Source organism: Methylovorus sp. MP688, assembly GCF_000183115.1.
In the GTDB taxonomy this organism is placed as follows: domain Bacteria; phylum Pseudomonadota; class Gammaproteobacteria; order Burkholderiales; family Methylophilaceae; genus Methylovorus; species Methylovorus glucosotrophus.
Genome location: NC_014733.1, coordinates 2,648,355 through 2,763,697 on the forward strand (window position 1 = coordinate 2,648,355; position 115,343 = coordinate 2,763,697).

The 115,343-nt window shown below is 56.0% G+C and carries 99 protein-coding genes and 4 pseudogenes (1 of these 103 only partly in view); 51 read left to right on the forward strand and 52 right to left on the reverse strand.

What is annotated here, in order from left to right:
* Both MPQ_RS12575 and MPQ_RS12580 read right to left on the reverse strand, forming a co-directional pair.
* Positions 1-864 carry the 5' portion of an ABC transporter substrate-binding protein gene (locus MPQ_RS12575; protein WP_013443341.1) on the reverse strand. 147 nt of this gene lie to the left of the window's left edge, so the window shows 864 of its 1,011 coding nt (coding positions 1-864); the start codon lies at positions 862-864; its stop codon lies off the left edge, out of view.
* 29 nt (positions 865-893) lie between these two features.
* Complete coding sequence (locus MPQ_RS12580; protein ID WP_013443342.1) at positions 894-1,724, reverse strand: ABC transporter ATP-binding protein; 831 nt, start codon at positions 1,722-1,724, stop codon at positions 894-896.
* Between the two features lie 168 nt (positions 1,725-1,892).
* On the opposite strand from MPQ_RS12580, the gene MPQ_RS12585 reads away from it, so the two are divergent.
* Positions 1,893-2,663: a GntR family transcriptional regulator gene (locus tag MPQ_RS12585; protein WP_041362433.1), complete on the forward strand. Its 771-nt coding sequence runs from the start codon at positions 1,893-1,895 to the stop codon at positions 2,661-2,663.
* A gap of 117 nt (positions 2,664-2,780) precedes the next feature.
* Here the strand turns inward: MPQ_RS12585 and MPQ_RS12590 are convergent, their stop codons facing one another.
* The 4 genes from MPQ_RS12590 to MPQ_RS12605 all read right to left on the reverse strand — a co-directional run bounded on the left by MPQ_RS12590 (position 2,781) and on the right by MPQ_RS12605 (position 7,917).
* Positions 2,781-3,950 (reverse strand): DNA adenine methylase, encoded by a 1,170-nt coding sequence (locus MPQ_RS12590; RefSeq protein ID WP_148225300.1) that lies wholly within the window; start codon positions 3,948-3,950, stop codon positions 2,781-2,783.
* Positions 3,947-5,290, reverse strand: coding sequence for a hypothetical protein (locus MPQ_RS12595; protein ID WP_013443345.1), 1,344 nt, complete (start codon positions 5,288-5,290; stop codon positions 3,947-3,949). Before MPQ_RS12595 ends, MPQ_RS12590 begins: the two co-directional genes overlap by 4 nt.
* Positions 5,287-6,864 (reverse strand): DGQHR domain-containing protein, encoded by a 1,578-nt coding sequence (locus tag MPQ_RS12600; RefSeq protein WP_013443346.1) that lies wholly within the window; start codon positions 6,862-6,864, stop codon positions 5,287-5,289. Before MPQ_RS12600 ends, MPQ_RS12595 begins: the two co-directional genes overlap by 4 nt.
* A gap of 201 nt (positions 6,865-7,065) precedes the next feature.
* Positions 7,066-7,917: an AraC family transcriptional regulator gene (locus tag MPQ_RS12605; RefSeq protein WP_013443347.1), complete on the reverse strand. Its 852-nt coding sequence runs from the start codon at positions 7,915-7,917 to the stop codon at positions 7,066-7,068.
* Positions 7,918-7,980: 63 nt separating this feature from the next.
* Here MPQ_RS12605 and MPQ_RS12610 point away from each other — a divergent pair, with 63 nt between their 5' ends.
* Together MPQ_RS12610 and MPQ_RS12615 are read left to right on the forward strand one after the other, a co-directional pair.
* On the forward strand, positions 7,981-8,514 hold the full coding sequence (locus MPQ_RS12610) for a carboxymuconolactone decarboxylase family protein (RefSeq protein ID WP_013443348.1): 534 nt from the start codon (positions 7,981-7,983) through the stop codon (positions 8,512-8,514).
* Between the two features lie 69 nt (positions 8,515-8,583).
* Positions 8,584-9,354: a S9 family peptidase gene (locus MPQ_RS12615; protein WP_041362435.1), complete on the forward strand. Its 771-nt coding sequence runs from the start codon at positions 8,584-8,586 to the stop codon at positions 9,352-9,354.
* Positions 9,355-9,464: 110 nt separating this feature from the next.
* Here the strand turns inward: MPQ_RS12615 and MPQ_RS12620 are convergent, their stop codons facing one another.
* Positions 9,465-10,394 carry a pyridoxamine 5'-phosphate oxidase family protein gene (locus MPQ_RS12620; protein WP_013443350.1) on the reverse strand — a complete coding sequence of 310 codons (930 nt, stop codon included), beginning with the start codon at positions 10,392-10,394 and terminating at the stop codon, positions 9,465-9,467.
* A 151-nt stretch (positions 10,395-10,545) separates the two neighbouring features.
* Between MPQ_RS12620 and MPQ_RS12625 the strand changes: the two genes are divergently transcribed.
* Positions 10,546-11,424, forward strand: coding sequence for a LysR family transcriptional regulator (locus MPQ_RS12625; RefSeq protein WP_013443351.1), 879 nt, complete (start codon positions 10,546-10,548; stop codon positions 11,422-11,424).
* Positions 11,425-11,573: 149 nt separating this feature from the next.
* On the opposite strand, the gene MPQ_RS12630 is transcribed toward MPQ_RS12625, so the two are convergent.
* Positions 11,574-12,566, reverse strand: a complete 993-nt coding sequence (locus MPQ_RS12630) for an alpha/beta fold hydrolase (RefSeq protein ID WP_013443352.1) — start codon at positions 12,564-12,566, stop codon at positions 11,574-11,576.
* Positions 12,567-12,887: 321 nt separating this feature from the next.
* Between MPQ_RS12630 and MPQ_RS12635 the strand changes: the two genes are divergently transcribed.
* The 8 genes from MPQ_RS12635 (at position 12,888) to MPQ_RS12670 (ending at position 16,304) form a co-directional block, all read left to right on the forward strand.
* Positions 12,888-13,334 (forward strand): hypothetical protein, encoded by a 447-nt coding sequence (locus MPQ_RS12635; RefSeq protein ID WP_041362436.1) that lies wholly within the window; start codon positions 12,888-12,890, stop codon positions 13,332-13,334.
* Positions 13,335-13,496: 162 nt separating this feature from the next.
* Positions 13,497-14,102, forward strand: coding sequence for a cold shock and DUF1294 domain-containing protein (locus MPQ_RS12640; protein WP_013443354.1), 606 nt, complete (start codon positions 13,497-13,499; stop codon positions 14,100-14,102).
* A 344-nt stretch (positions 14,103-14,446) separates the two neighbouring features.
* A complete protein-coding gene (locus MPQ_RS12645) occupies positions 14,447-14,764 on the forward strand; it encodes a BON domain-containing protein (protein WP_013443355.1) in 318 nt (105 codons plus the stop codon).
* A 30-nt stretch (positions 14,765-14,794) separates the two neighbouring features.
* Positions 14,795-14,986, forward strand: a complete 192-nt coding sequence (locus MPQ_RS12650; protein WP_013443356.1) for a hypothetical protein — start codon at positions 14,795-14,797, stop codon at positions 14,984-14,986.
* A 30-nt stretch (positions 14,987-15,016) separates the two neighbouring features.
* Positions 15,017-15,337: a YqjD family protein gene (locus tag MPQ_RS12655; protein WP_013443357.1), complete on the forward strand. Its 321-nt coding sequence runs from the start codon at positions 15,017-15,019 to the stop codon at positions 15,335-15,337.
* Between the two features lie 3 nt (positions 15,338-15,340).
* Entirely contained in the window at positions 15,341-15,733 is a 393-nt protein-coding gene (locus MPQ_RS12660; RefSeq protein WP_013443358.1) for a phage holin family protein, read from the forward strand.
* On the forward strand, positions 15,730-16,086 hold the full coding sequence (locus MPQ_RS12665; RefSeq protein ID WP_013443359.1) for a YqjK family protein: 357 nt from the start codon (positions 15,730-15,732) through the stop codon (positions 16,084-16,086). Before MPQ_RS12660 ends, MPQ_RS12665 begins: the two co-directional genes overlap by 4 nt.
* A gap of 8 nt (positions 16,087-16,094) precedes the next feature.
* The gene (locus MPQ_RS12670) at positions 16,095-16,304 is read left to right on the forward strand and encodes a hypothetical protein (RefSeq protein ID WP_013443360.1); all 210 of its coding nucleotides are present in this window, start codon (positions 16,095-16,097) and stop codon (positions 16,302-16,304) included.
* A gap of 31 nt (positions 16,305-16,335) precedes the next feature.
* Here MPQ_RS12670 and MPQ_RS12675 read toward each other — a convergent pair whose 3' ends face one another.
* The 3 genes from MPQ_RS12675 to MPQ_RS12685 form a co-directional block, all read right to left on the reverse strand.
* Positions 16,336-17,034, reverse strand: coding sequence for a Crp/Fnr family transcriptional regulator (locus MPQ_RS12675; RefSeq protein ID WP_238525314.1), 699 nt, complete (start codon positions 17,032-17,034; stop codon positions 16,336-16,338).
* 195 nt (positions 17,035-17,229) lie between these two features.
* Positions 17,230-18,537 (reverse strand): diguanylate cyclase domain-containing protein, encoded by a 1,308-nt coding sequence (locus MPQ_RS12680; protein WP_013443362.1) that lies wholly within the window; start codon positions 18,535-18,537, stop codon positions 17,230-17,232.
* Positions 18,538-18,680: 143 nt separating this feature from the next.
* Positions 18,681-19,409: a Crp/Fnr family transcriptional regulator gene (locus MPQ_RS12685; RefSeq protein ID WP_013443363.1), complete on the reverse strand. Its 729-nt coding sequence runs from the start codon at positions 19,407-19,409 to the stop codon at positions 18,681-18,683.
* 279 nt (positions 19,410-19,688) lie between these two features.
* Here MPQ_RS12685 and MPQ_RS14190 point away from each other — a divergent pair, with 279 nt between their 5' ends.
* A complete protein-coding gene (locus tag MPQ_RS14190; RefSeq protein ID WP_013443364.1) occupies positions 19,689-19,817 on the forward strand; it encodes a hypothetical protein in 129 nt (42 codons plus the stop codon).
* Positions 19,818-19,845: 28 nt separating this feature from the next.
* Positions 19,846-28,569, forward strand: coding sequence for a GH36-type glycosyl hydrolase domain-containing protein (locus MPQ_RS12690; RefSeq protein WP_013443365.1), 8,724 nt, complete (start codon positions 19,846-19,848; stop codon positions 28,567-28,569).
* Between the two features lie 80 nt (positions 28,570-28,649).
* Here MPQ_RS12690 and MPQ_RS12695 read toward each other — a convergent pair whose 3' ends face one another.
* Positions 28,650-29,120: a MarR family winged helix-turn-helix transcriptional regulator gene (locus tag MPQ_RS12695; RefSeq protein WP_013443366.1), complete on the reverse strand. Its 471-nt coding sequence runs from the start codon at positions 29,118-29,120 to the stop codon at positions 28,650-28,652.
* Positions 29,121-29,155: 35 nt separating this feature from the next.
* On the opposite strand from MPQ_RS12695, the gene MPQ_RS12700 reads away from it, so the two are divergent.
* Positions 29,156-29,887, forward strand: a complete 732-nt coding sequence (locus MPQ_RS12700) for a siderophore-interacting protein (RefSeq protein ID WP_013443367.1) — start codon at positions 29,156-29,158, stop codon at positions 29,885-29,887.
* A gap of 114 nt (positions 29,888-30,001) precedes the next feature.
* On the opposite strand, the gene MPQ_RS14225 is transcribed toward MPQ_RS12700, so the two are convergent.
* The 7 genes and pseudogenes from MPQ_RS14225 to MPQ_RS12735 form a co-directional block, all read right to left on the reverse strand.
* The gene (locus MPQ_RS14225; protein WP_083801075.1) at positions 30,002-32,524 is read right to left on the reverse strand and encodes a methyl-accepting chemotaxis protein; all 2,523 of its coding nucleotides are present in this window, start codon (positions 32,522-32,524) and stop codon (positions 30,002-30,004) included.
* Positions 32,525-32,565: 41 nt separating this feature from the next.
* A pseudogene (locus tag MPQ_RS13965) lies at positions 32,566-33,183 on the reverse strand (PAS domain-containing protein); the annotation flags it as partial.
* A 168-nt stretch (positions 33,184-33,351) separates the two neighbouring features.
* Positions 33,352-34,002, reverse strand: a complete 651-nt coding sequence (locus MPQ_RS12715) for an FMN-dependent NADH-azoreductase (RefSeq protein WP_041362440.1) — start codon at positions 34,000-34,002, stop codon at positions 33,352-33,354.
* Positions 34,003-34,170: 168 nt separating this feature from the next.
* Positions 34,171-35,637 carry a PLP-dependent aminotransferase family protein gene (locus tag MPQ_RS12720; protein WP_013443371.1) on the reverse strand — a complete coding sequence of 489 codons (1,467 nt, stop codon included), beginning with the start codon at positions 35,635-35,637 and terminating at the stop codon, positions 34,171-34,173.
* 78 nt (positions 35,638-35,715) lie between these two features.
* Positions 35,716-37,119 (reverse strand): efflux transporter outer membrane subunit, encoded by a 1,404-nt coding sequence (locus MPQ_RS12725; protein WP_013443372.1) that lies wholly within the window; start codon positions 37,117-37,119, stop codon positions 35,716-35,718.
* Positions 37,120-37,121: 2 nt separating this feature from the next.
* Positions 37,122-40,253 (reverse strand): efflux RND transporter permease subunit, encoded by a 3,132-nt coding sequence (locus MPQ_RS12730; protein WP_013443373.1) that lies wholly within the window; start codon positions 40,251-40,253, stop codon positions 37,122-37,124.
* A 9-nt stretch (positions 40,254-40,262) separates the two neighbouring features.
* A complete protein-coding gene (locus MPQ_RS12735) occupies positions 40,263-41,435 on the reverse strand; it encodes an efflux RND transporter periplasmic adaptor subunit (RefSeq protein ID WP_013443374.1) in 1,173 nt (390 codons plus the stop codon).
* 151 nt (positions 41,436-41,586) lie between these two features.
* Here MPQ_RS12735 and MPQ_RS12740 point away from each other — a divergent pair, with 151 nt between their 5' ends.
* The 6 genes from MPQ_RS12740 (at position 41,587) to MPQ_RS12765 (ending at position 47,933) form a co-directional block, all read left to right on the forward strand.
* On the forward strand, positions 41,587-42,222 hold the full coding sequence (locus MPQ_RS12740) for a TetR/AcrR family transcriptional regulator (protein ID WP_013443375.1): 636 nt from the start codon (positions 41,587-41,589) through the stop codon (positions 42,220-42,222).
* A gap of 261 nt (positions 42,223-42,483) precedes the next feature.
* Entirely contained in the window at positions 42,484-44,289 is a 1,806-nt protein-coding gene (locus MPQ_RS12745) for a GGDEF domain-containing protein (RefSeq protein WP_013443376.1), read from the forward strand.
* Positions 44,290-44,390: 101 nt separating this feature from the next.
* Complete coding sequence (locus tag MPQ_RS12750) at positions 44,391-45,194, forward strand: EAL domain-containing protein (RefSeq protein ID WP_013443377.1); 804 nt, start codon at positions 44,391-44,393, stop codon at positions 45,192-45,194.
* Between the two features lie 251 nt (positions 45,195-45,445).
* Positions 45,446-46,435: a catalase family peroxidase gene (locus MPQ_RS12755; RefSeq protein WP_013443378.1), complete on the forward strand. Its 990-nt coding sequence runs from the start codon at positions 45,446-45,448 to the stop codon at positions 46,433-46,435.
* A 55-nt stretch (positions 46,436-46,490) separates the two neighbouring features.
* Entirely contained in the window at positions 46,491-46,937 is a 447-nt protein-coding gene (locus tag MPQ_RS12760; RefSeq protein ID WP_013443379.1) for a MarR family winged helix-turn-helix transcriptional regulator, read from the forward strand.
* Positions 46,938-47,105: 168 nt separating this feature from the next.
* On the forward strand, positions 47,106-47,933 hold the full coding sequence (locus MPQ_RS12765; RefSeq protein WP_013443380.1) for an AraC family transcriptional regulator: 828 nt from the start codon (positions 47,106-47,108) through the stop codon (positions 47,931-47,933).
* On the opposite strand, the gene MPQ_RS12770 is transcribed toward MPQ_RS12765, so the two are convergent.
* Complete coding sequence (locus tag MPQ_RS12770; protein ID WP_013443381.1) at positions 47,934-48,878, reverse strand: LysR family transcriptional regulator; 945 nt, start codon at positions 48,876-48,878, stop codon at positions 47,934-47,936.
* 158 nt (positions 48,879-49,036) lie between these two features.
* Here MPQ_RS12770 and MPQ_RS12775 point away from each other — a divergent pair, with 158 nt between their 5' ends.
* From MPQ_RS12775 to MPQ_RS12820, 10 genes are all read left to right on the forward strand, one after another.
* Positions 49,037-49,738, forward strand: coding sequence for a pirin family protein (locus MPQ_RS12775; protein WP_013443382.1), 702 nt, complete (start codon positions 49,037-49,039; stop codon positions 49,736-49,738).
* A gap of 48 nt (positions 49,739-49,786) precedes the next feature.
* Entirely contained in the window at positions 49,787-50,665 is an 879-nt protein-coding gene (locus MPQ_RS12780; protein WP_013443383.1) for an SDR family oxidoreductase, read from the forward strand.
* Positions 50,666-50,802: 137 nt separating this feature from the next.
* Complete coding sequence (locus MPQ_RS12785) at positions 50,803-51,468, forward strand: hydrolase (RefSeq protein WP_013443384.1); 666 nt, start codon at positions 50,803-50,805, stop codon at positions 51,466-51,468.
* A 64-nt stretch (positions 51,469-51,532) separates the two neighbouring features.
* On the forward strand, positions 51,533-53,413 hold the full coding sequence (locus MPQ_RS12790; protein ID WP_013443385.1) for an amidohydrolase: 1,881 nt from the start codon (positions 51,533-51,535) through the stop codon (positions 53,411-53,413).
* A 6-nt stretch (positions 53,414-53,419) separates the two neighbouring features.
* Positions 53,420-55,060 carry an MFS transporter gene (locus MPQ_RS12795; protein WP_013443386.1) on the forward strand — a complete coding sequence of 547 codons (1,641 nt, stop codon included), beginning with the start codon at positions 53,420-53,422 and terminating at the stop codon, positions 55,058-55,060.
* A complete protein-coding gene (locus MPQ_RS12800; protein WP_013443387.1) occupies positions 55,053-55,289 on the forward strand; it encodes a DUF1427 family protein in 237 nt (78 codons plus the stop codon). Before MPQ_RS12795 ends, MPQ_RS12800 begins: the two co-directional genes overlap by 8 nt.
* A complete protein-coding gene (locus MPQ_RS12805) occupies positions 55,289-55,519 on the forward strand; it encodes a DUF1427 family protein (protein ID WP_013443388.1) in 231 nt (76 codons plus the stop codon). The genes MPQ_RS12800 and MPQ_RS12805 overlap by 1 nt, the downstream gene beginning before the upstream one ends.
* Before the next feature lie 24 nt (positions 55,520-55,543).
* Positions 55,544-56,269 (forward strand): M17 family peptidase N-terminal domain-containing protein, encoded by a 726-nt coding sequence (locus tag MPQ_RS12810; protein WP_013443389.1) that lies wholly within the window; start codon positions 55,544-55,546, stop codon positions 56,267-56,269.
* Positions 56,247-57,743 (forward strand): alginate export family protein, encoded by a 1,497-nt coding sequence (locus MPQ_RS12815; protein WP_049821912.1) that lies wholly within the window; start codon positions 56,247-56,249, stop codon positions 57,741-57,743. The genes MPQ_RS12810 and MPQ_RS12815 overlap by 23 nt, the downstream gene beginning before the upstream one ends.
* A gap of 89 nt (positions 57,744-57,832) precedes the next feature.
* Positions 57,833-58,222, forward strand: a complete 390-nt coding sequence (locus MPQ_RS12820) for a hypothetical protein (protein ID WP_013443391.1) — start codon at positions 57,833-57,835, stop codon at positions 58,220-58,222.
* A gap of 95 nt (positions 58,223-58,317) precedes the next feature.
* Here the strand turns inward: MPQ_RS12820 and MPQ_RS12825 are convergent, their stop codons facing one another.
* Positions 58,318-59,223, reverse strand: coding sequence for a LysR family transcriptional regulator (locus MPQ_RS12825; RefSeq protein ID WP_013443392.1), 906 nt, complete (start codon positions 59,221-59,223; stop codon positions 58,318-58,320).
* Between the two features lie 131 nt (positions 59,224-59,354).
* Between MPQ_RS12825 and rnk the strand changes: the two genes are divergently transcribed.
* The 7 genes from rnk to MPQ_RS12860 all read left to right on the forward strand — a co-directional run bounded on the left by rnk (position 59,355) and on the right by MPQ_RS12860 (position 65,157).
* Positions 59,355-59,711: a nucleoside diphosphate kinase regulator gene (rnk, locus tag MPQ_RS12830; RefSeq protein ID WP_013443393.1), complete on the forward strand. Its 357-nt coding sequence runs from the start codon at positions 59,355-59,357 to the stop codon at positions 59,709-59,711.
* 136 nt (positions 59,712-59,847) lie between these two features.
* Positions 59,848-60,882 carry a MoxR family ATPase gene (locus MPQ_RS12835; protein ID WP_013443394.1) on the forward strand — a complete coding sequence of 345 codons (1,035 nt, stop codon included), beginning with the start codon at positions 59,848-59,850 and terminating at the stop codon, positions 60,880-60,882.
* Positions 60,883-60,886: 4 nt separating this feature from the next.
* On the forward strand, positions 60,887-61,750 hold the full coding sequence (locus MPQ_RS12840; protein WP_013443395.1) for a DUF58 domain-containing protein: 864 nt from the start codon (positions 60,887-60,889) through the stop codon (positions 61,748-61,750).
* Positions 61,747-62,673: a hypothetical protein gene (locus tag MPQ_RS12845; RefSeq protein WP_041362444.1), complete on the forward strand. Its 927-nt coding sequence runs from the start codon at positions 61,747-61,749 to the stop codon at positions 62,671-62,673. The genes MPQ_RS12840 and MPQ_RS12845 overlap by 4 nt, the downstream gene beginning before the upstream one ends.
* Positions 62,670-63,653: a VWA domain-containing protein gene (locus MPQ_RS12850; protein ID WP_013443397.1), complete on the forward strand. Its 984-nt coding sequence runs from the start codon at positions 62,670-62,672 to the stop codon at positions 63,651-63,653. Before MPQ_RS12845 ends, MPQ_RS12850 begins: the two co-directional genes overlap by 4 nt.
* Entirely contained in the window at positions 63,650-64,174 is a 525-nt protein-coding gene (locus tag MPQ_RS12855) for a hypothetical protein (protein WP_238525315.1), read from the forward strand. The genes MPQ_RS12850 and MPQ_RS12855 overlap by 4 nt, the downstream gene beginning before the upstream one ends.
* Positions 64,171-65,157: a VWA domain-containing protein gene (locus MPQ_RS12860; protein ID WP_013443399.1), complete on the forward strand. Its 987-nt coding sequence runs from the start codon at positions 64,171-64,173 to the stop codon at positions 65,155-65,157. Before MPQ_RS12855 ends, MPQ_RS12860 begins: the two co-directional genes overlap by 4 nt.
* A gap of 54 nt (positions 65,158-65,211) precedes the next feature.
* Here the strand turns inward: MPQ_RS12860 and MPQ_RS12865 are convergent, their stop codons facing one another.
* On the reverse strand, positions 65,212-66,228 hold the full coding sequence (locus tag MPQ_RS12865) for a zinc-binding alcohol dehydrogenase family protein (protein WP_013443400.1): 1,017 nt from the start codon (positions 66,226-66,228) through the stop codon (positions 65,212-65,214).
* A 96-nt stretch (positions 66,229-66,324) separates the two neighbouring features.
* On the opposite strand from MPQ_RS12865, the gene MPQ_RS12870 reads away from it, so the two are divergent.
* Both MPQ_RS12870 and MPQ_RS12875 read left to right on the forward strand, forming a co-directional pair.
* Entirely contained in the window at positions 66,325-67,254 is a 930-nt protein-coding gene (locus MPQ_RS12870; RefSeq protein ID WP_202944349.1) for a LysR family transcriptional regulator, read from the forward strand.
* Positions 67,255-67,561: 307 nt separating this feature from the next.
* Positions 67,562-68,965 carry a glycosyltransferase family 39 protein gene (locus tag MPQ_RS12875; protein ID WP_013443403.1) on the forward strand — a complete coding sequence of 468 codons (1,404 nt, stop codon included), beginning with the start codon at positions 67,562-67,564 and terminating at the stop codon, positions 68,963-68,965.
* A 31-nt stretch (positions 68,966-68,996) separates the two neighbouring features.
* Here the strand turns inward: MPQ_RS12875 and MPQ_RS12880 are convergent, their stop codons facing one another.
* The 18 genes and pseudogenes from MPQ_RS12880 to MPQ_RS12975 all read right to left on the reverse strand — a co-directional run bounded on the left by MPQ_RS12880 (position 68,997) and on the right by MPQ_RS12975 (position 92,707).
* A complete protein-coding gene (locus tag MPQ_RS12880; protein ID WP_013443404.1) occupies positions 68,997-71,165 on the reverse strand; it encodes a bifunctional diguanylate cyclase/phosphodiesterase in 2,169 nt (722 codons plus the stop codon).
* A 28-nt stretch (positions 71,166-71,193) separates the two neighbouring features.
* Entirely contained in the window at positions 71,194-72,276 is a 1,083-nt protein-coding gene (locus MPQ_RS12885) for a chemotaxis response regulator protein-glutamate methylesterase (RefSeq protein WP_013443405.1), read from the reverse strand.
* Between the two features lie 27 nt (positions 72,277-72,303).
* On the reverse strand, positions 72,304-72,801 hold the full coding sequence (locus MPQ_RS12890; RefSeq protein WP_013443406.1) for a chemotaxis protein CheD: 498 nt from the start codon (positions 72,799-72,801) through the stop codon (positions 72,304-72,306).
* A gap of 2 nt (positions 72,802-72,803) precedes the next feature.
* Positions 72,804-73,613 carry a protein-glutamate O-methyltransferase CheR gene (locus tag MPQ_RS12895; protein WP_013443407.1) on the reverse strand — a complete coding sequence of 270 codons (810 nt, stop codon included), beginning with the start codon at positions 73,611-73,613 and terminating at the stop codon, positions 72,804-72,806.
* Between the two features lie 66 nt (positions 73,614-73,679).
* The gene (locus tag MPQ_RS12900; RefSeq protein ID WP_013443408.1) at positions 73,680-74,231 is read right to left on the reverse strand and encodes a chemotaxis protein CheW; all 552 of its coding nucleotides are present in this window, start codon (positions 74,229-74,231) and stop codon (positions 73,680-73,682) included.
* Positions 74,232-74,240: 9 nt separating this feature from the next.
* Positions 74,241-76,628 (reverse strand): methyl-accepting chemotaxis protein, encoded by a 2,388-nt coding sequence (locus MPQ_RS12905; protein WP_013443409.1) that lies wholly within the window; start codon positions 76,626-76,628, stop codon positions 74,241-74,243.
* A gap of 122 nt (positions 76,629-76,750) precedes the next feature.
* Positions 76,751-77,284: a chemotaxis protein CheW gene (locus MPQ_RS12910; RefSeq protein ID WP_013443410.1), complete on the reverse strand. Its 534-nt coding sequence runs from the start codon at positions 77,282-77,284 to the stop codon at positions 76,751-76,753.
* Positions 77,285-77,293: 9 nt separating this feature from the next.
* A complete protein-coding gene (locus tag MPQ_RS12915; protein WP_013443411.1) occupies positions 77,294-79,465 on the reverse strand; it encodes a methyl-accepting chemotaxis protein in 2,172 nt (723 codons plus the stop codon).
* 62 nt (positions 79,466-79,527) lie between these two features.
* Positions 79,528-80,214, reverse strand: coding sequence for a DUF2490 domain-containing protein (locus tag MPQ_RS12920; protein ID WP_013443412.1), 687 nt, complete (start codon positions 80,212-80,214; stop codon positions 79,528-79,530).
* A gap of 1 nt (position 80,215) precedes the next feature.
* Positions 80,216-80,743 carry a chemotaxis protein CheW gene (locus tag MPQ_RS12925; protein WP_013443413.1) on the reverse strand — a complete coding sequence of 176 codons (528 nt, stop codon included), beginning with the start codon at positions 80,741-80,743 and terminating at the stop codon, positions 80,216-80,218.
* A gap of 9 nt (positions 80,744-80,752) precedes the next feature.
* A pseudogene (locus MPQ_RS14310) lies at positions 80,753-82,509 on the reverse strand (methyl-accepting chemotaxis protein).
* Positions 82,510-82,566: 57 nt separating this feature from the next.
* On the reverse strand, positions 82,567-84,747 hold the full coding sequence (locus tag MPQ_RS12940) for a chemotaxis protein CheA (protein WP_015831166.1): 2,181 nt from the start codon (positions 84,745-84,747) through the stop codon (positions 82,567-82,569).
* Positions 84,748-84,771: 24 nt separating this feature from the next.
* Positions 84,772-85,092, reverse strand: a complete 321-nt coding sequence (locus tag MPQ_RS12945) for a lipid asymmetry maintenance protein MlaB (RefSeq protein WP_015831167.1) — start codon at positions 85,090-85,092, stop codon at positions 84,772-84,774.
* A gap of 37 nt (positions 85,093-85,129) precedes the next feature.
* Positions 85,130-85,498: a response regulator gene (locus MPQ_RS12950; RefSeq protein WP_013443418.1), complete on the reverse strand. Its 369-nt coding sequence runs from the start codon at positions 85,496-85,498 to the stop codon at positions 85,130-85,132.
* Positions 85,499-85,533: 35 nt separating this feature from the next.
* Positions 85,534-86,523, reverse strand: coding sequence for a methyl-accepting chemotaxis protein (locus tag MPQ_RS12955; protein ID WP_013443419.1), 990 nt, complete (start codon positions 86,521-86,523; stop codon positions 85,534-85,536).
* Between the two features lie 364 nt (positions 86,524-86,887).
* Positions 86,888-88,394 (reverse strand): annotated as a pseudogene (locus tag MPQ_RS12965) (efflux transporter outer membrane subunit).
* A pseudogene (locus tag MPQ_RS12970) lies at positions 88,391-91,523 on the reverse strand (multidrug efflux RND transporter permease subunit). The pseudogenes MPQ_RS12965 and MPQ_RS12970 overlap by 4 nt, the downstream one beginning before the upstream one ends.
* 32 nt (positions 91,524-91,555) lie before the next feature.
* Positions 91,556-92,707: a MexX/AxyX family multidrug efflux RND transporter periplasmic adaptor subunit gene (locus MPQ_RS12975; RefSeq protein ID WP_013443421.1), complete on the reverse strand. Its 1,152-nt coding sequence runs from the start codon at positions 92,705-92,707 to the stop codon at positions 91,556-91,558.
* Positions 92,708-92,827: 120 nt separating this feature from the next.
* Between MPQ_RS12975 and MPQ_RS12980 the strand changes: the two genes are divergently transcribed.
* Positions 92,828-93,436 (forward strand): TetR family transcriptional regulator, encoded by a 609-nt coding sequence (locus MPQ_RS12980; RefSeq protein ID WP_013443422.1) that lies wholly within the window; start codon positions 92,828-92,830, stop codon positions 93,434-93,436.
* A gap of 48 nt (positions 93,437-93,484) precedes the next feature.
* On the opposite strand, the gene MPQ_RS12985 is transcribed toward MPQ_RS12980, so the two are convergent.
* Both MPQ_RS12985 and MPQ_RS12990 read right to left on the reverse strand, forming a co-directional pair.
* Positions 93,485-95,530, reverse strand: a complete 2,046-nt coding sequence (locus tag MPQ_RS12985; RefSeq protein WP_013443423.1) for an EAL domain-containing protein — start codon at positions 95,528-95,530, stop codon at positions 93,485-93,487.
* A gap of 264 nt (positions 95,531-95,794) precedes the next feature.
* Entirely contained in the window at positions 95,795-96,655 is an 861-nt protein-coding gene (locus MPQ_RS12990) for a ChaN family lipoprotein (protein ID WP_013443424.1), read from the reverse strand.
* A 189-nt stretch (positions 96,656-96,844) separates the two neighbouring features.
* On the opposite strand from MPQ_RS12990, the gene MPQ_RS13970 reads away from it, so the two are divergent.
* Both MPQ_RS13970 and MPQ_RS12995 read left to right on the forward strand, forming a co-directional pair.
* Positions 96,845-96,985, forward strand: a complete 141-nt coding sequence (locus MPQ_RS13970) for a hypothetical protein (protein ID WP_013443425.1) — start codon at positions 96,845-96,847, stop codon at positions 96,983-96,985.
* A 64-nt stretch (positions 96,986-97,049) separates the two neighbouring features.
* Positions 97,050-97,262, forward strand: coding sequence for a hypothetical protein (locus MPQ_RS12995; protein ID WP_013443426.1), 213 nt, complete (start codon positions 97,050-97,052; stop codon positions 97,260-97,262).
* Positions 97,263-97,288: 26 nt separating this feature from the next.
* On the opposite strand, the gene MPQ_RS13000 is transcribed toward MPQ_RS12995, so the two are convergent.
* Together MPQ_RS13000 and MPQ_RS13005 are read right to left on the reverse strand one after the other, a co-directional pair.
* Positions 97,289-97,525: a DUF2798 domain-containing protein gene (locus MPQ_RS13000; protein ID WP_013443427.1), complete on the reverse strand. Its 237-nt coding sequence runs from the start codon at positions 97,523-97,525 to the stop codon at positions 97,289-97,291.
* 82 nt (positions 97,526-97,607) lie between these two features.
* Positions 97,608-98,414: an SDR family oxidoreductase gene (locus MPQ_RS13005; protein ID WP_013443428.1), complete on the reverse strand. Its 807-nt coding sequence runs from the start codon at positions 98,412-98,414 to the stop codon at positions 97,608-97,610.
* A gap of 115 nt (positions 98,415-98,529) precedes the next feature.
* Here MPQ_RS13005 and MPQ_RS13010 point away from each other — a divergent pair, with 115 nt between their 5' ends.
* Entirely contained in the window at positions 98,530-99,471 is a 942-nt protein-coding gene (locus tag MPQ_RS13010) for a GlxA family transcriptional regulator (RefSeq protein ID WP_013443429.1), read from the forward strand.
* A 96-nt stretch (positions 99,472-99,567) separates the two neighbouring features.
* A complete protein-coding gene (locus MPQ_RS13015; RefSeq protein ID WP_013443430.1) occupies positions 99,568-100,539 on the forward strand; it encodes a sensor domain-containing diguanylate cyclase in 972 nt (323 codons plus the stop codon).
* Positions 100,540-100,542: 3 nt separating this feature from the next.
* Here the strand turns inward: MPQ_RS13015 and MPQ_RS13020 are convergent, their stop codons facing one another.
* Positions 100,543-101,079 carry a YgjP-like metallopeptidase domain-containing protein gene (locus MPQ_RS13020; protein ID WP_013443431.1) on the reverse strand — a complete coding sequence of 179 codons (537 nt, stop codon included), beginning with the start codon at positions 101,077-101,079 and terminating at the stop codon, positions 100,543-100,545.
* 198 nt (positions 101,080-101,277) lie between these two features.
* On the opposite strand from MPQ_RS13020, the gene MPQ_RS13025 reads away from it, so the two are divergent.
* Positions 101,278-104,670: an EAL domain-containing protein gene (locus MPQ_RS13025; protein ID WP_238525317.1), complete on the forward strand. Its 3,393-nt coding sequence runs from the start codon at positions 101,278-101,280 to the stop codon at positions 104,668-104,670.
* Positions 104,671-104,742: 72 nt separating this feature from the next.
* On the forward strand, positions 104,743-104,967 hold the full coding sequence (locus tag MPQ_RS13030) for a hypothetical protein (RefSeq protein ID WP_013443433.1): 225 nt from the start codon (positions 104,743-104,745) through the stop codon (positions 104,965-104,967).
* Between the two features lie 33 nt (positions 104,968-105,000).
* Here MPQ_RS13030 and MPQ_RS13035 read toward each other — a convergent pair whose 3' ends face one another.
* On the reverse strand, positions 105,001-105,903 hold the full coding sequence (locus tag MPQ_RS13035) for a LysR family transcriptional regulator (protein WP_013443434.1): 903 nt from the start codon (positions 105,901-105,903) through the stop codon (positions 105,001-105,003).
* A 123-nt stretch (positions 105,904-106,026) separates the two neighbouring features.
* Between MPQ_RS13035 and MPQ_RS13040 the strand changes: the two genes are divergently transcribed.
* Complete coding sequence (locus MPQ_RS13040) at positions 106,027-106,785, forward strand: SDR family NAD(P)-dependent oxidoreductase (protein WP_013443435.1); 759 nt, start codon at positions 106,027-106,029, stop codon at positions 106,783-106,785.
* A 17-nt stretch (positions 106,786-106,802) separates the two neighbouring features.
* Here the strand turns inward: MPQ_RS13040 and MPQ_RS13045 are convergent, their stop codons facing one another.
* Together MPQ_RS13045 and MPQ_RS13050 are read right to left on the reverse strand one after the other, a co-directional pair.
* On the reverse strand, positions 106,803-107,726 hold the full coding sequence (locus tag MPQ_RS13045; protein ID WP_013443436.1) for a DedA family protein/thiosulfate sulfurtransferase GlpE: 924 nt from the start codon (positions 107,724-107,726) through the stop codon (positions 106,803-106,805).
* Between the two features lie 3 nt (positions 107,727-107,729).
* Positions 107,730-107,921 (reverse strand): YqaE/Pmp3 family membrane protein, encoded by a 192-nt coding sequence (locus MPQ_RS13050; RefSeq protein WP_013443437.1) that lies wholly within the window; start codon positions 107,919-107,921, stop codon positions 107,730-107,732.
* 229 nt (positions 107,922-108,150) lie between these two features.
* Between MPQ_RS13050 and MPQ_RS13055 the strand changes: the two genes are divergently transcribed.
* Positions 108,151-108,867 (forward strand): MgtC/SapB family protein, encoded by a 717-nt coding sequence (locus tag MPQ_RS13055; protein ID WP_013443438.1) that lies wholly within the window; start codon positions 108,151-108,153, stop codon positions 108,865-108,867.
* Between the two features lie 11 nt (positions 108,868-108,878).
* On the opposite strand, the gene yegD is transcribed toward MPQ_RS13055, so the two are convergent.
* A complete protein-coding gene (yegD, locus tag MPQ_RS13060; RefSeq protein WP_013443439.1) occupies positions 108,879-110,135 on the reverse strand; it encodes a molecular chaperone in 1,257 nt (418 codons plus the stop codon).
* Positions 110,136-110,354: 219 nt separating this feature from the next.
* Between yegD and MPQ_RS13065 the strand changes: the two genes are divergently transcribed.
* Positions 110,355-111,275, forward strand: a complete 921-nt coding sequence (locus tag MPQ_RS13065; protein WP_013443441.1) for a recombination-associated protein RdgC — start codon at positions 110,355-110,357, stop codon at positions 111,273-111,275.
* A gap of 4 nt (positions 111,276-111,279) precedes the next feature.
* Here the strand turns inward: MPQ_RS13065 and MPQ_RS13070 are convergent, their stop codons facing one another.
* Complete coding sequence (locus MPQ_RS13070) at positions 111,280-112,143, reverse strand: transglutaminase family protein (RefSeq protein ID WP_013443442.1); 864 nt, start codon at positions 112,141-112,143, stop codon at positions 111,280-111,282.
* Positions 112,144-112,267: 124 nt separating this feature from the next.
* The gene (locus MPQ_RS13075) at positions 112,268-112,459 is read right to left on the reverse strand and encodes a YjfB family protein (RefSeq protein ID WP_013443443.1); all 192 of its coding nucleotides are present in this window, start codon (positions 112,457-112,459) and stop codon (positions 112,268-112,270) included.
* A gap of 246 nt (positions 112,460-112,705) precedes the next feature.
* Between MPQ_RS13075 and MPQ_RS13080 the strand changes: the two genes are divergently transcribed.
* Positions 112,706-114,271 (forward strand): YdiU family protein, encoded by a 1,566-nt coding sequence (locus MPQ_RS13080; protein WP_193373559.1) that lies wholly within the window; start codon positions 112,706-112,708, stop codon positions 114,269-114,271.
* Positions 114,272-114,390: 119 nt separating this feature from the next.
* Here MPQ_RS13080 and MPQ_RS13085 read toward each other — a convergent pair whose 3' ends face one another.
* Positions 114,391-115,146 (reverse strand): tetratricopeptide repeat protein, encoded by a 756-nt coding sequence (locus MPQ_RS13085; protein WP_013443445.1) that lies wholly within the window; start codon positions 115,144-115,146, stop codon positions 114,391-114,393.
* Positions 115,147-115,343: the final 197 nt, after the last annotated feature.

Here is a 115,343-nt window from a genome sequence, read left to right on the forward strand (position 1 = left end):
CCAACCCATGCGCTTGCGCGCCTCTTTCACAATATCTTCCGGCTTCACGGTCTTGCCATCCGCGCCCTGCACTGGCTCCAGCTTGAATGCTTCGGCGATGATCTGATTCGATTCGTCCGGGTGGGACTGCAGGAAGGCAATCGCCTTGAGGTGTGCGCGCAGCAATTTCACCACGTCGTCTGGCCGGTCTTGCAATACTTTGGGAACGCCGATAATCACGTACCAGGGATACTGCGGCAGGTCTTTATTCACATCCAGAATGAGCTTGCTGGTGCCGCGCAACAGGGATTGGCTGACAAAGGGCTCCCATGAGAACGCCGCATCCACGTCACCATGCTCCAGCGCGGCGTTCATATTGCCGGGCGGCATCGCCACGATGGTGAGATCCTCATCCGGGTCCAGCTTGGCCTTTTCTTTCAGCACATAGCCGCGCAGCAGCACATCCATGCCACTGCCCTTGGCCACACCAGCCAGCTTTTTATTGCGCAGATCTGCCACGCTGTTGATCGGGCTTTTTGCGTTGGCAATGACGGCCGCCTGGCCGTAATTCACTTGCGCCAGGATTTTGCTCTTGAGACCGCGCGAGAACCAATGGTAAACCGGCGGCGAACCCACATACGCAATATCCAGATCCCCGGCTGCCACCGCTTGTTGCAGCAGCGGACCATCCGTAAAGGGCTTGCTGTCGACATTCAGCCCTTCTGCCGCATAAAAGCCCTTTTTCTCGGCAATCACGGCGGGCGCATTCGCCATGGCATACACCCAGCCTATGCGCAGGGGTTTTTCCTCCGCGGCGGCCGATAAGGTGGACAGGGATAATACGGCGAGCGTAAGCAGGCTGGTAATCACGGTTTTCTTGATCATTTTTGGTATTTTCTAATCGGGAAAAGAAGTTAAAGAACACTCAGATTGGCATGGACCACGTCTGAGATTTCCTCCATCAGCGCGGTGCGGTACTCAACAAAACGGGGAAGTTTGCGCGTGTCGAGATTGGTGCGCGGACGCGGAATATCGATCGCCAACTCGCTATGAATACCGCCGGGCGCGATTTCCAGCACCACTACCCGGTCCGCCAGAAAGATGGCTTCGTCGATATCATGGGTAATGAACACCACGGTTTGGCCCAGCTCGGACCACAAACGCAAGGTCTCTTCATTGAGGTTATTGCGGGTAATCGCATCCAGCGCTGCAAACGGCTCATCCATCAACAGCAAGGCAGGCTCAAGCGCCAGCGCACGGGCGAGCGACACGCGCTGCTGCATGCCGCCTGAAAGCTGGTAAGGCAGCTTGTCGGCAGCCTGATCCAGCCCCACCAGCGCGAGGTAATGCAGCGCTTTTTCCGTTTGCTCTTTGGCATTGAGGTGGTTTTGCATGCGCAGGCCAAAGCGCACGTTTTCCAGCACACTCAGCCAGGGAAAGAGCTGCGGGGATTGGAACACATAGCCCAGCTCGGGCATTTCCGGACGCACTGGCGCACCGTTAATCGTGATCGTGCCTGAGGCCGGTTTCTGAAAGCCGGAAAGCAGATTGAGCAGCGTGGTTTTGCCACAACCGGAAGGCCCCAGCAGCACAATGAACTCACCCGGTTTGGCGTGTAAGGAAAATGTGCGAAAAACCTCATGCCCATTCGGATAAGAAAAATTGATACTATCGACGGACAAGGCTGCCGCAGGGCGTTGCACAGCCTGTGAATGGGCCCCGCTGAGGCCGTGGTGATTTGTCATCTACGATCAACCCTGTAAAATTCAACCGAATAATACAAGTTAATACAAGATGAATAAAATATTAAAAACTTATATTGTTATAAGTAATTATCCCGCCCCTGTCTCCAGTAGCGAAAATGGGATTGCATGCTGCCGTCATCATCGACAAAGTGAATTGGGACTAACACATTGAAACCGTCATCTTCCACCTTGGCGCGCGAGAATGCCGCCTCTCTTTACTTGCAAATAGCATCGCTATTGCATGAGGAGATCAACCGCGGCGTGTATGACCCCTCTGGCAAGCTGCCCTCTGAGGCCGCCTTGTGCCAGCGGTTTTCCGTTAGCCGCGTCACCGTCAGACTGGCGCTGGATAAACTCACGGAAGAAAATGTAGTCGAGCGCAAGCAGGGCAAAGGGACCTTCGTCGCCGGCAAACAACTACGCCATGGGCTCGATACCCTGCGCAGCTTTCACGAGTCGCTGGTCATTCAGGGCTTGAAACCGGAGATGCGCATCCTCTCGCGCCATATCGTCCACACGCCTGACAATGTGCGCAACTCACTGGGCGTCAATATGGAAAGAAGCCTGCTGCTGGAACGCCTGCATGTGGTCGACGGCGAGCCGATTGCCCTGGGCAGAAGCTATTTGCCAGTCGAAGTGGAAACCCTCAGCTGGGAGCAAACCGAGCAGCAACCCACCTACGCGATTCTTGAATCCCTCACCGGCTTGCGCGTAGTGCGCGCCGATATTGGCATCAGCGCTCAAGCCGCTGACAAACCGCTCGCCGATAGCCTCAAGATCACCGTCGGCATGCCTTTACTGGTCATGCGGCGACTCTCGTATTTATCCAATGAAGACTGCTGCGACCATTCGGTGTTCTACATTCGGCCGCAGCATTATGAGTTTGTGATGAGCAGCTATTTCAAGCCCGTGCAGAATGGAACTGCCGCACGCGGATAGCCTTGCCTAGTGAGATGTTCGTAAGAATCTACTGGACTTAATTGCTTTAAAGAAGATTCTAAAGATCGTTTTTTATAAAACCTCAACAATTAAATAGCTGATAGGCGAGACCCTGCTTTAGGGTATAAAGGATATGATTGATTCATTGCAAAGCTGACGTGCTTGTCGATGTTTCTTGTTTCCACCTAAAGTGCTGAAATCACTTATAGTTTCCTCCACATGAACATCTGAAAACAGAGTACGGCCATAATCAATGAAATCGCTCGCATCCAATCCGTTGCTAGCTCCTTTCGTTGGAAAAGTCAGAATCAAAATCAACTTTTTCTCTGAACATATGTCCAGTAACTGCCTAGCCGCTTCTGGCGAAGTCGTTCTCTTGCTAAAAGCCGAAGATGGTCGATCAACTATAGAGGGATAGCGCCCTTTACCCTCGGGCTCGAATTCAACTCCACGCGTTATGGTTTCAAGAGCATGATAAAAACGACTGTAATGAACGCCAGAGTATGGAGGGTCAGCGAATACAAGATCTCCCTCATTTAGGCGACCTATTGTTTTTCTGAAATCGCCAACGACACCTTTGCCCTTAACAATTGCAGAACGTTTAGCAATTTCCTCTACCGCATCCCGAACGAGATTCCAAGGATTGCGCTTCCAAGCTTCAATGATGTATTTAGCAGAAGATGAGGTTGGCTGAAAAGGCTGGGCGGTATGCCCTGGAGCGGCTGCCGCTCGACTAACGGCCTCAACCAAGGCTGCTAAAGCAATCTTTCGTTTGTCTGGCTCGGAGGGCAAAGACTGCCTAAGAGCGTCAAAAACAAGCGCTTGGACGGGCGAATAATAGTGACCTCCGTAAGCTTTTGAAATTGGCCAAGCGCCTTTCAAATCGCTGAAAACCACAGGAAGTACTTCGCTACAGAAACTCCTGGACTGAGTAACAACTTGCTTAATTTGCTTGGGCTCAGTGAGATTAGGTTCAATGGAACGCAAATTGTTAGGGAAATGGCCTGCAACTTGGTCAACAACAGTAGTGGCTTTCGCGAACCACGATTTAATCATTGATTCCGGATCTAAAGAAGCAGTGCGTTCAACGATAGCTTTTGCCCTAGCTACCGCGAACGATTGAATGTCACCAGAGATGATCTCTTTATCCGTATTTTCTGCGAGGAACCACGACACAGCAGCTGAGCCACAAAAGGGATCTGCTATTTTTGCTGCGCCATTGGCATAATGAAGAAGCACATCTCCCAAAATTGGAAGCATCTTGCCCTTGTGGCCCATATATTTCATGAAACTAGCCCCCACACCACGGCAAGCTCAAAACTCACTATTTGATTCATGACTTCAGGCTGAGCCTTACGCCACTCGCCAAGAGATGTATTAGGTAATGCCGTTGAGCGCCAAGCATCAGCATCCAACAGATTTGCCTCAATATCGCTCCAAAGATCTATAGGATCATTAGGAAGATCAGAGGCAGGGCCGTCGAAACGAACTTCACATAGTCGACGCCAAAAAAACTCCAGTTGCTCCTGCGAGTATCCTGCATTTACAAGATGCTTTCGCGTAGATCCCGTCGCCAAGAAAAGCAGCAATGCAGCTCTTGACGATACTTGAAAAGCACAGTCGGCATGATCAACATCGGAGCATTCTTCGGAGAATACCAAGGGCTTTGGCTCCACCGTGCTCGTCAAGAAAGCTTGCCAATTACTAGCAACTGACGGAGCCATGCCCAAGTTTGATTGAAGATCAGCAGAGGTTATGGGCTTCCCGCTGGAGCTGACTATTTTTTTGAGCAACTCTTTCTCAAGCTGTGGAAATTTCCCACCTGCTGTTGGTTCCAAAAGCCTCCACAGATCTGATATAAACTCAATAGCATTCGGAGCATTGGGGGCGGGAGGTAGCCGAAACTCTGAGGGACGATAACTTGCCATGTTGCGAGACTCATGATCCTCATTAAGTCGTGTCAGATCAGTTCCCCAAGTTGTCAACCATTCCTTTGATATGAATCTTGTTGGGGTTGGAATATGCAACGCGTTTAGCCATTGCTGCAATGAATAGCCATCAGGCATCACAAGCTCTTCGATAAGGTCTGCAGCTCGCTTCAGCGAGCCCCAATGATAGAGAAGAGGCCATACAGCTTTATGAGTACCTGCTCGTTGTTGAATGAATTTTTTCTTCTTCTTGTTCCACCCTTTGATCATTTTTAAGGGAGACGTTGAAAAACCACTTTGATCAATAAGCGGATGATTTTGGTTAAATATCCCAATACCCTCACATGCAAGCAGGGACATTGCTGCGCGAAGTTCAGCATAATACGAGAAATGGATTGCGGCGCTTAAATCTCCTCTAAGAATTGCGTCGCTAGCCCGAGCAAGATAGGACCATCCATCAATCAAATGTGCAGGGGCAGATGCTGATATGTATTCAATTAGTGCTGAGTGATCTACCCTATTCTTATCTAGGTCACGATCATAAGTATTTGTAGCAGCAACTCTGTATCGGTTTGCGATATCAAGCCAACAATCGTTAATCCCATTGGCAGCGCATCTCGCAAAATACATTTCTACAGCTTTACGCGAGGCGAGCCTCACCCTTGTTTTATCTGGGTTAAAAAGCTTGCATGCTTTCATTTATACCCCAGGCGTATTAATACGTCGTTCGCTGTTTTGCCAACTAATCCTTTATTAGAACAAAGATGATCTAAAAGCTCCTTGCGTAGCTCCTTGTATCCACTACTACCCCGAAATACCAGTTTTGCTTTGCGCTCATCTTCAGACAACCCGGTTGTAGAAGAAGTACGCCAGTCGTAATCTGCAAGGCTTTTTGCCAAATCGTCGATAAAGCTCGCAATATCAGTTTTTCTGAAGGACGCCAATGCCATGGCCTGAGCCTCATCTTCGGTCGCGGAGAGCCTTTTTGCTTTTGTCCCCTCATACACAGACTCCCAAGTCCACTCCCGGAGCTTCAACTGCCCCTCTGCTACAAAAAGAAGATCATTGACTATGAATAGGAATCCTCGAATTCCTTGATCTGTAGCTAGTAGAGAGTTTTCGCCAAACATTGCGAGATCATCACCATCCTCAAAAAGACTTGGATGGCTTGCATTTCTTAATGCCTCAGCCCAAGGCTTTGATGATTGCGCAATAGCCTCTCGCAGTGCAGATCCGGAATATATCAGCAGTGCTGCTTGCATTGGTCGATTCCATGGCAAGAGCAAATCATTCTGGTTTTTGCTTGCCCCAAAAAGCCCTCCGATCTTCGATGAGTTGCTGTCCCATTGCTTAACAAAGGTTGCCATAAGAGATCTAATCCAAGCAGCTTGGGTCACCATAGGCACTTGTCTTTCACGATCTTGCTTTTTCTCACCAAGCATATTGATTCTATCGTGCCAAGGACTGCATTCACTTGCCCATAGTGCTTCTACGAGTTCCTGACACCTTGTTTCTCGATAAATTGAATGTCCAGCAAACTGGTCTAACCAGTCTTCGCGTCTTAATAGTGGATAAAGATCAAATGCAAGAGAGCGATTGATCTTTTTGGGAGTGATGTTGACCGACCAAAACAAGTAAGCTTGCCAACTGCGATCCAAATCAAAAAAGGCAACTACTGGTAACTCATAATTATCACCAGGATCATAACCATCAAAAGCCCAAAGCCTATGCTGGCCATCAATTACTTCCAGCGGGAAAACCGACTCCGGCTCCCATGTAGCACCATCCGTGTAGCTTTCAGGAAAGTGAATAAAGGAAACCTCGCCACGCTCTTCAATAGAGACCAAATCATGAACGGCAATTTCTTGCCCATTTCTTGAGGCTGATGGTGGAAGAATGTTGACTAAAATAGCAGTAGGTAACCAACCGGGCTTTTGAAGATTGCTTGCTCCCGGCGACTCTCGCCGGGATTCAGTCATTTCGCACCAAGGGTAACCAAACTTGACGAATTCCCTAATTATTTGAGAGCGAGCCTCATCATGGCCGCGTTGTACATTGGGGTCCTTAGAGCGGGCAAGTTTTCCTCTTGTTGAGCGTCTATATACACCTGTTAAAGCTTTCAAATCTTTTGCTTTAATTGAGCAAAGCAAAAAATGAGGTAATGGCTTTGCTTGTTGTGAACTCTTGTCGAACTCGATCGAATCCCATTCCGGAAGCCACTGTCTAACATGTATGGCCGGGGCATATTTTTTTGTGGAAGTTTTTTGTGTCACGAACTTACCCTTTCGCTCCAGTATGATCTTTCATTAACAACAGCAACCCGAATAGTACATTGACATGTCAGTTCAATGAAATACAACATGCCCCAGAATCTAGACCTAAAGATTTAGATTGCCATGTTCAACATCACGTAGATGACACTCCAAACTGATTGATCCTTGATAACAGCTTACTGTACTGGCGAATCAATTACCCTACACCTGCTTCAACCACTCCGTCGGCGCCTGCCCGAGACGCTTGGCAAACACGCGGGCCAGCGCAGCCTGACTCTGGTAGCCCACCGCAGCCGCGACAGATTTGATGGGGCGTCCGCTTTTCAGCATGCTCTGAGCGACGGACATGCGCCAGTTGGTGAGGTAATCCAGCGGCGTCACCCCCACGGTCTCGCGGAAATTCACGGCAAAACGGGCGCGCGACATGCCGGCCATATCAGCCAGTTCATCCAGGCTCCATGGGTGACCGGGGCGCTCGTGCATGGCGTTGACGGCATGTTTCAGTCGGGAATCGGCCAGGGCGGCGAAGATGCCGCCATTCAGCTGGCCCATGGCCAGCACGTGCCGCAACATCTGAATCAGGAAATATTCAATCAATCGGTCGAGGGCTGCCTGCCGGCCAAAACTCTCTTGCAAGGCTTCGCGGAATAGCAACTCCAGGGTGGGTTTGACCAGGCTCATGTCGTCCATGGGCAGCACGATGGCCTCGGGCAGGGAGAGCGCCAGCGGGCTGCCAACCTTGGCACCCAGGTCTACATAGGCACAGAGCAGCTCTGCGTTTTCGCCCTCAGGCACCAGCGCGTGCGGACAGGTTCGGGGAAAGAAAATAACGCTGGGTTGGGTGATGGATTGCGGCGGGCCATTGCGCACGGTCATGGTGACCTTGCCGGACCGGACGATGTGTATGTAGCCGGCGTTTTCATCAAACGCCACCAGCTGGCATAGCTCGCCGCTGTGAAAAGATTGGGCGGAAAAGGTGATTTGCCTTAATAAAGGCGCGAGCTGATCCATGGCGATACTTTCGGTCAAATAGTCGATACCAATTGTATTCATGAGTATCGCATGATGTCTCCAGCGCACAAAGCGCACCCACCATTACCAAAAAGGAGATTCATCATGGCACGCATTCCCGCAGTAAACCGCAACGAAGCCACCGATCCACTGGCAACCACATTCAATACGGTAAAGGCCAAGATCGGCATGGTGCCCAATCTTTACGCCACCTTTGCCCAGTCGCCCGCTGTGCTGGATGCCTACCTGGCATTTTCCTCCGCATTGACCAAAGGCCAGCTGACGGCGGGGCAGCGCGAGGTATTGGCCCTGGCAATTGGGCAAACCAATCAGTGCCAATATTGCCTTTCCGCCCACTCGCTGCTCGCCAAGGGTGCAGGCCTGAACCCCGAGGCGATCAAGAATGCAAGAAACAGCAGCTCGGCTGAGCCCTTAAATGATGCGCTGGCCCGGTTTGCGGTCAAGGTTGTGGAGCAACGTGGCGTGCTCAGCGATGAGGAATTCAACGCCGCCAAGGCCGAAGGCCTGAGCGATGCGCTGATCATTGAGGTCCTCGCGCATGTGGCCCTGAATACATTGACCAATTACACCAACCATATTGCAGCGACAGATATCGACTTTCCAGTTGTACCACTGTGAGCATGTAACACGATGCGCCTGATTACCCGACCGGGGCTGTCCGGTCGGCTAAAAGCGCAGGAGAAAAGCATGAAAACCATCCCCCTACAAATACCCGCCAGCAGTGGCATTTCACTCGCTGCGCGGCTCGATCTCCCTGATGATACTTATCGGGCTACCGTGCTGTTTGCCCATTGTTTTACCTGCGGCAAGGATGTGTTGGCCGCCAGCCGTATCTCCAGAGGGCTGGTCGCGCAGGGATTTGCCGTATTGCGCTTTGACTTTGCCGGCATAGGCGCCAGCGAAGGCGAGTTTGCCGACACCAATTTCTCATCCAACATCCAGGATGTGGCGGATGCCGCCGAGTGGCTGCGTGCTCATTACAAGGCACCTGACCTGGTCATTGGCCATAGCCTGGGCGGCACCGCCGTGCTCGCCGCGTCATCGCGGCTGCCTGAGGCCAGGGGCTATGTCACCGTAGGCTCGCCTAGCGATCCGCGCCATATGCTTGAGCTGATTGGCGCCCCCAGCCTGCAGGTGATCGAACGTGAAGGCGCGGCCGATGTGAATCTGGAAGGGCGTGTATTTCATATCAGAAAACAGTTTCTGAATGACGTCCAGGCGCAGCAGGTGTTGCAACAGGTGGGGCGGCTGCATAAGCCCTTGCTGATCATGCATGCTCCCGGTGACAGGACTGTACCCATCAGCCATGCCACCGCCCTGTTTCAGGCAGCCGCGCACCCCAAGAGCTTTATCTCGCTGGGGGAGGCGGATCACCTGGTGACAAACAAAGTGGATGCGGAATTTATCGCCGAGATGATCTCGGCGTGGAGCAAGCGTTATATTGAAACCCAGCTGTAAAGCTTGGCCACTAGAAATGCACTGCGGTGTGGAAGTGCCAAAGGAGCGATATATCCTGCCCCTTTGGCCCAGGAATTAAGACTGGTCATCCCCACAGCACGTTGATGGCCTCAAGCCTCTACCGGCATATTGAACGGGGAAGCATCGAGATATTGCCATTCCAGATGCTGCGGTACCTTGCGCAATATCCACTGCGCTATGTCGAACTCCCAGAAGCGCCCGGTGCCGCCGCTCAGATTATGGGGATCGTCCTGATCCCATAACAGACGGGATTTTCCGCTGAGCTGCAATAGCTGCTGCCCGGCAAAGTCAGGAATGCATACTCCAGTGCGTGCATCGATCTCCATATTGCCCAAGGTATTGAACATGCTATTGCCGTGGTAATCCGGGATGCGCAGGGTGCTGTCGTTGATGATCTGCACAAAGCCTGGATTGCCGCCACGATGCGAGGCATCCGCCCCTGTGTCGGCATAATGGGTGGCCACAAACATGGTGTCCGCGTTACGCACCAAGGCTGCAATATTTGCCTGCAACTGCGTGCCGACCAAAACTTCATGCGGGGCGGCCGCCTTCTCGAATTGCTGCAGATGGCGACGCTGTATGTATTTCGGGCAATTGGGATAGGCTTCGTTCACGCCAATGACGATCCCTTGATCGTGCATGTGCTGAATCATGCCATTAATACGGTAGCGACGGCGCGAGCCAAGCTCGATAAAGAGTAGACCGACGGCAGGGTGGTGGTCGATATTGGTCCAGAATGGGTCAGACATATCTCGCTCATCCACAGGAATATGCAGGGCAAGGGCAGCATCGCCCTCGGCCTTGGCAAACCCAGGCTCGGCATACAGCACGGAAGACCACACCGCACCATCGGCAGCGATACTGCTCAGCACGACCATAAACTGCTTCTCGATAAAGGGACGAGCGCCGCCCAGTATGGTGTCTGCAATCATCGCCGCATTTCTATCGGCAATAAACGCCTGGCCCGCATGCCTCTGTACGGCGCGCTCCCCGGCATGAAAATGGAATCTGGTTTGCATGGCATTCTCCTGATGGAAACACGGCCTCGGGCTTTATCGCCTACGCCGTTGTTGATGTGGCCATTCTAGGAAATAATGCCCCTGATAGAATCAGCTCTGCCCGCAATTCATTATTTCGCCTGGAGTAACGATCATCGACCACATTCACCTGATGCGCGTACTGGTAGCCGTTGGAGAACAAGGCGGATTTGCCGCCGCCTCCCGCCAGCTGGATATATCGCCCGCAGCGGTCACCCGAGCCGTAGGCGCACTGGAAGAGCAGCTGGGCGTACAGCTGGTGCAACGCACCACGCGCAATGTGCGCTTCACCGATGCTGGCCTCCGCTATTACGATGACGCGCGGGCCATACTGCAAAGTATCGCCGAAGCCAACGAGGCGGCCTCGGGCATCAATGCCGAGCCGCGCGGCACGCTATCGGTCACGGCCCCGGTGCTGTTCGGGCGCATGTTTGTCATGCCCACCATCATTGAATACATGCAGCGCTACCCCCAGGTGAAGGTCAATGCGAATTTTGTAGACCGGGTGACCAATCTGGTCGAGGAAGGCATGGATGTTGCAATCCGCATCGGCAACTTGCCCGATTCCTCGTTACGAGCCGTCAAGGTCGGGCAAGTGCGCCGCGTGCTGTGTGCATCGCATGCTTATCTGGAAGCCCATGGCACGCCACAAATCCCGGCCGACCTCATGCAGCATTCCATGATCGTTTCCAATGCGCTTTCACCCCGCGTCGAGTGGCGTTTTGAAGGCGGCGATGAACCAGAACTGGTGCAGATAAATCCGCGACTGGTGGTTACCAGCAACGACGCAGCCCTGTCAGCCGCGATTGGTGGACTTGGCATCACGCGCCTGCTGTCTTACCAGGTACGCAGCGAAGTCGAGCGCGGCAGCTTGCGCCTGTTGCTTGAGACCTTTGAAGAATCCCCCTGGCCGGTACATGTGGTGCATCGTGAAGAAAAATATGGCTCCTCCAAGGTGAGGGCTTTCATCGACCTCATGGTCGAGCGCCTGCGCGCGCATCCCCATCTTTAGCTCCCTCAGTGGTACGTCAGACGCGGCTGGCGCTGGCATAAGCGCAATCAGAATTCAGACACATCCCCTGAAATTAAAAAAGCCACTGGCCTGCATGAGTCTCAGGCCAGTGGCTTTCCATACGAACCCCGTTTAAGGTTTAGCCAACATCAAGGTTTTACGTTGCGGTCAAGGAAGTTACCCATCAGTCTGGCAATCTCATCGCCATCCTCCTCCAAGGCAAAGTGCCCGGTATCCAGCAGATGTAGTTCGGCGTTCGGCAAATCCCTCAAGTAAGGTGTAGCGCCTGCAGCCGGGAAAATCTTATCGTTTTTACCCCACACAATCAGCATCGGAGGCTGATAGCGGCGGAAATAAGCCTGCCACTCAGCATAGTGCGGCGGGTTAGTGCCATAGCTATAGAACAGTTCCAGCTGAATATCCTTATTGCCAGGACGATCCATATACGCCTGATCCATCATCCAGGCATCCGGACTCACATGCGCTGCGGGATTGCGAAAGCCTTCGGTATATTGCCATTTGGTGGCAGCCAGCTCCAGAATCGGCCGCAGTTTGGCCGCATTCGCTTCCGATTTGTTCTTCCAGTAATCCTTCACAGGTACCCAGAACTGGTTGTCTATGCCTTCTTCATAGGCATTTCCGTTCTGCACAACAATAGCGCTGATCTTCTCCGGATGAGCACTCGCTATGCGATAACCAACAGGGGCGCCGTAATCCTGTACATAGATGGCAAATTTGCCCAGACCAAGCCTGATGGTCAATTTATCAATCACCGTCGCCAGGTTATCAAAACTGTAGGCAAATTTATCCATGGCGGGCTGATCACTTTGACCATAGCCAGGATAATCGGGCGCTATCACATGATAGCGCTCGGCAAGCTGCGGAATCAGATTGCGGAACATATGCGACGAGCTGGGAAAACCATGCAGTAGCAATACGACAGGCGCGTTTGCGGGGCCGGCTTCGCGGTAGAACACCTTCACGCCGTCAATCTCCACCGTGTGATAGGAAACAGCCTTGGTGGCAGCGGGCCCTTGGCTGGAAACCGTTGGAGCCGCCTGGGATGAAAGGGGAATCGCAGTGGCAGTAGCAATTAAGCCCAGGGCGATAGTCAGTTTGGCAATACGGAGGTAGCGCAGCATCTTCATTCCTTTGGTTTGTTTTAGACGCTTCCAGTTTTGCCCAGATACCTCTTGATTAGAATCGCCGCACGGAGAAATTCACCATTGCACGCCAAGAAACAATACGCTTCACCGTGTAATAACAGGCTGATTTTTATACTATTCTGCCATCACCCCGTGGGATTCATACATCAAACGGCAAGCATTTGATTCATGCCCGGCACGTGCGTCGCCCATACGATATGTACATTTTCACGTAACAAATAATGACACCCACCCAATGTCCAGCCTTAACCTTTTTGTTATAGTTAAGAATCATTCTTAATATAAAAGGGAAGCAACGTGAAGAAATTCATAATCATCCTCGCGGCCATGCTGACAACAGCATGCGCGGGGGGCCCGGGGGCAATGGGTGGTGGCGAAGATAAGTTTACTGCCGCTTACGTTAACGCACATATCGTCGTTGGCAAAACCACGCAGGAAGAAGTAAAAGCGTTATATGGCGTACCTGACAAATCGTCGCAAAGCTCTAGCAGCAGAACCAGCTGGAACTACAAAAAGCATGGTGCTTTGTATGCCCTTTCCGATCTGGTGAGTGCTGCCCCTGGTTCCGTACCGGGCGTCGTCTCTGCCGACTCTGCGTTGAACAGCGCCAAGGATGCTTCCTCAGCTTCCGGCAAGCTGAACAAGGTCATGGATAAATCCTCTGGCAATACCGCCGTCAAGGGCGATAACCTGTCCATCGACTTTGATAAAAACAACAAAGTCACTAACTGGTTTCTGTACTAAAGTCTGACTGACTAGTCGCCAGGCAGTAAAAAAACGCCCGATGATGTTCGTCGGGCGTTTTGTTTTTGGGCGATGCTCAACGCACGATTTTGATGGCGGGCTCGGCTGATGTAGCATCGCCAGACCGTTTCTCACACTCCCTTGCTGAAGATACCTGAATCGATGCGATATCAAGGTCGAATTACCACATGGAAAGATAAGCAGGGCTTTGGTTTCATTACCCCAAATGGCGGGGGTGAGCCGGTCTTTCTGCATATCAGCGCATTCAGCCATCGGAAGCGGCGGCCCGAGGGTGATGAGCTGGTTAGCTATGAGCGCACGCTGGATGCCAAAGGCCGCCCACAGGCGTTGAAAGTGGCGTTTGTGGGTCATAGGCCAGCGCCTGCCTTATCCCAGCGCAGCCCTGTACTGCCACTGTTTGCCTTTATCTTTCTTTGCGGCGTGGCAGGGGCGGTCTGGGCGGGACAGCTGCCTGTCGGCTTACTGGGGCTCTATCTGGCGGCGAGTGTCGTTACCTTTGGGGCGTATGCCATCGACAAGTCTGCAGCCCGACATCATCGCCAGCGGACAGCTGAAAACACATTGCACCTGCTGGCGCTGCTGGGTGGCTGGCCGGGAGCGATCGCCGGGCAACGGCTATTCCGGCACAAAACCGCCAAGCGTTCGTTTCTGATCATCTTCTGGGCCACGGTGCTGATCAATAGTGGCGTGTTGCTGTGGGCATTGTCGCCCGCAGGTGCCAGCATGCTGCAGTCACTGGGGCATTGAATTACAAGCTGGCCGGACGCGCAGCAGGCATCCATAACAAAATAACGTGCTATGTGTAGTTGCGCACAGACCAAACCTGCCTGAAACCCTAATCTGGGTTAAGCACTGAGAGCAAGCCCCCTTTCACCTCGGTAAACGCTCCTTTCTGCCATGTGTGGCTGCCTTGAGACTGAGATTCGCAGTCGCGGCTGCCAAACCACAAAAAATATCACGCTCCATGAGCAACATGCCTGGGCACCACGGCCATTAGGACGTGCATTGCAGAGATACCATCCATGGCAAGAGCTATTGAGCACACCTCGCATATTTCAACCCCACTTTACCCATCACACAAGGAATACCCCATGAAAGCACTAAAACTGATCGTCGCCTTCAGCATGGCATTGGCACTGATCACCTCTGTCGGCTGCGCATCCACTTCCAAAAAAGAAGGCACGGGCGAATACATGGATGACAGCGTCATCACCACCAAGGTGAAGGCAGCCATTTTCAACGAGCCCACCCTGAAATCAGCTGAGATCAATGTCGAAACCTTCAAGGGCGTGGTGCAGCTGAGCGGTTTTGTTAATTCACAGGAAGACATCAACAAGGCGATTGCCGTGGCAGGGCGCGTCGGTGGTGTCAAGTCGGTGAAAAATGATATGCGGCTCAAAGCCAAATAGTCGTTAAGCATCCACTTTAAAGGAACCATCATGCTGGAAGCCTTTGCACTTGTTTTAGTTGCCCTGTGGCTGCTGGCCATGGGGGCGTCGGTCACCATGGGCGGCCTGATTTATCTGCTGCCTGTGATTGCGCTTGGCATTCTCACGGAACGCAGCATCCATATCTGGCGCCCGCGGCTAACGTTGAAATGGCATGCCTACCGCATGGCCCACACGGCATAAATACCCACCCCACCACTTAAGGAGCACCATATGGATGACATCAAGACAATAAACAGCCGCGAACAATTGATTGCGGATTTTCAGGTCGCCGTGGCGGATGCCGAGGCATTGCTTAAGGCCACGGCCAACCAGGGCGGAGAGCAGCTTGCGCAGATTCGCGACAAGGTGGAAAAATCGCTGGGCGTGGTCAAGGCCAATATGGCCGAAGCACAGACCGCCATCATCGCCAAAACCCGCGAAGCCGCCAAAGCCACCGATGAATATGTGCATGAAAACCCATGGGAAGCCATCGGCATAGGCGCGGCGGTGGGTGTTGCCATTGGCTGGTTAATTGGGCGTCGGGCGCCTTAGCCCATGGCCAACGATGCAGCCACTGCCAGTCCTGGCGTATTGGGTTCGCTTACGGCCCTGAGCGGCGCCCTGCTCGCCATCCTTTATACCCGCCTGGCACTGCTGCGGGTGGATATAGAAGAGGAGCGGCTGCACTTTTTTTCTTTGCTGGTCACCACGCTGGCGCTGCTGTTTTGCCTGGGTATCGGCGTGATATTGGCATGCATACTGCTGATCGCCTTCTTCTGGAATACCTATCCCTTGCGCGTGCTGGCGATCCTGAGCGCGGGGTTTATTACCATGGCCGTGCTGCTTGGCCTGCTGGCACTGCATAAAATCAGGCACAAGCCTCAGCTGTTTTCCACCAGCATGGATGAGCTGGGCAAGGATATTCAAGCCATGAAAACGCCGCCGTGAGTACCCGCATGCAAGCTCTGGCAAGGCGGCGCGCCCAGCTGTTGCAGCAATCTGCGCAACAGCGCACGCTGATCGCCCTGCACGCCGAGGTATGGCAAGACAGGCTGGCAAGGCTGGACCATGGCTTGCACATATTCAAGTTCATGCACCACCATGCCTTTTTACTGGGGGCCGGGCTATGGCTACTGCTACGGTGGCAACGCAGCCCCTCCAGTCACTGGTATTACCGGATATTTCATCTATGGCGCTATTACCAGCAATGGCGGGCCTTGCGTTCATTGGCCACGGCAAGCACCGACATGGATAACCGACCCGCTGAAATGCATACCCCATTTGTGATTAACCCACCCTAGGAGTCATCATGTCTCAAGTCGGCCCAGAGTTCAGTTGTGATGCAAATACCCAGGCACTCATGCATGCCTTTAATCAGGCCGTGGCCGAGGCAGAGTCGGCAATTGCCTTGACGGCCAATGAAAAAGACCCGGCCGTGGCATCGCTGCATGCCAGGCTGAAAAACTCCTTGCAGCTGGTCAAACAGAGCATGACCACCTCCGGGCTGTTGCCTTCCTGAATGAGCCAGCGCGGCTATCGGCCGCCGCCTGCTAGCACACCAGCAAGCGGGCGTAGACTGCTTTATCCGTCTCGTAGCAACTGCATGCCGCCGCTTCCAGCCCGGCGGCATCATCTATCCTTACCACCCCGCGGCGATAGCTGATCAAATGCTGGGTATGCAAGGCGCCCGCAGCCTTGGTAACGCCTACGCGCCGCACGCCCAGCATCTTCGCCAGCAATTCGTGGGTGATGTAAAAATCCTCCGAATGCATGCGATCCCGCGTCATCAACAGCAGGCGTGCCAGGCGCTTCTCCACCACATGATAGCGGTTGCATACGGCAATCTGCGCAAACTGCTGGCAGGAGACATGCACATAGCGTTTTACCAGCTCGTGCAATTGCGGATGGCGCTCCAGCTCTTCCAGAAACAGTGGCGCTGAGCTGCGCAAGGCAAGGCCATGGCCTTGCACCGTGGCGCCGAACGGACTCTGCGCCACGCCCAGTATCAGGGAAGCGCCGACCATGCCCTCATTGCCGATCAGGGCGACCTCCATGCCCTCGCCCTCTTCCAGATTGAGGGTCAGGGCCACCATGCAGGTCAGGGGGAAATACACATATTCAACGGTGTCATCCGGCTGGTTGAGTACCTGGGTCAAGCCCAGCTCGACCGAATCACATGTGCTGATAAAACTGAGTCGTTCGGGAAGCGGCAACGCCTCCAGCAGACAATTAAAGGGGGACGTAGACATATGAAGCATCTGGGGGAGGCACCTTGCAGAGAAACGTACACATGGGCAACAGACATCACCAGACGGGCTCGGCAATGGCAAGGAATAGCGCGATGTCTTCAAGCTAACGAATCAGCCGGGCAATATCTGTGCGATACCACGCATACCCCGCACGCCGCTTGAAGATCAAGTATGCGCTGATGGGATGGCGATGCGTTAACACCCCCTGAAAAACTTGAAATTGTTGCGTCCCTGCTTTTTTGCCTCGTACATGGCGCTATCGGCATGATTGATCAAAGTCTCGGCGTCACGGCCATCGTGCGGATACAGACTGATGCCGATGCTGGCGGTCAGATGCAATTCCTTGCCGCCAATGGCGTGGGGCTTTTCCAGGGCGCGTAGTATCTTGCTGGCAATCAACGCCGCATCCTCGCCATGTTTGCTTTCGTCCACCAGCATCAGAAATTCGTCGCCGCCTTGCCGGCTCACGGTATCTGACTTGCGGACCAGCTCGATCAGGCGTTTGGCCACCGACTGCAAAATCGCATCCCCCACCACATGGCCCAGGGTATCGTTGATCTGCTTGAAGTTGTCCAGATCCATGAACAGCACGGCCAACTGGCTGGTGCCACGCTCGGCCAGGGTGATGGCCTGCGACAGCCGGTCATTCAGCAACATGCGGTTGGGGAGATTGGTCAGGTAATCATGCTGCGCCAGATGCGCCATTTTGCTCGCCATGGCACGCGCCGCACTCACATCATGAAAGACAATCACGGCACCGGTGAGCTTTCCGCTGCCATCGTGAATCGGCGAGATGGAATCTTCGATCGCCACTTCGCTGCCATCCCGGCGTATCAATATCGTATCGGGGTTGAGCCCTTGCGTTATGTCCTGCGTCAGCACGCGGTGTACCGGGTTCTGGTCATGCAGGCGGGTAACGCCGTTAATCAGCTGAAAGACCTTGACGATGGGCAAGCCATTGGCCTCTTGCCGCGACCAGCCGGTGAGGGATTCAGCCGCGATATTGAGGTAATTCACTTGGCCTTGCATATCGGTGCAGATCACGGCATCGCTGATCGAGTTGAGGGCTATTTCTGCCCGCACTTTTTCCTGCTGCATAAAGCGCTCAAACACACTGCGCTGCAGCACATTTTCCACGGTCTGGATAATCTGGTCCGGGGTGAAGTGAGCATGCGTCAAATACCCCTGCGCGCCTCGTTCAGAGGCCGCCTTTATCAGGGCCGCCGCTGCAGCCGTATCTTCTGTCTGCAAGGTGATGATCGGCGTGTAGGGCGCCACCGCAAACAAGGCCTCAAAGGTGGGGATGCCCTCGCTGTCTGGCAAGCCCAGGTCCACGATAATGGCATCCACTTCTTTTGTCTTGAGGAAACGCATTGCCCGCGCCAGGCGACGCACCCAAGTGAGTTTGAAAGGATGCACGCGCACGCGGCCAAATACTGTTTTTAGCTGATGTCCGTCCCTGGCCTTATCGGTAATCAACAGTATTTGTCTTGGCAACACCATGGCAGCTCCTGAAAAGGCGGATGGAAGCCTTGGCGCCACGGGGGCGATAGCATCCTGTGATGCCTGGCTGCTATCAGCCTATTCCACTTGCAGAGGCTGCACCGTGCCCTTGCGAACATTGGCGCAAAGTAGTTCCGGGAAGGCTAATCAATCACCGAGTTGTGCAGCGATGGCAGCAAGCGGTCAAATTCGGTCTTGACCACCTGATAGCACTCGCAAACCCGCGTCTCCAGGCCGGGCCGGTCCAGCACCATGATATGCCCACGGCTGTATTCGATCAGGCCATCGCGCTGCAGCTTGCCCGCGGCCTCGGTCACGCCCTCGCGGCGTACGCCCAGCATGTTGGCGATCAACTCCTGCGTCATGCTCAATTCGTTGCCTGGCAGCCGATCCAGACTGAGCAATAGCCAGCGGCAGAGCTGCTTTTCCACCGAGTGGTGCCGGTTGCAAACGGCGGTTTGCGCCATCTGGGTAATCAAGGCCTGGGTATAGCGCAGCAGCAGGCGCATGACCGGTCCGGCGCGGTTGAATTCATCCTTGAGCAACTGCGCCTTGAGCCGGTAACCATAACCTTCACTCTGTACAACCGCGCGGCTGGGCGTGGTTTCGCCTCCCATGAACAGCGCAATACCCAATATGCCCTCGTTACCCACCACCGCAATCTCGGCAGAGGCGCCATCGGCCATCACATAGAGCAGAGACACGATAGCGGTGGTCGGGAAATAAACATGGTGAAGCTGCCCTCCGGATTCGTACAGGGCCAGGCCCAGTGGCATTTTTACCAGCTCGAGATGAGGTTGAAGACGGGCAAGCTCGGGGGCTGGCAGGGCATCGAGCAAATGGTTCTGGTGTGGGGTGTGCTGTATAGACATAGGCTCCCCTTTCTGAGATGCAGCGCCTTGTTAGACAAGGCTATGTTTAGCCTCTACTTTAGTTCAAGACAATAGCACTGATATGTACGCTACCGTACATAGACCAGACGCGGCAATCAAGTTTGGCAATCCACCGCCTGTCTGTCTGGTGGCGCACAGACAGACCTGAAAATTCAGGCTAAAAGTAACAGCTCGGAAAGCTGCCCGGGCAGATCCATTCCCTTCCTGCCAATCTGGGCATTCCCTATGCATTCCCTTCCCTTTTCAGGAGTATCGAGCATGAGCAAGGAACAGAAAAGCAACAAAGCCGACAAGAAAAAACCCGTGATGAGCGCCAAGGAAAAGCGCGCCGCCAAAAAAACCAAAAAAGATGACATTAAGCCATTTTTAACGCCCGACAAGCACTGATCTCATCGGCCATGAAACGCAGGCAAGCATGCCTGCTTCATTGCAATCGCTACCCACTCGTCCCTTCCGCAAGCCAGCAACACTCTGCCATTTAATAACCGCGCCGCTACCTTCGCACGGTGATTGGCCGCACTTTCACCAGGAGCAGATCATCATCAAGGAACTCGGCTTTTCGTCGCGACCCCGCCATCCCCGGCATAGTGAGCAGGATACGGAATTGTTGCGCTCCGAATTGTTCAGCATAGAACAGCTGAAACGGCATGCCGCCATGCTGGCCACCCAGCATGTGCTGACACCGGGGCCGGGCCCGGACCACCTGCTGCCCCGACTGGCAGACAATGCACGAGTGCTTCTGGCTGCCTATGAAGTCGTGACCACCGCCGCCACCGAGGGCCAGCATCTGGTGCCCGCCGAAAGCTGGCTGCTGGATAACTTTTACCTCATCGAGCAACAGATCAGTCTGGCAAAACGGCACTTGCCGCGCGGCTACAGTCGCCAGCTGCCAAGGTTGGCGAATGGCATCTCGGCCGGGTTTCCGCGCATTTATGATCTGGCGCTGGCGCTGATTTCGCACATGGATGGCCGCGTGGATAACGACAACGCCAGCCAGGTAGTGGAGGCTTACCAGAGCGTGGAGGTATTGCGACTGGGCGAGTTGTGGGCATTCCCCATCATGCTGCAACTGGCGCTGCTGGAAAACCTGCGCCGCGTGGGCGTACGCATTGCCCGCCGCCGCGAAGAGCGCGATGCTGCCATCGCCTGGGCGGACCGCATGCTGACAACGGCAGAGCAGGAGCCGCAGCTGTTGATTCAATTGCTGGCCGAGTTTGCCAATGCCGACGTGCCGCTGACCGCGCCGTTTGTAGAGGAGTTTTACTCGCGCCTGCAGGCGCATGGCTCGGCAATGGCTTTTGTGCAAGCGTGGGTAGAGCACAAGCTGCAGGAGCAGGGCGTCACCGCCACCCAGCTTTCCGAGGCAGCCAGCCGTACCGCCGCCGCCAACCAGATTTCGATTGCCAACAGCATCAGCAGCCTGCGCTTTATCGGCACCATGGACTGGCGCAATTATGTGGAGTCGCTCAGCAAGGTCGAGCAGGTCTTGCGCAATGACCCGGCAGCCATGTATGCCGTGCAGGACTTCACCACGCGGGACCGTTACCGGCATGTGATTGAGGATGTGGCACGCCGTTGTGGCAAAGCCGAGCCTGTGGTCGCCGAAGCCGCCATTGCGCAGGCCAGACTCGCTGTAGCAAGCCTGGGAGCGGCACACCGCACCGCCCATGTCGGCTATTTTCTGGTCGATCACGGCTTGCCCGTGCTGGAAAAAGCCATGGGCCGCCCACCCTCCTGGAAGATACCGGCGCGACAGTATTACCTGCGCCACCGGCTGCTGGTGTATCTGGCGCCAATGGCGCTGCTGACGGCGCTCTCCGCGTTCATCGTACTGCGCCAGCTGCAACCGCTGGCACTGGACAGCATGTATTACTGGCTGTTTGCCGTGCTCAGCATGGTTGGTCTTTCCACCTTGTCGGTCACGCTGGTCAATCTGGTGGCCACCTGGATGCTCAGACCGCGTGTATTGCCGCGGCTGGATTTTTCGCAAGGCATTCCGCCCGAGCATTGCACCATGGTCATCGTGCCCACGCTGCTCACCTCGATGGCCGCGATTGATGCCTACATGGAAGCGCTGGAAATACGCTATCTGGGGAATCGCGATGCCCAGCTTTACTTTGCCCTGCTCACCGACTTTCCCGATGCACTGACCGACAGCCTGCCGACGGATGCGGCCTTACTGGCCCATGCGCATCAGGCGATTGCCACCCTCAACGCGACTTATCGCGATGACCGCCCCTGCATCTTTTACCTGCTGCATCGCCCGCGCACCTGGAACCCGGTGGAACGCTTATGGATGGGCTATGAACGCAAGCGCGGCAAACTGGAGCAGTTCAATGCGCTGCTGCGCGGCAGCGGACAGGCCGCGTTTGCGGAGATTGTCGGCGATACATCGCTGTTCCCGCGCGTGCGCTATGTGATCACCCTGGACACCGACACCCAGCTGCCACGCGATACCGCGCGCACTCTGGTCGGCAATATGGCACACCCGCTGAATCGGCCGGTGTACGACGCCAGGCGGGGCCGTATCGTGGAGGGCTATGCGATTTTGCAGCCACGCGCCGCCACCAGCCTGACCAGTGCCACATCTTCCTGGTTTACCCGGCTGTTTGCCGGGGAATCCGGCATAGACCCTTACACGCGCGAGATATCGGATGTGTATCAGGATCTGTTTGGTGAGGGCTCCTTTATCGGCAAGGGTATCTACGATGTGGATGCCTTTCGCCAGGTGGTGGACCAGCAGTTTCCGGACAACCTGATCCTGAGCCACGATCTGCTGGAGAGTGGCTATGCCCGCTCGGCGCTGGTGAGCGATGTGGTGCTGATTGAGGATTATCCCGCCAGTTATCTGGCAGATGTCAGCCGCCGCCACCGCTGGATGCGCGGCGACTGGCAGCTGGTAGGCTGGCTTTTCCCGCGCGTACCCGGCCCGGCGGGCGAAAGCGGTGAGCGCGGACAACGCGCCGCCAATCCGATCAACGCGCTCTCGATATGGAAAATCTTCGATAATCTGCGACGCAGCATGGTGGCCCCGGCCTTGCTCATGCTGCTGGCAAGCGGCTGGCTGCTCGGGGTAGGCGACGCCATATTCTGGACCAGTCTCATCCTCATCGTGCTGTTTGCGCCCATGCTACTGACCAGCCTGGTGGATCTCTGGCATAAACCCGATGACCGCGACTGGCTTGTGCACCTGACGCAGACCGGCAAATCCATAATGCCACCGCTGTCGACAGGTCTGCTGACCCTGGTATTTTTGCCTTATGAAGCCCTGATTGCGCTCGATGCGATACTGCGCTCCGGCTTGCGCATGCTGTTTACCCGCCGCGGGCTGTTGCTATGGCATACCCGCGCCTATGCCGTGCGCAATGCCAAACGCACCCTGGGCGACTTTGCACTGGAAATGTGGATAGCGCCTTTCCTCGCCATCGCGCTGTTTGCCAGCCTGCTCGGCCTCATGCAACAAGGGCAAGTGATTGCCTGGCAAGTCATCCTGCCCGTCTTGCTCGCGTGGTTCATCGCGCCCGTCATCGCCTGGCGCATCAGCCTGCCGCTGCCCAAGACCACAGCCGAGCTTACATCCGAACAGCGGCTGTTCCTGCGCAAGCAGGCGCGGCGCACCTGGCAGTATTTCGCCACGCTGGTCGGGCCGGATGATCACTGGCTGCCGCCGGATAATTTCCAGGAATTCCCCGCGGGCATGATCGCGAGCCGCACCTCACCCACCAATATCGGCATGGCCCTGACCTCCAATCTGGCGGCCTATGACCTGGGCTATCTTTCGGCCGGGGAGCTGATCACGCGCAGCGAGCACACGCTATCCACCATGGCCTTGCTGGAGCGCTATCGCGGCCACTTTTACAACTGGTATGACACCCGCACGCTGGAAGTACTGCGCCCACACTATGTCTCGTCCGTGGATAGCGGCAATCTGGCGGGCTGCCTGCTAACCCTGCAAATGGGCCTGCTGGAGCTGAAAAAGCAGACCACACTACCGTCGCAGACATTCCACGGCTTGCAAGATACCTTTCAGGTGCTGGAGGAGCATGTGCCTGCCACCGCTGGCGCTGATGCCCAATCGCACCTCAGATGGCTGCGCAAGGAGCTGAACGCGCTTTGCGCGCCTGGTGTTGCCTTACCCAGTCCGACTGCGGCCTTCACGATAATGGAGCAACTGCACGACAGCGCCGCTGCGCTGGCGATATCGCTGGCTAACGAAGGAAACACCGACGCGCAGCTCGGCACCTGGCTAGATGCACTGGACAAGCAATGCCTGGCGGCCTATCAGGAGTTATCGCTGCTGTCATCCAGCCCTCATCATGTGCCGGATGACGGGAGCGCACCCCACGAAAGCCAGTCGCGCCATGCGCGTATTGATGACCTGATGGTGCAATGTGCCCAATTGGCGGTCATGGATGCCGACTTCTTGTATGACGCCGAAAGTGGTTTGTTGAGCATAGGCTACGACGTGCGCGAACGCAGGCGCGACCCCTCCTGCTACGATCTGCTGGCCTCGGAAGCGCGCCTTGCTAGCTTTCTGTTCATCGCCGAAGGAAAGCTGCCGCAGAAGCACTGGTTCATCCTGGGCCGCCTGCTGACCAGTCAGGGTGGCGAACTGAGCCTGATCTCATGGAGCGGCTCCATGTTTGAATACCTTATGCCGCGGCTGATGATGCCCAGCTACGACAACACCCTGCTGGACCAGACCTGCAAAGCCGTGGTGTTGCGCCAGATTGAATATGGGCGGCAGCGCGGCATCCCCTGGGGTATTTCCGAATCCTGCTACAACGCCACTGACGCCAGCCATGTCTATCAGTATCGGGCATTTGGCGTGCCTGGGCTGGGCTTCAAGCGCGGCCTGGCAGATGACCTGGTGATTGCCCCTTACGCCACGGCGCTGGCGCTGATCGTCATGCCACGCGAGGCCTGCCGTAACCTGCAAGCCATGGCGGGCCTGGGCTTTAGCGGGCAGTTTGGCTTTTATGAAGCCATCGATTACACGCCGTCACGCGTGCCGCGCGGCAAAACCCATGCGGTGGTGAAGTCTTACATGGTGCACCATCAGGGCATGAGCTTGCTGGCGTTTGACCATGTGCTGCGCGATGCACCCATGCAGCGCCGCTTCATGGCGGCCCCTGCCGTGCAGGCTACGGCATTGCTGTTGCAGGAGCGCGTGCCCAAGAAAGGCGACACCTTGCATCCGCATGCCGCAGAAGTAAGTGCGGCCGCCAGGCCTCCGGTGGCAGACCGTGGTTCGCTCATGCGAGTGCTTACCAACCCGCACACCACCCTGCCAGAAGTGCATTTACTTTCCAACGGACATTACCATGTCATGGTCACCAACTCCGGTGGCGGCTACAGCCGCTGGCGTGATCTGGCCATTACCCGCTGGCGTGAAGATGCCACCATGGATGGCTTTGGTACCTTTATCTACCTGCGTGATCGCGATACCGGCTATTACTGGTCAAGTGCTTACCAGCCCACCCATGGCAAAACCGATAGTTTTGAGGCGACTTTCGTGCAGGGGCGGGCCGAGTACCGCCTGCGCGACCAGGCCATTGAAACCCACACCGAGATCAGCGTCTCACCAGAAGATGATGTCGAAATCCGCCGCGTGACGCTGGCGAATCTATCCTCACGGCACAGGCGCATTGAAATCACCACCTATGCCGAGGTGGTGCTGGCCCCGCTGAATGCCGATCTGGCGCACCGGGCGTTCAGCAATCTGTTTGTGCAAACCGAGATTCTGGCAGATCGCCAGGCCATCCTCTGCACGCGCCGCCCACGCACGCCTGAGGAGCAGGTGCCATGGATGTTCCATCTGCTAGCAGCCCCCGGAGCGGTGGCGGGCACCTTGTCGTTTGAAACAGACCGCGCCCAGTTTATCGGGCGCGGACGTAGCGCCAGCCATCCGGTGGTCATGGATAGTCGCGCCGGACCAGCACTGCTCTCCAATAGCGCAGGTTCCGTGCTGGATCCTATCGTCGCCATCCGTTGCAATATCAGCCTGCCCGCCGATGCTTCGGCCGTCATCCAGATTATTTCCGGCGTGGCAGATACCCGTGAGCAGGCACTTGCTCTGCTGGATAAATACTGTGATCGGCACTTCGTGGACCGCGCATTCGAGATGGCCTGGTTTCATAGCCAGGAAGTATTGCGCCTGATCAATGCCAGCGAGGCCGATGCCCAGACCTATGCACGCCTGGCTGCCTCCATCATTTATGCCAGCGCTTTGCGCCGGGCTCCGTCTGCCGTCATCCTGCGCAATCAGCAGGGGCAATCCGGCCTGTGGCGCTTTGGCATTTCCGGTGATCTGCCAATTGTGCTGTTGCGGGTGGGCGATATCAGCCGCCTGCATCTGGTGAAGCAGGCGCTACAAGCTCATGCCTATTGGCGCATGAAGGGGCTGGTGGTCGATCTGGTGATCATCAATGAGGATTTTTCCGGCTATCGCGCCCTGCTGCACGACCAGATCATGGGGCTGATCAATACCGGCTCCGAAGCGCAGGTCATGGATAAACCGGGTGGCATCTTCATTCGTCGGGCGGAGGAGCTGTCGGAAGATGCCCGTGTACTGCTGCTCTCGGTCGCCCGTGTGGTGCTGCATGATACGGCGGATACCTTGATTGAGCAGATTGATCGCCGCGTCTCCAGCGAGCGGGTATCCGATATGCTGCAGCCGGTATTGCCGCATGAAAACACCCCCAACGTGCCGCTGCTTGCGCCATCGCGCCAGTTCTTCAATGGCCTGGGCGGATTCTCCGAGGACGGACGCGAATACATCATCACTCTGCCGCCCGGTGCGACGACCCCGGCACCATGGTCAAATGTGATCGCCAGCCCGCATATCGGCATGGTGATCAGCGAAAGCGGCAGCAGCTATACCTGGGTTGAGAACGCCCACGAGTTCCGCCTCACCACCTGGCATAACGACCCCATGAGCGATAGCAGCGGGGAGGCTTTTTATGTGCGCGATGAAGAATCCGGCGCTTTCTGGTCACCGACGCCCTTGCCGGCGCGCGGCCTGTCGGGCTATGTCTGCCGTCATGGTTTCGGCTATAGCGTATTCCAGCATGAAGAAGCGGGCATACGCTCCCAGCTGACCACCTTTGTCGCCATGGATGCGCCCGTCAAGTTTGTGGTGATCAAACTGAGCAATCACTCGGGTCGCGCACGCAAGCTATCGCTCACTGGCTACTGGGAGCTGGTGCTGGGGCAGTGGCGCCATGCCAACATGATGCACGTGGTGACCGAAATCGACCCCCATAACCACGCTTTATTGGCACGCAACCAGTATGGCCAGGAGTGTGCGAATCGCGTGGTATTTGCCCAGGTTAACCTGAGTGAGCGCTCCATGTCGGGCAACCGCGTCGAGTTTATCGGCCGCAATGGCACACTCGCCAAGCCAGCTGCCATGCAACGCAAGCGCTTGTCAGGCCGCACCGGCGCCTGCCTGGACCCTTGTGCCGCCATTCAGGCGCCACTGGAGCTGGCCGAAGGTCAGGCACGCGAAGTCGTTTTTGTATTCGGCGCGGGCGCCAATACCGACGAAGTGCACCACTATATTCAGCAATATTGCGGACCTGCCGGTGCCGATGCTGCCCTGGAAAAGGTGAAGGCTTACTGGGAGGTGACCCTGGGTGCGGTGCAGGTAACGACGCCTGATCGAGCCATGGATATTCTCACCAATGGCTGGCTGCTTTACCAGACGTTGGCGTGCCGCATATGGGCACGCAGTGGTTACTACCAATCCGGTGGGGCTTATGGTTTCCGTGACCAGCTGCAAGACACCATGGCGCTGGTGCACACCACGCCAGGGCTGGCACGTCAGCAGCTTATCACCTGCGCCGAACGCCAGTTCAGTGAGGGCGATGTGCAGCACTGGTGGCACCCGCCTGCCGGGCAAGGCGTACGCACCCACTTCTCGGATGATTATCTGTGGCTGCCCTACGCCACCTGCCGTTATGTGCAGACCACGGGCGATGCAGCCGTGCTGGATAGCCGCATTTCCTTCCTGGAAGGGCGTCTGCTGAATCAGGAAGAGGAGTCTTATTACGACCAGCCGCAACGCTCGGCCGAAGAAGCCACGCTTTACGAGCATTGCGTGCGGGCCATCCGCCATGGCTTGCGTTTTGGCGTGCACCAGTTGCCGCTCATGGGCTGTGGCGACTGGAACGATGGCATGAATCTGGTCGGCCGGGCAGGTCAGGGCGAGAGCGTGTGGCTGGCCTGGTTCCTGTTTGACAACCTGACCCAGTTTGCCGCCCTGGCGCAAAGCCGCCACGATAGCGCCTTTGCCGAATTCTGCACCGGGCAGGCCGCCCTGTTGCGCCAGCATATTGAAGCCCATGCCTGGGATGGCAGCTGGTATCGCCGCGCCTATTTTGACGATGGCACACCACTGGGCTCCAGCAGCAATAGCGAATGTCAGATCGACTCCATCAGCCAGAGCTGGGCCATCATCTCCGGCGGTGGCAATCCCATGCGCGCCCGCATGGCGATGAAAGCGGTGAATGAACGCCTGGTCATGCGCGATGAAAAGCTCATTCGCCTGCTGACTCCGGCATTTGATACCTCCAGCCTGCAACCCGGCTATATCAAGGGCTATGTACCCGGCATCCGCGAAAATGGCGGGCAATATACCCATGCCGGCGTGTGGGCCAGCATGGCCTACGCCATGCAAGGCGACACCGAGCAGGCCTGGGCGCTATATGGCATGCTGAACCCCATTCACCATGGCAGCCACCCGCAAGACATGCTGCGCTACAAGGTGGAGCCTTATGTGATGAGTGCGGATATTTATACGGCAGAAGCGCACATGGGCCGAGGTGGCTGGAGCTGGTATACCGGCGCGGCAGGCTGGATGTATCGCCTGGGCCTGGAAACCCTGCTGGGGCTGGAGTTACGCGAAGATCGCCTGCTTATCCATCCGCGCATCCCCGCTGACTGGACCACGTATCAGATCCGCTATCGCTATCAGCAAACGCATTACCAGCTCAACTTCCGCTGCACCGGCAGCCACCACAACATCATGAAGCAGATATGGCTGGACGGGCAGCTGATGGAAGGCTGGCCGCCCAACACCCTGATGCTGGTCAATGACGGGGTAGACCATGTGATGGAGATTCATCTGGAGGGGTGAATCGTGCGTGCCTGAGACATGACCGACGTCGTGCACACCATACAAAGGGGCCCGCAGCCATGTGCGGTCCCAGGGTTGTATTACTCCTGGGATTTGTCGAGATTGCTGCCTACCTTCTTCAGCAAGCGCAACAATTGCTGATGCTCCTCTTCACTCAAACCCTGCACCGCTTGGGCCGACAGTGCATGCTCCGCTTCCTGCAGTCCGTGGATGATGGCAGCCCCCTGCGCAGATAGATTGAGCCGGGTGCTGCGGCGGTCATGTTCATCTGGCTGGGCATCCAGAAGGCCTTTTTTGCGAAGGTCCGTGATCAGTCGTGCGAGCTGGGCTTTGTCGCGTCCCGAGTGGGTGACGAGATCGCTCAATGTGGCATGGGGATGCCGCGCAAAAAACCCCAGCGCCTTGTATTCCATATGCGTCATGTCCAGCGCCTGTTCACGAATCAGACGGAATTGCTGTGCGCGAAACACATGCATCAGGAGATGCAATTGCTCAAAAAGGCCATGAGCATCGCTCAACTTATAGTTGACATTGTCTACTTTGTTTTGCATTATGGTTGATATTATCAACTAAAAAGAGTGGATATATGGAAACATTAATCACTGAGCGCACATTTGAAAAGGTGCGCTTCCCCATCGAGTTTAGAGAAGTTGTCGTATCTCGTGTAGAAAAACCCACGCCGGGCTTTGTGGCGGTGACCTTTGCAGGCGAGAGCCTGGCGGGTTTCAACAGTCTCTCGTTTGATGACCACATCAAGTTTATCTTCACCAACCAGCATGGCGAGCGGGTACGGCGCGACTATACTCCTCGCTCCTTTAGTGCAGGTGACAGTACGCTGACCATCGAATTTGCCATGCACGCGGATGGCGATGCCGCTTATTGGGCGGCGCTTGCCAAGCCTGGTGATCAGGCAACCATCGCAGGCCCCAAAGGCTCCATGATTATCCCCAAGAATCTTGACTGGCATGTCTTGATAGGGGATGCCTCCAGCCTGCCAGCGATTGCGCGTCGACTGGAGGAACTGCCGGAGGATGCACATACCATCGCCCTCATTCAAATCGGGCAGGCAGAAGACCGCCGCCAGCTCAAACAGCCTGCGGGCGCCATCATCAAATGGCCGGAAACGCCTGCCATGCTGAATGAAATGTTGGAAGCACTGGCGTGGCCAGAGGGCGAGGGCTTTGTCTGGGCCGCGGGGGAACACAGCAGCATGCTTGAGGTGCGCAGCAGACTGCTGGCGCTAGGGCTGCCCAAAGAACGCATGAAAGTAGCTGCCTACTGGAAAAAAGGCGCGCGCGATTTTCACGAGAAAATCTAGGCAGCCGCTTCGCAGCGCCGGGCGCCAGATAGCCATCAAGGTGGCGCTCTGGCGCAGGATAAAACTAAACGGGGGTTTGGTTAAGGGATAAAACCTGCCACGATAGCCTCCGTTTTATCGCCCCACCACTGCCAGCAAGGGGCGGGCAGATAGGGCGTTACCGGCCTCGACCTTGTATCGCGCGACAGTTTCCATCAGGATACCCGCCTGATCCGCCAGCGACATGGCGGCCGCAGCGGCCTCCTCCACCAGCGCCGCATTCTGCTGGGTCACGCTATCCATATTGCTGATGGCGACATTCACTTGGGCAATACCCGTACTTTGCTCACTGGAAGCACTGGTGATTTCTGCCATGATATTGGTGACGCTCTGCACGGAGGCCACAATGTCATTCATGGTTGCCCCGGCTTCGCCCACTAGTGTGGAGCCATCCTTCACTTTTTCTACCGAGATGGTGATCAGCTGCGCGATTTCCTTGGCGGCCGAGGCCGAGCGCTGGGCCAGATTGCGTACCTCACTTGCCACCACTGCAAAGCCTCTGCCATGCTCGCCGGCACGTGCAGCCTCTACCGCCGCATTAAGCGCAAGAATATTGGTCTGGAAGGCAATGCCATCAATCACGCTGATGATATCGACGATTTTTCTCGAACTCTCGCTGATGCCGGACATGGTCTGGATAACTTCATTCACCACATCACCGCCCTTGATCGCGATTTCAGAAGCACTTTGTACGAGCTGATGGGCTTGCTTGGCACTACTGGCATTCTGTCGCACGGTCGACGCCAGGTCATCCATACTGGAAGCGGTTTCCTGCAGCATGGATGCCTGCTTTTCCGTACGCTGAGACAAGTCGTTATTCCCTGTCGCAATTTCATTGGCCGAGGTGGAAATGGTATCGCTGGAGCGCTTGATCTGCGTAATGATGCCCGCCATGTTATCGATCAACGCATTGACGCCCTCGCACAGGATGCGCAACTCAGAGGTTTTATCATCGAGCACAATGCGACTGGTCAGATCCCCCGTTTTGGCGGCAGCAACAATCGCCTGGGTTTCTTCAACAGCACGGTTCATTACCTGAGTGCTTAACACCTGTGCAGTAATATCCGTCGCGTACTTGACCACTTTGTATGGCTTGCCATTCAGATCAAAGATGGGGTTATAAGAGGCCTGCAGCCAGACTTCCTTGCCGCCCTTGCCCATGCGTTTGTATACACCGGCATCGTATTGCCCGGAACGCAGGCGCTCCCAGAATTGGGCATAATCAAGGCTGTTGCGGGACTCTGCATCCACAAACAGACTGTGCGGCTTGCCTGCCGCCTCTTGCAATGAGTAGCCGAGAATATCGAGAAACTTCTGGTTGGCGGTGAGCACCGTGCCATCCAGGCTGAACTCGATGACACCTTGCGATTTGCCAATCGCCGCCAGCTGGCCCGAAAAATCGACATTTCTTAGTTCCTGCTCGGTGATGTCGGTCGCATATTTGACGACTTTGTATGGCTTGCCATTCAAGTCGAAGATGGGATTGTAAGAAGCCTGCAGCCAGACTTCCCTGCCGCCTTTGGCAATGCGTTTATAAATTCCGGCATCGTACTGGCCCGCGCGCAGGCGCTCCCAAAGCTGCTTATACTCGCGGCTGTTGCGAGTAGCCTCATCCACAAACGTGCTATGCGGTTTGCCTCTTAGTTCCTGCTCGGTGATGTCGGTCGCATATTTGACGACTTTGTATGGCTTGCCATTCAAGTCGAAGATGGGATTGTAAGAAGCCTGCAGCCAGACTTCCCTGCCGCCTTTGGCAATGCGTTTATAAATTCCGGCATCGTACTGGCCCGCGCGCAGGCGCTCCCAAAGCTGCTGATACTCGCGGCTATTGCGGGTTTCCATATCCACAAACGTGCTATGCGGTTTGCCCGCAGCCTCTTCCTGCGAGTACCCCATGATATCCAGAAACTTCTGGTTGGCCGTGATGATGGTGCTGTCCAGGTTGAACTCGATCACGCCTTGCGACTTGCCGATCGCAGCCAACTGCCCTGAAAGGTCGGCATTTCTTAATGCCTGCTCGGTAATGTCGGTCGCATATTTGACGACCTTGAACGGTTTGCCATGCAAGTCAAAGATGGGATTGTAGGAGGCTTGCAGCCAGACTTCCCTGCCGCCTTTGGCAATGCGTTTATAAATTCCGGCATCGTACTGGCCCGCGCGCAGGCGCTCCCAAAGCTGCTCCACAAACAGACTGTGCGGCTTGCCTGCCGCCTCTTGCAATGAGTAGCCGAGAATATCGAGAAACTTCTGGTTGGCGGTGAGCACCGTGCCATCCAGGCTGAACTCGATGACACCTTGCGATTTGCCAATCGCCGCCAGCTGGCCCGAAAAATCGACATTTCTTAGTTCCTGCTCGGTGATGTCGGTCGCATATTTGACGACTTTGTATGGCTTGCCATTCAAGTCGAAGATGGGATTGTAAGAAGCCTGCAGCCAGACTTCCCTGCCGCCTTTGGCAATGCGTTTATAAATTCCGGCATCGTACTGGCCCGCGCGCAGGCGCTCCCAAAGCTGCTGATACTCGCGGCTATTGCGGGTTTCCATATCCACAAACGTGCTATGCGGTTTGCCCGCAGCCTCTTCCTGCGAGTACCCCATGATATCCAGAAACTTCTGGTTGGCCGTGATCCCGCGCGCAGGCGCTCCCAAAGCTGCTGATACTCGCGGCTATTGCGGGTTTCCATATCCACAAACGTGCTATGCGGTTTGCCCGCAGCCTCTTCCTGCGAGTACCCCATGATATCCAGAAACTTCTGGTTGGCCGTGATTACTGTGCTATCCAGATTGAACTCGATCACGCCTTGCGACTTGCCGATTGCCGCCAGCTGACCGTCAGCATCCAGCGCCTTTAGCTGCTGGGCTGTAATGTCCGTGGCGTATTTGATAACCTTGCAGGGTTTGCCATCCGCATCCAGTACGGGGTTGTATGAGGCTTGCAGCCAGATCTCCTTGCCACCCTTGCCCATGCGCTTGTAGACACCGGCATCGTATTGACCGGAGCGCAGGCGCTCCCATAGTTGCCGATACTCGCTGCTGTTGCGGGTTTCCGCATCCACAAAGGTGCTATGCGGCTTACCAAGGGCTTCATTCAAGGAGTAACCAAGGATATCCAGAAACCTCTGGTTGGCCGTAATCAAATGCCCATCCATGCTGAATTCGACAACCCCTTGAGAGTTGCCAATTGCAGTTAACTGACGTTGCAGATTCAGTAGCTCAAGATCACGTGCTGTTTTTTTTGAGAAGAGGCGCGAAAGCAAAATAGATAGCTTATAAGAGTGTACGTAGCTACTACTACGTCGACTTTCTCATACTCTTTAAGCTGCATCGATATGGGCTGCATACCTTATGCCCCCACCATTTGCACGATTAATAGCGCATGTTTTGATCTTTCTCTTATCAACCCAGCCTCATGAACCGCGCTTTAATCACTGCAGTCTGGCGATGCTGTTCAGCCACTCCTGAGCAACAGCATCCAGTTCGCCGCGGGCACGTTTCAGAGCCTCTTCACGAGCTACCTGATCCGAAAACTGCAGCGGCTGCGCGTCAACAAACCAGGGATTTTCCACGCCCAGAAAGGCAAACGGGGATTTCAAAGCCGGGGTGAGGGCATCCATATGCGACCAGGGGCTGAGGCCGGGCCGGAGGTCGGCGCCCCGGGCGGTAATGAACAGGGTTTTCTGGCGGGTGAGATTGCCGGTCGTGGTGCCGTCTTCATGAAAGTTATACGTGAGATTGGTGCGCACCAGATTGTCGATAAACGCCTTGAAGCTGGATGGCATGGAGAAGTTGTACATGGGCATGGCGAATACCAGCAGGTCCGACATCAATACACGCGCGCAGAGCTGGTCCGAATATTCCAGGGTCTTTTTCATGGCGTCGGTGCGCTCAGCGGCAGGCGTGTAGGTTGCCTTGGCAAAGTCCCCGCTCACATGCGGCGGTGTCTCAACGGACAAATCGAGGTAATCGACTGTCAGCCCGGGAATACGCTTTTTCAGGGTTTCCACAAAATACGCGGACAACATTTTCGAGTTGGAAAGCTGGCGCTTGGGGCTCGCGTCTACATGCATCAGTCTCATTTCAGTCACTGCCTTTTCGTCATGATTAAACATGTGACGATGGTAAGGAGTGCGCCGTGACGGATACAGAGCCAAAAAATGCGTATTTGGGTAGGCCATGAATGGTACCGGATATCTAAGGCGGCACCAGGAAGCAGAAATGCTCAGGCAGGCAAAAGACGATCGGACTCAGGTAAAAAATGTATGCAGCTGCCGCGCGGCAAGCTCCGCCGTCCTGGCATTCGGGATATTGGTGAAGCCGATGATGAGGCCGTTATGCGGAGAGTGTATGCCGGGCACATGCGCCGACTGACCGGGATTGGCCGTCCAGCGGGACAAGGCATGTATACCATAGCCCAGCTGGTTGAAGCTGTCGGCAATAGCCTGATCCGCATGCTGGCTGGTGATCCTGGCGGCGAAATGCATGCCGTTCTTGTGCGCGTTGATTTCAATGAGGTCGCCCAGTACATCCATCAACACCTTGCTGGTCATCTCCCGCCGTTCAGCATACAAGGACCGCATTTTTTTAAGGTGCCGTGAAAAATGCCCCTCGGCGATGAAGTCGTTGACGACGAGCTGGGGGCCGATGGAGCTGCCCAGCGGATAGAGCTGGGCTTTCTCGGTGCAACTATCCACCAGGCTCTGCGGCATCACCAGATACCCCAGGCGCAGGGCAGGGAAGAGCGTTTTACTGAAGGTGCCCGCGTAGATCACGCGGTCATATTGATCCAGGCTTTTCAGCGAGGGCAAGGGGTAACCGGAATAACGAAACTCGCCGTCGTAGTCGTCTTCAATCACCCAGGCGCCGGTGCTGCCTGCCCAATCCAGCAACTGCATGCGGCGCGACCAGGACAAGGCCATGGCGAGTGGACTTTGATGCGATGGCGTCACGATCGCCAGGCGGGCCTTGGGCGACATGCGTATGCCTTCTGACACCACCATGCCCTCCTGATCCACCGGCACCCGCACCAGATGCGCGCCGAGGTCGGCCAGCATGCGGCTCGCCAGGATATAGCCCGGGTCTTCCATCCAGACATCGGCACCCCGCAGATTCAGGCAGCGCGAGAGAAAATCCAGCGCGCCCTGATACCCCACCGTGATAAATACCTGCTGGGGCTCACAAACCACCCCGCGTGACAAGCGAAGGTAAGTGGCTATCGATTGCCGTAGCGGCAAATAGCCCAAAGGATCGCGATAAGAAAAATCATGGGCCGACAGATTGCGCATTCGTCTTGAAGCCAGTCGGGACCACACTTTTCTGGGAAAGGCATCATACGCCGGGCTGCCAGGGAGAAACACATGAGAAGGGCCGCTTGCCACCGGGCCGGAACCCGCATGCGATAAAGAGGAAGCCTGAGAGGGCCGCACAGGCGCAGAGGTCGCTTTGCCCGCTGGCCGAAAGGGCGCATGCACAAACGAACCCGCCTGCCCCTTCGACACAAAAATGCCCTCGCCCAGCAGCATGGAATACGCCGTTTCCACCGTGCCGCGCGCCACGTTAAGCGCGCTCGCCAGCACCCGGGTGGAGGGCACGCGGTCCCCATCATTCAGCAGGCCGCTTTCAATGGCCTCTTTGAACCGCGTGTATATCTGCAGGTGTATGGGCTCTGCAGCCGCCTTGTTCAGCGTGATTAATGTGGCTGACTTTTCCACCATGGCCCAGTGCAATGCATAAATAATGAAGTTTTCATTATGCCTTACAGGCCAGTGATTGGCGATGTATCAGCCAAACACTCAGAACGCTCCGCCCCCTAACACCTTGTACAGCGTGACCTGGTTGGACACATCCGACAGCCGCACCGTGATGAGATTCTGCTGGGCAGAGTAATAGCTGCGTTGCGCATCCAGCACGGTCAGGTAATTATCCAAGCCTTTTTCGAAGCGCAGGCGGGAGAGCGTGAAGCTTCTTTCCGTCGCATTCACCAGCGCCGTCTGGGCGGACAATTGCTCTTCCAGCGTGGCGCGCTGGGCCAGCGAGTCAGACACCTCCTTGAAGGCAGTCTGGATGGCTTTTTCGTATTGCGCCACGCTGATATCGCGGTTCACTTCCGCAACTTTCAGATTGGCTTTATTGAGCCCGGCATTGAAGATGGGCAACACGATTTGCGGTGCAAAACTCCAGGCCCGATTGCTCCCGTTAAACAGACTCCCCAGCTCATTGCTGGCCACCCCAGCGCTGGCGGTAAGCGAAATCGTCGGGAAAAACGCAGCACGCGCCGCGCCAATATTGGCGTTATAGCCTTGAAGATCGCGCTCGGCTTCCAGCACATCGGGGCGGTTTTGCAACACGGTGGAAGGCAGGCCATCAGGGAGGATCGCAGTTTGAGAAACGGCCTTCAGCGAGCGCATCTCGTCAAGATTGACCTCAGGCGCGGTTCCCACCAGCAGCACCAGGGCATTTCTGTCCTGATCCACCTGGGTCATGTATTTGGCTACATCGGCCCGTGCGGATTCCACACTGGTTTCAGCTTGCCGCAAGGTGAGCTCGGTAACGCTGCCAAATTCCAGCTGGCGCTTGGTCATGTCGTAGGATTCGCGCTGCGTGCGCAAGGTCTGCCGGGCCAACTCCAGGCTTTCCATATCCGCCACCATGGTGAGATAGGCATTCGCCACCTCGGCCACCAGCGTGATTTGGGCGCTACGCTTGGCTTCTTCGGTCGATAGATACTGGTAGACCGCCTGGTCACGCAGACTGCGGACGCGGCCAAAGAAATCCAGCTCATACGACGAGAAACCCAGGTTTGCCGAATACTGATGGGTCAGCAGCGTAGTGCCGGTAGTGGATGCTGCCGCTGGCGTACGTTGATTGCTGCCACTGCCCGTCGCATTGATCTTGGGGAAAAGATCGGCGCGCTGAATCTGATACTGCGCGCGCGCCTTTTCGATATTCAAGGTGCTCACGCGCAGGTCACGATTGTTTTCCAGCGCCTGACGTATCAGTTTTTTCAGGTCCGGGTCGGTGAAAAACTGCTCCCATCCCAATACCGCAGGGGCCGTGGCCTGCTTCTGCACGGCATCCGCCGTGGCTGGCCACTGGGCGGGAATCGGCGCCGCTGGCCGTTCGTATTTGGGCTGCATGTTCATGCAACCCGCCAGCATAAGGGCGGCGATTCCAAGAGGATAACTATACTTGTTCATGTTCATTGTTCCTTTTTGCTGCGTTCGCTTATCCATTGAACACCTCTGCGCACCGCTACAAAGAACAGCGGTACAAACAGGACTGCCAGCACGGTAGCGGTAATCATGCCGCCGATTACGCCGGTACCCAGTGCATTCTGCGCACCAGAGCCTGCTCCACTGGAGACGGCCAGTGGCAATACGCCCAGAATGAAGGCCAGCGAGGTCATCACAATCGGCCGGAAGCGCAATCGCAAGGCTTCCAGCGTGGCTTCCACCATCTCCTTGCCTTGTTCCATCTGCTCCTTGGCAAACTCCACAATCAGAATCGCATTCTTGGCCGACAAGCCTATGGTCAATAACAGGCCGACCTGGAAATACACATCATTGGAAAGCCCTCTCAAGGATGCGGCAATCAAGGCACCGACGACACCCAGCGGCACCACCAGCATGACCGCAAACGGGATAGACCAGCTTTCATACAAGGCCGCGAGGCACAGGAACACGATCAACAGTGACAGGGCATACAGCGCAGGCGCCTGCGAGCCGGTCATGCGCTCCTGATAGGAAAGACCAGTCCACTCGTAACCTATGCCGGGGGGCAATTTGGCAGCCAGTGACTCCATGATGGCCATGGCTTCGCCAGTACTGTGCCCGGGCGCAGGGGAGCCCATGATTTCTGTCGAGGACAAGCCGTTATAGCGCTCCAGCCGTGGTGAGCCATACGCCCAGTGCGCGGTGGCGAATGAGGAGAATGGCACCATTTCACCGTTGGCATTCTTGACGAACCATTTGTCAAAATCCTTAAGGTCCATGCGGGATGAAGCATCGCCTTGCAGGTAAACCCGCTTGATACGGCCACGGTCAATGAAGTCGTTGACATATGAGCTACCCCAGGCAGTTGATAGCAAGGAATTGATATCCGCTAGTGAAATACCCAGCGCATTGGCTTTGGCCCGATCAATATCCAGCTTGTATTCAGGAGCGTCTTCCTGCCCGTTGGGCCGAACGCCGACCAATGCCGGGTTGGCTGACGCCATACCAAGCATCTGATTGCGAGCCTGCATCAATGCTTCGTGGCCCAGACCGGCGCGGTCCTGCAATTGCAGGTCAAAGCCCGTGGCATTGCCCAGTTCCACCACGGCCGGCGGAATGAATGCAAAGACCATGGCTTCGCGGATTTGCGAGAAATAGCCCATGGCCTTGCCCGCCACGGCGGATATTTTCAGATCGGGGCGCTTGCGTTCAGACCAGTCCTTCATGCTGACAAAAGCAAGACCGTTGTTTTGCCCGCTACCGCCGAAACTGAAGCCGGATACGGTAAACACCGATTTAACCGCTTCTTTCTGATCTTGCAGAAAATGCCGTTCCACTTGCTGCAATACAGCTTGGGTACGCTCGGTGGTGGCGCCTGCGGGCAATATCACCTGGGTAAACAGAATGCCCTGATCCTCATCCGGCAAGAAAGACGAAGGCAAGAGCGTAAAGAGCACGCCCATGACCAACACGATCAGGCCATACACCAGACCATAGCGGCCCAGACCATTCAGCATGCGTCTTACCAAGGATTGATTCAGCCTGGTTGTACGTTCAACACCACGATTGAAACCGCCGAACAATCGGCTGGCCAGGCTGCGTTTTGTGTCGCCATGACGATGGGGCTTGAGCAAAGTGGCGCACAAGGCGGGGGTCAGTATCAATGCCACCAGCACGGAAAGCGCCATGGCCGACACGATGGTGATGGAGAACTGGCGATAAATCACGCCGGTGGAGCCACCGAAAAATGCCATGGGCACAAATACCGCGGAAAGCACCAGGGCAATACCGATCAAGGCCCCCGTGATTTGCTCCATGGAACGGCGTGTGGCCTCCTTCGGTGATAACCCTTCTTCCTGCATCACCCGCTCTACGTTCTCGACCACCACAATCGCATCATCGACCAGTAAGCCGATCGCCAGCACCATGGCAAACATGGTGAGCGTGTTGATAGAGAAACCCGCTGCAGCCAGCACGCCAAACGTGCCAAGCAGCACCACGGGAACAGCAATGGTCGGGATGAGAGTGGCCCGAAAATTCTGCAAGAACACATACATCACGATGAATACCAGAACAATGGCTTCGATCAGTGTTTTCACCACTTCTTCTATCGAAATTTTGACAAAGGGAGTGGTGTCATACGGCAGCACCGCTTTCATGCCTTGCGGAAACAAAGGCTCCAGTTCGGCCAGTTTGGCTTTGACCGCTTCTGCCGTATCCAGCGCATTGGCACCCGTGGCGAGCTTGATTGCCAGCCCTGTGGCCGGTTTGCCGTTATAGCGGGCGACCACATCATAACTTTCGCCACCCAGCTCTACACGGGCAACGTCACGCAGCCTCACAGCCGCGCCATCCGTGGTACTTTTCAGAAGAATGTCGCCGAACTGCTCCGGGGTCTGCAGGCGGCTTTGCGCCGTCACTGTCGCGTTCAATGCCTGCCCTTGAGTGGCGGGCATGCCCCCAATCTGACCTGCCGACACCTGGGCATTTTGTGCTGTGATGGCGGCGCTGATATCCGCAGGCGTCAGCGAGTAGTTGTGGAGCTTGGCAGGATCCAGCCAGATGCGCATGGCATATTTGCTGCCGAACAGCTGGGTATCCCCTACGCCATTCACGCGACTGAGTATGTCCTGGATATTCGACCCGACATAATCGCCCAGGTCGATATTCGACATGCTGTTGTCTTCTGAAATAAAGCCCACCACCATCAGGAAGTTACTGGATGCCTTGGCTACCTGCACCCCCTGCCTCTGTACATCTTCGGGCAATAGTGGCGTTGCCAGCGCCAGTTTGTTCTGCACCTGGACCTGGGCAATATCGGGGTTCGTGCCTGCATCAAAGGTGAGGGTAATGGTCACGCTTCCAGATGAGTCACTGGTGGATGACATATATGTCAGGTGATCAATGCCTTTCATCTTCTGCTCGATCACCTGCGTGACACTGTCTTCCACCGCTTTGGCTGACGCGCCCGGATAAGTAGCCGTAATGGAAACCGCGGGCGGGGCAATCATTGGGTATTGGGCAATCGGCAGCGAGCGGATGGCAAGCACGCCCGCCAGCATGATCACGATGGCGATCACCCAGGCAAAAATGGGACGATCAATAAAGAATTTTGACATGATCAGCCCCTAGATTTGCTTGCTAGCGCTGGTTTTATTGGGCGAAACCACCTGTGCCGGCATGCCCGGACGTATCTTTTGCAAGCCGCTCACAATCACCTGATCACCGGCATTCAGGCCTTTATGCACCAACCATTGATCACCATGGGTCTGGTCTGCCTCGATATTGCGGATTTCCACCTTGCCATCCCGCAGAACAAACACGGTGGGGTTACCTTTGGAGTCGCGGCTCACGCTGCCTTGAGGCACGAGGATGGCGCGGTCATCCACGCCTTGTTCCAGCACGGCACGCACATACATACCGGGCAGCAATACGCCCTTGGGGTTAGGGAAGACCGCACGCAGGGTGACGGTGCCAGTGGTCTGGCTCACAGTAATATCGGTAAAGGCAAGCTTGCCGTTCAGGCTATAAGTGCTGCCATCTTCGAGCACCAGTTTTACTTCGGCCTGATTTTCACCCGCCTTTTTCAGCAGCCCGCTTTCCCATTGATGACGCAGCCTTAACAGTTCGGCACTGGATTGCGTCACATCTACATAGATGGGATCAAGCTGCTGAATGGTGGTCAGCGTGGTCTCCTGGTTGGCGGTCACCAACGCCCCTGGCGTGACATTGGACTTGGCCACCCGACCAGAAATCGGGGCGATGACGCTGGTGAATCCCAGGTTGATTCTCGCGGTCTGCAAGGCTGCCTTGGCAACATCCACATCCGCCTGCCCTTGTTCCAGTGAGGATTGGGCGTCTTCCAGATCCTGTTTGCTGACAGCCTGTATGGTCGACAATTCGCCATAGCGCGTTGCCTTGCTCTTTGCCGCCACCAGATTGGCCTCGGCCTTGTTCAGGCTGGCCTGTGCGCTATCCAGTGTCGCTTTGTAAGTCGCCGGATCAATTTGATACAAGGGCTGACCAGCTTTCACATCAGCGCCCTCTACAAACAAGCGTTTCTGCAGAATGCCGCCAACCTGTGGACGTACCTCAGACACCAGGAAAGGTGAGGTGCGACCGGGCAGTTCGGTCGTCAGATTGACCGACTGCGGCTGAACTGTCACGACTTCAACCTGTGCCGCGCCTGAAGAGGTTTGTGCGGGCGCGCCTCCCTGATGACATCCTGCCAGGAGCGCATTCCCAGCGATCAATATCAGCAGTGTGGCTGACAGGCGTATATGTTTTACATTGGATTTCATTTGGCTTTCCTTTAACCCCGTGAAGGCACGAATTGCACAGAACACGTAAAATTTAGATCAATCATTCTAGATTGAGCGATCATTCTAATATAAACTACGCAAAAGGCAAATTTTTTACATTTTTTGAAGTTATTTGAAGTTAGGAGAAGCAATGACCACTTCCCAGCCCCCTATCAGCCGCGCCGACCTAAGGCGTAACCAGGTGCTGACGGCCGCCACGGAATGCTTCCGCGCTCATGGTTTTCACGGCACCAGCATGTCCCAATTATCCAAAGCCTCCGGCATGAGCGTCGGCCACATTTATCACTACTTTGAAAATAAAGAGGCCATCATTGAAGCGATTGTGGAAAATGATCTGCTGAAAATATTGCAGATTCCAGAGCGCATAGAGCAAAACCGGGGAGAGGACGATATTTTTGATGCCCTGGTGGCAGATGTGGAGCAAAGCGCTGCCAATGCATTTTATGATCCCGATGCTGCGCTACTGCTGGAAATCGTGGCTGAGGCAGCGCGCAATCCTCGCATCGCCAGCATCATCCGGCGGGCAGAGGCCATCGCCATGGAAAGCATCAAGAATTATCTTCGAAAAGGATTGCAACAGCGCAAGACCACATTCTCGGAACAGTCGCTGGATACCGCCTGCAATCTGCTGGCAGCGTTATTCGAGGGCCTTACCATTAGGCTGATCCGTAACCCTGAACTCTCCCTGCAACACAGCATCCCCATGATGCGCAGAATCATCCGCTACATGCTCGAGCAGGAGATTCCCGAAACTGCAAGTCGCTGATACAGGCAGAAAAAGACTTCCAAGGGCCGCAAGGCCCTTTTTTATTTGGCATATGCCATCGTGGCGGCTTTAAGTACTGTCAAAAAATGCCGATATGATCACAGCCAGCCAGTTTGTACTGGTAGCGTTTATAAAAACCACAGGTCTGTCAGATAAGCTCTAAACCCGCCAAATCATGCCGTTCACCCACAATGCCATCGTAAAAACAAAATTTCGTTTCCGAATCGGTGATCTCCCGAGATGGCAATGGGGCCATGCACCATGGTAAGCACGCAGGATCCGAACGCCATCTCGCACGCAGGCAAGAGCAGCCTGATGAAGAGCTTTATTACCTTCGGCATTTCATCGCTGCTTATACTGATCAGCCTCGCCGCCTTTCTAATTACAGTGGAGTGGCAGGAGTTCAGACGCGCCAGTGCAGCCCATCAGTCCACCGTCAAACTCAAGCTTTTGTTGCTTTATGCAGAAAAACTCTCGCGTGAGCGCGGGCCAACCAATGCCATTCTTGGAAATGCTGATGCTGATGACAGCCAACTGCGACAACCCCTGAAGCTTGCGAGACAGGAAACGGATGACGCTTATGCACGTCTCTGCGCTTCGATAGGCTGTAACAAAACGCCAAACAAACTGACCAGTGATCTTGGCGTGCTGGCGCAGGAACTCGAGCAAGAGAGGAAAACGATAGATAGGCTGGCAAGCCTTCCGCTGAAGGAACGCGGAAATGAGCAAGTCAGCGCGCAGATCGAACGCATGGTTGGCTTTATAAACACCATAAGGCCGTTGATCACGACCCTTAGCAACGATGTCATCATCTCGTCATCGGATATCAGTCTGCTGATTACCGAAGCTCGCCTGGCCGCCACATTGCGCGAGTATGCGGGGCAATTAGGATCGGCACTTACCCCCTCACTGAGCTTCAAGCGAGAAAGAACCCTGAAAGAACAGCTTAAGCTGGAGCGCCTGAAGGGCCATATTGAAGAATTGCACATGCGCCTTTCCGCTCACTTTGCCGTGGCCGCGCTTCCCATCGCCATTGCCGATGCAAAAGCCAAAATGGAAGAAGAGTATTTTGTAGAAGCCACTGCCTACCTGGACAGTATCGAAGCATCCACGAATCTGCAGACACTCCCCAGCCCTGACACATTCTATAAAACCTATGTGCCCTTGATGGATTCGATTCTGACCCTGCGGGATACGCTGTTGGCAGAAGCCGAAGCCAGTACGATCAAGGCGAAACAAGATGCATTGCTTGCCCTGAGTGTGGTGAGCATTCTGATGCTGGTCTTTCTGGCATTGACCATCAAGAAACTGCGCATTATTCATCAACAGGTCGTGGTTCCGATGATGCAGGCCTCTCACGCGCTCAGAGCGATCAGTGCTGGCCATTATCAGGAAATTAGCCATTCGAACAATCTGCCGGAAGAAATTGACGAGGTAATGGAAGGCATCAACACCTTGAACCGTCAGATCAAAGTCCGTATTGGCCTGGAGCAGGAACGGGATGAGTTGGTGAAGACGCTGACCCTGCAGTCTTCAACGGACTTCCTGACCGGCTTGAAAAATCGTCGTGGCTTTTATGAGGCTGCCAATATCGAATACTCCCGCGCGCAACGGCATGCCTGCGAAAGCTGCATCATGATCATCGACATTGATCATTTCAAGACGGTAAATGATACTTACGGGCATTCCGCAGGCGATTGGGCACTGACCTTTATTGGCGGCATTCTGAAAGATAATTCGCGCATACACGACATCTCGGCGCGGCATGGTGGGGAAGAGTTCATCTGCATGCTGGGCAACAGCAATCTGGAGGAAGGCTGCCTGTTTGCCGAAAAAATCCGCACGCTGATTCAAGCCGCCATGGTCGATATTGGACCAGACTTAGCGCCGATCAAACTCACGGTCAGCATAGGCATCACCAGCAGCCAGTTTCAGCACCCGCCACTGGATATGATGATCGAACAGGCAGACCGTGCGCTGTATATGGCAAAAAACCTGGGGCGTAACCGCGTACAGCGCTTTGACCACAGCGCGCTTGCCGCTACGGCACAATATCCGCTGCTGTGACGGTGTTCCACCCCGACCATTCCAATGTGTGCGGCAGCTGTATTTAAATCATGCTAGATTAGACATTGGACTGGGCAAGACAATGCATTGGAGACAGATACATGGGTAGATTAGAAAACTTCGTTCCGGTGGGCTGCAAGGCATGCCGCGACAAAACCAAGCTCGGCATCGACTTCACCATGGCGTTTCAGCCGATTGTGGATATTTCGGACAGCAGCATCTTCGGTTACGAGGCCCTGGTGCGCGGCATCAATAACGAAGGCGCCGCCAGCATTCTTTCCCAGTTGAATGATGAAAACCGCTACCTGTTTGACCAATCCATACGCGTCAAAGCCATTGACCTGGCACAACAGCTGAATTTGCAGGGCATGCTCAGCATCAACTTTTTGCCCAATGCCGTCTACAAACCGGAAACCTGCATACGCGCCACGCTGGAAGCCGCCGCCGAAGTCAACTTTCCCACCGACAGGATCATGTTTGAAGTCACGGAAGGCGAGCGCGTCATCGACAACGAGCACCTGCGCAATATCTTCATTGAATACAAAAAACACAACTTCACCACCGCCATCGATGACTTTGGGGCGGGCTATGCCGGGCTCAACCTGCTCGCTGACTGGCAACCGGACATCATCAAGCTGGACATGGCGATGACCCGGAATATCCACCAGGACCGCGTTCGCCGCGCACTGGTATTCGGCATTCTGTCGATTTGCCGCGAGCTGTCTATCAAGGTGATTGCAGAAGGGATTGAAGTCCGAGAAGAATGTCTTACCCTGGCCGACGAAGGCGTGACCTTGTTCCAGGGGTATTTCTTCGCAAAACCCGGCTTTGAATGTCTGCCTACTGTTCCTGACGAGGTCTGGCCCTTGGTCAAATCGCGCCGGGTTCGGGATAGCAGGAGATAGCACCCGCACCCATATCCCGTGGCTGCGTTTTACTTTTCAAATGGACTGATCAAATAAACAAAATTGATCAATCTGCCATATCGCGTAATACTCATGCTCAGCAATACCTTACGGGATCACCCGTGGTGCCAGGCAAGGCTGCAGTGCGAGCCGCCATTGCGTTAGCCCGGTAGAGCAAAGTCAATTTTATTCAATACATTTGAGTTGGTTGCCTCTACCCTTTGTAAAAATAAATATCATTGGGAGCTTCCATGAACATTGCCTTAAAACCTATGCTGTTAGTCCTGCTGGCGGGCTTATCCGGCAGTGCATTTGCCGAAGAAACGACCAAACCTGTCACCGAACAACTGGTAGATACCCTGACCCAGTTATCAGGCGGACCACATGCCAAGTTTCGCGCCAACCATGCCAAAGGCATTGTCGCCGAGGGCGTATTCACGCCAGCCGCCAGCGCCGCCGAAATTACCAAGGCCAGCATTTTCACCACATCCAACCCTGTCACCGTACGTTATTCCGATGCGACTGGCGTACCGAATATTCCAGATGCCGATGGCAATGCATTTCCCAAGGGTATCGCCATTCGTTTCAACCTGCCTGACCAAAGCCTGGCTGACCTGGTATGCATCTCGGTGAATGGCTTCCCTTCGGCAACGCCTGAAGATTTTCTGGGTCTGCTGAATGCCGTGGCCGCCTCCGGCAAGGAAACAACCAAGCCCACCACGATTGAAAAGTACCTGGGCAGCCATCCTGCCGCGCTGAAATTTGTCACCACACCCAAGCTGCCGCCCGAGAGTTTTGCCACCCAGGCGTTTTTTGGCGTGAATGCCTTCAAGTTCACCAATGCCAAGGGCGAAACCCACTATGGCCGCTATCGCATCGAGCCGGTGACTGGTCAGAAATTTCTCTCGCCAGAAGCTGCCAAGGCAGCCGATGCCAATTACCTGATGAACGAGCTGCCCGCCAGACTGAAAAATGGCCCATACAGCTACAAAATTTCAGTACAGATTGCTGACGCCGGCGATACGCTGAATGACGCTACCGTGACCTGGCCAGACACCCGCCGCGTGGTGGAGCTGGGCACGTTGCAGATCAAGAACATCAAGGCAGACGGAGCGAGCTATGAACGCCAGGTGATGTTCAGCCCGCTCAATCTGGTCGATGGCATTGAACCTAGCGATGACCCCATCCTGCTGGCACGCCCAGGGGCGTATGCCGTGAGTTTTGGCCGCCGCTTGCAGTAATCCAGTTCAACCATACGGGGTCTTGTTGCCAAGACTCCGAGTAGGAGGCAAGCCTGTGTCCCAAGGTAGTACCGACACCCCGACGCTGAGCAATCTGCTCTGTTATGCGCTGTATTCCAGCTCGCTGGCCATGTCGCGGGTTTACCGTCCTTTGCTGGCAGGCTTGTCGCTGACATATCCGCAGTATCTGGTACTCATGGTGTTATGGACGCAAGATGGATTAACCGTCTCGGATATTGGCGAGTCACTTTCTCTCAATTCGGCGACATTAACCCCCTTGCTGAAGCGCATGGAAACCACCGGCTACATCCACCGTGCGCGTTCTTCCGATGACGAACGCCAGGTGGTGGTCAGCCTGACGGGTAAAGGTCAGCAGACACGTCATGAATCCGCCCGCATCATGGCCTGCATCAGTGAAGCATCAGGGCTGAGCGATAAAAAAATGGCAGAAATGTGCTTACAGCTCAACAGCCTCAGGGATCACTTGAACCAGACGGCATAAGCACGATTTTTTTAATCAACTGCATCGCACGCGATTTAATCGCACATGAAACACATATCACACAGGAATGCCCGGCGGGCATGTCCTGGAGTGGCATCCTGAAACGTGGTGATGACCTGAAGGCAAAAGTGCCGTCTTCATCAGGTAGCCAGAACTGCAGCAGGGGGGATGATGGGCAAGGCAGCAGACACAAAACTTACACATATCGCGCAGGATGGCCTGCACCTTTACCGCTATGACATGGCGGCGGGTGCGCGTATCAGCATGGAAAAAGTATTCCACGAAGAAATCGCCATCATCGGCTTCGAACGCTGCGCCTGGCATAGCTCGCAAAATGGCCGCTATTATTTTGAGACCCCTGATTGCCTGGTGATCCGGGATGCAGGTCAGATATTTTCCTTGGAGTCTGCGTATATTTCCCCCAGTGGCGCGGTTTGCCGTGAGTTGCGATTTACGCCGGAATACCTCGACGCATTGTGCGCGCAGCTGGAGCTACCCCAACCAACGCTGGATTACAGCAACCCATTGCTAGCCTTCGAGCCGCTGACTCGACTGTTCATGCGCACGCATAGCCTGATGGAAAGAAACGATTGTGCGCTGGCAAAATCCAGCTATCTCGCGACCTTTTTCTATGCGCTGCTCAATATCAAGCTGCCACCCCAGATCGCGCAGCAGGGGCAGACTAATCCCAAAAAACTCAACTTCGCCATTGAATACCTGCGCGCATATTTCAGTGATGCCATTACGTTGCCGGCGCTGGCGGCCCATATCGGCATGAATCCGTTTGTGCTGATCCGCCAATTCAAAAAACATCTGGGGATCACCCCACATGAGTATTTACAGATATACCGTGTCATTCAGGCCCGCAAACTGATCGCGCAAGGCCACAAGCTCAGCGAGGTGGCACCGCTGTGCGGATTCGCCGACCAAAGTCACCTGACCCGCAGCTTCCGCAAAAAAATGGGAGTAACGCCGGGGCGCTACTATTCGCTTTGATCAGGGGAAACCTTTACCGTTAGCGCTCTGGTGTAGGCTATCTGCCCACAGGCGCGCCACGATATCAGGGGATTCTTTCATCCGGGCAATCCACCACTTGAGGCCTTCGCCTGCTTCTGCCGTGCGCCATGCCAGACACACAGGTTCTGGCGGGCGCGGCTCCTGTACTTGCCTGGCGACTAGCAGGCCCTGATCCAGCGCTGGTTGCGCAAGAGGAAGTGGCAGAAAACCAAAGCCCAGCCCCGCCACCTGATAATCCAGCTTGGCCTGCATGGTAGGGACAGACAAGGTATCCTGCCCCAGTAGCAAGCCCACGGTACGCGGCGCCAGACGTCGCACCGAATCGCTCACCACCACTGCCCGATAAGGCGCCAGATCATTTTTGCCCAAAGGCTTATCGATCGCAGCGAGTGGATGGCTGGGAGCTACGCAAAATACAAACTCCGTCATACCCAGTACTTCCCTGGCATACCCGCCACCGGAGGGACCTTCACCGGCAGCCCCAATCAGGATGTCCACGCGCCCTTCCAGCAAACTCTCCCAGGTCCCGGACAGGGATTCCTGCACCAGCTTGATCCGTGTTCCGGCAATAGCACAGAAGGCCGTAATGTCTGGAATCAAGGTCCGCGTGGAAAACATGGTATCCATGCCGATATTGAGTTCCGTCTCCCAGCCAGAAGCCACGCGCTTGACCCGCTGTTCAAGCTCCTCCGCCGCGCGGATCAGATGGCGCCCCTCCGTAAGCAATTCGAGTCCCACCTTGGTCAGCGTAACCTTGGGGCCCTGCCGTTCATAAATCTGCACGCCCAGATCCTGCTCCAGCTTGCTGATGGTGTAGGAAATCGTCGACGGGACTTTGAACAAGGCACCACCAGCGGCAGCAAACGATCCCAGGCGATCTACCGCATCCAGCACCAGCAAGGCATCCAGGCTAATTCTAAACATTCGAAAATTTCGATCCTATATGGGTAATTTTTCCGTTTTTCTTGGCATTAAAGCGCGTTCATACTGGCTCCCATGCTAAACGAAACGCGAATATCCAGCAATTAATGATATTCAAAAAAACTGCATCACCAATTAACCATTACCCAAAGGAGCACACCATGTTAGAGCTACTCAAGAATTCGCAACGCGGCGCAGCAGACCACGGTTGGCTGCAATCGAACCACTCTTTCTCGTTCGGCCACTACTGGAATCCCGAGCAGATGGGGTTTGGCCCGCTGGTGGTGATCAATGAAGACCGTGTACAGCCTGCCCAGGGCTTTGGCACTCACGGCCACCGTGACATGGAAATTATCAGCTACGTGCTGAGCGGCGCGCTTGAGCATAAAGACAGCATGGGCAATGGCTCGGTGATTCGCTATGGCGATGTGCAACGCATGAGCGCAGGCACCGGTGTGCGCCACAGCGAATTCAACCATTCAAAAACCGAGCGCGTGCACTTCTTGCAGATCTGGATAGAGCCGAGCGCCAAGGACATTAACCCTGGCTATGAGGAAAAGCACTTCCCAGTGGAAAGCAAGCAGGGACAGTTGCGCCTGATCGCCTCGCCTGACGGCCGCGATGGTTCGGTCGTGATTCATCAGGATGCGCTCATGTTCGCCAGCATCCTGGATACGAATGACGCTGTGACTTACCAGATCGAGCCAAACCGCACAGCCTATCTGCACCTGATCAGAGGCGCACTGGAAGTCAACGGCCAGAAGCTGACCACTGGTGACGCCCTCAAGATCAAGGACGTTGCCAGCCTGAGCATCGGCCAGGCCAGTCAGGCGGAGTTCCTGCTGTTTGATCTTCCTTATTGATCACTGACTGTCATTGAGATCACCGATTTTTAACTTAGGAGTACTGCCATGAAAAATGAAACCATTCTGCTTATCGGGGCTGCCGGCAATAACGGCCAGGCGACCCTGAATGCCCTGCTAAGCTCACCAGGCGATCACATCCGCATTCGTGCGGCGGTGCGCAGCGAAGCCCGAGCCCAGGCACTGCTGGCCAAGTATCCGACCATCGAGACCGTCGTGGTCGATCTTGACCAAGCCGCCAGCCTGGCACCCGCATTTATCGGCGTGAATCGGGTATTCATGATCCCCGGCAATGTGGAAAACCGGGCGCAACACGCCAAGTATGCGGTGGATGCAGCCAAAGCCGCCGGTACGGTCAAGCAGTTCGTGCTGTATTCGGTTGTGGGGGCAGAGTGGGAGGCGATACTGTTTGCCCGCCAATTCCGCGAAGCAGAAAAATACCTCGAAGCCTCCGGCCTGCCATGGACGCATCTGCGCACGATCTGGTTTCAGGAAAACTTTCTTAACTGGGCCGCGGGCATCAAGCAGGGTGCGTTTTATTTCGGGGTGCGCGAAGGCCGTTTTGCACCACTCAATGTGCAGGACATCGGCGCCATTGCCGCCCGGGTGCTGACGACGGAAGGTCATGAGCGCAAGGCTTATAACATCACCGGCCCCGAGCTCCTGTCCGGCCATGACATGGCCGCCATTTTTACCCGGGTCACCGGCCGCCAGGTGGACTATGTATCGCCTCAGGCAACCAGCACCTATGAGTCCCTGATTCAGGATGGCTGGCCGGAGTGGCAAGCCAAAGGCGTGCTGGAGCTGTTTGAGGTCTTTGCTTCCGATCAGGCGGCGGTGATTTCACCCGATGGCGAAAATCTGCTGGGGCGTCCGCTCACCCGGTTTGAAGACTTCGTCCAACAACACAAATCCACCTTTATTTAAAACAGATGGCTTGCCATGCAGCACTGGCAGGCCATCTTAACAAGGGCGGTCAATTTCATTCAATACACCCGCTCGAGCACTTGTTATAAAGCATTCAGGCACACCACATCACCTTTATTCATCTTGAGGAGAACACCATGTCAGCAGCAACCGAAAAACTGATCACCCCGGACAACTGCGTCTTTGTCTTTATCGATCATCAGCCACAAATGTCATTTGGCGTAACCAATATTGACCGCCAACTGTTGAAAAACAATACGGTTGCCATTGCCAAAGCGGCCAAGCTGTTCAATATCCCCACCATCCTCACCGCGGTGGAAACCGAGTCTTTCAGCGGTTACATCTGGCCAGAACTGATGGATGTGCTGCAACAAGATCCCATTGAACGCACCAGCATGAATAGCTGGGAAGACCCGAAATTTATCGAGGCTCTCAAAAAAACCGGCCGCAAGAAACTGGTAATTGCTGCGTTATGGACCGAAGCCTGCCTGGTATTCCCTACCTTGTGTGCGCTGGCTGAGGGCTACGAAGTGCTCATGGTCACCGACGCATCCGGTGGCACTTCGGTAGAAGCACACAATGCCGCGATTCGTCGCTGCGAAAGCCATGGCGCCGAATCCATCACCTCTATCCAGGTATTGCTCGAACTGCAACGCGACTGGGCACGCAAAGAAACCTATGTCGGCACAACCGATATCGCCCGCGAGCACTTTGGCGCCTATGGCATGGGTATCGACTATGCCGCCAGCCTGCTGCATGACTATGGTCAACGTGCGAAATACCCGCACAAGGTTGTGAAGTAAGTCTGTTTACGGCGGCCAGGCCTTCGCCTGGCTGCATTTCGCCCCATGTTGACCCGAGGTACCCATGTCGATCGCCTACGCTGACATCGTTTTATATAACGGCCGCATCACCACACTCCATGCAGAACAGCCCGAGACCAGTGCGATCGCCCTCGCCGCAGGCAAGGTGCTCGCTATCGGCAGCGACCAGGAAATGCACGCTCATGCCGGCCCAGACACGGAGATCATCAATCTGGCCGGCAGGCGCGTCTTGCCCGGGCTCAATGATTCGCACCTGCACCTGATCCGTGGTGGCCTTAATTACAACATGGAACTGCGCTGGGAAGGCGTGGGCAGCGTGCAGGATGCGCTGGCCATGCTGCGACTTCAGGCGGCACGCACACCAGCACCGCAATGGGTAAGAGTGGTTGGCGGCTGGAGCGAGTTTCAGTTCAAGGAAAGACGCATGCCCACGCTGGCGGAGATCAACGCTGTTGCGCCTGATACCCCCGTTTTCATTCTGCACCTGTATGACCGCGCCCTGCTGAATGCCGCCGCATTGCGGGCGGCAGGGATTACAAAGGAGACACCGGACCCGGCAGGTGGCCGCATTGAGCGTGATGCCAGAGGCAATCCCACCGGCATGCTGATTGCCGAGCCGAATGCCATGATCCTTTATTCCACGTTGGCAAAAGGCCCCAAATTGCCGCTCGAGGATCAGATCAATTCCACGCGCCACTTCATGCGCGAGTTGAACCGGCTGGGTGTTACCAGCTGCATTGACGCGGGCGGTGGCTTTCAGAATTATCCGGAGGACTATCAGGTAATCGATCAGCTACATGCCGAAGGGAAAATGACGTTGCGCATCGCCTACAACCTGTTTACCCAGAACAAGGGCGGCGAGCTGGCAGATTTCCAGAAATGGAGCGGCATGGTAACGCCATACAGCGGCGACAGCTATCTGCGACATAACGGCGCAGGCGAGATGCTGGCATTTTCTGCTGCCGACTTTGAGGACTTTTTGCAGCCGCGACCCGAGATGGCATCGCACATGGAACAGGACCTGGGCGAGGTGGTGCGCTTTCTGGTGGAAAAACGCTGGCCATTCCGCCTGCACGCGACTTACGACGAAACCATCGGTCGCGCACTGGATGTGTTTGAGTCGATAGACCGAGACACGCGCTTTGGCGATTTGCGCTGGTTTTTCGACCACGCCGAAACCGTTTCCAGCAAAAACCTGGAGCGGATCAAGCGTCTGGGGGGCGGCGTAGCTGTCCAACACCGCATGGCCTTTCAGGGCGAATATTTTGTGGATCGCTACGGTAAAAAAGCGGCCGAGCACACTCCGCCTATCCGCAAGATGCTGGAACTCGGGGTACCCGTTGGCGGCGGCACCGATGCCACCCGTGTGGCCAGCTTCAACCCCTGGGTATCGCTTTACTGGCTGGTCACAGGCAAGACGCTGGGCGGCCTCGCGCTTTATGGCGAAAGCAATTGCCTGGAGCGTGAGGAGGCACTAAGACTGTGGACCTGCGGCAGTGCCTACAAATCGCATGAAGAATCCGTAAAAGGGACGCTCGCCCCCGGCATGTATGCCGACCTCACGGTACTGTCCGCCGACTTCATGACGGTTCCTGATGAAGCCATCAAGGCGATTACCTCGGTCATGACCATCGTCGGCGGCAAGATTGTCTACGCGGCGGGCGATTATCAACAGCATGATGCGCCACTGCCCCCGGCGAGTCCCGACTGGTCTCCCGTGCGCTACTTTGGCGGCCACCAGACACCGGACACGCACTATGCCACTCACGCGGCATGCGCTTCTCCAGGCTGCTCAGTACACGGCCATGCTCATCATCATGGTCACGATGGAAAACTTTCCCGCTGGCTGGGGCTGGATCAGGATAGCCAGCGCCCCAGTTTCGATAATCCCTGGGCCATTGGCTGTGGCTGCTTTGCTTACTAGGACATCATGACAACTCCCCAGACTCAGGCCACGGCCGCCTCCGCATTTGCCCCATTCAAATACCGTATTTTCACGGTGTTATGGATGGCAACCCTCATCTCCAACATCGGCACCTGGATGTTCAACGTCACCTCCGGCTGGATCATGACCGAGCTTTCACCATCGCCATTCATGGTGTCGCTGGTGCAGGTGGCCACGGCCTTGCCCATCTTTATCTTTGCCCTGCCGGCTGGCGCACTGGGCGATATTTTTGATCGTCGCAAATTGCTGCTCGTCACCCAGATTGCCTCTGCAGCAGCATTGTTCATCTTTGCGGCCATCTTGTGGGCAGGCCATGTAAGCGCATGGGGCTTGCTCTTGTTCACCTTTCTCACCGGCGCAGGCTCGGCCTTTGCCATGCCGGCCTGGCAGGCGATTGTGCCACGCCTGGTCGCTAAGGAAGCCCTGCAACCAGCTATCGCGCTCAATGGCGTAAGCGTCAATATTGCCCGGGCGATTGGTCCGGCATTGGGTGGGTTTATTCTGGTGGCCGCGGGGGCGACGGCCACCGTACTGTTTGATGCCGTTACCTATCTTTTTGTCGCCGCAGCCCTGCTGTGGTGGCGAGCCAGTGCAGGCAAAACCGACACCTTGCCACGCGAGTACATGGTAGGGGCCATGCGTGCTGGACTGCGTTTCTCCCTGCGCAGTCAGGCCTTGCGCAGCACCATTATTCGCGCGCTGGCCTTTTTCACATTTGCTTCGGCATATTGGGCTTTGCTTCCGCTCATCGCCAAAGAGCTTCTGCACGGGGGTCCCGGCCTTTACGGCATCATCCTGACCGCGCTCGGCGCGGGTGCCGTAGCAGGCACTTTCCTTATCGGCAAATTGCGCAAGCAGTTGGGTGCCAATGCCGTGGTCGCTCTGGGTACGCTCGGAACCGCGCTCGCCATGGGATTCTTCGCCTATGGCGGTAACGCTACTCTGGGCGTACTGGCAGGTGTACTCGCCGGATTGTCATGGATCATGGTGATTTCATCGCTGAATGTATCTGCACAAACCGCGCTGCCAGACTGGGTAAGGGCTCGCGGGCTGGCCATTTTCCAGATGATGTTCTGGGGCGCGATGACGGCGGGATCCTTGCTCTGGGGCAAGCTTGCCATGAGCCTGGGGTTGCCCCACGCGCTGATATTGGCTGCCGCCATTTCCCTGCTTTGCATCCCCCTGACCTGGCGCTTCAAGCTCAACCTGGGGGAGCATGACGATTTCGTACCATCCGGCCATTGGCCAGAACCCGTGCTATCAACTCCGGTGGCGCATGACCGTGGGCCAGTGCTGGTCAGCATTGAGTATCACATTCGCCAGGAAGACAGCCATGCCATGCATCACCTGATGCGCGAGCTGGGCGCCTTGCGTCGACGCGATGGTGCCGTGCATTGGGGCGTGTTTGAAGATGTAGCGCGCCCCGGCACGTTTATCGAGATTTTCATTGAAGAATCCTGGGTAGCGCACATGCGCCAGCATTTGCGCGTATCCGGCACGCACAAGCAATTACAGGAAAAAATTCGCGCCTTGCATCAGGGCGATGCCGCGCCCATCGTGCGTCATGCGGTAACGCCAGAGCACGGGGCAGATAGCATTCACTTGCCGGAGGATCATCATGATTAAGATTGTGCTGGGTTTGGTGCTGGGGTTTGGCATAGGCTTTTTCTGTCGCTGGGCAGGCGTCCCAGTACCAGCGCCACCGGTACTGGCCGGCGCCTTGCTGGTGCTGGCCATGACCATCGGCTTTTTGCTGGCAGACAATATCGCACAACATCGCAAAAGCACTACCCGCCATTTGTGCGGCGGCCCAACTGGCAAGCCGGCTTCGGCAGATGACAAGGAGAGTGTTTGATGGAAACCCTATTACTCGGCATTGCCCTCGGACTGGCGATAGGCTTTGGCTGCAGGTGGTTTGATATTCCGCTGCCTTCGCCACCCAATCTGGTGGGAGCGCTCCTGGTTGTATCCATGACCCTGGGCTTTCTCACTGCCAACACCTTGCTTGCGCCATCGCCAGCGAATGTACACGCCAGCCACGGCGCTTCAACGCTCCTTGCTGGATTGAAAGCCAGCGCTCACTAATTGCCATACAAATAAGGACGCATCATGCCTATTTTTCGACTTGCCCCGCTCGCGGCCTGCCTTTTCAGCAGCCTGTTCACCCTGAACGTATTTGCCGATACACCGCAGACTTCCTTTCCCTCACCCCATGGCATGACCGTGACGGTCAAGCAGATAGGCCCGGTTACGCAGACTACCGATCTGCAAATCATTACCTTGCTGAAGCATAACCCGCAAGGCGATCAATATATTGAAGCCATGCAGGATTTCAATGACAAGCAGGGCGGTCTGCTACAGGCGCTGCGTGAGCGTGGCGAGTTTATTGGTGAACTTGGAGAAACCTTTTTGTATACGCCACCAGGCCAATCCATCACGCCCAGGCAAGTGCTGCTGATCGGCGTGGGCGATGAGAAAAACCTCTCGCAGGAAAGCTTGCGCCTGGCTGGACGCATTGCCATTCGTGAAGCAGTACGCCTGAACGCCCATCATGTGTCATTTGCCCCCACGCTACGTGATCAAGGCAGCAGCGTGATTGAAGTTGGCGCAGGCGATGCTGCGGTGGTGGAGGAGGGGCTCCTGGCTTATGACACGGAGAAGCGCTTGCAGGCGCAAGGGCTGGCTCCCGCCTTTGACATTCAGGAATGGGTGATCGAAGCAGGCCCCAAATACTATCAAAGCGTGAATACGCAAATTGACCGTGCAATCCAGCAGGTAAGCCTAACCCTTCAGAAAAAGGGCACTGAACCTTATGTGGCCGCCAGCAAAAAATAACCTGGCGCTCGCCGGCGTGCTCGGCAGCCTGATCACGGCCTGCCCGGCTTTCGCGGATGACTACGTGACACCCTTGGACCTCAAAACCGGGAAGGTACTGGTATTGCCCGAGGATTCAGCCTTGGCAGAGGATGCCACCACCGGGCATCCCAGCCGCCATCCACCACCGTATACCTTGTTGCGTTATACCGAGCGCTATTCCTATCTGGCAGAACCGGGCTATGCCCGTGATGGGCTGGATTCGCTTAAATATATTCCCCTTACGCCGGGCAATCCTGAGAGCTATCTAAGCCTGGGCGGCGAGGTACGCGAGCGCTATGAGAGCTACCATAACCAGGGATTCGGGGTGGCTGGCCCCAAGCAGAATGACTACGGTTTACAGCGCCTGCTTTTGCATGCGGACCTGCACTTCAACGAACGCTTGCGCGTGTTTGCCCAAGGGATTTCCAGCGTGCAGTTTGGTGGCGAATTCAAAAGTCCGATCAACCAGAATCCGCTAGACCTGCAACAGGCGTTTGTCGATTACACCTGGGGCGAACCTACCCCCAATGGTGAGCGCCTGACCTTGCGTGGCGGGCGATTTTCCATGGCGTATGGCTCAAGCCGATTAGTTGCCACGCGAGCTGCTCCCAATACTCCACTCAAATTTGATGGTGTGCAGCTAATCGCCTCGGCGGGCGGTAAAACCAAACTGTATGCCTTCGCGGTCCGCCCGGTAGAAGAGCAGCGCTACCGGCCAGATGCGGCAAATGAAGAGCAGACGTTTTATGGCGTGTATGCATCCCGCCCCCTGACTCCCGAACTTAGCGCAGATCTTTATTATCTGGGCTTTCGCGATGAAAAAAGTGCCTATGTGGATGCCAGCGGCCTCGAAAACCGCCATTCCATAGGTAGTCGCTGGTTTGGCAAAAGCGGCAATTGGGACTATGACATCGAGCCCGTCTACCAGTTTGGGCACGTAGACAACCAGGATATACGGGCCTGGACACTGGCAAACGACATTGGCTACACTTTCCTGCAGCATCCCTGGCAGCCCAGGCTGGGACTCAAGCTGGATATCGCCAGTGGCGATCGCCACCAGGGCGATGGTACGGTTGGTACCTTCAATCCGCTTTTTTTCAAGGCAGGGTATTTCAATGATGCAAGCTTGCTGCGACCCGCCAATATCAAGGATCTGCATGTCTCCTTGCAAACCCAGCCCCTGGAAAACCTTACCGCCACTGTGGGCGCCGATGCGATCTGGCGCTTCAGGAAGGAAGACGCGCTATATGCCACCAATGGCGCCGTCAGTCTGCCCGCCAATGTACAAGGCATGTATGTGGGCACCACGGCAGAAGGCTCATTGCAATGGAAGGCCAGCCGCCATATGGTCGCCACGCTGTCATATGTACATCTTTATGCCAGCAGTTATGTGAAAAATGCAGGGGGTGGCGATGTGGATTATGTGGCTACGTGGCTCAGTTTTTTATGGTGATGGCATGAAAAAGTAAAACGCAAGGGATTCCATATATACAGACCTGTATATATACTAACTTCTCCATTCACAACACAAGGGAGAAGATAATGAATGTTTTACTCATAGGATCAGTTGCTTGCATCACCGCATTGATTTCATCCGCCTGGTTGATGACCTTTGCCAAATGGTTTCCGTTACCAGGCGTAGATGCTTTCGTGGTCGATTACAAAACCATGATACGCGCGCACGTGGACTATGCCTTGATGGCGTTATTCGGCCTGGGATTCTACGGCGCAGGCGTCGAGCTTCCCGTCATTGCCTGCTGGTGTCTGGCGATAGGCGGTTTCACCAACCCCACGATTTTTACCATTGCAGCGTTTGATCCCGACTTCTGGAGCAAGAAAAAGTGGAAGGTATTCTCAGCGCTGAGTTTCGTGATTTCCACCATTGGCTTTATGTGGATAGCGTATACCCTGCTGATGCACGCCTTGGCGTGAGTGGGTATTAACACCCGCTGCAACCCAACCCCGGCAAGGGCTGCCTGCGCAGCTCTTGCCATTCTCATGTTGAATAGGGGAGGCCTCCCTGACACTCAACGCGCATCCCAATAAGGCTCCGGACCGTAACGTTCCAGCAGGAAATCTATAAAAGTACGCGCCTTGAGCGGCAGAAAACGATTGGGCAAATACATGGCGTACACATGCTGCTCGACTGGAATGTAATCAGACAGTACCGATTGCAGATGCCCGGATTGCAGGTGATTACCGACAATAAAAGTTGGCAATAGCGCCAGCCCGAAGCCCCCCAGCACCACCTGCGACAAGGCTTCATCATCATTGATGCGCACACGGCCAGATACCGGCACCGCAATTTCGCCATCCGGCCCGCTGAATCGCCAATAGCCTTTATCCCCTGAATGGATATAGTCCAGGCAATTGTGCGCCGTCAGCGCCATGGGCGAAGCGGGCAAGCCATGCTGCCGGAAATATGCCGGGGTACCACACACCTGGCGCCGCACGGGCGCGAGCTTGCGCGCCACCAGGGCGGATGGCGGCTCCTGGGCAACCTTGATAATCACGTCGTAGCCCTCTTCCACCATATCAATCGCTCTATCGGTAATGGTTATATCCAGCTCCACCTCAGGATACTGCTGCAGAAAATCCGCCATGGCCGGCGCCACATGCAAGGTGCCAAAAGCCACAGAAGCGGCAACGCGCAAGGTGCCGCTGGGCTTGCTGTTAAGGTTTTCCACCACCTGACTGGCGCGCTCGGACTCGGTGACGATGCGCGCGCAGTGTTCCAGCATGCCAGCACCCACTTCCGTGAGGCTGAGGTGACGCGTGCTGCGATTGAGCAAGCGGGCGCCCAGAGCAGTTTCCAGTTTGGCGACCGCCTTGCTGACCGCAGAGCGCGACATGCCGAGCTTTCTGGCGGCGGTGGAAAAACTTTGCTCCTGGGCCACATGGGCAAAAATGGCCATCAAATTGAGATCATGCATGTTTATTGTATCCATTCAGGAAACTTACCTTTTCCAGTATAGCGGCTTATGGCGGGCTTGATATGCGCTTATGATGTGATGGCATGCCCCTGCCATTTGGCGGGGGCTTTCGTTTTTAAAGGATATTTAATATGCAAGACAGGTACTTATACATATCAGAGCCGGATTATGCCGTGCTGCACACCCTGACCCGACATCATGCCCTGAGTGACGAGCTGGATCGCGCCATTGTTGTACCAAGTGAAAAAATGCCGCCGGATATCGTCGGCCTCAATTCGCGCGTCACCTATGTGGATGAAAGTAACGGCGTTAGTCGCACCATTGAGCTGGTGCTGCCAGAAGAAGCCAATATGGAACAGGGCAAGATATCGGTGCTGGCTCCGGTAGGCACGGCGCTACTGGGGCTCAAGGCCGGACAAAGCATTGAATGGCCTTTCCCCAATGGCATGCCACGTCGCTTGCGCGTGGTGAGCACCTTATCGGCATAAAGCGCATACTGGCCCGATGTGAGGCGAAATTTGGATGCCTCGCAGGAGGATCGGGAAAATTTCCCGTTTACAATATACAGACCAGTATATAAGATGAGGCAAGAACTCCCTTTACAACGATTTTTAAGGACGCAGAATGACTCCCGGATTGGACACGCAGCTCGCCGATTGGCGCGATAAAGCCCTCAAGCTTGAAAACAGCGTCAAGCACGTCATTGTTGGGCAGGATCATGCCATCCGCCTGATGAACCTGGCGATCTTCGCACGTGGCCATGTGCTGCTGGAAGGTGGCGTGGGTGTTGGCAAAACGACCTTGCTGCAGGCGATCACCCGGGCGATTGGCGGCGCTTATGAACGGATAGAAGGCACCGTCGACCTGATGCCGAATGACCTGGTGTATCACACCTTTCTCGGGCCCGAAGGTCGGCCACAGATAGACGAAGGCCCGCTCTTGCGTGCGGGGGAAAACCTCTCGGTATTTTTCTTCAACGAAATCAACCGGGCCCGGCCGCAAGTGCACGCACTGATGCTGCGGGTGATGGCGGAGCGCAGCGTGCATGCCTTCAAGCGCGAATATAAGCTGCCGCATATGCTGGTGTTTGCCGACCGTAACCAGGTGGAGAAAAACGAAACCTTCGAAATTCCCTCCGCCGCGCGTGACCGCTTCATGATGGAAATCCCGATCGAGATTCCTGAAGATCGCCAGCTGCGCAAATCGCTGGTGTTTGATACCCGCTTTCAGCATACCGATCGCCTGACCGCCGAAGTGCAGGAAGACCTGCTGCATTTTGATCAGATGAATGACTTTTCTGATCTGCTGCAAAATCACATCCGCTCCAGCGAAGCCATTGAAGAGTATGTGCTGGATTTGTGGGATGCCACGCGTGACCCTGCCAAGTTTGGCATACACCTCGATAGCGTGGATGTAGCACGCCTGGTGCAGGCGGGTGCCAGCCCGCGCGGCATGGGCATGCTGCTGAAAGCTGCCCGTGTGCATGCCTGGCTGCAGGAGCGCGACAGCCTGTATCCGGAAGACATTCATGCTGTATTCCACGAGATCATCTCTCACCGCCTGGTGTTCAACCCCATGTACGAAATGCGGCGCACCGTGCTGGCACGCGAGTTGAGCTCGGCCATTCTCAGGACCGTTGAAGTCGCCGCCAAGGCCTGAGCGGATGGCACACGATCACGAAAAAGCGTTCCGCTACCGTATCCCGTGGCGCACAAAAAGCATGCACCTCGGCGACCATCGCGGCACCGAGCGCGGCCTGGGATTTGAGTACCGCGGCAACCTGCCGTTTGTCGAATATCCGGATGCCCGCCGCATGGACTTCCGGCAATCAGTGCGCGACCCTTTTGAGCAGGTTCAGGTCAAGCTGTTCAACCAGGACAACACCACACCGGTGTATGCCGTGTGCGATTTATCGAGCTCCATGCAATACGGGAGCAATCCGCGCAAGCTGGATAGCGCGATTGCCATAGCCGAAAGCGTGGCTTACTCCGCCTGGCAGGCGGGCGATGTCTTCAGCCTGGTGAGCTATCACGACCAGGTGGATGAAGCCTACAGCCAGCCACTCTCGCACCACCTGGCATCGTCGCTCGACCTGCTGGCCGAGCTGCGCCAGTTTCGCCGCATGCAAATGGGCGCGCGCGGTGCGCTGGAGGTATCGCAATACCTCAGCCAGCAACGCGGGCTGGTGTTCTGGATCTCGGATTTCCACATGCCGCTGCACCTGATTGAAGAAACCCTCAACTCGCTGTCGCGCCATCAACTGGTGCCCGTGGTGCTGTGGGATGAGGCCGAATTCAGCAAGCTGCCCAAATTCGGCATCGGCAATATGCTGGACCCGGAAACCGGCGCCATGCGCACCGTCTTCTTTCGCGATTATGTACGCAAGCAATTCATGGCGGCTTTCGCCCAGCGCAAAACCGCGCTGGAGCAACTGTTTCTGCAGTTCGACAGCCAACCGCTTTTTCTCTCTGAAAGCTTTACGCCGGATGTCATGACCCGGTACTTTGACCAATACGTGAGCTTATGAAAAATCGATTCCTTGTTCCCCTGCTACGCGGCCTTCTATTGGTGGCGCTGGCAACGCCCATGTGGGCAGCAGCGTCAGCGCCAACCCCCATCAATGCCGGTGACATCCGCATCGAAAACCCATCCCGCAATGTCGGGCTCACTATCGGTGATGTGCTGACACGTACCGTGTCCGTAGATCTGCCACCAGGCTTTCGCATTGCCAAAAGTGCGCTGCCGCAAAAGGGCAGCCAGCAGCAAGGCATAGAGCTGGTAGACGTGAAGCTGGAGGAAAAATCTGCAGGCAAGGGCATGCATTACACGCTGACCCTGCGTTACCAGATATTTGCCCATCGCACCCAACCCAGCGTGCTGCAACTCCCTGCAGAAACTATCGCCGCGACTGGCGACAAGCAGGCAGTGACTATCCCTGTGCCCGCCTGGCGTTTCTGGCTATCGCCACTGGCCGCCAGCACCATGGCCTCAGCCAAGGCCAATGTCATGCCTGAACTGCCGCCCGCGCCCATCCCCACTCAGGAGCACAAACTGCGCCTGTATGCCTGCCTCGGCCTGCTGGCGGCGGGCGTGCTTGGCTTGCTATATATCAACGCCGAGCGCGCCTGGCTGCCGCTGATGGGCGGGCCATTTGCCCAAGCTTATCGCCGCCTGAAACGCCTGCCTGCCGCATCAACGCAAGCGGCCTATCTGCTGCTGCACCAGGCGTTTAACCGCACCTATGGCAGCAGCCTGTTCGCGGCAGATATCCCCGCCTTCATCGCGCAGCATCCGCGGTTTGTCCCGCTGCAAGCAGACATCGAAGCCTTCTTCCAGGCATCGGCTGCCAGCCTGTTTGCCGGGCGGCAAAGCGGGACCGAGAACAAGGTCAAGGCTGACTTGCTCCACCTGTGCCGCCAGCTGCGCGACTGCGAGCGGAGGGCAAGATGACGTTTTTGCATCCCTGGAGCCTGCTCCTGCTGCCGCTGGCCCTGATCCCGTTCTGGCTCAAAAGCAGCCAGGGGCAGATGTATTCGTGGCTGGATATCGCACCTAAAGATACCTTGTCCGATATCGTGGACTGGACCATCAAGGCTGCGACCGCACTGCTGATTGTCTGCATCATTCTGGCCATTGCCGCCCCGCAGGGCTCAGAACGCCAGGTCGTGCGAGTAGGCAAGGGCGCCCAGACCGTGCTGGTGATTGACCGTAGCGTCAGCATGGATCACCCGTTTGCGGGTGATTCCACCAGTGGTCGCGTCGCCGAGATCAAATCTGCCGCTGCCCGCCGCCTGATTACCGGCTTTATTGATGCGCGGCCGGACGACATGATGGGTGTGGTGGCGTTCACCAACTCAGCCTTGTATGGCACCAAGATCACCGCCAATCGCAAGGCCATCCATGCCGCGATTGCCGCCGCCACCAGCGCCGGCATCAACCAGACCAATATCGGCGCAGGGGTGACCGAGGCCGTGGCCCTGTTTGACCAGATTCAGAGCTCAGGCTCGCGCGCCATCATTCTGTTGTCGGATGGGGCAGGCAAACTGAGCCCGCGCATCAAGAACAAAATTCGCGAGCAGGTGACGGCACGCGGCCTGAATCTCTACTGGATCGTGCTGCGCGAGCCCGACGACATCAGTATTTTTTCATCGGACCGGGTGTATGAAGAAGGCAATGAGCCGCCCGCCATCGCCCTCGATCTGTTTTTCAAATCGCTGAAAATCAAATACAAGGCGTATGAGGCGCACAACCCCACCACCTTGCAGTCGGCGATTCAGGACATTGATGCCCGCGAGAAAAACATCATCCAGTACTCGGTCACTATTGCGGGCCGTGATTACTCCCGCATTTTTATTCTGGTAGCACTGGTCCTGGGACTGGCGCTGCTCATCACCCAACACTTGAGGGTTCCCGCATGGCAATCGGCTTGAAAACTAAAAACGCACTGCTGTCCGTCCTGGTGCTGACAGGCGTGATCGGCAGTGCCTATGAAGCAACGCAGCTGTGGCACATTGAGCGCTTCAATACGGCACTGAAGCACAACGCCACACTGCCTCTTGATCAATATCCGCTGACCGAAAAATTCGCTGCCGCGTATCGGCAAGGTAATTCAGGCGAATACAAGCATGCCATCCAGACCTATGGACAATTGCTGGAAATGGCGCCGGATAACGAGATGCAAGCCAGAGTACATTACAACGTCGGCAACAACCTGCTGCGGTTTGGCTTGAGCCGCCGTGTAAACGACGATGGCAGCCTGATCGAAGATGCGCGCTATGCCTTCATGCAGGCACGTGCCTCCTATGAGCAGGCATTGCGACTCAATCCCGCATTGCTACCGGCGCGTTTCAACCTCGACCTCTTGCTGTCCATTCTGCCAGCCAGGATGCAACAGTCAGAAAAAGAGCAATCCGGCGTACAACTCAGCAACCTGCCGATAGGCTTGCCATGATGCGCGTGATCCATGCCCTGAAAGCCAACTATGCCACCGTGCTGTATGTGCTGGCACTGGCCCTCATGCTGCTCGCCCTGCTCAAGCCGCAAATTCAGCTCAAGCAGGATGTACATAACTACCTGCTGATTGCCGATGTGTCGCAGAGCATGAATGCAGAAGACGCCATGCTGGCTGGCAAGCCGGTAAGCCGCATGGTCTATACCCGCCATCTGATGAAGCGCATTGTAGAAACATCGCCCTGCGGCACCTATTTCAGTGTGGGGGTATTTGCTGCCGAGAACGTAGGCCTGCTCTTCATGCCGCTGGAAGTATGCGCCAACTACGACATCATTACCGACACCATCAACCATCTGGACTGGCGCATGGCCTGGCGTGGCAACAGCCGCCTGAGCTTTGGCGTGAAGTCGGGCGAGACCGTGCTGGACTCATTGAATGCGCCTGCGCAGCTGGTGTTCTTTACCGATGGTGACGAAGCCCCCAAGGTCAATGCCATCAACAAGCTGGACCTGGGCGCGATGGATGGCAGCCACTGGCTATTTGTCGGCGTGGGCGGACATGAGCCGGTGCCTATTCCCCGATTCAATAGCGAGAACAAATGGGTGGGATTCTGGCCGTCAGATGCCAAGGAATTCTCCGCCGGTGCGGTGGGCGTTACCTATAACGACACTTCCAAGGACGAACCCGATCCTATCGTGGCCTATGCCGAGTTTGACCGCTACCTCTCCCAGTTGGAAGACGGCTATCTCAAGGAACTGGCAGGCGAGATCAAGGCGAAATACATCGAAGGCAAAGATGAAGCCGGGTTTTATGACTATATCCAGCAGCAGAAACCGGCCGCTGTATTTGTCACCGATTACAACATCCGCTGGCTGTATCTGGGCCTCGCCTTGCTGCTGATTCTGGGCGTGTATACGCCAGCCTTGATGAAGACCTGGCAGCGCTATCGGCAAAGGGCAGGCCGTCCGGTTTCCTTACGATAGCTCAGGGGCCGCCTTTGCCAGCGCCCCGATCTGTGCTCAAACCTGCGGCAAGCCCTAGAACCCTTCCAGCACAATCTTGCCGCGCGCCTGCCCGGACTCAAGTAGCGCATGCGCGCGCCGCAAGTTTTCTGCTGTAATGCGGCCGAAATTCTCCGCCACCGTCGTGCGCAGCACCCCGTTATCCACCAGGGACGCCACTTCACTCAGGATGTGATGCTGTGCCTGCATATCCGGGGTGGCAAACAGGGCACGGGTAAACATCAGCTCCCAGTGCAGCGAAACGCTCTTGCGCTTGAGCTTGATCACATCCAGCGGCGTGGCCGGATCATCAATCAGCCCAAACTTGCCCTGCGGCGCGATCACTTCTGCAATCTGATCAAAGTAAGACTCGGTATGGGTAAGGCTCACCACATAATCCGGGGCAGGCAGGCCGATCTCCGCCAGTTGGGGAGCAAGCGGCGCATGATGGTCAATCACATGATGCGCGCCCAGCTGGCGTATCCAGGCCTGGCTTTCGGGGCGCGAAGCGGTCGCTATCACCGTCAGACCGGTCAAGCGGCGTGCCAGCTGCACCAGGATAGAACCAACGCCGCCTGCTGCGCCGATGACCAGTAGCGATTTGCCATAGCCCTGGCCGCCACGCTCGATTTGCAAGCGATCAAACAGCAGCTCCCACGCCGTGATACTGGTAAGTGGCAGGGAAGCGGCGGCGGCAAAATCCAGCGTCGCTGGCATGGAACCTACTATGCGCTCATCCACCAGTTGCAGCTCACTATTGCTGCCGGCCCGGTTAATCGCCCCGGCATACCAGACCGTGTCTCCAGGCTTGAACATACTCACCTCTGGCCCCACGGCGCGCACCACACCGGCAGCATCCCATCCCAGCACTTTCCATTCGCCCGCAGGTGGCTGCTGGCCGCGACGTATCTTGGTATCTACCGGATTCACGGCAATCGCTTTTACCTCGACCAGCAGATCGCGCCCGCTGGCAACGGGATCCGCCAGCGTTACGTCGACCAGCGACTCGGCCTGGCTGATGGGCAGCGAATGTTGATATGCAATGGCTTTCATGGTGGCTCTCTCTCATAAAAATGAATATGGCGCCAGTTTCATTGATTTGATCCAATTGATAAACTAGCCACGACTTGTTTGAGCTTCAATATTATTTTGAAAATAAAAAATCTGGCAGACCTCGAGCTTTTCATTACCACGGCCCAGTATGGCAGCCTGTCTGCCGCTGCACGCAGCCTGGAGATTTCCCCGGCCGTAGCCAGTGCCGCACTCAAACGGCTGGAGAGCGAGCTGGGGGTATTACTGTTCGTACGCACCACGCGCAGCCTGCGGCTGACGGCAGAAGGCGAGCGCTTGCTCGCGCGCAGTCAGCCTCTGATCAATGAGTTGCGCGACTTGGCCGATGAACTAGTCGCCGGGCATAGCCTGATACGCGGTGAGCTCAGCCTTTCCTTGCCTTCTGATCTGGGGCGCAATGTCATACTGCCCTGGCTGGATGAATTTCAGCAGCAGCATCCAGACCTCCACTTGCGTGTGCAATTGTCAGACCGTATTGCCGATGTCATGCGCGAGCCGGTGGATGTCGCCATTCGCTACGGGCAGCCGCCTGATTCCAGCCAGGTGGCCTTGCCGCTGGTCACCGACAATCGGCGCGTGCTCTGCGCTGCGCCGCAATATCTGACAACGCATAGTACGCCCAGCAGCCCTGCCGAGCTGAGCCGGCACAACTGCCTGTGTTTTCGGGTGGGCGATGCCCTTTACAACCGCTGGCGCTTCACCCGCGATGGCGAAGTGCTGGACATCGATGTCCGCGGCAATCGCTCCGCGGATGACGCAGATGCCGTACGGCACTGGACAGTCTCCGGCTATGGCATCTGCTACCGCTCATGGCTGGATGTGGGCCGCGACGTCACCGCCGGGCGACTCAGCGTCATCTGCCCGCAATGGCAAGGAGAGTCCTTGCCGCTGAACCTGATTTGCCCCGATCGGCGCCAGCTATCACCCACCATACGCCTGTTGCGTGAACATTTGCAGCATCGCTTTGAGACCTACGCCCTCCAGGCAAACACTTACCTTTATCGCTAAGCATCCTTGGCGCGCGCCTCTATACCCACCGGCATTTCGCGCAATTCTGCGTGGCTTTGCTGGCGTTTCTGACATTTTCTGCAGACCAGAGAACGTCGCCAGGCAGCCATACTCATCAACTAAACCATTCAATACAGATAGTTAACGAAGGTTATCTCAGGCATTGCTGCCAGGCCCTTAACTTGCAAATGCATCATGTTAGGAATTTGTAAGCTTGCGTCTTTACCATCACGCAACTCCTTTACGCATTTGTTTAATGTTGACCGGGTGTATGCACAATCGTCGTTTTTCTTCCACGCATCTACTCATGATGCTGCTCGTGGCAGGCCTGCTGATCAAACTGATCAGCCTGGGCCTGTTTCCCTTGTTTGACTCCACGGAATCGCGCTACGCCGAAATCGGCCGCAAAATGTTTGAGCTGAATGACTGGATCACCCCTTGGTATGACTACGGGGTTCCATTCTGGGCCAAGCCGCCGCTTGCCTTCTGGCTGACTGCCGGCAGCTATCATCTATTTGGGGTGAACGCCTTTGCCGCTCGCGTACCACATTTTCTGCTGGGTGTGGCGATCCTCTGGGTGATCTGGGGCTGGCTCGGCCCGCGCCGGCCCGCAGAGCGTTTGTATGCCTGCGTGATACTCAGTGTCTCGGTGCTGTTCTTCATCTCCATGGGCGCCGTCATGACCGACATGGCGCTGGCGCTAAGCTGTATCCTGATGATGCGCGGCTTCTGGCAAGGTATGCATGGCCCGGAACAAAGCCGGGCAAAAGAGCGCTGGCTGCTATTCATAGGCGCGGGCATAGGCCTGCTGGCAAAAGGGCCGATTGCCTGTATTTTGACCGGCGTGCCTATTGTGCTGTGGTGTCTACTGGCGGAACGATTGCAGGAAGCTCTGCGTAGCTTCCCCTGGGTGCGAGGCACCTTGCTGGCACTCGCCATGTCGCTGCCCTGGTATATCGCCGCCGAGCTGAAAACCCCAGGATTTATTGATTATTTCATTGTGGGTGAGCACTGGCATCGCTTTCTGACGCCGCACTGGCAGGGTGACCGCTACGGCCATGCCCATGCCTTTCCACACGGGGCCATCTGGCTTTTTATACTGATCGGCACCCTGCCATGGTCGTTGCTGCTGCCGCTCTTTATCGGTTGGAAAAAACCGCTGGCGCTGCGCGATATCCACAACAAAGCCCGTCTGCGGCAATGGTATTTTCTGATCTGGGGTTTAAGCCCGGGGATTTTCTTCACAGCGGCCGCCAACATCATCTGGACCTATGCCCTGCCTGGCCTGGCAGGACTTGCCATGCTGGCAGCCAGCTGGCTGGCACGTCGCGGCCCGGCCCGGCGCGTAGTGCCTGTGCTGGCAACCGGCATGCTGGTGGTGGTCGTGGGCTGGTCAGCCTTTCTGGTGCATGATTATCGAGATAGCTGGGGCAGCCTGAGCACCACGCGCGATCTGGTGTGGCAATATCAGAAGGAAAAACAGCCCGGCGAGCCGCTGATTGGCTACCCTTTCCTGGATTATTCCACCGAGTTTTATACCGAAGGCAAAGCCATCAAGGCGGCTACCGAGCCTGAGCTTGAGGCGGCCATGCAACGTGGCCACGCCTATGTCGCCATGCACAAAACACCGTATAAAAACTTGCCAGACTCATTCAAGCAGCGGCTGCATGTGGTCGCCACGCATGGGGATTATCTGCTGCTCAAGAATTAAGCAGCATGACCGCTCGCAGAGCTGGTCGGCCTTAGCCTGCAGCGGCTTCGGCCAGCTGCGTCGTTGATAGACTGCTTGCCAGCCAGGCGACAAAGTCCTGCTGCGGCAATGGGCGCGAGATGAAATAGCCCTGGCCCAGATCGCAGCCCAAGGCGGCGAGCAGATGCAATTGCTGCTCGGTTTCTATGCCTTCGGCGATCACCTGGTAACCCAACTCATGCGCCATGGTGATAATGGCCTTGCACAGTGCCTGGTTCTTGCTCGAGGTAGTGAGGTTGATAATGAAGGAACGATCAATCTTGAGGTAATCGATTTCATACGAGCTCAAATAGGACAGGGAGGAATAGCCAGTCCCAAAATCATCCAGCGAAATGCTCATGCCGGTATCGCGGATTTTCTTGATGCGCGCGTTGACCTCCTGACTTTGCTGCAGGAGCAGGCCTTCGGTAATTTCCACCGAGATCGCCTTGCCAGGCAGGTCCAGATTTGTCAGGAATGCAGCCCAATCCAGCTTGCCCACCGTGAGGAACTGGATAGGCGATTTGTTGACGCTGATCTGGAAATCCGGCGCATAACTTCCACGCAAAGCCTTGGCGAACATGGCCGCCTCTTTGAACACCCAATCGCCTATCGCATTGATCAGGCCGGTAGATTCCGCCAGTGGAATAAATTCCGCCGGGCTGACATAGCCGCGTTCAGGATGTTTCCAGCGCACCAGCGCCTCGGCCTTGACGGTCTCGCGTGTATCCAGCCTGAAAATGGGCTGGTAAAACACCTCGAATGCCTGCTCTTCAACGGCAAAACGCAGCTCGGTCGTCAGTTTGGAACGTTTCAGCGCCTCCTCTTCCAGCTCATGGGAGTAAAACGCATATTGTCCGCGCGCCGTGCTCTTGGCGAGATATAGCGCCTGATCGGCATATTTCATCAATACATTGGGCGAGAGCGTGTGCTGCGGATACAAGGCAATGCCGATACTGGCGGCACAAAACACCACCTCGGACAGCAGCTCGTAACTCTGGCCAAGCACCCGCAGCACATTGGTCGCCGTATTCTCAAGCTCAGCGAGGCTGGCCGCCGTGGTGACGATAATGAATTCATCGCCCCCCTCACGCGCCACGATATCCGCTGGCAACACCGCGGCCTGAATGCGGCTCGCCGCCTCCATCAGCAGCATATCGCCATAGATATGGCCCAGGGCGTCGTTCACATCCTTGAAGTTATCAAGATCCACAATCATCAGCGCGACCATGTTGTTGGCGCCATGATCGCCATGGATGCGCTCGCTCAACAGCTGATTCAGGAGATGTTTGTTCGGCAGGCCGGTCAGCGCATCAAAATTCGCTTGTTGCCAGATCAGGCGCTCGCTTTGTTTGCGAGCCGTGATGTCGGTATTGGTGCCTATCATGCGGCGGGGACCTTCGTGGTCCTTGCCTGCCATGATCATGCCTTTGGAGAGTATCCAGCACCACTCATTGGTCTTGGTCAGCAAGCGGTATTCGCAGATCAGGCTTTGCGCTTCGCCTGATTTCACGGCATCAATCAGTGTCTTAAAATGCGCAAGGTCAGCCGGATGCACGCGCGACAACCAATCCTGGCAATCGTCGCCGATGTCCTGCTCGTCGTAACCCAGCATGGTTTTCCACTGCGTGCTGAAGGTCACCCGGTTACTGCCCAGATCCCAATCCCACACGCCATGACCCGCACCATCCAGCGCAAATTTCCAGCGGGCATTGCTCGCCGCCAGCGCCTGATTCTGCAACGCCATGGCCAACCAGCGCGCGGCGGTATCCGCCATTGCCCGCAGGCTGGTTTGCTGGTGCAGGGCCAATTGCCGGGGTTCGGGATGCAACAGGAACAGCCAGCCCAGGCAGGCCTGGTTTGCATCCCGCAAGTGGCTGGCGGCAAAAAACCGGATAGAGATATTTGCCTGCGCGGCAAATACCGGCGCAAACACCGGGTTAAGCTGTGTATCTTCCACCAGCATATGGTCCGGCAGCTGCTGGGCCAGCTGACAAAAAAGCGACGCCTGCTCGCGCAAGTGCGCGCTGACACTCGCTGGCGCATGCACCAACACATGCCCCTGCCCCGTCACCAGCACAGCCGCCATCATCTCAAGTTGAAGGCAAAGCGCGGTCAACAGGCTGTCTATGCCTTGCTCCAGCGGCGCTTGTGCTTCAATCTCGTTAGTGGGCAGTGTCATGCTGATGCTTCTTCATTCCTGTCAAAAGTTAACGATGCATGGCTCCATAGTTCTGGATTTCGGCGGCAATCGCATCCAGCGAGATGCTCTTGTTGACCCCGCCCAGCTTCACGGCTTCCTTGGGCATGCCATACACCACACAGCTGCGCTCATCCTGGGCCACGGTCGTCGCTCCCACCTCATGCATCTCTTTCATGCCCTGGGCGCCATCATCGCCCATGCCGGTCATGATGATGCCGAGGGCATTTTTACCGGCAGACTGCGCCACCGAACGGAACAGCACATTGACCGAGGGCTTATGACGACTAACGGGCGGCCCATCAATTACGTCGACAAAATACTGCGCGCCACTGCGCTTTAGCACCATATGCTTGCCGCCCGGCGCAATCAGCGCACGGCCCATCACCACGCGGTCGCCTTTGGCCGCTTCTTTTACTTCAATGGCACAGAGCTGGTTAAGGCGGGCGGCAAACGCCGCCGTAAAGTTTTCCGGCATATGCTGCACAATCACAATACCCGGACATACCCGGGGCAGCGCCGTCAGCACACGCTCCAGTGCTTGTGTACCTCCGGTGGAGGTGCCAATGGCGACAATCTTTTCGGTCGTCTGCGCCATGGCAGCGGGCTTGGGTGCCAGCACCGCATCCGCCGTCAGTTTGGCCGGTGTTTTCAGCACTGGCTGAGGGTCATGATGCAGAATCTTGCGCACATTGGCCTTGGCCGCAGCCTTGATATGCTGCACCAGGTCATCCGCCGACTCGGTCATAAAGGATTTCAAGCCGGCCTTGGGTTTGGTAATAATGCTGACCGCCCCTGCTGCCAGGGCTTCCATGGTAGTCTCAGCTCCTTTTTCGGTCAGCGTCGAACAGATAATGACCGGTGTGGGGCGCTGCGCCATGATTTTTTTCAGGAAGGTAATGCCATCCATGCGCGGCATTTCCACATCCAGAATGATCACATCCGGCCATTCCTTCTGCATTTTCTCAATGGCAAAAATGGGGTCGGAAGCCGCCCCGATAATCTCCACCTCTTTTGAAGCTTCAAGATAGCTCGTCAGCACTTGCCGCACGACGGCCGAATCATCCACGATCATGACTTTTATTTTATTCATTATTGAATCCCGGTTAAGGATGTACCCCTACATTTTCACGTGCCGCATCCAGACATGGCCGCTCCACACGTCGAACGAAATATTGCGATGACCCGAGCCACCCAGGTGACTGGCCTTGCAACGAAACCCATGCTTTTTAAGAATGCTCTCCACCGCCTGTATGTTTTTGCAACCTATGGTCTTGCTGAATTCCTTGGCGGTTTTCGGGAACATATTGCCGCCGCCAAAAATCTTGACGTGGTAGTTCTTGTCGAACGCCTTGAATTTCTTCATTTCCTCAAACATCATCGCGATCGCATCATCCGCATACCGCCCATCCAGTTTATGCACTGAGGGTATATCCAGCTTGGGTGGCATCATGATATGCGTCATGCCCCCCAACAGCTTTTCCGGGTGCCAGAACACCACCGAGACGCAAGAACCCAGCACCGTGCGAATGCGCGTGTGGCGATCACCAAAATACAATTCGCCTGGCTGCAAAAAAATATCAATGACGAAAGGTGGCTTTTCCGGCTTTACCACCATCGTTATAACGGCCTTTGATAAATCGAAGGTTGCACAATCTGAAACTTTTCACTGATGCCATTCAGGCTTTCCGAATGGCTGATAAACAGGTAGCCACCTGGCTTCAACAGGGTATACATGCGATCCAGCAAGGCCCGCTTGGTATCGTTATCAAAATAAATCATCACATTGCGCAGAAAAATCATGTCGAGCTCCCCCAGCTTGGGCAGCGGATGCATCAGGTTGATATGCTGAAAACGCATCTGGCGCCGTAATTCCTTGGAAATCAGCACCACGCCATCCTGACTGCCTGTCCCTTTCAGACAATATTTCACCAGGTAGTTTCGCGGAATATCCTCAATCACATCCTGCGGATAGCGGCCACGGGTCGCCGTTTCCAGCACGCGCGTGCTGACGTCGGAAGCGATGATCTCCCAGAGCGTGCTCTGCAAATGCTCGGCCAGCACCATGGCCAGCGTGTAGGGCTCCTCGCCACTGGAGCAGGCTGCGCTCCACACGCGGAATATCTTGGTTTTATTGTGCTTGGGCAGCACCTTGTCCCGGATAAAATCAAAGTGCTTGGGCTCGCGGAAAAAGTAAGTCTCGTTGGTGGTCAGAAAGTCGACCACCACCTGCTGCTCCGCCTCATTGCCTTTTTGGTGGATGAACTCGTAGTACTGCTTGAACGTATTGAAGTTGTAATACTTGAGACGTTTCGCCAGGCGACCGCTCACCAGCGACTGCTTGTTATCGCTAAGACTGATGCCCACTTGCCCGTAAATAAACTTTTTGAAAAGCTGAAATTCAGGCTGCGTAATGGAGCGTATATCCATCCTAACCTCCATTGAATCGATGCGGGTCAGGCATTCGCATCATGCCCGGCCTGCCATCGAAGATTTTTAATTCAAAACCAGCTCCGCCAACTCATCGGCAGATAAGACCTGGTTCACATTCAGGATAATCACAAACTTATCATTCACCTTGCCCATGCCATCAATAAAGTCCGTCCGCACTTGCGTCCCGAACGAAGGCACAGGCTCGATCTGGCCGTTGGCAATTTCCAGCACTTCATTCACGGCATCCACCAGCACGCCGATGACCTGCTGTGCCCCGGCGCGATCCACCTCCAGAATCACAATGCAGGTCCTGCGCGAGATGGCCGCTTCCTCCCGGTCAAAGCGCGCGGCGAGATCAATCACCGGCACCGCCGCTCCGCGCAGGTTGATCACCCCACGGATAAACGATGGCATCTGTGGCACGCTGGTGAGATTGCCATACTCAATGATCTCCTTGATCCGGAGTATGTTGATGGCAAAAATCTCGGCCCCCAGCATGAAGGTCAGATACTGCCTGTCATCGTTGTTATCGCTCAGCGGCTGCAGCTGCTGGCCCCGGCTAGCCGGGACCAGGCCAGGCGCGCGAACTGTTTCATGCGTCATTGTCTGCGTCATCATGGCCCCTTAGAACTTCACAAACTCGGCATCCTCGGTTTCATCAAATGAAAAGGAGGTTTCGGCATTTGCCGATTTTTTAACGAGTTGAGGCTTGGGATGTCGCTTGGCAGCTGTCCGGATGCCGCTATCGGATTGGCCTATATTGAAAAAGCCGATGAGCTCCTGCAATTGCTCGGCCTGCCCGCTCATTTCCTCGGCAGTGGCGGCCAGCTCTTCGCTACCGCTGGCATTCTGCTGCGTGATCTGGCTCATCTGGTTCATCGCCACATTGATCTGCGCCGCTCCCGTACTTTGCTCCTCGCTGGCAGCCGTAATCTCCTGCACCAGATCACTGGTCTTGTTGATATTGGGCACCATTTCTTCGAGCAGCTTGCCCGCTTTTTCGGCCGTACCGACGCTGTTCTCAGCCAGCTCGCCAATTTCCTGCGCGGCCACCTGGCTACGCTCTGCCAGCTTGCGCACCTCAGCGGCCACCACGGCAAAACCCTTGCCATGTTCGCCAGCGCGCGCCGCTTCAATCGCCGCATTCAGCGCCAGCAGATTGGTCTGATAGGCAATGTCATCGATGATGCTGATCTTGTTGGCAATGCTCTTCATCGCCGCCACGGTCTGCACCACTGCCGCGCCGCCTTCATTAGCGTCCGCCGTCGCCTTGGCCGAGATGCTCTCGGTCACCTTGGCATTTTCCGTATTCTGATTGATCGAGGCACTCATCTGCTCAACCGATGCGCTGGTTTCTTCCACGCTGGCGGCCTGCTCATTGGTGGCTTGCGACAGGCTTTGTGCCGTGGAGCTCACCTGATCCGCAGCACTGGCAATGCCATCAGCCGAATTGCGCACCTCAGCCACTACCTGCGAGATCTTTTCGATGGTGTTGTTGACCGTTTGCTTGAAGTCTTCCAGCTGGCCTTTGTACTGGCCTTTTACCTTGACGGTCAGGTCCCCCTGTTCCATCGCCTGCAACACAGACACCGCCTCGTTGACCGGCAGAATGATGTTGTCCAGCGTGGTATTGATGCCTTGCACGATGGTGTTGTATTCGCCCTTGTGCTTGGAAGCATCGGCACGGTAATCCAGCTGTCCCTCGGCGGCGGCCCCGATCAGCTCGCGCGTATCGGCAGACACGGCTTTCAGGTTGCGGCGTACTTGCTCAATGGTGTCGTTGATAAAGGCTTTCTTGCCAGGCAGCTGCTCCATGGGCGCTTCAAAGTTACCTTCGCCAAACTCCTTGATGACCGCCATGGCTTTTTTCTTCACGGCAATGTGCCCGCTCACCATGGTATTGACACCTGCCGCCATGGTTTTGAAGTCGCCCTGCAATTTATCGACGTTCATCATGACGTCAATATCGCCTGCGTCATGCTCCTGCGACATATGATTCATGTCGGCAATAAAGCCCTTCAAATTACCGCGCATCTTTTCGATGGTGTCATTGATAAAGGCTTTCTTGCCTGGCAGCTGTTCCATCGGCGCCTCAAAATTGCCTTCGCCAAAGGCATTGATCACGGCCATGGCTTTTTTCTTCACCGCAATATGCCCAGCCACCATGGTGTTGACCCCAGCCGCCATGGCGCGGAAATCGCCCTGGAATTTTTCCGTGTTTATCATGACGTCGATATCGCCTGCGTCGTGCTCTTTTGACATGTGGTTCATGTCGGTAATCAAACCTTTGAGATTGCCGCGCATCTTTTCGATGGTCTCATTGATAAAGGCTTTCTTGCCGGGCAAGGGCTCCATCGGCGCATCAAAATTGCCTTCACCGAAGGCCTTGATCACGGCCATGGCTTTTTTCTTCACCGCAATATGTCCGCCGACCATGGTGTTGACGCCAGCGGCCATGGTGCGGAAATCGCCCTGGAATTTTTCCGTGTTCATCATGACGTCGATATCACCAGCGTCGTGCTCTTTTGACATGTGACTCATGTCGGCAATAAACCCTTTCAGGTTGCCGCGCATCTTTTCGATGGTTTCATTGATAAAGGCTTTCTTGCCGGGCAAGGGCTCCATGGGTGCATCAAAATTGCCTTCACCAAAGGCCTTGACCACGGCCATGGCCTTTTTCTTCACCGCAATATGCCCACCGACCATGGTATTGACCCCGGCCGCCATGATCCTGAAATCGCCCTGGAAGCGATCGGTATTCATCATGACGTCGATATCACCCGCATCGTGCTCCTTGGACATGTGGTTCATGTCCTGCACAAAAGCAGAAAGATCCTTTTTCTGCTGGTCCAGACTGGCCTGCAATCGCTTCAGACTTTCCATCACGGGACTCAGTGCATCACGTTCCGCGTCATGAATCTGTATCACGGTGTTGCCCTGTTGCAATTGATTCAGTGCATGTACCACCTCATCAATGCGCTCTTGTTTGACTCTGATGCCTAGAATACCCATGATCAATACCTCTAATTAGAAAATCACTGCAAAATCCACTCCATAAGTTACTTGCAAGCCATTTGCAAACGCTCATGCCGACGCATGCCACACCACACTGCCATTACAATTGAAAAACCACACTACACCTGCACCAGCTCCGCCATTTCATCCACGGACAAGACCTGGTTTACATTGAGGATGATCACAAACTTCTGATCAACCTTGCCCATGCCATTGATGAAGTCGGTGCGTATCTTGGCCCCGAACGACGGCACTGGCTCAATCTGATCGCTGGCAATTTCCAGCACTTCATTCACGGCATCCACCATCACGCCGATGACCTGATGCACCTCTTCGTGCTCCACTTCAATGATCACGATGCAGGTTTTGCGTGACAGCTTGGCCTCGCCTTTTTCAAAACGCGCGGCCAGATCAATCACCGGCACCACCGAACCCCGCAGGTTGATCACCCCGCGGATAAACGAGGGCATTTTGGGCACGATCGTGAGATTGCCGTATTCGATAATCTCCTTGATGCTGAGGATATTGATGGCAAAGATCTCCGCCCCCAGCATGAACGTCAGGTACTGCTGATCGTCATCTTGCCCATCCAGCAAGACGCTGCCCGGCACCACGCTCCGGCCTTGCGCTACTTCATTGACCATCGCATTCATGATGGCCCCTTAGAACTTCACAAATTCAGCGTCGTCGGCATCCTCTAAACTCGATGTCACAGCCTCAGAGGGCGGGGTATAAGCCGCTGCCTTGGGCTTGGCCGTTTTCTTGGTGTTGACGCGCTTGGATGAGGAGTCACTGTTCGAGATGCTGAAAAAGCCGATGAGCTCCTGCAGTTGCTCGGCCTGCCCGCTCATTTCCTCGGCGGTGGCAGCCAGTTCTTCGCTGCCGCTGGCGTTCTGCTGCGTGATCTGACTCATCTGGTTCATGGCGACATTGATCTGCGATGCACCGCTGCTTTGCTCCTGGCTGGCGGCGGTAATTTCCTGCACGAGATCACTGGTTTTGTTGATGTTGGGCACCATTTCTTCCAGCAGCTTGCCGGCTTTTTCTGCGGTACCGACGCTACTTTCAGCCAGCTCGCCAATTTCCTGCGCCGCTACCTGGCTGCGCTCGGCCAGCTTGCGCACTTCGGCGGCCACCACGGCAAAGCCCTTGCCATGTTCGCCAGCACGGGCGGCTTCAATAGCAGCGTTCAATGCCAGCAGATTGGTCTGATAAGCAATGTCATCAATAATGCTGATCTTGTTGGCAATGCTCTTCATGGCAGCGACTGTCTGTAATACAGCAGCGCCACCTTCATTGGCATCCGCAGCCGCCTTGGCCGAAATACCCTCGGTCACTTTGGCGTTTTCGGTGTTCTGGTTGATGGAAGCGCTCATCTGCTCAACCGATGCACTGGTTTCTTCCACGCTGGCTGCCTGCTCGTTGGTGGCTTGTGACAAACTCTGCGCCGTGGAGCTCACCTGCTCGGATGCACTGGCAATGCCGTCCGCCGAATTGCGCACTTCTGCCACCACCTGCGAGATTTTTTCGATGGTGTTGTTGACCGTTTGCTTGAAGTCTTCCAGCTGACCTTTGTAATGGCCATCCACGGTCTTGGTCAGGTCACCTTTTTCCATGGCCTGCAGTACCGAAATCGCCTCGTTCAAAGGCACAATGATATTGTCCAGCGTGGTGTTGATGCCTTGTACGATGGTGTGGTACTCGCCCTTGTGCTTGGAAGCATCGGCACGATAATCCAGCTTGCCCTCGGCAGCAGCGCCAATCAGCTGACGGGTATCGGCAGACACGGCTTTCAGATTGCGGCGCACCTGCTCGATGGTCTGGTTGATAAACACCTTTTTGCCGGGCAATTGCTCCATAGGCGCTTCAAAGTTACCCTCGCCAAATTCCTTGAATACCGCCATGGCCTTCTTGTTCATGGCAATGTGGCCGCCCACCATGGCATTCACGCCACTCGCCATGGTCCTGAAATCGCCCTGGAATTTATCCGCTCCCATCGTCACGTCAATATCACCGGCATCGTGCTCATGCGACATGTGATTCATGTCGGCAATAAACCCTTTCAGGCTTTCCAGCATGGTTTTCATGGCACCCTGCAATTGGCCGATTTCATCCTGGCTGGTAATGGCAACATCACTGGAAAGATCGCCGCGGGCAATGGCTTCCGCCACGGATACGGATTTATTGAGGCCGGTGACAATGCCCTTGGTGATAATGAAGCCAATCACAATCATCAGCACCAGGATGCTGACCGCCACGATGTTGGACATGACTTTGGCACTGCTCTTGGCTGCCAGGGCTGCTTCTGCCGACTTGGTGGCAATCTCAATGTTGTATTCCATCTGGGCGATCAGGCTGGTGGAAACCTTTTCGGCGTTGGGCACATTGGCGTTCAGGGCTTCGCGCGCACCTTCCTGATTGTGCTGGCGGGAAAGCTCCACCGCTTTTTCAAGCCCGGGCAGGTAGTCGTTCAGGGCTTTGACGTTTTCTTCCAGCATGTCGCGGTCTTTATCATCGGCGATCATGCCTTCCTTTTCGTATCTCTTGAATTCCTTGAGAATATTGTCCCGCGCTTCTTTGATCTTGGTTTCGATCTCGGCCATCTTGGCATCATCGTTCATCAAGGCATGCCGATACGCTCGGGCGCGCAGGTAACCAAAATTTTCGTTGGCGCGGCTCAGCGTCACGATGCTGGGAATACTATTGGTATTGGAGACATTGGTTGCGTCAAATACGTAATCCATCCGGTTCTGGCCCAGCCACGCCAGAGTGATCAGGCCGATCAAGGCCACAATTACCAACAAACTCATTTTTTTCGCAACAGTCATTCTCATTTTCAATCTCCAACCCATAAATTTAGATTTATAAAATATGCTCAGAACATTTCTGTGTCCGCTTAAAAATTGACATTCAACACCCCTGACAAGGTATGGTTCATACGGTCATCCGTCGATGTGCGGATGTACTGGTTCAGATAGCCCCACTCGGTCTTGACGCTGGCAGACAAATCATGGGATACGCCCAGGAAAAGCCGGTTTTGATCAAAGCCACTGCGTGCGCCCCAATCGGTATGATTGGTATTGAAAAACCCCTCATCCCAGACCACGACCCCCCATCTCTCGGACAAGGGATGGGTCATGCGCAGCATCTGCCGCAGCCGGTAACCGGTATCTTCAAACTGCTCCACCCGCCGCTCTTCCAGACGCAGGCGGGCAGACAACGAGGTTGAGCCGATAGGCTCGAATGCATAGAGCAACTGCTGCCACAGGCGATGCTCATCGCGTATATCGCCACTCACCAGGTAGTTGCGGATATAGCCATAACCCAACCAGGCACTGAGGTTTTTGGATACCTTGTAATTGATGGCGGGGCGCAGCAGCAGGCTATCAATGTGCTCGGCATTCTCACGAAAGCGTGGCTGGATTTCGGCATACCAGCGCCAGCCATCGGCAGGCAGCTTGCCCTGCAGGGTCAGGTTGAGCCACAAGCGATTGTCCTCATCCGTCGCAGCGGCAGCCAGGCTGGCAAAGCCCAGGCTAGCGATGAGCAACAGCGATGGCAGGACAAAGCGCGTGGACATCATGCTAGGCCTGCACCAGCTCAGCCATCTCATCCACGGACAAGACCTGGTTGACATTGAGGATGATCACAAACTTCTGGTCGACCTTGCCCATGCCATCAATGAAGTCGGTGCGTATCTTGGCCCCGAACGACGGCACTGGCTCAATCTGGTCGCTGGCGATTTCCAGTACTTCATTCACCGCATCCACCAGTACGCCTATCACTTGTTGTACGTCTTCGTGCTCCACTTCAATGATCACGATGCAGGACTTTCTGGAGATGGCGGCCTCACCACGCGCAAAGCGCGCAGCAAGGTCAATCACCGGGACCACGGCTCCACGCAGGTTGATCACCCCGCGGATAAACGAGGGCATTTTGGGCACGATCGTGAGATTGCCGTATTCGATAATCTCCTTGATGCTGAGGATATTGATGGCAAAGATCTCCGCCCCCAGCATGAACGTCAGGTACTGCTGCTGATCTTCCAGCGCCCGGCCGCCCGCCACCAGGCTCTGCCCGGTGGCTACTGCATGTTTGACTGTTTCCACCATGATGGCTCCTTAGAACTTCACAAACTCGGCGTCTTCGGCCTCATTAAAACCAGGCGAGGCCTGAGCGGCTGGTGGAGCGTAGGCGCCGCCTTTGGACTTGGGCGCTTTTTTGGGTGCGGCACGCTGGAAGGATGAACCTGTTTCCTTGATATTGAAGAAGGCGATCAGCTGTTGCAATTGCTCGGCCTGACCACTCATTTCCTCGGCGGTGGCGGCCAGCTCTTCACTGCTGCTGGCGTTCTGCTGCGTGATCTGGCTCATCTGGTTCATCGCCACATTGATCTGCGCAGCACCACTGCTTTGCTCTTGGCTGGCAGCGGTGATTTCCTGCACCAGATCACTGGTCTTGTTAATATTGGGCACCATTTCTTCCAGCAATTTGCCGGCTTTTTCGGCAGTGCCTACGCTGTTGGATGCCAGCTCGCCGATTTCCTGCGCGGCAACCTGGCTGCGCTCTGCCAGCTTGCGCACTTCGGCAGCCACCACGGCAAAGCCCTTGCCGTGCTCGCCAGCGCGGGCGGCTTCAATCGCGGCATTCAGCGCCAGCAGGTTGGTCTGGTAAGCAATGTCATCAATGATGCTGATCTTGTTGGCGATGCTCTTCATGGCTTCCACGGTTTGCACCACGGCAGCACCACCTTCGTTGGCATCGGTAGAGGCTTTAGCCGAAATTCCTTCAGTGACCTTGGCGTTTTCGGTGTTCTGGTTGATGGAAGCACTCATCTCTTCCACCGAAGCACTGGTTTGCTCCACGCTGGCGGCTTGTTCGTTGGTGGCTTGCGACAAGCTCTGAGCAGTCGAGCTCACCTGCTCGGATGCACTGGCAGGTTGATGGAAGCACTCATCTCTTCCACCGAAGCACTGGTTTGCTCCACGCTGGCGGCTTGTTCGTTGGTGGCTTGCGACAAGCTCTGAGCAGTCGAGCTCACCTGCTCGGATGCACTGGCAATGCCATCGGCTGCGCTACGCACTTCGCTGACAATACCGGAGAGTTTTTCCACCATGGCCTTCATCGCGGCCAGCATGCTGGTAGTGTCACCTGGCTTGGTTTCCACCTGCATGGAAAGATCACCGGATGCCACTCGGGTTGCGACTTCAGCAGCGTAATTTGGCTCGCCACCCAATTGCTTGAGCAGGTCCCGCGTAATCAGAACGCCGATGATGGCGACCACAATCAATACGACCACGGTAATGATCATGGAATTGAGAACTGCGGTACGCTGAATCGCCACCGCTTCGGCAGAAGCGTTATTGCCAATTTCGACGTTGTATTGTCGATCGGCATTAATCATCTCGTGGACTTTTGCGAATACGTCCTTGGAAGCAAACGTGTATTTGCGTGCTTCCTCAATTTTGTTTGCCCGTGACAAAGAGAGTAACTGCTCTCTCACCGGGTCATATTCCTTCAATGCAGAACGAATGTCTTTGATGAGCGAAGCGTCCTTGGCATCTGTGATGTTGTTTTTTTCGTACTTGTCGAGCGCCTCATCCATTTTTGCGCGATGTTCCAACACTGTCTTATCCAGCTGAGCCATGGTGGCGTCGTCAGTATTGATCACGTGCTGATAAACCGTTTCCTGCAAGTCAGAGTAGGATTTGCTCAGATCATCCAGCACGATAATACTGGGGACGGTATTGATCGTGACATAGTTGGTTTTCTCAAAAACCTGATTGATGTAGTACTGCCCGCTGAAAGCGAGAACGATAAGTCCAATAACGGCAATGGACAGTAACAGGATCATTTTTTTCGCAACTGTGAGTTTCATTTTGGTCTCCAGAGACAAGAGTTTTTAGGATTAAGTAGTCGTTGCTAAATACGTTATTCAGCTGGCATCAGAAATTTGTGCGTTTGCCGCATGTTCAGCCTCCTGCATCATGCTGGGCACATCGACAATCAGGGCAACACGGCCGTTGCCAAGAATGGTGAAGCCACCAATTCCCCTGATTTTGTTGAGTACTTTGCCAAGCGGCTTGATCACGGTCTGTAATTCCCCCATTAATTGATCTACGACTATCCCCATTTTGCGATCACCAAACTGAACCACGACCACATTCTCCCGACGAGGTGGCTCGCCAGTTATCTCAAAGTGTTTCCGCAAACGCAGGTAAGGCAGCACCTCGCCACGCAGATTGATAAAGTCGGCGTCGTTTTCCGCGTTGTGACCGGCTTGCGTTACGGGTAGCTCAATGCACTCGATCACCATATCCAGCGGCACGACGTAGGAAGAATCACCGACCTCTACCAGGAAGCCATCAATGATGGCGAGTGTGAGTGGCAAACGTATGCGCATGGTGGCGCCTTCGCCCAGCACCGACCGGATTTCGACCGTGCCACGCAAGGCTTCGATATTGCGACGCACCACATCCATGCCCACACCACGGCCGGAAAGATTGCTGACCGCATCGGCGGTTGAAAAACCGGGCTCGAATATCAGGTTGTAAATTTCATTTTCGCTAAGTATCTGGTCTGGCTTGATCAGCCCGCGCTCCACAGCCTTGGCAAAAATCTTGTCTTTGTTGAGGCCGCCACCATCGTCACTGACTTCGATGATGATATTGCCGGAGTCATGATAGGCATCGAGCTTGAGCGTGCCCACCACGGGCTTGCCGCGCGCAACACGCACATCCGCTGGCTCAATGCCATGGTCCATGGAATTACGCACCAGGTGGGTCAGCGGATCGCCGATTTTTTCCACCACGGTTTTATCAAGCTCGGTTTCTTCACCGCTGATTTCAAGCTGGATGTCCTTGCCCAGCTCGGCCGATACATCACGCACCACGCGCTTGAACTTGCTGAAGGTGCCACCAATCGGCACCATGCGCAGCGAAAGTGCGGAGTCACGTATGGTTTCCACCAGACGCGAAATGGTGGAGGTAGATTCCAGCAGATGCGGCAAGGCTTCTTTCTGGGCGATGAGGCTGGCTCCCGAGCTGGCAATGATCAGCTCGCCCACCAGGTTGATGAGTTGATCCAGCTTGTTGGCATCCACGCGAATCAGGCTGGCTTCTGCCGTTTTCACGTCCTTGACAGCTTTTTGCTTGTCGAGGGCAGCGGCCACTACCACCGGCTGCACCACATTCTGTTCGATCAGCACTTCGCCGATCGGCTTGGCTTGATCGGGGGACTCGACCTGTCGCTGGCTGGCAAGACCATCTTCCAGCTCCTGGCGGGTGAGGGTGCCGCATTTGATCAGCAGCTCGCCCAGACGCATATCGTCGGCGGGCATGCTTTGTATCAGCTCTATGTATTCGGAGATCTTGCTGCGCGGTGGCAGGATATGGATCAGGCTGCCTTCGCGCACGAAATCAAATACGCTTTCAATCTCGGCTTTGTCGGCGTTGGAGCTGAAGCTGATCTCAAAACCGAGATAGCAGGTTTCAGGGTCCATGGCATCCAGCGGCGGCAGGGTGTCGGTGAGGGTGATGATGCTGACCACTTTGCCCAGGGTGCCCAGATAGCGAATGAAGGACAGGGGGTCCATGCCATTGCGCAAGACATCCTGATTGAAGCGCAGCGAGAGGTGCCAGTTATCAGTTTCTACCGGCGTGCCGCCTTCGGATTCGTAAGGGGCTTCATGTTCCACCGGCAGGGTGGAGGCACTGGGCGGGGGGGTATCACTGAGGTAGATGGAGAGGCCGGCTTGCAGGATGGCAGAGCCTTCCAGCAGATCGTTATCCGGCTCCTTAAGCTGTTCCAGATAGCTCACCAGCAAGCCAATGTGGTCGCACACCTGCAGCATGAGGGCAACCAGTGGCGGGTCCAGCGGGATTTCGTTATTGCGTACCTTGTCCAGCACGCTTTCGGCCACGTGGACAAAAGACACGATGTGGTCGAGACCAAATAACCCGGCAGAGCCCTTGATAGTGTGAGCCGCGCGAAAAATGGCGTTGATCGCTTCTTCGCTGGCCGGGGCTTCTTCTGCCGACAACAAGGCAGCTTCCATGCTTTCAAGCAGCTCGCGACATTCAATGATGAATGTCTGCATTGCGTCATCTAAACTCATTACAACCCCCAAAAACTATCGTTATTATTCGCTTGCAGTCAGTACAACCTGATCGCCGAAAAAGCCTGCCAGGTCGGTCGCGTCCAGCACTTGCTGCACTGTCTCGCTATGGCCGGTAATGCTTAATGTGGACCCGGTTTGCTGCGATCTCAGCTTGGCCGAGACCAGCAACTGCAAACCCGATGTATCAATTTCCGTGACATTGGTGAGGTCAAGTTCCAGCGTGTGGCACTGGGTGACCGGGGGCAGGAGGGCGGCGTGATATTCGGCTGCCTCGAAAATCGTCATTTCACCTTCAATGACGACATGGCCCATGGCTCCATTAATGTTGACAGTAATCGTCATGGCATCGCTTTCGTAAGTATCGAAGCCTGAGAAATGCTCAGGGCATGATGAGCTTGGAAACCGCCATGAGCAGCTGCGCAGGCTGGAATGGCTTGACCACCCAGGCCTTGGCGCCAGCAGCCTGGCCTTCCAGCTTTTTGCTTTCCCCGGCTTCGGTAGTCAGCATGATCACCGGTGTGAATTTGTAAGCAGGCAATTGCTTGACGGCTTTCACAAAGGTAATGCCATCCATATTCGGCATATTCACATCACTGACAATGAGGTGCACTTTCTGACCGGTAAGCTTGGACAAAGCGTCCTTGCCATCAGCACCTTCCAGCACGCTGTATCCCGCGCCTTCCAATGCCAGTCGAACCACTTGCCGCAGCGTCGTTGAGTCATCGACGATCATGACTGTTTTGGACATTTACTTCCCCTCTTTGAACATGGACTAAAAATGGGCTAAAAAAACGTGATTTCGTTATCTGCATCGTTATTCGGCAACGCGGCAACCGAAGCATGACCACTGTGGATATTAGTCTGCTCGGGCATGGTGTAACTGTTCTGCATGCGGCCCAGCCAGGATTGCGGATCAATGTAAGCAGTGCCGGAGGCCACCTCCTGATGCAGCATGTTCAGCTGCTCGGACACATTGGCCAGAATCTGGCTGACCCTATCCTGGAACTGCAGCGATACCAGCACTTGCGCAATCTCGCCGCCGATATGCTTGCTCTCGCTGCGGGCGGTCTCGGCAGATGCCGTCAGCTCATCGGCCTGATGCTTGAACTTGCCGAGCACATCATTGATGGCGGTTTCGGCGTTTTGCACCATGAGCTGGTCGTTTTCGGAATACTGCTTGGACATGGCCAGGGTTTCGGCAATACCGCCATTTACGCTCTGCACCTTGTCGGCAATGTTTTTGCCCACACGGGCCGAGTTGCTTGAAAGCTTGCGCACTTCATCCGCCACCACGGCAAAGCCGCGGCCCAGCTCACCGGCGTGGGCGGCTTCAATCGCGGCATTGATCGCCACCATATTGGTCTGCTTGGCGATCTGACCCACGGTATTGGCCAGCTCTTGCAACTCGCGCGTCACATTGGCAAGTTGCTGTACGGTGTTGAGCAGGATCTTTTTTTCTTCGAGGGAATTACGCAGGCTGGAGGTGATGTCGTTCAGTTGGGTCTGGCTGTCGCGTAGCAGGCTAACGATGCCATGTTCACTTTCATTGCCCTGCGAGGATTTAATGGCGTTGTTGATGCGCTGTGAGAGATTGGAGAAACGACTGACGAGCTGGCCGACCTCCTCCTCGGTATGCTGCCGGGCAAACTCCACCTGCCCCGACCATATCGGCAAAACGCTGTAGCAGAGATCTGAAAGCCCTACGATTTCAGACTGCCCAGCCTCCTGCATGCCATCTTGCATGGCGGTCATGCTGTTGTCGTTTCCACTCACAATTAAATCCTTATTTATCTGGCAGCATAAAAGCTGCTCTTATCGGATGACAGGATGCCACCCAGTCTTCATGTCAGGATTTTCCCCGTATCCAATATTTTCAATTTCTTGATAAGACTCAGGAAAAGAGTGCAGTTTGCGTGTTTGATGCAATTAGCCGACATTCCTCATGCATTGGATGAAGAGTCGGATATAACTTGCCCACGTCTTAAAAGCCATTACGGCAGCAAGGCCAGCTTTCTTTAATGATTCGTGAGGCCTGTTACAAAAAAATGATGCTATCCCAGAAAGAACCGGGAGTTGTGCGGATGAGCTTGAGCGGGGCTTGAATGCCCGACGGTGGAAAAGCGCGGCTGACGACCACTCAGTGGCCGCCAAGCGCCTTGTAAAGATTGATCTTGTTGACGAGGCCGAGCTGCTTCAGCTGCACCAGTTGCTGCTCAGAGTCATACAGGCTGCGTTGCGCATCCAGTAGTTCGAGATAGTTAGCAACCCCGCGCTCATACCGGCGCGTCGCCAGGCGCAAGCGTTCGCGGTCCGCCTCGGCAATGCTGGCTTGCAGGGCAATCTCGTCTTCGATCTGGCGGCTGACCACCAGCACATCGGCGACTTCGCGAAATGCGGTCTGTATGGTTTTTTCATACTCGGCCACGGCCACATCCTTGCGTACCACGGCCAGATCAAGACTGGCCTGATTGCGACCGGCATTGAAAATCGGCAAGACCAGCTGCGGCGTGAAACTCCACACACGATCACTGCCGCCGCCAAACAGGCGCAGCAAATCGTCATTGATCAGCCCGGCACTGGCGGAGACTGGCCTGATTGCGACCGGCATTGAAAATCGGCAAGACCAGCTGCGGCGTGAAACTCCACACACGATCACTGCCGCCGCCAAACAGGCGCAGCAAATCGTCATTGATCAGCCCGGCACTGGCGGTGAGTTGAATGCGCGGGAAGAACGCCGCACGGGCAGCGCCGATATTGGCATTGGCCGCCAGCAGGCGATGCTCGGCCGCCCGGATATCCGCCCGCTGCTCCAGCAGTTGCGAGGGCAAGCCTGCCGCAACGGTTTCCATCTGCACATCATTGAGCGCTTTGGGTGGCAAGGCCTCTGCCGGAGCGCCATCGCCGACCAGAAGCTGCAAGGCGTTGATGGCCTGCGCCTGCTCACGCGCCAGCGCCGAGGCACTGGCTTCGGCTGTCTTGGCCTGAATCTCGGCGGTTTTAAGTTCTATGGCGTTATCCAGACCGCCTTCATAGCGCCGCTTGATTCGGCTGAGCGATGCCTGGCGCGATTTCAGCGTCTCCTGCGCGACGGTTAAGCGTTCGTTCAGGGCCAGCAGGTTTACATACGCGGTTGCCAGCTCAGCGACCAGGCTGGTTTGCACGCTCTCACGGGCATCCTGCGTGGATAAGAATTGTTCCAGTGCAGCCGCGGAGAGATTCTTTACCCGACCAAAAAAGTCGAGCTCAAAATCGGTGACATTCACCCCCGCCCGGTAGAAATCGGTATCAAACTTCTGCCCCTGCGTGAGCACGCTGCGGCTGCGCTCATAGCCCAGCGTGCCATTGACCGTAGGCAGGCGATCGGCTTTCTGGATGCCATATTGCGCGCGCGCCTCTTCAATGCGCAGCACCGCCACGCGCAAATCCCGGTTGTGCTGTAGTGCCCGCTGAATCAGCGCCTGCAGCTCAGGATCAGGAAAATACTGGGCCCATTGCAAGGCATCGGCGCTGGCTTGCGCTTCGGTGGCGACCGGGTAGGAAGACGGCACAGGCAAGGCCGGCCGGGTATAGTCTGGCGCCAGCGAGCAGCCACCCACACACAGCCATGCCATACCGGCCATCCCCCAGGCTAAGGTAGTTCTCATACGGATGCGACGTCCTTGTCAGGCGGTGGCGAGCGTTTGATATAACGCCCGATCAATGCGAAGAAAAGCGGTACCAGGAAGATCGCCAGCACCGTGGCCGAAATAATACCGCCCAGCACACTGGTGCCGATGGCGGACTGCGCGCCCGAAGCCGCACCGGTAGCCAGTGCCAGCGGCAATACGCCCACGCCAAACGCCAGTGAGGTCATCACGATGGGACGCAAGCGCTGGCGCGAGGCTTCAACGGTGGCATCGATGATATTCATGCCACCCGCATACAGATCCTTGGCAAACTCCACAATCAGAATGGCGTTCTTGGCGGACAAGCCTATGGTGGCAATCAGGCCGACCTTGAAGTAAATATCATTCGGCATGTCGCGCAGGGTCACGCCGAGCAGGGCACCCAGTACGCCCAGTGGCACCACCAGTATCACGGATAGCGGGATCAGCCAGCTTTCGTACAAGGCGGCCAGCGCCAGAAAGACGATCAGTATCGATACCCCGAACAGCATGCTGGCCTGACTGCCGGAGAGTTGCTCTTCATACGACTGTCCCGCCCACTGAAAGCCGATGCCCTTGCCCAGTTCGCGGCTCAGGCGTTCCATTTCGGCCATGGCTTCACCACTGCTGCGGCCCGGCGCCGCGCTGCCGTTGATGGTAAATGCAGGATAGCCATTAAAGCGGGTGAGCTGGGGCGCGCCGGTGGTCCAGCTCATGGTCACAAACGACGACAGCGCAACCAGCTCGCCCTGGGCATTTCTTACCCGCAGATTATTCAGATCATCCAGGCTCTGGCGACTATGGCCCTGGGCCTGCATTATCACGCGCCGGATCTGGTTGCCATAGACAAAATCACCTATGTAATTGGAACCGAACATGGTGGCCAGCGTATCGTTGATGTCATCCATGCTCACGCCCAGCGCGCTTGCCTTGCGGCGGTCGATATCCAGCCGCACCAGCGGTGCATCCGGCAGACCGGCAAACATGAGGTTGGTGACCGCCTCGCTTTTGGCACCGTTGGCCAGCAGTTTGTCTCGCGCTGCCGCCAGGGCTTCCTTTCCGATATTGCCACGGTCCTGCAAGCGCAAATCAAAGCCGCCAGTGGAGCCAAGCTCGGGCAGCGGAGGCGCATTCAGGGCAAAAATGGTCTGATTGGGCCGCCCGTAAAACCGCATATTGACGCGGTCCACAATCGCCTTTACCTGCTGCTCAACCGCCGTGCGTTCTTTCCAGTCGCGCAATGTAACGAACAGCATGCCACTGCTGGTGCCGGTACCGTAGATACTGAAACCACCGACTTCGAATACGTATTCAATCGGCTCGTTCTTTTGCAGGTATTGGCTGATTTCGCTCAGCACGGCGTCGGTTTCCGCCATGGTCGCGCCTTGCGGCAGCATGACCACCACCATGAAATTGCCCTGGTCTTCATCCGGCAGAAATGCCGTCGGCAAGCGCACAAACAGCAGCGCGACCACCGCCAGTATGCTGCCGTACACCACCATCCAGCGTATGGGCTTTTGCAGGATTTTTTTGGTGCGGCCCTGGTAATGGTCGGTCAGCCAGGCAAAGCGGCGGGGGAAAGCGGTTAAACCAGCCGAAGAAGCCGCGACTGCCATGCGCATCGCCTGGGACAATCGGTTTCAGCAGAGTGGCGCAGAGCGCCGGTGTGAGCGATAGCGCCAGAAACGCCGAAAAAGCGATGGATACTGATAGCGACAAGGAGAACTGCCGGTAGATATTGCCAACTGCACCGCTGAAAAATGCCATGGGGATAAACACCGACACCAGCACGACGGTAATGCCGACAATCGCCCCGCTAATCTGCGACATGGCCTTGACGGTAGCCTCGTATGGCGAGAGCCCCTCTTCTGCCATCAGGCGCTCGACGTTCTCCACCACCACAATCGCATCGTCCACCACGATACCAATCGCCAGCACCATGCCAAACATGGTCAGCACATTGATGGAAAAGCCCAGCGCGTACATGACGCTGAAGGTGCCCATGAGCGCAATCGGCACCACCACGGTAGGGATCAGCGTGGCACGGAAATTCTGCATGAAGAGATACATCACCAGAAACACCAGCACGATGGCTTCCAGCAAGGTGTTGAGTACCTTTTCAATGGAGATGCTGACGAAGGCCGAGGTGTCGTAAGAAATCTGGTAAGTCACGCCCGGCGGGAAATACGTCTGCAGCTCATCCAGCGCGGCGCGTATACGTTTGACGGTGGCCACGGCATTGGAGCCCGGCGCCATCTTGATCGCCATGCCTGCGGCATTCTTGCCATTGACCTTGGATGAGAAGGAGTAATCGCTGCTGCCCAGCTCCACCTTGGCGAGGTCTTTGACCAGCAGTGCCGAGCCATCGCCATTGGTACGCAGTTGCACATTGCCAAAATCCTCCGGCGTGGCGAGCACGGCATCCGACTCAATGGAGGCGCTGATGGGGGAATTTTCCGGCACGCCATTGGCGCCTATCTGGCCCACGGTCACCCGTGCGTTGTAGCTGCGAATGGCCGAGGCAATATCCGCCGCTGTCACGTTTAGCGCCGCCATTTTTTTCGGGTCCGGCCAGATGCGCATGGCGTATTCCGGGCTGAAGGATTGCACCTTGCCCACGCCCTGCACGCGGCGCAGCGTCTGGATCACATTGGCCGAGGCGAGCTCGCCCAGGTCCACTTCGCTGGTTGAAGCGTCATCCGCCGTCAAGGAGACAATCAGCTGAAAACTGTCCGCCGACTTTTCCACGGAAATGCCATTGCGGCGCACAATTTCTGGCAGTCGCACTTCGATGGTTTTCAGACGATTCTGCACATCCACCGCGGCAAGGTCGGGATTCACCCCTTGCTTGAAGGTGAGGCTGAGGCCAGCCGAGCCCTGGCTGCTGGTGGCCGAGATGTACATCAGGCCCTGCACACCATTCATCTCGCGCTCGATCACCGAGGTGACGGTTTCTTCCACCACGCGTGCCGAGGCACCGGGGTAGCTCGCGCTGATATTCACCACGGGCGGCGCAATGTCCGGGTACTGGGCTATCGGCAGCCCACGTATCGCCAGGATGCCGGAGAGGATGATCAGGAGGGCGATCACCCAGGCAAACACCGGGCGATCAATAAAAAATCTGGCCATATCGTTGCCTTGGGTTCTTTAAACGGCTTGCATCATGGGTTCTGGGCTGCAGCAGGCGTGACTTTTACCTGCGCTCCCGGGGCCAGCGTGGCGACGTTGGTTGTGACGACGCGGTCACCCGGTTTCAGCCCTTTCACCACGACCCACTCGCGACCCTGCATGCCGCTGGTCTGCACTTCCACCGGCACTACCTTGTCATCCTTGTCCAGCGTCATCACCTGGGCAGCTTGGGCGGTTCTGATCAGCGCATCGCGCGGGATCAGAATGGCATGCGGATTCACCGCCTGATCCAGCTTCACCTGCACATAGGCGCCGGGGAAAAGCTCGCGGTCCGGATTATCAAACAGGGCACGCATGGCCACCGAATCCGTGGTGCTATTGACGGCAAGGTCGGAGAAGTAGAGCTTGCCCTTACGCGCGTACTCCGAGCCATCAGGCAGGATCAGGCGCACGGTAATCTGCCCCTGTTTCTTGCCTTGCACCTGGCCAGCACGCATCGCCCGTTGCAGCGCCATGACATCTGCCGCCGGTTGCGAGAAATTCACGTAGATCGGATCGATCTGGTCTATGGTGGTCAGCGGGGTGGGGCTATCCTGCCCGACCAGCGCGCCTTCGGTGACCAAAGCGCGGCGGGCAATGCCATCAATCGGCGCCGTCACGCGCGCATATCCGAGGTCCAGATTGGCACGGTTGAGCCGGGCTTTGGCAGATAGCAGGGCCGCGCGCGCCGCCAGCTCTTCAGAAGCGGCTACCTTGTAATCGCGCTGGCTCACCGATTGATCACTGACCAGATCCTTGTAGCGCTCCAGCTTGTCCACGGCATTCAGATGATTGGCTTCGGCCTGCGCCAGCGCGCCTGCAGCGTCCTCACGGGCGGCGGCCAGGAGTTCCGGGTTGATCAGAAACAGCGGCGTACCTTTTTTGACTTCCTGACCTTCCTGATAAACCCGCTGGGTGACGATGCCCGCCACGCGGGCCCGCACTTCCGCCTGGCGATAGGCTTCAAGACGGCCGGGTATCTCGGCTTCCATGGTTACCGGGGTTTCGGTCACCTGGATGGCCTGCACTTCTATCGGGGCAGCGCCCGACGATGCGGCCTGATCACCGGAAGAGCAGGCGCTCATGAGCCCGAGGACGGACATCGCAGCCAGCAGCTTGCGCCACTCTCCTGAAAAAACACCCATAACTGACATTTCCAACGGATAAAGAATGGGGCATGATAGCCCAGCCCAGATAATCAATCAATCGTGACTGATTAATTATCGGGTGTATACTAAGCGCTTCGATTCCTTCGAGTTAATGCCTTGGCACGCAAAACAAAAGAAGACTCCCAGCGCACCCGCGATCTGATCCTGGATGCCGCCGAACACGTGATTTACGAACGTGGCATGAGCCTCACCACCATGGCCAATATTGCGGATGCGGCCAATGTGTCACGCGGCGCGGTGTATGGACATTACAAAGGCAAGGTGGAACTGGCGATTGCCATGGCCGAGCGTGCCATCCACAACGCCCCTTCACTGGAGCGCGGCCCGGAAGAGCCCGCCCTGGTTTACCTCAAGCGCTACTGCCTGCACGAAGTACATTCCTATATCGACGCCAGCTCGCTGCAGCGCGTGCTGTTCATTCTCTATGTGCGCATAGACGACACGCCGGAACTGGTGAGCATACGCGAGCGCTGGGAACAAAAACGCGCCGCCGTCATTGCGCAGTGCCTGCAAGCCGCCATACAGGAAGGCAGTCTCGCCGCCGATAGCGATGTCGCGCTTTATACGCTGTATGTGCAGGCGCAGATCGAAGGCATCTTCAGCATTCTTTTTTTCAATCACGACACCACGATAGACAAATGGGATATCGCCGAGCGCCTCTGTTCCATGGGGCTGGAACGGCTCACCCTGCCGGCGAGACCCTAGCGCTTGCAGCGCCACCCGGCGGCATGCATTGTCCCGTTACCACACCCGTCAGCCCAGTAGCGCGAGAAACTGCTCCAGCGGCAAAGGCTTGCTGAACAGGTAGCCTTGCGCTTGCGGGCAACCCATCTTATGCAGGTAATCGGCCTGCTCCAGGGTTTCCACGCCTTCGGCCACCACATTTTTATTCAGATTGCGGGCCAGGGAAACGATAGCCTGCACAATGAGCGCCCGTTCGGCGTTGTCCGTAATATCACTGGTAAACGAACGGTCGATTTTCAGCTCGCGCACCGGAAAGCGATGCAGGTAACTGAGGGCAGAATAACCGGTGCCAAAATCATCAATCGAGATACACAAGCCCATGGCACTGAGGCTTTGCAGCATGCGCTGGATGTTGTCGGTATTTTCCAGCAGCAGGCTTTCGGTGATTTCGAGCTTGATCCAGTCCGTATGGCAGCCCGTCTCGGCAAGAATGGCTTGTATGGAAGACACCAGATCATTGTGCAGGAACTGGCGCGTAGATAAATTGACCGCCACCGTCACCGGACGCGGGCGACCACGATTCAGCGCCACAGCCACCTGGCAGGCGGAACGCATGACCCATTCGCCTATCGGGATAATCAGCCCGGTCTCTTCGGCGATACCAATGAACTTGTCTGGCATGATGAGTTTGCCAGACTCATGCTGCCAGCGCAGCAAGGCCTCGGCACCAATGATCTCGCGTGTGGCAAGGTCCACCAGCGGCTGGTAGTGCAGCAGAAATTCCTCTTTTTTGAGGGCAAAGCGAAGGTTGGTTTCCACCTCACGCCGTTCGGCGGCTTTGATGGTGAGATCTGCCGAGTAAAACTGGAAATTGTTGCGCCCCAGGTGCTTGGCGTGAAACAGCGCAGAGTCGGCATATTTGAGCAGATCATCCACGGCCTGGCTGTCCGACGGGTAAGCCGCAATGCCCAGGCTGGCGGTGACAAACACATCATGACCATCCACCACAAAAGGTTGGTCAAAGGCCTGCAGCACCTTGTCGGCTACGCGGGTGATGTTTTCCGGCACGCGCATTTCGGAGACCAGAATACCGAATTCATCCCCACCGAGGCGGGCCACCGTGTCATAAGGGCGCACGCATTTTTCCAGGCGGCTGGCCACTTCACACAGCAGCACATCGCCCAGGGTATGACCCAGCGTATCGTTGATTTCCTTGAAGCGATCCAGATCCAGCATGATGAGGCCAAACGGGTAGGCATGGCGCTCGGCTTCGGCGATGGTCTGTTCGACACGGTCGATGAGCAAGGCCCGATTGGGCAGCTTGGTCAGGGTGTCGAAATAGGCAAGATGATGTATGCGTTCCTGATACTCGTAGGTCTCGGTGACATCCTGCCCCATGCCGATCACGGCGATGGGCAGGCCGCTGGCATCCAGCTCGGCCGCCAGCCAGATATGGATGATCCTGCTGTTGCCATCGGGTGCATGCCAGTGCAAGTCCATGGCCGCTGAGCGCCCACTCTTGAACACCTCTTTGACCACCTGCTCATAGCCATAGGCAGAATCGCCCCCGGGAAATTCACTTGGCGTTTTGCCCAGCAAGACATCTTCGGCAACCCCGTAAAGGTTGGCGGTTTTCTGGTTCACAAAAGTACGTCGGCATGCGGTGTCAAACCGCACAATCAGATTGGGGGAATTTTCGATCAGGGAGTGGTATTCGCGTTCGCGGCGCATGGCATCGGTCACATCACGCGCATAGCCCAGGGTGCCTTCGATGTTGCCGTCAATCACCAGGCGGGACTTGTAAGATTCAATCCAGATATCCTTGCCATCGGCGGTCCGCAAGCGGTTTACCGTGCCTACCGGCAGCTCGCTCTCCATGGCTTGCCTGTCGCCTTCGACATACTCCTTAGCCAGCTCCGGATCAAAAAAATCAAAATCCGTTTTGCCTTCCAGTTCATGCGGAGAGGACACGCCGGCAACGCGGGCATACTCCGTGTTGGCTGCCAAGAGACGACTTTTCGTGTCTTTCAGCCAGACCATGAAAGGAAAGTTATCCAGCAAGGTGCGCAGATATTTTTCTCTAGCCGTTATTTTTTCTTGCGCACTATCCAGCATCAAGAACCCTTTTGAGCAAATACACAGCAATAAAAGAGGACAATCCTGTGATGAAAATCACAAAATTTTTAGCAATGTAATACGTTATAGGACATTTAGTGAACAACTTTTATGAGGTCGCTGCGCAAATATGTCAGCCCTGGTTATTACGCAGGATAAGGTCCTGTGGCTGAACAGCCTGATTTCATGCATCTCTCCGGGATTAAGTCCCCGAGCCACGTTTTCGGATGCCTGAGTTTGGTGTATGGCGATCAGGCAAGGGGATTACTGACAGGGATCAGGACGATCCTGTGCGGGGGTGATCCAGAGATAATCGTATTGCCCGCGCAAGCCATCGAGCCGGGCCATCTGTTCGGCGTTATCTTCCACAAAGCCGACCACGCGCACGCGGCGTTCCGGCAGCAGCGCATGGAAGATCACGGGTATTCCATAATCGCGCCGCACATGGTTATTGCCCGCCACCAGCACTGCCATGCCAGAGCCCGCATCGCGCAAGGCACTGAACATGGCCGCATCGCGCGCGCGTTGCGCCAGCTGCATGGCAGGCAAATGCTCGGGCTTGAGCTGGCCACAATGACCATCCAGCAGATCCTGGTTCAGCGTCGCTGCCGCCGTCGCTGATAAAGGAGCCTGCTGGAGGATGCCGGCCAGCGGGGCTGGCAAAGCGGACGCGCCCTGACGCGCCACATTCCTGACTTGTTCCGGCGCAAGATTGCCGCCCACGAGTGGCAATCCGGCCTCGCGAACCGCGGCAAACAGGCTCTCATGCGCAGGCCACTGCCAGCTATTGGCATTGAATCCGGCACGCTCCAGATCCGCCAGCAGCGGTCCCTGCCACTGCACACGCTGGCCGGATTGCAGATGTTCGGCGACCACGTAGGCACCAGGCCCATCCAACCGCGCTTTGAGTTGTTTCAGCAGTTCGCCACGTCGTTGATGGTGCAACGCATTGTCATGGACTTCGCCCAGCAACAGCACATCCTGCTTTGCGAGATCATCGACCAGCGCTTGCGCCGAAACCACCTGCCCGGTTGCCCGGTTGATAATGCGCTCGGCCGCCACGGCAGGCGCCGCGATCAATGTGCCCATCACCAGCCAGCCCCATACAAGCGCACGTTGCCACATCACCTCTCTCCTTGTTTCCACCGATACTGACCCTGACGCACACTATGCCGTATGGTTCAGCCAGGGCAATGCACGCAGAAGTTATGCAGGCCGCCAGCATGGAACCGGCCATGGACGCCCTGCTCCTAAACACACAAAATAAGCTGACAACATAAGCAGCCCGCATAGATGGCGCAACAGGAGAATCTCATGGATCAGGAAATAGCTGGCAAGCTGGATGACATCAATACCACGCTAAAACATATTCATCGGCATATGCTGTGGGTGTTCTGGCTGGTTGCCGTGTTTGCACTGCTGTACTTCGGGCTGCTGATATATCTGCTGGCCTGAGCTGGTGCCACGCCACCGTGATGGATCAGCCCATCCCCCATAACCACAACAACGAGAGCCCATCATGACCGCATTACCGATTCCCGACGAACAAGCCGCGCTGGCTGCCTTGCTGCGCCAGCAACAAGCCGAAGGAGGAACCGAATCGCTATCCACCGAAACGCTGGGGCAGTACATCTGCTTTTGCAAACTGCGCGGGTTTTGCGCGGACAAGAGCGCGGAGAGCTGCCTGCGCGAGCGCAATCTCTATCAGGCGTTTGTTGACGCCGGGCGTTGAGCAAGGCTTGAAAGGGTAGTCAGGGATTACTCAGACGCCACAATGCATTCCACCAGCCGCCCGACCAGGGGCGCCACCAGCAGAATCGCCAGAAAAACCACAGGCCATGCGGTGCAGAAGGCATGCCACCACTCCTGCATGAAACCGGCATGCCAGCCCCAATGCCGCAGTGTGAGCGTGCCGGAAACCAGCATGACACTGAAAGCGGACATCACCGCGGCAAACACAATCGGCCGAAAACGGCGCGGTATTTTCCAGGACATGAGCTACCTCTTAAGCAATATCAAAAGCACATGAAAAAACATGGGCTCAGGAGCGTGCCCGAGCCCATGCTGCTCAGCAGAATTACTGACGCACGGCTTGCAGGTAGCGCGCGGCAGGCTGTTTGTGCGAAAGATTGGGGCGCAGATGATTGCGCGCATCCACCAGGCGCGTCCAGTCGGCCGCTTCGGGCAGGGAAGGAATAGTCACCACTTCGCCCAGATCAAGCCCGACCAGCGCTGCATCGACCATGGTTTCTGCTGGCATGACAATCTCTTGTGGCAGATGGTTGACGGAGAAACCGGCACGATCCCACAACTCGGTATGTGTGGCGCCCGGCAACACTGCCTGCACACGCACACCCTTGCCAGACAACTCGTGATGCATGGATTCGCTGAGATTCAATACATAGGCCTTGCTGCCGCTGTAGCTGCCATTCAGCATGTCCGGCGCCAGCGCCACAATGGAGGCGATATTGATGATGGTGCCATTGCCGCGCTTGACGAAGCTGGTGGCAGCCGCCGCGGCCAGATGTGTCAGCGCCGTGATATTGAGCGAAATCATGGTGTCGATCTGATCCAGATTGGAATCCAGCAGCGAGGTCACCGCTGCAGTACCCGCATTATTCACCAGCACGCTGATGTCGCTATCGGCGAGCAGCTTTTGCTTTACCTGCTCAAGGTCCTGCTTGCGTGTCAGGTCAGCGCCCAGGATTTCCACATGGCGACCAGTGGCAGCGTGCAATTTGTCGGCCAGCGCTTGCAGACGGGTGGTATCGCGCGCCACCAGCACCAGGTCGTAACCGCGCCTGGCCAGGCGATCTGCATAAACAGCGCCTATGCCGGAAGATGAGCCAGTAATGAGAGCCTTGCCTTGAGTAGATGTCGCCATGAGTTTCTCCTTGATGCGTAAATTTAAGTGGGTGTTTAAACAAGCCATTGACGAGAGTCAGTATATGCACGTAAGCTATGGCTTAAATGTCATTTAACCCACTTTTTGAGACATCATGATGCGTATCGGATTTGTCGTGTTCCCCGGCTTTCAGATTCTGGATCTGGCGGCCATGACCGTATTTGAGATGGCCAACGTGGTCAGTCACCAGCCGGTATATGAACTGCATCTGCTATCCGAACACGGCGGCGCCGTGATCAGTTCGGCCGGGGTTGCCGTACACACGGAAGCCTTCGATGAGCAGGCATACGATAGCGTCATCATGATGGGCAGCATCGGTATCCATACCCCCAGCCCGGGCCTGCTCGGCTTTCTGCAACAGGCACACATCGCCAGCCGTCGCATTGCCAGCATATGCACCGGCGCGTTCATCCTGGCTGAAGCAGGCCTGCTGGACGGGCTGCGCGCCAGCACGCACTGGCGCCACGCGCGTGAATTGCAGCGCCGCTATCCCAAGATCAAGGTGGAAGAAGACCGTATCTTCATTCGCGAGGGCAAGGTATGGACCTCGGCAGGCATGACGGCCTGCATTGATTTATCGCTGGCCCTGGTGGAAGCGGATATCGGGCTGGATGCTTCGCGCACGATTGCCCAGCGCATGGTGGTCTACCACCGGCGCACCGGCGGCCAATCGCAGTTCTCGGCACTGCTGACGCTGGAACCCAAGTCCGACCGCATCCAGACTGCGCTGACCTACGCCCGCAGCAACCTGCACAAACCTTTGTCCGTGGAAGACCTGGCCGATGTCGCGCACCTGAGCCCGCGCCAGTTCAGCCGGGCTTTCCGCGCCGAGACCGGGCAATCACCCGCCAAAGCCATTGAAAACCTGCGCGTGGAAGCGGCCAAATCCATGATAGAAACCGCACGGCACCCGATTGACGTGGTGGCGCGGGAAACCGGTTTTGCCGACCCCGAGCGCATGCGCCGGGCCTTCATCCGCACCCTGGGGCATCCACCTCAGGCCATCAAGCGCATGGCCCGCATGCAAACACATTAAGCGCAGGCCTCTCCTTATCCGCACGGCGGATATCACTCTATCTAACCCGCGATACGGCTGTGTCTGCATATGGTCTAAAATATGCCTACACAGCCCATGACACAGGACAACGCGTCACCCGCCAATATGAGCAACCCGGTAAAACCCCCTGAAGAAGACAGCACCGTCTATAAAACCCTGCTGGAATCCACCAAAGCGATTCCCTGGAAAATAGACTGGCGCACCATGACGTTCAGCTACATCGGCCCGCAGATCGAAACGCTGCTGGGCTGGGCCCCTGAGAGCTGGGTGAGCGCAGGCGACTGGGCCGCGCGCATGCATCCGGAAGACCGTGAATGGGTAGTGGATTATTGCGTGTCACAATCACGCTCCGGGATTGATCACGAGGCGGATTACCGGGCGCTGACCAAGGATGGCGAATACATCTGGATCCGCGATGTGGTGCATGTGCTGCGCAATGCGGATGGCGAAGTCGAAGCGCTGATCGGCTTCATGTTTGATATTAGTGAGCGCAAGAAAACCGAAGAAAAACTGCTGCAACTGCAAAAAGAACTGGAAGAGCTGTCTTTCCAGGATGGCCTGACACGCGTCGCCAATCGCCGCATGTTCGATTCCATCATTCAGGTGGAATGGACCAATGCCAGGCGCAACAGCCAGCCGCTGTCCCTCATCATGCTGGATATCGATTACTTCAAACAGTACAACGATCATTACGGACATATTCAGGGCGATGACTGCCTGAAGCAGGTGGCGGAAATACTGAGCAGTGCGGGCACACGGGCGAACGACTTTTTTGCCCGCTTTGGCGGAGAGGAGTTTGTCCTGGTGCTGCCGCAGACGGATAGCGATGCCGCCAAAAAAATTGCCGAACGCTGCCGCAAGCTGATTTTCAAGGCGCAGATTCCGCATGCAAAATCCCTGATCGGCCCGGTACTCACCATCAGCGTGGGTGTGGGTACCGTGATCCCTGGTTACCAGGATGAGTCTGTGGATTTTATCAACAGCGTGGACCAGCGCCTCTATCAGGCCAAGCAGCTGGGCCGCAACTGCATTATCAGCGGCAACTGAACCTCAAGGCACGCTTCTGGGCTCCCACAGCGGTTCGCCGCCCGCATCGAGATAGGTGAGATACACCCGCAAATCGAACTCCAGCTGGTGATAATGCGGCTCCATATAGCAACATAACTGGTAAAACGCCTTGTCGTGGTCGCGCTCCTTGAAATGCGCCAGTTCATGTACCACGATCATGCGCAAGAATGCCTCCGGCATGCTGCGAAATAGCCCCGACACATGCAGCTCGCGTTTGGCTTTGAGCTTGCCGCCCTGCACCCGCGAGATGGCCGTATGCGTGCCCAGCGCATGACGCACGATGTGCAGTTTGCTGTCATATGCCACCCGGCTGAGTTGTCCGCTATTGCGCAGGTACTCGTCTTTTATTTTCACCACAAAATCGTACAGGCCTTTGTCGGTTCGGATGGCATGCGGCTCAGGGTATTTCACCAGAAAAATCTCCGCGAGTTTTCCCTGCCGAATAACATCAAGCGCCTGTGTGACAAGGCTGGCGGGATACGCAGCAAGATAATGGGAAGTGGGCGTCAAGGGCAGCATGGTAGGCAGGCGAAGTGGGCTGCTGCATTTTACACCGCCCCATGCCGATCGCAGACTATTGCACATCCCCGGCAACTTGTTTAGGCTTGCAGCTCACGCACCCGAAGGGCCTAAAAATAATAAAGCAGGGCATGGGGTTTGCTCACTTCAGGCTGGTTCCACGCCGCCCCATCTCTCTTGAATATTGGCACAACTACATTGCGCGTCGCTCTCGACATCAGCCCTAAAAGCTACGCTACCGGTGCATTAAACCGCGTAGTGGCAGGCTGGTTGTTGCCTCAAACCCGGCGTCTGGCCAGCCGCATGTGCATGGCGCACATCATGGCACTGGCGCTGCTCGGTTTTTCTGCCATATCCGCACACGCCCAGCCACAAACCTTGCGCGTCATCTCGGATGATAACTACCCGCCTTATCTGTTTCGCGATGCCAGCGGAAATCTGGAGGGGTACCAGATGGATATCTGGAAACGCTGGGAGCAGGAAACTGGCATCAAGGTCGAGCTGATCGCCACCCACTGGGATCAGGCCCAGCAAGCGTTGCTCAACGGAGATGCGGATGTCATCGACATGATGTTCCGCACGCCGGACCGCGATGCGACTTATGACTTTTCACAGCCGTATGCCAATCTCCCCGTCGCCATCTACAGCCATGCCAGCATTCCCGGCATTGCCTCCGCGCATGACCTGCGCGGGTTTCTGATCGGGGTGCAGGCAGGCGATGCCTGTATTGAACGACTGCGGGCGGACTCCGTTACCAACTTCAAGCTCTACCCGGATTACACATCCCTGATCAAAGGCGCGCTGGATGAGCAGGTCAAGCTGTTCTGCATGGATGAGTACCCGGCCAATTACTACCTTTACAAACTGGACCCTACGCAAAAATACCGCAAGGCGTTCCAGCTGTATCAGGGGCAGTTTCATTATGCGGTGAAAAAGGGCGCCACTGACACACTGCAGCTGATTGAAAGCGGCATGGCGCGGATTCCGCGTGAAGACAAGATCGAGATGTTTCAGAAATGGGTAGGGCAATCACCGGTGCTGCTGCCTTACAGCCGCTATATCGCGCCGGCACTGGGCTTGTTGAGTCTGGTGGGGGCCATCGTCCTGCTGTGGATTTTCCTGTTGCGCAGAAGCGTCAAAACTAAAACTGCCGAGCTGGCCAATCAGCACCAGCGATTGCAGCAAATTATTGATGGCACGGCGGCTGGGACCTGGGAGTGGGATATACGGAGCGGGGACTGTATCGTCAATCCGCGCTGGGCGGAGATGCTGGGATATACGCCGGATGAGCTGGAGCCTTGCACCGCGGACAGTTGCCGCGCGCTCTGCCACCCGGATGATCTTGAGCAGCTGGTACAGGCACTGGAAGCGCATCTCAGAGGGGAGACCGATTACTTTGCCAGCGAGTCGCGTCGCCGCCATAAAAACGGCCACTGGATATGGGTGGCAGATCGCGGACGGGTAACCCGTCGATCATCACAGGGTGAAGCGCTGACCATGAGCGGCACGCGGCTCGAAATCACCAAGCTCAAGCTGGCCGAAACCACGCTGAAGCAGGCGGTGGAACAGCAAAAAATGTTTATCCAGCAGGCGCCCATCTGTGTGGCCATGTTTGATCGTGACATGCGTTATCTGGCCTGCAGCAACCAATGGCAAGAAGAATTCGGTCATCAGCAGGGCAGCCTGCTGGGGCTGAACCACTATGATGTGCATCCCGACATCCCGGAAAAATGGCGCCTGGCGCATCAACGGGCGCTGGCCGGCGAACGGCTGGAAGAGGAAGAGGACCTGTGGATAAGAGCGGATGGCCAGCATCTCTGGACCCGCTGGATGATCACGCCATGGATGGATGACAGTCAGACCATACAGGGCATTATCATTTCCTCCGAAAACATTTCCGCGCGCAAGCAGGCCGAAGAGGAGTTACGCCTGGCGCATACCGTATTCGAGCACAGTAGCGAAGCCATGCTGGTGACCGATGCCGATAACAACATCATCACCATCAACCCGGCTTTCAGCGAGATGACGGGCTATTCACTGGAAGAAGTCATCGGCAAGAATCCAAAAATCCTGAGCTCGGGACGCCAAGGCAAGGAGTTTTACCAGGAGCTGTGGAATACCCTGGAAACCTCCGGTGAATGGCGTGGTGAGATCTGGAACCGCCGCAAGAGTGGCGAAGAATATGCCGAGTGGCTGGCCATCAATAATATTTATGGGGAAGACGGCAAGCTGTTCCGTAGGGTAGCGCTGTTCTCGGATATCACCGAGAAAAAACGCGCCGATGCCCTGATCTGGAACCAGGCCAATTATGACCTGTTGACGCAACTGCCCAACCGCCGCCTGTTCAGCGACCGCCTGCAACAGGAGATCAAAAAATCGCAGCACGATCATAGCCAGTTTGCGCTGCTGTTCATTGATCTGGATCGCTTCAAGGAAGTGAACGATACCCTGGGCCACAGTCACGGGGACTACCTGCTGATTGAAGCATCCCACCGTATTCAGCGGCACCTGAAAGAAACCGATACCGTCGGACGGCTGGGTGGCGATGAATTTACCGTGATCATTGCCAACCTGCCTGACCCCAGCGTGATGACCCTGATCGCGCAGCGCGTGCTGGACGCCCTTGCCGCACCATACGACCTGGAAGGCGAAATCGTCTATCTCTCCGCCAGCATAGGCATTACGGTTTTCCCTGAAGATGCAACCACCAGCGCCGAGTTGCTGAAAAATGCGGATCAGGCCATGTATGAAGCAAAAAAGAATGGCCGCAACCGTTTCAGTTTCTTTACCCCCATGATGCAGGCCATGGCGCAGGCCCGCATGCGCATGATGCGCGATCTGCGCAATGCGCTGGGTTTGAACCAGTTCACGGTCTATTTCCAGCCGATTGTCGATCTCAGCAGCCAGCGCATCTACAAGGCAGAGGCGCTGATACGCTGGCAACACCCGGAGCTGGGCTTTATCAGCCCCGCTGAATTCATTCCCTTGGCCGAAGAAACCGGCCTGATCCACGAGATAGGCGACTGGGTATTCCAGCAGTCTGCACAGCTGGTGAAACAATGCATCCCTATCGTGGGCGACGATTTCCAGGTGAGCGTGAACAAATCGCCCGTGCAGTTCCGCGACCGTGCGCATTCGCATCATGACTGGATGGAATATCTGAGTGGACTGGGCTTGAGCGGGCACAATATCGTGGTCGAGATTACCGAAGGCCTGCTGCTCAATGCCGATAGCGGCATCTCGGACAAACTGCTGCATTTCCGCGATGCCGGCATGCAGGTGGCGATTGATGACTTCGGCACGGGGTACTCTTCACTGTCCTATCTCAAGAAGTTTGATATTGATTACCTCAAGATAGACCAGTCATTCGTGCGCAATCTGTCGGGCGAAGGCGAGGATCTGGCCTTGTGCGAAGCGATTGCCACCATGGCGCACAAGCTGGATTTGCGCGTGATCGCCGAAGGTGTGGAAACGACCGCACAACGCGACCTGCTAGCGCAGATCGGGTGCGATTACGGCCAAGGCTACCTGTTCTCCAGACCGGTGCCGGCCGATGAATTCATGCTGCTGCTGGAACGATCCGCTGCCTGATCATGCCCAACAGGCATGGGCTGCATATCAGCCGTCGCCAGACAAAAACGACAACAAGAGAAGGGAGACACCATGCCCTACAAGTTTTTGATGTTTTACTTTATTTCGCTCGGCATCTGTTCGCTGTCCACCATCTATAAAACCAGCTGTTTCAAGAACATGCTGTGCCGTCAGATATTGGGCAATATGTTCTGGAGCCTGATCCCCATCGCCAACACCTTCAAGGCCGTGTTGTGGATTTATTCCATGATCGTCGATGCTTGGCGGCGGCGCCGTGGAACAACGCCGCCAGGCTGATGGCGGTATTTATCGGGAAAAGCGCGTATACGCTTAGGCCGCCATGTAGGCATGCACTTTTTGCGTCAGCCATTCCATGAACGCCAATAAACGCCGCGACAAGTGACGTCGGTGCGGATAAAGCAGGGACACCGGCATAGGCTCTGGCTTGAATTCCGGAAGCAGTTCTAACAGTTCGCCCCGCTGCAGATAAGTCCGAACCGCCACGAGCGGCACCTGGATAATACCAAGCCCGGCCAGACAGGCCATGCTGTAGGCGGTGGAATTATTGACCGTCACCCGCGCAGGAACCAGGCAATGCCGGCTCACCCCTGCCTCCATATATTCGAACGCGGAAGGCTTGGCGCCGAGCACCGAAACATAGTGCACCATGTAATGCGCGGCGAGGTCTTCAAGGGCCATCGGCATTCCGTATTGGCGAATATAGGCGGGGCTGGCGCAATTCACCATCTCCAAGGTGCCTAGATGCCTTGCTACCAGGCCCGATTCTGTTAGCACTCCCACCCGGACCACGCAGTCAAACCCTTCACTGATCGGGTCTACCCGCCGGTCCGTACTGCTGAGCTCGATTTCAATGCCAGGATGCCGCTGCATGAATTCAGGCAATTGGGGAATCACCAGGTTATGTGCCATGTTGAGTGGCATATCCACCCGCAAGCGTCCCCGTAGCAGGGTTTCTGTTTGCTGGAAAAGACTCTCCACTTCGTCCACCTCGGCCAGCAGATCTTTGCAGCGCTCATAAAACCGCTGCCCATCCTGCGTGAGTTGCACTTTGCGCGTGGTCCTATGCAAAAGCCTCGCCCCCAAGCGGGCTTCCAGCTGGGTTACTGCATTTGAAATGCTGCCTTTGGGTAATCCCAGGCTATCGGCCGCCCGGGTAAAACTCGCCAGTTCCGCCACCCGTACAAATACCTGCATGGCATCCAGCTTGTCCATACGCACTCCATTGTCATGAAATTATGAACAGTATAACTATTCTTCGGCAGTTTATTCGCACAAAAGATGGCAATAGACTGTTCACCAGCACGATTCATCATCCACTTTCAAAGGAGCATCATCATGACAAGCAAGATTGCGATAGTGACGGGAAGCAGCCGCGGGCTGGGTAAAAGCATGGCACTCAGCATCGCCGCCAAGGGTCAGGACCTCATCCTGACCTATCGCAGCCAGCGCGCGGAAGCAGAAACCGTGGTCAGCAGCATTGAGGCCATGGGCAGAAAAGCGGTGGCACTGCAGCTGGATGTAGGCGACAGCACTTCTTTTGCCCGATTTGCCCAGGAAGTGAAACAGGTGCTGCAGTCCCACTGGCAGCGCGATACCTTTGATTTTCTGGTCAACAACGCGGGTATCGGTATCCATGTCCCGTTCACCGAAACGACAGAAGAAGCCTTTGATACGCTGGTGAATATCCATTTCAAAGGCGTATTTTTCCTGACGCAGAAGCTGCTGGGGCTGATGGCAGATCAGGGACGCATCATCAATATTTCCAGCGGCCTGGCGCGTTTTTCCTTGCCGGGTTACTCGGCATACGCCGCCATGAAAGGCGCCGTGGAAGTGTTGACGCGTTATCTGGCAAAAGATCTGGGGCCACGCGGCATTACGGTGAATGTAGTGGCACCTGGCGCCATTGAAACCGACTTTGGTGGTGGCACGGTGCGCGATAACGCCGAGGTCAATAAATTTGTGGCCAGCCAGACTGCCCTGGGACGCGTGGGCTTGCCCGACGATATCGGCCCCATGGTGGCATCGTTGTTATCGGAAGATAACCGCTGGGTAAATGCCCAGCGCATTGAAGTCTCAGGCGGGATGTTTGTGTAACTCGCCCTGAGTCTTGCTCAAGGCTCTATCTTGAAACCGGCATCGACCCAGGCATCGATGCCGCCCTTGAGTGGTCGCACCTTGTGGTAACCACGCTTGATGAGCAGCTTGGCCATTTTGGCCGCAGTGACGTCATTGGGACATGAACAGTAAAGCACGATATCCGTATCGATATCGGTATCAATAAACACGCTATCAATGGTGTCCTCGGTCATGCTGAGCGCACCGGGAATACGGCCATCGCCTTGCAGATGCGCTGGCCGGGCATCCACAATCACCGGGCGTGAGCCGCTTTTGAGCATGGTATCCAGCTCATCCACCGAAATGCGTGCCATGCGCAGCGATTTGATAAAGCGGTGCCGCTCCCACCATTTGTTGAGTATAAAGGCCACCAGGGCAATACCCAGCAATAGCGCGCCCCATTTGCCCATCTCGCTCAGAATATCCAGCAATTCATCAATGGCGCTGCTGAACAGCGTGCCCAGCACTATGGCTGAGCCCGCCCAGATGGCAGCTCCCAGGCTGTCAAAAATGATAAAGGTCGTGGCCCGTGTACCCACGGTACCGGCCAGCGCGCTGGACACCGAGGCAAAGCCGGGAATGAATTTGCAGAACAGCAGGGCAGGTGGCCCGATGCGCAGATACACCGATTCGGTCTGCCGCACACAGGAATCGGGCGACAGGGAAATGCGGCATAGCTTGCTCATGACCCGGCGCCCGAAGCGGCGTCCGGCAAAATACCAGGCCAGGTCTGCCAGCAGCGAGGCAATCACGGCAGTCAACAGCAGTTGCGCCGGGCTATATTGCCCCTGCGTGAGCATGGCGCCCGTCACCAGCAGGGTGGGGTAAGCCGGAATAGGTAAGCCGATCTGCTCCAGAAACACATTGGCAAACACAATCAGCAAGCCGTATTGCTGAAGCAGATCAAGCAAATGTTGCATGGACTATCTCGACTTCAGTGCGTCAGCGATCTTCTGATCGGTCTTGTACTGGCTGAGCGCATATACCGCCCAGATGGTGGCGGGCAGCCAACCGATGAGCGTGGCTTGCAGAATCAGACAGACGATGCCTGCGATGGGACGGCCAATGGTGAAAAAAGTCAGCCAGGGCAGGATGAGGGCAATCAGTAAACGCATGTCAGCGACCTATTTGAAATGTTAACGCCCACTATATTAACAGCGTCTGCTGCCTTGCGGACCTGCAAGCTGGACAAGATCACACATGCATTGCCATGACTACGCGACCTCACCAGCCATACCGGACGCGTACCCAGTGCTCATAGCGCTGATCATGCATACAAGTTTCCAGGAAATCAGGATAATGCTAGCGCTCGCAAGATAACCCTCGCTATAAAAGGAGCCCTCTGTGGAAGCCTGGCAAAACATCAACCTCCTCTCGCTACTCGATACTCTGATCAGCCTCAGTACGGCGTTTGTACTGGGCAGCCTGATCGGCTTTGAACGTCAGTACAGGCAGCGCACAGCGGGGCTGCGCACCAATGTACTGGTGGCGGTGGGCGCCGCCATTTTTGTCGACATGGCGAACCGGCTGACCGGGCATGAGGGGTCAGTGCATGTGGTGGCGTATGTGGTGTCGGGCATAGGTTTTCTCGGCGCGGGCGTCATCATGCGCGAACAGGGTAATGTGCGTGGCCTGAACACCGCGGCCACCTTGTGGGGCTCCGCGGCGGTGGGCGCCTGCGCTGGTGCCGATCTTCTGCTGGAATCCCTGCTGGGAGCGCTGTTTGTGCTGGCCGCCAATACCCTGTTACGTCCCGTGGTGAACCGTATCAACCGCCAGCCCATGGATACACCGGCAATGGAGCTGACCAATACGGTATATGTCATCGCGGCGCGCACCCATCAGAAAGAAGCCATGTATCTGCTGGAGCAGGCTCTGGAGCAAACCGGTTATCCGCTGCAAGCCCTGGTCATGCATGCCTTTGGGGAAAACGAGATTGAAATTGAAGCAACGCTGGCAGCCACCTCGGTCGATGGCCTGGTACTGGATCAGCTGATCGATCAACTCAAGCAGAGCCCGCATGTTGGGCAGGCTTTCTGGAGCCCCAGCACCACGGATTAAGCGAGCGCCTGCTAGCGCGAAAACCAGCGACTGGCATAGAGCGCCAGACCACTGGCCACGCCGCCGTGCATATTGCCGGTCACCAGCGGCATGTCATCGCCCATCACATTGCGTATCGCCTGCTGTATCACGGGCGATACCGCCGAGCCGCCGGTCAAATAGGTTTTATCAATGCGCACGCCAGCCCCGGCACGGGCCTCTTCAATCACCTTGCGGATTTTTTCGGTGGCCTGGGTAATGGCCTGCTGCATCTGGTCGCGGTTCATGCCGAGTTGCAGCTCTGGCGCTACAAAATCCACATTGATATGGGTATCAGCCGCATCCGTCAGCCGAATCTTGGCCTGCTCGGCGCTACGCACCAGACTGTGGGTCAGGCGCTCACGCCAGACCTTGTACAAGCGGCGGCGCGCTTCATCCGGCTCGCCATGCACCGGCATTTCAAACCGGTTGTAAAAGGCATGCTGGCTGGGAATGCTGTTGACCGAAATGGCATCAAACGCCTTGTGGTGCAACTCTCCATCCTTGCCGAAGTGCGGCATGATCTGATGCCAGCCGATGTGAATATCGAGATCGGTACCGCCGATACGCGTACCGGCATAGGACAAAAGATCAGCACTACGGTCCGCACTGGCGCTGGCATGAGGCCCGACGCGCACCACGGAGCAATCGGTCGTGCCGCCGCCCACATCCACCACCAGCAACACTTCGTCATTCACCAGGCCATTTTCGTAATCCAGCGCAGCGGCCAGCGGCTCATACATGAAGACCACATCCTGCAAACCCGCTGCCTGCGCGGCTTCGCGCATAATAGTGAGTGCCTGCTCATCTCCGCGTTCGCCGTATACCCCATGGTACCGAATGGGGCGGCCTATCACCGCCTGCTGCAAGGGCATACCACTCGCCGCGCGCGCCTGTTGCATCAGCCGCTCCAGCATGCGACTGATGATCACGGTGAAAAATTCCAGCTGATCGCGGCTGAGGTCGCTCCCCAGAAACACCTTGGGAGATTTCACATACAGCCCATCGGTAGGGCCTTCGGTATGCGCTTGAATGGCAGCACGGCCAAACAGCAAATCACGGGCATCGCCCAGCTGCTGACGAAGCGTCATGCGGGCGTCGTCTTCTTCATCCAGATGGTCCGGGCGCTGGCGATAGACCGCCGATGGCAGATAAACACTCTCGCCCTCCAGCGGCAACAAGGTCACCACGCCATTCTGCGCAACACCCACCGAAGAGTTGGATGTCCCGTAATCGATCCCGCAATGCATGCGCAGCCCCATCAGACAAAAGAGCAGAATTCTACCATTGGTCGGGCGTGCAACGCCGCCTTGGCGTGCCATCAGCCCACAGTCGGCATCCCCTGCCCAAGCTTATGCCTAGCGCCATTTGGCGAGGCTGGCAAGCAATCAATTTTTAAGCCGCATGCCGATCAAGCCACAGGAAGAATAGGCGACTGGGGTAAAATCCCTTGTTTTTGAGTACGCACCATGTGGTTCAAAAACCTGCAGATTTATCGCATCTCCCAATGGAATACCCCAGTCGAAGCGCTGGAAGACCAACTGGCTCGTCACGCCCTGCCAGACACCCCGACCTCTGAAATGCAGCAGGCTGGCTGGATTGCGCCAGCCGGTCCCGGCAAACCATTTGTGCATGTGCAAGCTCAGCAAGTGCTGATTGCACTGTGTGTAGAAAAGAAGATACTGCCCAACAGCGTGATCAACCAATATGCCAAGGCACGCGCGCTGGAACTGGAAGAACAGCAGGGCTACAAACCCGGGCGCAAACAGATGAAAGAGCTGAAGGAAGCCATTGCCGATGAGCTGCGGCCACGTGCATTTTCATTGCGCCGCACTATTTATGCATGGCTGGACCTTGCCAATGGCTGGTTTGTGGTGGATGCCGCCAGCGCCGCCCTGGCGGATACCTTGTTGGAGCAACTGCACAAATCGGTGGATGGCTTTTCCTTGCGCCTGATCAAGACCAATCTCTCGCCCACCAGCGCCATGACAGGATGGCTGGCAGGCAGTGAAGCCCCGCATGGCTTCAGTGTGGATCGTGATTGTGAATTACGCGCGCTGGGCGACGACAAGGCCACCGTGCGTTATGTAAGGCATGACCTTGAAGCCGAGGAAATCCGTAAACATATTCAGGGCGGCAAGCAGGTGACCCGCCTGGCAATGACCTGGCGTGACCGCATTGCCTTTGTGTTGAACGATGTGCTGCAGATCAAACGCCTGGAAGCACTGGATGTGCTGAAAGAAGCGGCGGCAGATGTCGCTGCCGAAGAGATGTTCGACAGCGACTTTGTCATGATGAGTGGTGAGCTGAGTCAGCTTTTACCCGAATTATTGGCCGCCCTCGGCGGTGAAGTCGATACCGCACCCAAATCCCAGGCTGCAGCCGCTTGAACGTTCAAGCGTCGGTGGAGACCGCCTGATCGCTGTGTTGAGGCAGCACGATACCGGATGCCGGATCCTGCAAGGCCTCAATCTCGATCAGCGGCGCCCAGGAGTTAATCGCACCGAACACCGTAGCAAAGGAGACATCGGCCGCATCACGACCCGTGCCCAGGCGTATCAAGCCCAGACGCGGCGAGATGCCGGTGGGTTCAAATACATACCAGCGATCGCCCAGATAGACTTCGACATAGGCATGAAAATCGTGCGGGCCACTGGCGGGGTCGGAGCCATAATCTACGCCTGTTACAAAGCGGGCAGGCATATTCAACGCGCGGCACAAGGCAATCATCGCATGCGAAAAGTCACGGCATACCCCGGCTTTCTGTTCGATGACATCCGTGGCGGCACTCATGCTGTTGGTGCTGCCCGGCAAATAGGCGAGGTTGCCATGCACCCAGTCACATACCGCCTTTACGCGGGCATAACCGCGTGGCAGGTGACCGAACTGCTGGTTGGCAAATGCTTGCAACAGATCTGACTGGCAATAGCGGCTGGGGTAAAGGTAGCGCAGATATTGAATGGGGATATCGGTGATCGCCACTTCTTGCAAGGTGTCGGGAGCTTCCAGCTGATGGTCGACTTCCACCGTCGCCGAATAATGCACTTCCAGCGGGCCGGCCTCGGCCTGGCAACGCACATAGCGCGTGCCATAGAACGTATCCTCGTACAGCTCATATTGCAATGGCTGGCTGAATTGCAGGTGCTCGTTCATGACAGATTGATTCGCTGTCTGCGCGGCATGCAGATTGAGGATGAAATCGGCCCGGGGGTCCAGCACTTCATATTTGAGGCTGATGGCCAGTTGCATTTTGATCATGATGGTATCTTGAGATAGGGATACCCCATGATACGTTAGTACTTACTCAGGCAGCATCGGCATTTCGCCGATAAGTGTATCCGTGCCATCCTACAAACTGGCAGGTAACAGGGATAGGGGAAGGTCAGGCAGTGGTATTGATATTCTGGCCGAGATGATCAGGCAGGTTCTGGATTTTCGGCAAGGCTTCTATCATCCCAGCGGCAGCGGTGGCCTGTGCATCCAGGGCTTTTTTCAGCACTTCCATGCTAACGGCTTGCCCGGCCTTGGTCTCGGCCATGCTGGCGGCTACGGTGGCACTGGTCACGGAATCCATACAATTCTCCTTATCTACACTACTGTATCGGCAGGCTTTGGGCATTCTTTAGGGCTATCATGAAAAAAACTTGCTCAAGCCCGGCAAAACTTGTTTTGGTACTGGTGGTCTTTTGATTGCAGGGCCTGATTCATCGCGAGCTTCTGCTAGACTTCGCAAGAAGCACTGCCCGTCATTGATACTTCACAGGCTGGCAACGCATTCAACAACGGCCACCGCCCAATAACCCCTATATCCAAGGTCATGATGCTGTCATTCGATAATCGCCTGCTAAACGAACTCCCCGGTGACCCCATACAGGGCGCCCAGCTGCGCCAGGTGCATGGCGCACTCTGGTCGCGGGTGGACGCCACGCCTGTAAGCGCGCCCCGGATGCTGGCGTGGTCACCCGAAATGGCGACCACGTTAGGACTCACTGCGGGGGATATGCAATCAGACGCCATGCTGCAGGCCCTGTCCGGCAATGGATTGTTGCCCGGCATGCAGCACTACGCGACCTGTTATGGCGGCCATCAGTTTGGCAACTGGGCCGGGCAGCTGGGCGATGGCCGCGCCATTTTTCTGGGTGAAACCGTGAATGCCGCTGGCGAGCGCTGGGAACTGCAACTGAAGGGCGCAGGCGCCACCCCATATTCCCGTCGCGCCGATGGCCGGGCAGTATTGCGCTCCTCCTTGCGCGAATTCTTATGCAGCGAAGCCATGTTTCACCTGGGCATCCCCACCACGCGGGCACTGAGCCTGGTGGCAACGGGCGATAGCGTGATACGTGACATGTTTTACGATGGTCACCCGGAACGCGAGCCCGGCGCTATCGTCTGTCGCGTCGCCCCATCGTTCATACGCTTTGGGCATTTTGAGCTGCCAGCATCGCGCGGGGATATTGATCTGCTGCGCCGCCTGACCGAATTCACCATGCAACGCGACTTTGCCGACATGGCTTTCCCCGCCGATATGCCGCTGCACGAGCGTGTGCCCATCTGGTTCGGCGAGATCTGCCGGCGCACGGCGCTGCTGATGGCGGAGTGGATGCGCGTAGGGTTTGTGCATGGCGTCATGAATACGGACAACATGTCCATCCTCGGGCTCACCATTGATTACGGCCCCTATGGCTGGATAGATAATTTTGATCCCGGCTGGACTCCGAACACCACGGATGCCTCCGGCCGCCGCTACTGCTTTGGTCGTCAACCCGATATTGCGCGCTGGAATCTGGAACGGCTGGCAGAAGCGCTGGCGCTGTTGTTGCCCGAGCCAGCGCCGCTTGTTGAAAGCCTGGGCATATTTGACAGCACCTATGGGCAGGCATGGAGCCAGGGCCTGGCCGCCAAATTTGGGCTGCGCGACTGGCAGGACGATGATGCCGCCTTGATGAGCGAAATTTTCGAATTGATGACAAGAGCGGAGGTCGACATGACTATGTTCTTCCGCCTGCTGGGCGATATGGATATGCAAGCCCCCAAAGCAGAAGCATTGCGCGCAGCGTTTTATCGTGAAGAGTTGTGGCAGGATTTCCACCCGCCCCTGTATTCCTGGCTGCAACGCTACAGCGAACGACTCAAACACGACAACCTGTCCCAGGAGGCGCGACGAACCGCCATGCACAAAGTGAACCCACGCTTTGTCCTGCGCAACTATCTGGCGCAGCAGGCGATTGACCAGGCTACTGAAGGCGACACCACCATGCTGCAGCAACTCTTCAGCGCCATGCGGCAGCCATATGATGATCTTCCGCAGTATGCGGCGCTTTATGCCTTGCGGCCGGATTGGGCAAGGCATAAAGCCGGTTGTTCCATGCTGTCTTGCAGCTCATAAAGCGCCTGCCTGCACACATCCACATTTTCTGTGGATAAGTATGTGGGCTCCTTGCGGAAGGCGACGCCAAGTACATGATGCAATAGCGATGACTCGCTATTGGTCACAATTGTGTCATTTCAAGCCAGCTTGCAGCTGCGGTAATGCTGGGCCTGACAGGTTTGCGCCAGAGCTTTGGCTTCTGCCAGCTGTTCCGGTGTCATCTTGGCTTCGAGGTACATGAGTATTTTCTTGCGCTTGCCACTACGCCCATGGGCATCCTGCGGATTTTCGGCGGCAAGCCAGATCCACATATACCCATTCACCATACTGGCCGGTACGCCTTCCCCTTCGAGATACATATTGCCGAGATTGAACTGGGCATCGCTGTCACCCTGCTCGGCCGCCAGGCCAAACCATTTCAGGGCTTGTGGGATGTCCTGCGGGACGACATCTCCCCGCAAGTAAACAATGCCGAGGTTAAGCTGCGAGCGCACATGGCCTTGCTCGGCAGCCTTGCGATACCACTTGATCGCCTCGTCGTAATCCATGGCAACCCCGCCATCGCGACTGAAGTAAATCACGCCCAGTGCATATTGCGCCTCAACAAAGCCTTGCTCGGCTGACATACGGTACCACTTCACCGCTTCCTGAGGATTTTCCTGAACACCGTCGCCACGGGCATACATCAGGCCAAGGTTGTACTGGGCCTTGGCATCACCCGCCGCCGCCAGTTCGCGATACATAGCCGCGGCCTGCGCAAACTTGCCGGCGTCTACCGCCGTCTTGGCTTCGTCCAGACTGGCCGCAATACTGGTAACAGGCAATAGCAAAGCCACACATACGAGATACCCCAATAAACGTTTCACCATCGCCTCCTGCAGCGTATAAGTCATTTTTTTAGCCATCGCCAACCCGCCGGGTCTGGTGGCAGCCCTGTATACAGCTCTGTATGGGCAAGCCATCTTGCCCAATAGTTCCGCCAGCGGGATCCACAACGATGTTCAGCGAACAGGTCTGTGTCATGCAGGCCGCGCCAGTGCTTAACTAGGCGCAGTCACCGCTTTTAATGGATAATCTGGGCTGTGCCTGT

What these genes read in the sequence shown, in the direction of transcription:
- MPQ_RS12725 (WP_013443372.1), bottom strand. Translation starts at nt 37,119, where the DNA reads ATGAACAAGTATAGTTATCCTCTTGGAATCGCCGCCCTTATGCTGGCG.
- MPQ_RS12805 (WP_013443388.1), top strand. Translation starts at nt 55,289, where the DNA reads ATGGAAACCCTATTACTCGGCATTGCCCTCGGACTGGCGATAGGCTTT.
- MPQ_RS12750 (WP_013443377.1), top strand. Translation starts at nt 44,391, where the DNA reads ATGGGTAGATTAGAAAACTTCGTTCCGGTGGGCTGCAAGGCATGCCGC.
- MPQ_RS14190 (WP_013443364.1), top strand. Translation starts at nt 19,689, where the DNA reads ATGAGCAAGGAACAGAAAAGCAACAAAGCCGACAAGAAAAAACCCGTG.
- MPQ_RS12700 (WP_013443367.1), top strand. Translation starts at nt 29,156, where the DNA reads ATGGAAACATTAATCACTGAGCGCACATTTGAAAAGGTGCGCTTCCCC.
- MPQ_RS12925 (WP_013443413.1), bottom strand. Translation starts at nt 80,743, where the DNA reads ATGGTGGAAACAGTCAAACATGCAGTAGCCACCGGGCAGAGCCTGGTG.
- MPQ_RS13075 (WP_013443443.1), bottom strand. Translation starts at nt 112,459, where the DNA reads ATGGATTCCGTGACCAGTGCCACCGTAGCCGCCAGCATGGCCGAGACC.
- MPQ_RS12835 (WP_013443394.1), top strand. Translation starts at nt 59,848, where the DNA reads ATGACTCCCGGATTGGACACGCAGCTCGCCGATTGGCGCGATAAAGCC.
- MPQ_RS13015 (WP_013443430.1), top strand. Translation starts at nt 99,568, where the DNA reads ATGACACAGGACAACGCGTCACCCGCCAATATGAGCAACCCGGTAAAA.
- MPQ_RS12800 (WP_013443387.1), top strand. Translation starts at nt 55,053, where the DNA reads ATGATTAAGATTGTGCTGGGTTTGGTGCTGGGGTTTGGCATAGGCTTT.
- MPQ_RS12595 (WP_013443345.1), bottom strand. Translation starts at nt 5,290, where the DNA reads ATGAAAGCATGCAAGCTTTTTAACCCAGATAAAACAAGGGTGAGGCTC.
- MPQ_RS12610 (WP_013443348.1), top strand. Translation starts at nt 7,981, where the DNA reads ATGGCACGCATTCCCGCAGTAAACCGCAACGAAGCCACCGATCCACTG.
- MPQ_RS12940 (WP_015831166.1), bottom strand. Translation starts at nt 84,747, where the DNA reads ATGAGTTTAGATGACGCAATGCAGACATTCATCATTGAATGTCGCGAG.
- MPQ_RS12880 (WP_013443404.1), bottom strand. Translation starts at nt 71,165, where the DNA reads ATGACACTGCCCACTAACGAGATTGAAGCACAAGCGCCGCTGGAGCAA.
- MPQ_RS12850 (WP_013443397.1), top strand. Translation starts at nt 62,670, where the DNA reads ATGACGTTTTTGCATCCCTGGAGCCTGCTCCTGCTGCCGCTGGCCCTG.
- MPQ_RS12630 (WP_013443352.1), bottom strand. Translation starts at nt 12,566, where the DNA reads ATGCTGCGCTACCTCCGTATTGCCAAACTGACTATCGCCCTGGGCTTA.
- MPQ_RS12735 (WP_013443374.1), bottom strand. Translation starts at nt 41,435, where the DNA reads ATGAAATCCAATGTAAAACATATACGCCTGTCAGCCACACTGCTGATA.
- MPQ_RS13070 (WP_013443442.1), bottom strand. Translation starts at nt 112,143, where the DNA reads ATGATCAAAATGCAACTGGCCATCAGCCTCAAATATGAAGTGCTGGAC.
- MPQ_RS12815 (WP_049821912.1), top strand. Translation starts at nt 56,247, where the DNA reads ATGTGGCCGCCAGCAAAAAATAACCTGGCGCTCGCCGGCGTGCTCGGC.
- MPQ_RS12950 (WP_013443418.1), bottom strand. Translation starts at nt 85,498, where the DNA reads ATGTCCAAAACAGTCATGATCGTCGATGACTCAACGACGCTGCGGCAA.
- MPQ_RS12785 (WP_013443384.1), top strand. Translation starts at nt 50,803, where the DNA reads ATGTCAGCAGCAACCGAAAAACTGATCACCCCGGACAACTGCGTCTTT.
- MPQ_RS12900 (WP_013443408.1), bottom strand. Translation starts at nt 74,231, where the DNA reads ATGACGCAGACAATGACGCATGAAACAGTTCGCGCGCCTGGCCTGGTC.
- MPQ_RS12620 (WP_013443350.1), bottom strand. Translation starts at nt 10,394, where the DNA reads ATGCAAACCAGATTCCATTTTCATGCCGGGGAGCGCGCCGTACAGAGG.
- MPQ_RS12690 (WP_013443365.1), top strand. Translation starts at nt 19,846, where the DNA reads ATGCCTGCTTCATTGCAATCGCTACCCACTCGTCCCTTCCGCAAGCCA.
- MPQ_RS13010 (WP_013443429.1), top strand. Translation starts at nt 98,530, where the DNA reads ATGATGCGTATCGGATTTGTCGTGTTCCCCGGCTTTCAGATTCTGGAT.
- MPQ_RS13000 (WP_013443427.1), bottom strand. Translation starts at nt 97,525, where the DNA reads ATGTCCTGGAAAATACCGCGCCGTTTTCGGCCGATTGTGTTTGCCGCG.
- MPQ_RS12895 (WP_013443407.1), bottom strand. Translation starts at nt 73,613, where the DNA reads ATGGATATACGCTCCATTACGCAGCCTGAATTTCAGCTTTTCAAAAAG.
- MPQ_RS14225 (WP_083801075.1), bottom strand. Translation starts at nt 32,524, where the DNA reads ATGGGGTACTCGCAGGAAGAGGCTGCGGGCAAACCGCATAGCACGTTT.
- MPQ_RS13005 (WP_013443428.1), bottom strand. Translation starts at nt 98,414, where the DNA reads ATGGCGACATCTACTCAAGGCAAGGCTCTCATTACTGGCTCATCTTCC.
- MPQ_RS12615 (WP_041362435.1), top strand. Translation starts at nt 8,584, where the DNA reads ATGAAAACCATCCCCCTACAAATACCCGCCAGCAGTGGCATTTCACTC.
- MPQ_RS12695 (WP_013443366.1), bottom strand. Translation starts at nt 29,120, where the DNA reads ATGCAAAACAAAGTAGACAATGTCAACTATAAGTTGAGCGATGCTCAT.
- MPQ_RS12945 (WP_015831167.1), bottom strand. Translation starts at nt 85,092, where the DNA reads ATGACGATTACTGTCAACATTAATGGAGCCATGGGCCATGTCGTCATT.
- MPQ_RS12780 (WP_013443383.1), top strand. Translation starts at nt 49,787, where the DNA reads ATGAAAAATGAAACCATTCTGCTTATCGGGGCTGCCGGCAATAACGGC.
- MPQ_RS12770 (WP_013443381.1), bottom strand. Translation starts at nt 48,878, where the DNA reads ATGTTTAGAATTAGCCTGGATGCCTTGCTGGTGCTGGATGCGGTAGAT.
- MPQ_RS12845 (WP_041362444.1), top strand. Translation starts at nt 61,747, where the DNA reads ATGAAAAATCGATTCCTTGTTCCCCTGCTACGCGGCCTTCTATTGGTG.
- MPQ_RS12675 (WP_238525314.1), bottom strand. Translation starts at nt 17,034, where the DNA reads ATGTCTACGTCCCCCTTTAATTGTCTGCTGGAGGCGTTGCCGCTTCCC.
- rnk (WP_013443393.1), top strand. Translation starts at nt 59,355, where the DNA reads ATGCAAGACAGGTACTTATACATATCAGAGCCGGATTATGCCGTGCTG.
- MPQ_RS12790 (WP_013443385.1), top strand. Translation starts at nt 51,533, where the DNA reads ATGTCGATCGCCTACGCTGACATCGTTTTATATAACGGCCGCATCACC.
- MPQ_RS13050 (WP_013443437.1), bottom strand. Translation starts at nt 107,921, where the DNA reads ATGCGTTTACTGATTGCCCTCATCCTGCCCTGGCTGACTTTTTTCACC.
- MPQ_RS12885 (WP_013443405.1), bottom strand. Translation starts at nt 72,276, where the DNA reads ATGAATAAAATAAAAGTCATGATCGTGGATGATTCGGCCGTCGTGCGG.
- MPQ_RS12650 (WP_013443356.1), top strand. Translation starts at nt 14,795, where the DNA reads ATGCTGGAAGCCTTTGCACTTGTTTTAGTTGCCCTGTGGCTGCTGGCC.
- MPQ_RS12765 (WP_013443380.1), top strand. Translation starts at nt 47,106, where the DNA reads ATGATGGGCAAGGCAGCAGACACAAAACTTACACATATCGCGCAGGAT.
- MPQ_RS12745 (WP_013443376.1), top strand. Translation starts at nt 42,484, where the DNA reads ATGGTAAGCACGCAGGATCCGAACGCCATCTCGCACGCAGGCAAGAGC.
- MPQ_RS13045 (WP_013443436.1), bottom strand. Translation starts at nt 107,726, where the DNA reads ATGCAACATTTGCTTGATCTGCTTCAGCAATACGGCTTGCTGATTGTG.
- yegD (WP_013443439.1), bottom strand. Translation starts at nt 110,135, where the DNA reads ATGCATTGCGGGATCGATTACGGGACATCCAACTCTTCGGTGGGTGTT.
- MPQ_RS12990 (WP_013443424.1), bottom strand. Translation starts at nt 96,655, where the DNA reads ATGTGGCAACGTGCGCTTGTATGGGGCTGGCTGGTGATGGGCACATTG.
- MPQ_RS12905 (WP_013443409.1), bottom strand. Translation starts at nt 76,628, where the DNA reads ATGGGTATTCTAGGCATCAGAGTCAAACAAGAGCGCATTGATGAGGTG.
- MPQ_RS13020 (WP_013443431.1), bottom strand. Translation starts at nt 101,079, where the DNA reads ATGCTGCCCTTGACGCCCACTTCCCATTATCTTGCTGCGTATCCCGCC.
- MPQ_RS13970 (WP_013443425.1), top strand. Translation starts at nt 96,845, where the DNA reads ATGGATCAGGAAATAGCTGGCAAGCTGGATGACATCAATACCACGCTA.
- MPQ_RS12825 (WP_013443392.1), bottom strand. Translation starts at nt 59,223, where the DNA reads ATGCATGATCTCAATTTGATGGCCATTTTTGCCCATGTGGCCCAGGAG.
- MPQ_RS13085 (WP_013443445.1), bottom strand. Translation starts at nt 115,146, where the DNA reads ATGACTTATACGCTGCAGGAGGCGATGGTGAAACGTTTATTGGGGTAT.
- MPQ_RS12580 (WP_013443342.1), bottom strand. Translation starts at nt 1,724, where the DNA reads ATGACAAATCACCACGGCCTCAGCGGGGCCCATTCACAGGCTGTGCAA.
- MPQ_RS12875 (WP_013443403.1), top strand. Translation starts at nt 67,562, where the DNA reads ATGATGCTGCTCGTGGCAGGCCTGCTGATCAAACTGATCAGCCTGGGC.
- MPQ_RS13040 (WP_013443435.1), top strand. Translation starts at nt 106,027, where the DNA reads ATGACAAGCAAGATTGCGATAGTGACGGGAAGCAGCCGCGGGCTGGGT.
- MPQ_RS13035 (WP_013443434.1), bottom strand. Translation starts at nt 105,903, where the DNA reads ATGGACAAGCTGGATGCCATGCAGGTATTTGTACGGGTGGCGGAACTG.
- MPQ_RS12890 (WP_013443406.1), bottom strand. Translation starts at nt 72,801, where the DNA reads ATGGTGGTAAAGCCGGAAAAGCCACCTTTCGTCATTGATATTTTTTTG.
- MPQ_RS12985 (WP_013443423.1), bottom strand. Translation starts at nt 95,530, where the DNA reads ATGCTGGATAGTGCGCAAGAAAAAATAACGGCTAGAGAAAAATATCTG.
- MPQ_RS12755 (WP_013443378.1), top strand. Translation starts at nt 45,446, where the DNA reads ATGAACATTGCCTTAAAACCTATGCTGTTAGTCCTGCTGGCGGGCTTA.
- MPQ_RS12730 (WP_013443373.1), bottom strand. Translation starts at nt 40,253, where the DNA reads ATGTCAAAATTCTTTATTGATCGTCCCATTTTTGCCTGGGTGATCGCC.
- MPQ_RS12720 (WP_013443371.1), bottom strand. Translation starts at nt 35,637, where the DNA reads ATGGTGGAAAAGTCAGCCACATTAATCACGCTGAACAAGGCGGCTGCA.
- MPQ_RS12590 (WP_148225300.1), bottom strand. Translation starts at nt 3,950, where the DNA reads ATGAAATATATGGGCCACAAGGGCAAGATGCTTCCAATTTTGGGAGAT.
- MPQ_RS12820 (WP_013443391.1), top strand. Translation starts at nt 57,833, where the DNA reads ATGAATGTTTTACTCATAGGATCAGTTGCTTGCATCACCGCATTGATT.
- MPQ_RS12680 (WP_013443362.1), bottom strand. Translation starts at nt 18,537, where the DNA reads ATGGTGTTGCCAAGACAAATACTGTTGATTACCGATAAGGCCAGGGAC.
- MPQ_RS12995 (WP_013443426.1), top strand. Translation starts at nt 97,050, where the DNA reads ATGACCGCATTACCGATTCCCGACGAACAAGCCGCGCTGGCTGCCTTG.
- MPQ_RS12840 (WP_013443395.1), top strand. Translation starts at nt 60,887, where the DNA reads ATGGCACACGATCACGAAAAAGCGTTCCGCTACCGTATCCCGTGGCGC.
- MPQ_RS12775 (WP_013443382.1), top strand. Translation starts at nt 49,037, where the DNA reads ATGTTAGAGCTACTCAAGAATTCGCAACGCGGCGCAGCAGACCACGGT.
- MPQ_RS12660 (WP_013443358.1), top strand. Translation starts at nt 15,341, where the DNA reads ATGGCCAACGATGCAGCCACTGCCAGTCCTGGCGTATTGGGTTCGCTT.
- MPQ_RS12655 (WP_013443357.1), top strand. Translation starts at nt 15,017, where the DNA reads ATGGATGACATCAAGACAATAAACAGCCGCGAACAATTGATTGCGGAT.
- MPQ_RS12740 (WP_013443375.1), top strand. Translation starts at nt 41,587, where the DNA reads ATGACCACTTCCCAGCCCCCTATCAGCCGCGCCGACCTAAGGCGTAAC.
- MPQ_RS13080 (WP_193373559.1), top strand. Translation starts at nt 112,706, where the DNA reads ATGCTGTCATTCGATAATCGCCTGCTAAACGAACTCCCCGGTGACCCC.
- MPQ_RS12810 (WP_013443389.1), top strand. Translation starts at nt 55,544, where the DNA reads ATGCCTATTTTTCGACTTGCCCCGCTCGCGGCCTGCCTTTTCAGCAGC.
- MPQ_RS12975 (WP_013443421.1), bottom strand. Translation starts at nt 92,707, where the DNA reads ATGGGTGTTTTTTCAGGAGAGTGGCGCAAGCTGCTGGCTGCGATGTCC.
- MPQ_RS12795 (WP_013443386.1), top strand. Translation starts at nt 53,420, where the DNA reads ATGACAACTCCCCAGACTCAGGCCACGGCCGCCTCCGCATTTGCCCCA.
- MPQ_RS12685 (WP_013443363.1), bottom strand. Translation starts at nt 19,409, where the DNA reads ATGTCTATACAGCACACCCCACACCAGAACCATTTGCTCGATGCCCTG.
- MPQ_RS12645 (WP_013443355.1), top strand. Translation starts at nt 14,447, where the DNA reads ATGAAAGCACTAAAACTGATCGTCGCCTTCAGCATGGCATTGGCACTG.
- MPQ_RS13065 (WP_013443441.1), top strand. Translation starts at nt 110,355, where the DNA reads ATGTGGTTCAAAAACCTGCAGATTTATCGCATCTCCCAATGGAATACC.
- MPQ_RS12860 (WP_013443399.1), top strand. Translation starts at nt 64,171, where the DNA reads ATGATGCGCGTGATCCATGCCCTGAAAGCCAACTATGCCACCGTGCTG.
- MPQ_RS12640 (WP_013443354.1), top strand. Translation starts at nt 13,497, where the DNA reads ATGCGATATCAAGGTCGAATTACCACATGGAAAGATAAGCAGGGCTTT.
- MPQ_RS12915 (WP_013443411.1), bottom strand. Translation starts at nt 79,465, where the DNA reads ATGAGAATGACTGTTGCGAAAAAAATGAGTTTGTTGGTAATTGTGGCC.
- MPQ_RS12920 (WP_013443412.1), bottom strand. Translation starts at nt 80,214, where the DNA reads ATGATGTCCACGCGCTTTGTCCTGCCATCGCTGTTGCTCATCGCTAGC.
- MPQ_RS12625 (WP_013443351.1), top strand. Translation starts at nt 10,546, where the DNA reads ATGCGCGTACTGGTAGCCGTTGGAGAACAAGGCGGATTTGCCGCCGCC.
- MPQ_RS12910 (WP_013443410.1), bottom strand. Translation starts at nt 77,284, where the DNA reads ATGAATGCGATGGTCAATGAAGTAGCGCAAGGCCGGAGCGTGGTGCCG.
- MPQ_RS13030 (WP_013443433.1), top strand. Translation starts at nt 104,743, where the DNA reads ATGCCCTACAAGTTTTTGATGTTTTACTTTATTTCGCTCGGCATCTGT.
- MPQ_RS12715 (WP_041362440.1), bottom strand. Translation starts at nt 34,002, where the DNA reads ATGAGACTGATGCATGTAGACGCGAGCCCCAAGCGCCAGCTTTCCAAC.
- MPQ_RS12670 (WP_013443360.1), top strand. Translation starts at nt 16,095, where the DNA reads ATGTCTCAAGTCGGCCCAGAGTTCAGTTGTGATGCAAATACCCAGGCA.
- MPQ_RS12605 (WP_013443347.1), bottom strand. Translation starts at nt 7,917, where the DNA reads ATGAATACAATTGGTATCGACTATTTGACCGAAAGTATCGCCATGGAT.
- MPQ_RS12865 (WP_013443400.1), bottom strand. Translation starts at nt 66,228, where the DNA reads ATGAAAGCCATTGCATATCAACATTCGCTGCCCATCAGCCAGGCCGAG.